The following is a 115,343-nucleotide window of genomic DNA, read 5'->3' as shown; positions in this document are numbered from 1 at the left end:
CCGAAGCGTTGCCCGAAGCCCAGCACGACATGCTGTTGAAGCAAATTCCGCTGGCGCGTTTGGGCGGGCCGGAAGAGATCGCCGCAGCAGTGGGCTTTTTAACCAGTGATGCTGCAGGCTATATCACTGGTGAAACGCTGCACGTGAACGGCGGTATGAATATGCGTTGATGGCCTTAGGCTTGGCGGTTGCGTCAACTTAAGGGCGTCTATAAACTACCCCGCAGCTTTTGGCTTGCGGTTTCCAAATAGCTGGTTATCTCTAACGGCTAATGTGAACGACTGGAGTACGTTGATGAGTACTATTGAAGAGCGCGTTAAGAAAGTTGTGGCAGAGCGCCTGAACGTCAAAGAAGAAGACATCCAGAATAGCTCTTCTTTCACTGAAGACTTGGGTGCCGACTCTCTGGACACCGTTGAACTGGTGATGGCTTTGGAAGAGGAGTTCGATACTGAAATTCCTGACGAAGAAGCTGAGAAAATCACTACCGTTCAAGAAGCTATCGACTACGTAAACGCCCACCAGTAAGGGCGCGGTCGACGCTGTGAACCAGGGTGGGGTATCCACCCGCCCGTATTAAAAAAGCCGTCCTGATATGGGGCGGCTTTTTTGCTTTACGCTCGCAATGAATATAACGTTCAATCTCCGTTATACTAGTCACCAAATTTCTGCAGCAAATGACCCAGATGGGTCGTGTCACCATGGATGCCTGGAGGAAAGCTGATGGCGCGAAGAAGGGTAGTGGTAACTGGGTTAGGCCTGGTGACCCCAGTGGGCAATAGTGTAAACGAGTCGTGGGCGAACATTGTCGCCGGTAAAAGCGGCATAGCGTCTATTGAGCACTTCGATACCAGTGGTTTCAATACGCGGTTTGGCGGTTCGGTAAAGAATTTTGATATCAGCCCTTACCTGAACCCCAAAGACGCCCGCAAAATGGACCTTTTCATTCAGTATGGCATGGCCGCCGGTGCACAGGCGGTTCAGGATTCGGGTTTAGAGTGTACAGAAGAGAACGCTGAGCGCATCGGCGTGGCGATTGGCTCGGGGATTGGCGGGCTGCCAATGATTGAGCACAACCACAATGCGCTCAATAAAGGCGGTGCACGCCGGGTATCACCGTTTTTCGTGCCTGGTTCCATCATCAATATGATTTCCGGCAACATGGCGATTCAGCACGGCTTCAAAGGTCCGAATATAGCGATCACTACGGCCTGCACCACCGGTACTCATAATATTGGCTATAGTGCGCGTACCATTGCTTATGGCGATGCCGATGTCATGATCTGCGGCGGTGCCGAAATGGCCACCACACCGCTGGGCCTGGGTGGCTTCTCGGCGGCCCGTGCGCTGTCTACCCGCAACGACGACCCGCAAGCGGCGAGCCGTCCGTGGGATACCGACCGCGATGGCTTCGTCCTCTCTGATGGCGCTGGTGTACTGGTGCTAGAAGAGTACGAGCATGCGAAAGCGCGGGGTGCCACGATTTATGCGGAGCTGGCTGGCTTTGGCATGAGTGATGATGCTTACCATATGACCGCTCCACCCGAGGATGGTCGCGGTGCCGCACTCTCCATGAGCAATGCGATCAAGGATGCCGGTATTGATCCGGCGGATGTGCACTATATCAACGCCCACGGTACCTCTACCGCCGCCGGTGACTTGGCGGAAAGCCGTGCCATTGAGAAAGTGTTGGGCAGCGCTGCCCAGCAGGTGGCGGTTAGCTCAACCAAGTCGATGATTGGCCACCTATTGGGTGCCGCCGGTGCGGTAGAGGCGGTATTCAGCATTCTAGCAATCCGTGACCAGGTCGCCCCGCCCACCATCAACCTGGACAACCCCCAGGAGGGCTGCAACCTCGACTACGTACCCCATACCGCGCGAGATATGCGTATTGATATCGCGCTCTCCAACTCGTTCGGGTTTGGTGGTACCAACGGCTCCCTGCTGTTCAAAAAGGTATAACTCTTTATGCCCATGCCCCAGGTGCCATTTGACGACCGCGGGCTAGCGTATGGCGACGGTGTATTTGAGACAGTGCTGCTGCGCGATGGAAAGCCCGTGCTTTGGGAGTTCCACCTCGCGCGTCTGGAGCAGGGCTGTCGGCGTTTGAATATCCCGTTGCCTACCTCTCAACAGCTGGCGCAGGCGTGGCAGTCGCCGCCTGCGGCAGCGCTGGAAGTACTCAAGCTGATATTGACACGCGGAAGCGGTGGCCGTGGCTATGCGCTGCCTGAGCAGGTCGAGCCACGGCTGATGAGTCGCCGCACCCCTTTTACGGCCAGTGCCGAGCGGTGGAGCCAAGGCGTGTGTGTACGGTTATGCCATCTTCGCTTGGGGCACCAACCGTTGCTTGCCGGTATTAAGCACCTTAACCGCTTGGAAAATGTGCTGGCGCGTCAGGAGTGGCAAGACAGCCGCATTGCTGAAGGCCTACTAACAGATCAGGCCGGTGACGTGGTAGAGGCAACCAGTATGAATCTCTTCTGGGCGGTGGAAGGGCGCTTGTTGACACCGTATGTCGACCGCTGCGGTGTTGCTGGGACGTTGCGCGCTGCGCTGCTTGCCAATGGCACGCTAGAGGAGGCGTCGCTGGCGCTAGCCGAGCTGCCCCGGGTCGAACGCCTATGGGTGGGTAACTCGGTGCAGGGAGTGTGGCCTGTCCGTGAACTGCTGGACGCTCAGGGTGCCCAGATAGCCTCTTGGGCTGTGGAGCAGCCCGACCCACTGCAGCGCGAGGCCCATCGTCTGTTGGGGTATTCCAGCGCTTTTCCTGCATCAGAATCCAAATAACTTGATTGAGGTAGCAACGTGAAACGGTTACTTGCCGTCCTAGGGGTATTGGTTGTGCTGGCAGTGGCAGCTGCTGCGGGTGGCTATGCTTATTGGCAGCAGCGCTTAACTGCACCCATTACGCTGGAGGAGCCAACGCTATATCAAGTGCCTGCTGGGGCTGGCTTTAACCAGGTTATCCGCGAGCTGGAAACCCAGGGTGTGCTAGAGGATGCCTGGGCGTTTCAACTACTGGCACGGATAGATCCAGAGCAGGTGCCCAGCCTGCGGGTTGGCGAGTATCGCCTTATGCCAGGGATGAGCGGGCTGGAGGTGATGGCCCTGCTAGGCAGCAATAATGTCGTGACCTATTCGCTGACCGTACCTGAAGGCTGGACGTTTCGCCAAATGCGCACATTGCTCGATGCGGCCCCCAAGCTTGAGCACCGCACGGCCGACATGAGCGATGAAGAGGTCATGACGCTCTTGGGTCGTGAAGGTACATACCCAGAGGGTTGGTTCTTTCCCGATACTTATCGCTATCACCTGGGGATGAGCGACGTGGATATTTTGCGTCAAGCGCTCAACCGTATGGAGCGTATTTTGGAGGAGGTGTGGGCAGAGCGAGACGATGACTTAACCATTGAAACGCCCTATGAAGCGCTCATCATGGCCTCGCTGATCGAACGGGAAACCGGTGCGCCGGAAGAGCGCCGAGAGATTGCCGGGGTATTTAAGCGCCGGATGGAGCGTGGCATGCGCCTGCAAACAGACCCCACGGTGATATATGGCATGGGTGAGCGCTACGATGGCCGTATTACGCGGGCAGACCTACGTGAAACCACCCCTTACAATACCTATGTGATTGATGGAATGCCGCCGACGCCGATCGCCATGCCTGGGCGGGCATCGCTGGAAGCGGCGGTTAATCCGTTACCCGGTGAGACGCTCTACTTTGTTTCCCGAGGGGATGGCACGCACCACTTCTCGCGCACGTTACGCGAGCACAACAACGCCGTGAATCGCTATATTAGAAACCGTTAAGCAACTAACCGCTGAATATGATGGCGTATCTATTAAGCAGTAACTATTAAGTAAGGGGCAGCAATGAGCAAGCGTGGACGCTTCATCACCCTAGAAGGCGGTGAAGGGGTCGGAAAGTCTACCAATATGGCGTTTGTCGAAGCGTGGCTAACGGCCCGGGGGGTTGAAGTAGTGCGAACCCGTGAGCCTGGTGGTACCCCGCGCGCGGAAGCCATTCGTGAGCTGCTGCTGGACCCTGCCCCCCAAGAGCCGCTGAGCGTCGATGCCGAGCTGCTACTGGTCTTTGCGGCACGAGCACAGCATCTAGCGGAAAAAATTCTGCCGGCGTTGGCACGGGGCGCCTGGGTGGTATGTGACCGTTTCACTGATGCCACCTTTGCCTATCAAGGCGGTGGGCGGGGGATCGACCCGGCGCGCATTGCCCAGTTAGAGCAATTTGTACAGCATGGCCTAGCTCCCGACCTTACCCTACTGTTGGACATGCCACCCGAAGCTGCTAAAGAGCGGTTAGAAGGCCGCCTACGCGACCTGAATACCCAGCGTGACCGATTTGAACAAGAGCAGGCGGAGTTCTTTATGGCGGTACGCCATGCTTATTTGGATCGTGCGGCCACTTCCCCTGAGCGCTTTGCGGTGATTGATGCGGCTCAGCCGCTTGATGTGGTTCAAACAGCGCTTGGCCACGTACTGGAAGAACGGGTCGCTCAATGGCGATAACCGGCGTACTGCCCTGGCATCAGGCCACTTGGCAGCAGCTTGTGCGCCTTGCCAACAGCGGCCGTATGCCCCATGCGCTGCTGATCAGCGGTGCCCACGGGGTTGGCAAGCAGCAGTTGGCGGAAGCGCTGATCGCTAGAACGCTATGTGCGCAACCCGGCGAACAGGCCTGTGGCCAGTGCCATAGCTGCGCCATGTTGGCCTCCGGCTACCATCCTGACCTGCTGCGGGTGTCACCGGAAGAGGGTAAGCGGCAAATCCGTATTGACCCCGTTCGTGAAGTGAACCGGTTTGTCTCGCAAACCGCCCAGCAGGGTGGCTACCGGGTGATTGTGATTTCACCTGCAGAAGCAATGAATATTGCCGCTGCCAACGCGCTGTTAAAAAGCCTGGAAGAACCGGGCGATAAGACGCTCTTTATTCTTTTATCGGATGTACCCTCCCGTACGCTGCCGACAATCCGTTCCCGCTGCCAGCAGTGGCCGCTGGCCAGCGTGCCCTATGAAGCGTGCAAAGGGTGGCTGACACAGCAACTGGGGAGCGATGAAGCTCACTTTTGGTGGCAGGTATCGGGCGGTTTGCCGCTATTAGCAGTAGAGCTTGCCGCCCCCGATGAGCGGGCGCTACGCCACCAGATTCACGACTGCTTCGAACAGTTAGTGCGTGGCGCTGAGCCTGTTTCCGAGGCGGCCAGACTGGATCGCCAAGCGATTGATGCCATCTTGTGGTACGGTATCGCCTGGCTTGAGGACTTGATTCGTCTGGGGCTTTCCGGTGATCAGGGCGTGCTACACAATCCCGATTTAGCCCCACTTTATCGTCAGGCGGTAAAGAATGGCCGCGTACAGGACTGGTTCCGGCTATTGGATTACGCTAGAGAGCAGCGCCGCTTGCTAGCCGTTGGGGCAAACCCGAACCCACAACTGGTGCTTGAAGCTTGGCTGGTGCGCTGGTCTACGCTGCTGCGTTCCTAATCACTTGATGCAACGAGGTAGTGATGGCTGCTCAAAAAGCGCTCTCTTTAACCATACCCGACGTGCCCACGCTGCTATCTGCCTATATGCCGTTTTTGGATCGAGGCGGTATTTTTATACCCACGAAAACGCCGTATGAACTCGGGCAGTCTGTCATCCTGCTGCTCACGCTGCCAGGGGAGAGCGAGCGGCTCTCCGTTACCGGCCAGGTGATCTGGATCTCGCCGGAAGGCGTTAGCGGCCGACGTATGCCAGGCATTGGCGTGCACTTTAGCCAGCAGGATTACTCTGTGCGTGACCGTATCGAGACCCTGTTGGCCGGGCAGCTTGATAAAGCGCCCCCCTCGTTCACGCTCTAATCCCGCATTTCTTATTTATTTCCAACGAGCACCACATGTTTGTCGACTCCCACTGCCACCTAGACCGTTTATCCGAACGCACCCACGGCGGCGATGTCGCCGCCACGCTGGATGCCGCCCGTGCTGCCAACGTTAGCCAGTTTCTAGCGATCTCCACAACGCTGGGCGAGCTGCCGGGGCTGGCCGCCATTGCTAGAGAGCACCATGATGTCGCTATTTCCGCAGGCCTTCATCCGCTCCATCAGGCGCCAAACGAGCCGACTGTGGAGGATATCGTTGAGGCCGCAGAGCAGTATGGAGCGGTAGCGATTGGCGAGACCGGGCTGGATTACCACTACCAAGAGAGCGTGCCGGTTAGCATTCAGCATGAGCGGTTTAAGCGGCACCTCATCGCCGCGAATGAGCTGGAACTGCCGGTGATTATTCATACCCGCGAGGCCAAGGAGGACACACTGGCGCTGTTGCGCGAATACAGCAACCCCCGTGTGGGTGGCGTTATCCACTGCTTTACCGAAGACCTAGACATGGCCCGAGAGGCGGTGCGGCTTGGCTTCTATATCTCGCTCTCCGGTATTATTACTTTCCGCAATGCTGCTTCTCTGAGAACCCTGGCTCGCCAATTGCCGCTGGATCGGCTGTTAATTGAAACCGACAGCCCTTATCTGGCCCCCGTTCCTTATCGCGGCAAGCCCAATGAGCCCGCCTGGGTGGTTGAAGTCGCGGAGTGTATTGCGCGTGAAAGAGGCATCAGCGTGGATGAAGTTGCCATGCAAACAACCGTTAATTTTTTCCATTTGTTCCGTGCCGCGGCACCAGACGCACCTGCCCATGTAAAAGAGGCGTTGGCGCAGTCCGGGCTGGTGGTGTAGCGTGCGGGACGGCCACGGGAGGTCGGCATGAATATTGATCGACTAATGCAGCAATCAGCAGGTTCGGCGGCAATACCCCCAGTGGATACTTGGCAGCCCGCGCTGTCGGGCGAGATGGATATCCTGATTCGGGAAGATGGCTCCTGGCTGCACGAGGGCCAGCCGTTTGCGCGCCCCGGGATTGCCCGGCTGCTCTCTAGCCTGCTGCGCCTGGATGCGGATGGCTACTGCCTAGTCACTCCCGTGGAGCGCTGGCGCATTACCGTCGTGGACCGCCCCTTTGTGGTGGTTGAGGCGGATTTCCATGATGACGCCTGGTGGCTAACCACTCAGTTTGATGACGTGGTACGCCTGGACGCCGAGCATCCCATGACGCTGACGACCACCCCGGAAGGTGAGTTAGCGCCTGAGTGTGCCATTCGGTTCGGTCTGGCGGCGCGGCTGCATCGCAACGTATTTTATCGCTTAGTAGAGCAGGCCCGTGTGCAAGAGGGGTCGGCAGGCCAGAGCGAGTGCCGTCTCTATAGTGCGGGAAGCTGGCACCTGCTTGGTCGGTGGAGCGATGGCGTGCCAAGTGAGGCGTCGTGAAGCTAACTGCCGAACAGCAGGCCGTTGTTCACCATGGGGAGGGGCATGCCCGCGTTGCTGCGGTGGCAGGGGCAGGTAAAACCACCACCATGGCTGCTCGGGTACTCCACCTACTAGCGAGCGGTGTACCGCCTAAGCGTATGCTGGTGCTGATGTTTAACCGCTCTGCAAAGGAGGATTTCCAGCGCCGCCTAGCCGGCATGGCACCTTCGGGCCAGCCGTTGCCCGATGTGCGTACCTTCCACTCCCTTGGCCATCGGTTAACCCAAAGCCTGTGCCGCTGGGGGGTGCTGACCCCTAGGCGGCTGCTGTCCGCCGAGTGGCAGATGGAGCGCCTGCTGCGTCAGGCCAGCCTGAATGTGCTTGCCAGCCAGGTAGAGCGTCGTGACGCGGCGCTGGAAGGCGATCGGCTCGAGGCGTTGGCGCATTTTTGTGGGTTAGTAAAAGCCGAAATGCTGTCGGCAGAGGCGCTTTATGAGCGCCTCAATTATGAACCAGATACCGACTATTTTCCTGCGGCCTTCGCAGAAGCCGAGCGGCTGCTGTATGCCGAAGGCGCAATGACCTATGCGGACCTGCTATACCGCCCGCTACAAGCGCTAGAGGCAGATAGCGCGCTTCGCCAACGGGTTGAAGGATTTCTGGACCATGTGATTGTCGACGAGTACCAGGACATTAATACCGTGCAGCAGCGCCTGCTGGCCGTGCTTGCTGCGCCCACTGCCAACGTGATGGCGGTGGGCGATGCCAATCAGTGTATTTACGAGTGGCGCGGCGCCCGCCCCGACACCATGCTGGAGAACTTTACCGCCACCTTCGGTAAAGCCACCGACTATCCACTTTCCACTACTTTCCGGCATGGCCATGCCCTGGCGCTTACCGCGAACCACGCCATTATGGCGAACCGGCGCAGGCCCGATCAGCTTTGCCTAGCGGAGGAGAGTAACCCCGAGACCCGCATATCCGTCGGTCAAGGTAGCCGTCTATTGCTGGATGCCCTGGTGGATTGGCAGGCGCAGGGGCGGGCGCTGGGCGATGCCAGCTTGCTGGTACGCAGCTGGGCGCTTTCGGTACCTTTTCAACTCGCCTTGCTGCAGGCGGGAGTCCCCTTCCGGCTGCTGCGTGAAGACCGCTTCGTGTTTCGTTTACCCTTGGTGCAGGCGCTGGCGGGCTATCTAAAACTCGCTCGGCGGCCCGAGCTGCTTCACGACCCCGAGCAGTTGCTCCTGCTACTGTCACAGCCAACGCCCTTTGTTGCCCGTGAGCGTCTGCAGCGTCTTGCACACCAACTGGCAGCCACCCAGCAGTGGCCTGAGCGCCACGAGCCCGTACTGGCCGAGCTTAAGCCGTTACAACGGCGCACGCTCAAAAAACGCTGGGAGCTGCTGTGCGAGTTGCCCAAACTTAGCGCTTGGCCTCCTGCCAAATTGCTGGGTTATGTGGTGGAGACCATTGATGCTGAAAAAACGCTGAAACGCGCTGCTGCAAGGCGCGACAAGGGAGAGGAGGACGTGCGCTTGCTCGACGTGCTGATTGAGCAGGCAGGGAGTGTGCAAGATCCAGATGCCTTTATTGAGCTGCTTGAGCGGCCGGTGGAGAATCAGGCGGGGGGCGTGCTGATCAGTACCGTGCATGGTGCGAAAGGCCTTGAATGGCCACTGGTGGCGGTGGCAGGCGTTAATGAAGAGGATTTTCCCCACTACAGCCGCGATAACCCGCTGGACGATGAGCGCCTAGAGGAGGAGCGACGGCTGTTTTATGTGGCCATCACGCGGGCAAAGGAGCAGTTGCTAATCCTGCATGATGGTGGTGCCCATCGGCCAAGCCGCTTTATTGCCGAAAGTGCCTGGCAGGATGGCCTGCGTGTCGCCGCTTGCCTAGCCCATCAGCAGGCGCCAGATAAGCCGTTAGAAGTGGAGTCTCCTAGCTTAGTCGCCCGTTACCTCGAGCGAGTAGGGCGCTCCGATATTGCCCTGGCCGCGCCACGGGTGAAGGAGTCTGCTGCCGGTTACCAGGTGGACCGCCACTTTTACCCCGGCCAGCGACTGCTGCACGCGTTTTTTGGCGAAGGAGAAGTGGCGGCGGTGGAGGGCAATCCCTCCGACCCAGTTATCGACGTGCGGTTTGTGCAAGCAGGGCGACGCAGGCTTATTGCCCGTCGTGCGCCCATTGAGATCATGGAACCTCCGGCGCAGCCAGCGTAGCTAGCCGCGCCGTCGCTATCCCTGTTACCTATTTGGTCTGTTACATGTTTGGATAGTTCGGGCCGCCGCCGCCTTCCGGCGCTACCCAGGTGATGTTCTGGGCGGGGTCTTTGATATCACAGGTTTTGCAGTGTACGCAGTTCTGGAAGTTAATCTGGAAGCGTGGCTTGCCTTGATCATCTTCGACGACTTCATACACCCCCGCTGGGCAGTAGCGCTGGGCAGGCTCGGCATACTTGGGCAGGTTGTCACGAATCGGTAGATCGGGATCTGCAAGCCGCAGGTGGCAAGGCTGATCCTCTTCATGGTTCGTATTAGATAAAAACACCGAGGTGGATTTATCGAACGATAGCTTGCCGTCCGGTTTCGGGTAGTTGATTTTCTCGAACTCAGCGGCAGGCTTTAGCGCGCCGTGGTCGGTCGTGGTGTCATGAACGTTGGGGAGCTTATTGCCCAGCAACTGGTTCACAAAGTTATAGGCGCCACCGCCAACCGTGCCATATTTGTGAATGGCAGGGCCGAAGCTCGCGCTCTCTTTTAGCTCCTGATAGGCCCAGCTGGCTTCCCACTTGCTGGTAAAGTTGGCAAGCTCTTGCCCGCCTTCATCGCCGCCTTTGATCGCTTCAAATACACTTTCTGCCGCCACCATGCCTGATTTCATTGCCGTGTGCAGGCCTTTGATCTTGGCAAAGTTCAGGGTGCCCGCGTCACAGCCAATCAACAGACCGCCAGGGAAGGTCATTTTCGGCAGGCAGTTGAACCCGCCTTTGGCAATGGCCCGTGCGCCATAAGCCACGCGTTTGCCGCCTTCAAGGTACTGGCTCAGCACCGGGTGGTGCTTCATACGCTGGAACTCATCGAACGGGGAGAGCCACGGGTTCTGGTAGCCGAGATCCATAATCAGGCCAACGACGACCTGCTGGTTTTCCGCATGGTAGAGGAACCAACCGCCGTGGGTGTTGCTATCTAGCGGCCAGCCGGAGCCATGTACCACCAAGCCGGGTTCATGCTTCTCGGCGGGTACGTCCCACAGCTCTTTCAAGCCGATACCGTAGTGCTGCGGGTCGCGTCCGGCATTCAGCGAGAAGTCATTGATCAGTCGCTTGCCTAAGTGCCCCCGTGCGCCCTCTGCAAATAGCGTGTACTTAGCGCGTAGCTCCATTCCCGGCATGTGGCCATCTTTAGGCGTACCGTCGGCAGCTACGCCCATATCGCCAATCAAAATACCGCGAACGACATCATCTTCGACGATTACTTCCTGAGCGGCGAACCCAGGGAAAATCTCAACCCCCAGCGACTCCGCCTGCTCTGCCAACCAGCGGCAAAGGTTGCCCGCGCTGATCACATAACGGGTAAGGCCACCGCCGGTGTTATGCATGCTCTTCGGCACCAGCGCATTGGGGATCTTTTGCGCTTTTTCGGCATCTTTTAGCAGGTAGACATCATCGCGAATAGCCGGCGTATTAAGGGGGGCGCCGCGCTCTTCCCAGTCAGGGAAAAGCTCAGCCAGCGCGCGCGGCTCGAATACTGCGCCGGAAAGAATGTGGGCGCCTACTTCAGAGCCTTTTTCTACCACGCAGACGGTTAACTCCTGCTCGGCCTCGTTTGCCTGCTGCATTAAACGGCAGGCAGCCGCGAGGCCGGAAGGGCCTGCGCCAACGATCACAACGTCAAATTCCATTACATCGCGTTCAACGTTTTCCACCCGGTTTCTCCTTATTCTCATAAGCGCCATCTTTTCACTAACAAGGGATTGAGAACTAGCTTATGAAAAGATGACCTTAATTTAAAACGGTCGTTTGCTTCTGGTTATCTCCCATGATAGGCATAATACCTGTGTCAGGTCACCCCTACGATGGCAAATGCACACTTTATGAGTGACAACAAGCGGGATAGCGGTTATGGACTACGACCAAGGCCGCACGAATTGAGTGTTGTTGCTGGCAGGTAGGCTGTGGCAAATTGATAGCGTTTTTCATTTATCAACCTATCAAACGCTTGCATGAATTTTTAGCGTCGCTACTTTTCTGGCGATGTCTGTCAGGTTAACGGCTTCTATCGAAAGCCAAGCGAGGAACCTATGAAAGTACTCGTCGCGGTGAAACGCGTCATCGACTATAACGTCAAAATCCGTGTCAAAGCGGACCATTCCGATGTGGACCTTACCAACGTCAAAATGGCCATGAACCCCTTCTGCGAAATTGCCGTGGAAGAGGCGGTGCGCCTGAAAGAGAAGGGTGTGGCTACCGAGGTCGTGGCCGTGACCGTAGGCCCCAAAGCCGCCCAAGAGCAGCTGCGCACCGCGCTGGCGCTGGGGGCCGACCGCGCCATCCACATTGAGACCGACGAGCGCGCCGAATCGCTGGCGGTGGCCAAACTGCTGGCCAAAGTGGTGGACGAAGAGCAGCCCGGTTTGGTGATCCTCGGCAAACAGGCCATCGACACCGACAACAACCAAACCGGCCAGATGCTCGCCGCGCTGACCAATCTGCCGCAAGGTACGTTCGCTTCGGAAGTCGCGGTAGACGGCGACAAGGTTAATGTGACGCGTGAAATCGACGGCGGCCTGCAAACTGTCGCGCTGACACTCCCGGCGATTGTCACCACCGACCTGCGCCTGAACGAGCCGCGCTACGCCAAGCTGCCGGACATCATGAAGGCCAAGAAAAAGCCGCTGGATGTCAAAACCCCCGCCGACTACGGCGTTGAGGTGGCTTCCAAGGTCACGCTGCTCAAAGTGGAATCCCCCGCCGAGCGCAAAGGCGGCATCAAAGTCGCCTCGGTCGACGAGCTGATCGACAAACTGAAAAACGAAGCCAAAGTGATCTAAAGTCGGCACGACGTTGATTGTCCTGCTTTGAAAGGAGCGAATTCTATGAGCATTCTGGTACTTGCCGACCTGCACGACGGCCAACTGGCCAGCACCACCGCCCACGTCGTCGCGGCGGCCCGCGCCATTGGTGGCGAGATTGATGTGCTGGTCGCCGGTGAAGGCGTCCAGGCGGCGGCAGACGCCGCTGCAAAACTCGACGGCGTGCGCAAAGTACGCGTCGCCGATAACGCCGTGTACGCCCACCAGCTGGCCGAGCCCATGGGCGCGCTGCTGGTGGAACTGGCAGGCGACTATTCCCACGTACTGGCCAGCGCCTCCACCACCGGCAAAAACGTCCTGCCGCGCCTAGCCGCGCTGAAAGACGTCAGCCAGCTATCGGATATTATCGCGGTAGAGAGCGCCGATACCTTCAAGCGCCCGATCTACGCCGGTAACGCCATCGCCACGGTGAAAAGTGACGACGCGCTGAAAGTGATCACCGTGCGCACCACCGCGTTCGATGCGGTGGGTCAGGGCGGCAGCGCAGCCGTGGAAGCGGTAGCTTTCGCCGCCGACAACGGCCAATCCAGCTTTGTCAAAGAAGAGCTGGCCCAGAGCGACCGCCCAGAACTCGGCGGCGCCAAGGTGGTCATCTCCGGCGGCCGCGGCATGGGCAACGGCGATAACTTCAAGCTGCTGGACGGCATTGCCGACAAGCTGGGGGCGGCCATTGGTGCCTCCCGTGCAGCGGTAGACGCCGGCTTTGTGCCCAACGACATGCAGGTGGGTCAGACCGGTAAGATCGTCGCGCCCGAGCTGTACATTGCCGTGGGTATCAGCGGCGCGATTCAACACCTGGCGGGCATGAAAGACTCCAAGGTGATTGTCGCGATCAACAAAGACGAGGAAGCACCGATCTTCCAAGTGGCCGACTACGGCCTGGTGGGGGATCTGTTCGAGATCCTGCCGGAACTGGAAAGTAAGCTATAAGCGCTTGAATTGTTTATAGTCAAAAGCCGGCTTCGTCAGAAGTCGGCTTTTTTATTTCTGGCAGGTTCGATAAACTGATAATAGTTGACTAAGGTACTGGGATAAAAGCTTTACCGTCCACGGCATAAAAAAATTGCCCGGGCGGTGGTTGAAAAGGGTGGAGTAAGACCACACCTAATGAAGTGAACGCAACAAAAGCCACTCAAGGAGAAGATAGCATGGCACATACCCTTCCTGAACTGCCGTACGCTTACGATGCTCTCGAGCCGAACATCGACGCAATGACGATGGAAATTCACCACTCTCGTCACCACAATACTTACGTTACCAACTTGAATGCAGTACTTGAAGGCACTGGCCTTGAAGATGTTCCGGTTGAAGAGCTGATTGCCAACTTGGATCGCGTACCAGAAGAGAAGCGCCAAGCCGTTATCAACAACGGTGGTGGTCACGCTAACCACTCCATGTTTTGGCAAATGATGTCTCCCAACGGTGGCGGCCAGCCCCAGGGTGACGTAGCCAAAGCTATCGATGCCGAGCTGGGCGGTCTTGACGCGTTTAAAGAAGCCTTCAAGAAAGCGGCCCTGGGCCGTTTCGGTAGCGGCTGGGCGTGGCTGTCCGTAACGCCTGAGAAAAAGCTGGTGGTTGAAAACACCCTGAACCAGGATAGCCCGCTGATGCACGGCAATACGCCGGTGCTGGGTCTAGACGTTTGGGAGCACGCTTACTACCTGAAGTTCCAGAACAAGCGCCCGGATTATGTTGAAGCCTTCTTCAATGTTATTAACTGGGAAGATGTTGAGCGTCGCTACCAGGCTGCTACTGCTTAAATTTGCAGTCGGCAAGCGCGGTATAGGCTCTCTATACCGTGGAAAAACCGCCCTCAATTCAGGGGCGGTTTTTTTATTGCTGGGTATAGCGCTGGTAATTGACTGTCAATAACCTGTGGATGAAAAAATACCATATATGCTTGAATTGATTTTCTCGTGGTCTATATATAGTATGCGTGCTGTCTTTTAGAGGGGTAGAGCAGTTGCTGAGCGCTACCTGAAAAATGCCGCTATGAAAAGGAAAAATAGCCATGGAAATCCAAATTTATAGCAAGCCTGCCTGCGTACAGTGCACCGCCACCTATCGTGCGTTGGATAAGCAAGGACTCGAATACACGGTGATCGATATTACCGCTGAGTCTGGTGCCCAGGAAGAAGTAGAAGCACTTGGCTACCGCCAGCTGCCTGTGGTGGTGGTAGGTGAAGAGCATTGGTCTGGCTTCCGTCCTGATCGTATTCAAACGCTGGCGTAATCGGAATTTATGTGCACTGCCGACGCGGAAGCCAAGCAAACAGGTACCAAGCAAACAGGTACGTTGGTTTATTTTTCCACTAAGTCAGGCAACACTCACCGTTTTATTGAAAAGCTTGGCTTAAGCGCCCAGCGGCTGCCGTTAAATCGTGAAGCGCCAACGCCGCGGGTAGAGCAGCCCTATATACTCATTACCCCCACTTACGGTGGCGGCGCTGTCAAAGGGGCGGTGCCGGGGCAGGTAATTCAGTTTTTAAATGACGAGCACAATCGACACCTCCTACGGGGTGTCATTGCTGCTGGTAATACTAATTTTGGTGACGCGTACGGCTTGGCGGGGCGAATCATTGCCCAAAAGTGCCAGGTGCCGCTGCTTTATCGATTTGAACTGTTTGGCACTGATGATGATGTCGCCAAGGTCCGCAAAGGAGTAGAAGAGTTTTGGAAACGTCAAGCTCAGTCTCTAAGAACGTAGCTACAAAAAACTCGGCAGAAACAAAGCGGCCTGCTGCGGGGGCAACTGAGGCGCGCACGCTGGATTACCATGCGCTAAATGCAATGCTGAACCTGTACGGTGCCAATGGCGAGCTGCAGTTGGAAAAAGACCGTGAAGCCGCACGCCAGTACTTCCTGCAGCATGTTAACCAGAACACCGTATTCTTCCACTCTTTGGAAGAGAAGCTGGATTACCTGGTAGAAGAGCAGTACTACGAAGCGAACGTGCTTGAGCAGTACAATTTTGCGTTTATTAAAGGGCTATTTGAGCAGGCCTACGCTTACAAATTTCGTTTTCCTAGTTTTCTGGGCGCGTTTAAGTACTACACCAGCTATACGCTAAAAACCTTTGATGGTAAGCGCTATCTTGAGCGTTACGAAGATCGGGTGTGCATGGTCGCACTGACGCTGGCACGTGGCGACGAAGCGCTGGCTAAGTCACTGGTGGACGAAATTATTAGCGGCCGTTTCCAGCCTGCAACGCCGACGTTCCTGAACTGCGGCAAGCGCCAGCGGGGCGAGCTGGTTTCCTGCTTCCTGCTACGTATTGAAGACAACATGGAGTCCATCGGACGCTCCATTAACTCTGCGCTGCAGCTCTCCAAGCGCGGCGGCGGCGTTGCCTTCCTGTTGAGCAATATTCGTGAATCCGGCGCACCGATCAAGCGCATCGAGAATCAGTCGTCGGGTATTATCCCGATCATGAAACTGCTGGAAGACGCGTTCTCCTACGCCAACCAGTTGGGCGCCCGCCAAGGCGCGGGGGCTGTGTATCTAAACGCCCACCATCCGGATATCTTGCGCTTCCTAGACACCAAGCGCGAAAACGCCGATGAAAAAATTCGCATCAAAACGCTGTCGCTGGGCGTGACCATCCCCGATATCACCTTCGAATTGGCGAAGCGCAACGATGATATGTACCTCTTCTCGCCCTACGATGTGGAGCGAGTTTACGGCGTAGCCTTTGGTGATATCAGCGTTACCGAGAAATATCATGAAATGGTGGCCGACGCGCGCATCCGCAAACAGAAGATCAATGCCCGCGCGTTCTTCCAAACCTTGGCCGAGCTGCAGTTTGAGTCTGGCTACCCGTATATCATGTTTGAAGATACGGTAAACCGCGCCAACCCAATTGCTGGCCGTATCAATATGAGCAACCTCTGCTCTGAGATTCTGCAGGTCAATACGCCCACCGAATATGACGACGACCTCGGTTACCGTCAGGTAGGCCAGGATATCTCCTGTAACTTGGGCTCTATGAACATCGCCAAGGTGATGGATTCCGGCGATGTCGGCACTAGCGTGGAGATTGCCATTCGCGGCCTAACCGCCGTGTCTGAAATGAGCAACCTGCGCAGCGTTCCTTCTATTGCCGAAGGTAATGCCAAGTCTCGTGCCATTGGCCTTGGACAAATGAACCTGCATGGATTCCTGGCCCGCGAGCATATCTACTACGGCTCGGAAGAGGGGTTGGATTTCACCAACCTGTACTTCTATTGCGTTGCCTTCCATGCCATTCGCGCGTCGAACCAGTTGGCCATCGAGCACGGCGAAGCCTTTGCCGGATTTGAGGACTCCACCTATGCGTCGGGAACGTTCTTTGACAAGTACACCGACCAAGCATGGCTGCCGCGTACCGAAAAAGTGCGCCACCTGTTTGAGCGCAGCGGTATTGCCCTGCCTACTCAGGATGACTGGCAAACGTTAAAAGCCTCGGTGATGGCGCACGGCCTGTACAACCGTAACCTTCAAGCGGTGCCGCCGACCGGTTCTATCTCATACATCAACCACTCCACCTCTAGCATTCATCCGGTGGCGGCGAAGATCGAGATCCGTAAAGAGGGCAAGCTGGGGCGCGTATACTATCCGGCGCCGTTCTTGAACGAAGCGAACTTCGATTACTTCCAGGATGCCTACGAAATTGGCCCCGAGAAAATTATCGATACCTATGCGGAAGCCTCCAAGCACGTGGACCAAGGCCTTTCGTTGACACTGTTCTTCCCGGACACGGCCACCACACGGGATATCAATAAGGCGCAAATTTACGCATGGCGTAAAGGTATCAAGACGCTTTACTACATTCGCTTACGCCAAAGTGCGCTTGAAGGCACCGAGGTAGAGGGCTGCGTCTCCTGTACGCTGTAACCTCGGATACGCTTTTAAGAAGATGTTTGTGAGAGAACTCTGATGACGATAATGCAACGTTTGTCGCGGGTGAATGCGATTAACTGGAATCGCCTTCAAGATGATAAGGATCTTGAGGTGTGGAACCGACTGACCAGCAATTTCTGGCTGCCGGAAAAAGTGCCGCTCTCCAACGATATCCAGTCGTGGAATACGCTGACACAGCAAGAGAAGCAGCTCACCATCCGCGTTTTTACCGGCCTAACGCTGCTGGATACGATTCAAAGCAGAGTGGGTGCGCCCGTGCTAATGGAGGATGCCCGCACGCCCCATGAAGAAGCGGTATACACCAATATCGCCTTCATGGAGTCGGTGCATGCGCGCTCCTACAGCTCGATTTTCTCGACGCTGTGTGCGACCCGCGACGTTGATGATGCGTTCCGCTGGAGCGAGGAGAACCCAACGCTGCAGATGAAGTCCGAGCTGATCCTCAACCGCTACCGCTCAGACGACCCGTTGATGCGGAAGGTCGCCAGCGTCTTCCTGGAGTCGTTCCTGTTCTACTCGGGCTTCTACCTGCCCATGTACTGGTCCAGCCACGCCAAGCTGACCAACACAGCCGATCTGATTCGCTTGATTATTCGTGATGAAGCAGTACACGGCTACTACGTGGGCTACAAGTTCCAGCAGGCGCTGGCAGAAGAGACGTCCGAGCGCCAGCAGGAAGTGAAAGACTACGCTTACGAGCTGCTGCTGGAGCTTTACGATAACGAAGTCCGCTATACCGAATCGCTTTACGATGAGGTGGGGTTGAGCGAAGACGTGAAGAAGTTCCTCCACTACAACGCCAACAAGGCCCTGATGAATCTAGGTTTTGAGCCGCTGTTCCCAAGCAGCGTCACCGATGTGGACCCGACTATTATGGCGGCGCTGTCACCCAGCGCGGACGAGAACCACGACTTCTTCTCAGGGTCCGGCTCTTCCTATGTTATTGGTAAAGCGGTCGCCACTGAAGATGACGACTGGGCGTTTTAAGCACCACGGTCGTTTAGTTCTCTGCGGGAGCCTATGGCTCCCGTTTTTTTTGCGCGTCTTCCAGCTAACTGTTATTGAATGTTAATGATAAATATTGTCATTAATTTTATTAGTGGTACGCTATGCGCTGCACGCGTTAAACGCAAATCGTTCTTATACTTAATGAATTTTAGCGGGCCGCTGGGGCGGGCGCGCTAAGCAGTAACGGAGACATAACGTGCTGAAAAGGCCTTTCTTTGCCTTGCGTGGGTGCTGGCTTGCCGGAGTGCTGGCCAGCGGTACGCTGATGGCAAGTGATGAGACAATGGATCAGGCGGCCCAAAGTGTCGAGGCCCAGCAAGCTCAGTCTGAACTGCAGCAGCAAATTGACAGTGCGGATGCAACCACGCGTTCCGCTATTGAGGAGCTACGCCGCCTAGAGCAGGAAACCCGCCAAATGGAAGCCGCCAATGCCACGCTAAGTAGCCGCCTGGCGAGCGAAGCCGAGCGCCAGCAGCGGTTAAGCCAAGCACTGGAAACATTAAGCGACACCCGTGCCGCGCTGCCCATGATCGAGCAGGACATGACCGAACAACTAACCCGTTGGATCGAGTCCGACCTGCCGTTTTTAACCGACGAGCGTCTCGCCCGCGTGGAGTCCGCCAGTAACCCCAATGCGGGAAGCGCCGAGCGCATTGCTAGCTTGCTCGAAGCCTGGCGGGCTGAGCTTGCCTACGGCCGCGAAGTGGATAGCTGGCGGGGCCGCTTGGCGTTGGAGGGCACTTCCCCAAGGGAGGTGGAATACCTGCGTATTGGTCGCATCGGCTTTTACTACCTAACGCCCGACGGCCGCGAAGGCGGTGTCTGGGATAAAGAGAGCGGTGGGTGGTTGGCGCTGGATGAACGAGCCCGTAGGCAAGTGCGTAACGGTCTGCGTATCGCGGACGACCAGCGAACGCCTGAGCTACTACAACTGCCGCTTTCGATAACGGCCAATGACCAAGGGGGCCAGCCATGAGTCTCTTGTCCCGCCCGAAAGCATGGCTTTACCGCGCGCTCCTGGCCAGTGTTTTGGTTAGTATCTTGACCAGTACCGGCGCGTTGGCTCAGGACGGCAGTGATATCGGTTCACTACGCGAAGCCCGCGAAGCCGCAGAAGCACGCGACCAGGCGCGGCTGCAGTCGTTTTTAGACGATCAGGAAGCGTTAGAGGCGGCCTTGGCAGAGGCGCGGGCCGCCCATGAGGCCGCTACGGAAGAGCAGGCGGCGCTCGAAGCGCAGCAGGAAGAACAGGCCGCACAGGCCCAGGCGCTCGCCCAGCGGCAGGAGGAGCAGGGTGAAGCGCTTAGCGCTTTATTATCAGACCTCACCCGCCACAGCGAAGAGATTCGTAATGAGCTGGGCGGCGATAGCTGGCTCACCCTGGAGGCTAGCGCGCTACCGCCACGCCTTAACGATGTCGATGTCCTGGAGCGTCGGCAAATCGAGGCCGTCGTCGATAGTCTGGCACGCTTAACGTTCAACACCGGTCGCGCCGAGCGCCTGGAGCTGCCGGTGGCCGATGCCAGTGGTGATATTGCAACGCGCAGCGTGGTGCGGCTAGGGGATTTCGCGGCCTTTACGGAGAGTGCGCTGCTACGGAAAGGGCAGGAAGAGGGGGGCGTGTTAGCGGAAGTGCCGCGTACCCCGTCGGCCATTAGCGAGCTGCTGGCGGCGTACCATCAAGGTGACAGCCGCGAGTTTGCCATTGACCCTACCCACGGCAGCGTGCTGGAAGCGCTGGCGCAGCAGCCTACGCTGTGGGAGCGCTTCCAGCAGGGGGGCTATGTGGGTTATGTCGTCGTTGTGCTGGGCGGTATTGGCCTATTGGTCGCGTTGGCCCAGTACCTATACCTGTTATTGGTCAGCGTACGCGTGCGGCGTCAACGCCAGGCGTTGAGCCAACCTAGCGCCGATAACCCCTTAGGTCGCGTACTTCAGCGCTTCAAAGAGATGGACAAGCACCAAACCCCAGAAGCGCTGGAAGCCAGACTGGATGAGGCGGTGCTCGCCGAGCTGCCGAAGATTGAGCGCGGCCAGCCCATCGTCAAACTGCTGGCGGCCATTGCGCCGCTGCTTGGCTTGCTGGGTACCGTCACCGGCATGATCGTCACTTTCCAGGCGATTACGGTGTTCGGCACAGGCGACCCGCAGCTCATGGCAGGCGGTATTAGTCAGGCGCTGGTCACCACCGTACTAGGCTTGGTAACCGCAGTGCCGCTCCTGTTTGCCCAAACGGCGCTCTCCAGCCGCAGCCGGTTTATCACCCAGGTGATCGAAGGTGAAGCCAGCGCGACGCTTGCTGACCACCTGGAAGCGCAGTCCACCCTGTCTGGGCAAACGGTGAACTAGTATGCCGAGCTTACCCCTTTGGCTAGAGCCAGTAGAGCGGCTGTTAGAGGCGGGCGGTGCTGTTCTTGTAGTGCTCGCGTTGGTGGCCATGCTGGTATTCGCCATGGCGATAGAGCGCTGGTGGTACTACCGCATCAGCTGGCGGCGCGCCCGCCGCCAGCTGGTTCGGCGCTGGGCGGCGCGTAGCGACCACCGCAGTTGGAGCGCCCGCACGCTGCGCCATGTTTGGAGTGAGGCCCTGGTGGCCAAGCTACGCCGTCCGCTGCCCTGGATTAAGCTACTCGTGGCGCTCTGCCCCCTGCTGGGGCTGCTGGGCACGGTGACCGGCATGATTACCGTTTTCGATAGCCTATCAATGAGTGATACCCATCAAGCCCGCGCCATGGCCGATGGCGTTGCCCGCGCGACGCTGCCTACCTTAACGGGGATGGCCATTGCGGTAGTAGGTATGCTGTTTATTAGCCGTTTAGAGCACGTTATCCGTCGCGAAGACCAGCGTCTGCATGACCGCTTAGCGCGTGCCTTGGAGGAAAGAGATGCGTAGACGCCGTTCCATAGAGGCTGCCGACGACAGCAATGAGGTGAATTTAACGCCGATGCTGGACGTGGTGTTCATTATGCTGATCTTCTTTATCGTCACGACCAGCTTTATCAAGGAAAGCGGCGTGGAGATTGAGCGTCCAGAAACGTCGGCGGCCACGCCGCGCCCCGATGCCCAGGTGCTGATTGCCGTCACGCCGGAAGGCGCGGTATGGGTGGATGGCCAGCCGGTGGATGTCCACCGCGTTGGGCAGCGGGTGGCCGGTATGCTGAGCGGTGAGGGGTCGGCGGTCATCCAAGCTGATAAAGACTCCACCACGGGCGTGTTGATTGAAGTGATGGATCGGCTGCAGCAGGCAGGCGTGGATCAAGTCGCCGTAGCAGCGAGCCGGAGCGCGCCATGATCCGTCATGCGTTTTCGATGCTAGGCGGTATCGCCCTGGCCGTTGGGCTTTTCTGGATGCTGGCGCTATTGGTGGCACCACCGGAGCAGCAAGTGGACGACCCCATCATGTCGATGTCGATGACCATGGTAGAAGCGCCCGAGGTGGCGCCCGAACAGGAGACGCCCCCTCCCGCGCCTGCCCAAGCGGCACCTGCGCCGCCACCCATGCCGACCCCGGCGCCTGCGCCTGTTGCCACCAGCACCATTGCGCTGCCGGAGGTGGAGCTGCCCGATGCGCCGGTAGAGCCCGTCGAGCTGGAGAGCGAGCTGCCGGAGCTAACCGAAGTCCGGCCTGATCCCGCACCACAGCCCGCACCTGAGCCTGCGCCGGAACCCGCCCCCGAACCCGCAGAAACGGCAGCACCTTCCCCTGAGCCTGCCACTGCCCAGCGGGAGGCTGCGCCAGCGGCAGAGCCAGCGCCTTCGAATGAACCGGTGAGCGTTGGGCAGGTGGCGCCGACGAGCCGCGTCAACCCAACCTATCCGCCCCGCGCCCAGCGTCGTGGCATGGAGGGCTTCGTAGAAGTGGAGTTTGTCATCCGGCGCAACGGCAGTGTGGATAGTGGCTCTATTCGCGTCACCAAGGCCCAGCCCCGTCGGGTGTTTGAAGATGCCGCCCGTGAAGCGATCGCGCGCTGGCAGTTCGAGCCAAGCCAGCAGCTACGCCGAGCCACGCAGCGTATTGAGTTCCAGCTAAGGTAGCGGTGACATGTCTCGTAGAGAAGAATCGCCAATGTCAGTGAGTGGTACTAACCGAAGGCAGGGTGTTTGGCGTTGGGTCGGCATTGTGTTACTGAGCGCCCTGAGCGTGACCGCCGGCGCCAATGAACCGCTGCCCGGTGACATTATTCAAGACTTGAACGGGTTGCAAAGCCAATTGGCCAGCCAGCCCAGCGGTTCGGCCGACCCTGAAGTGCTAAGTCGCATTATTAGCCATGCCCGTTCCCAGTCAGCGCGGCTTGCCAGCGGTAACCGGGCTGACCAGTGGGCCAGTGCACTCTATCACCAGTTAGCGGCAAGCGCCCTTGTGCGCCAGGGGGAAAACCTCGCAGCCGCCGATGAGCTAGCCAGCGCCCGCCAGCGCCCGAGCGTCCCCGATAGCCAAGTACGCCGCTGGCTGCGCGATGAGGCAGCGCTGCGGCGCGCGGCAGGTGAGCGTAAAGAAGCTATTGATCTGTTTAAGCAGTGGTTGGCGGCGTCTAATGGCCACGAGCGCTACAATGAAACGGCTTGGCAACTGGTTCGCTTGCTAGCAGAAGAGGAGCGCTGGGAGGTCGCGATGGAGCGGCTGGTGCCGCTGCTTGAGCAAGGAAACCTCACCGCAGAACAGCAAACGCTGGCGAATGTGGTGCTACGACACGCAGGTGAGAACGGCCAGGCGCTTAGCTGGCTACTGGCAGGCTTAGGGGCAGAAAGCCGCCCCGATGAGTGGCGTCAGGCAGCGGGGCTTGCCCAGCAAGCGGGCCGGCTCGGCGTGGCGGCAGCTGTCTGGGAGGCGGCATGGCAGTTGGGCAAGTTCACGGCACCGGATGACCGTTTGACGCTTATCCATCTCCACCTGGCGGGGGGCACACCTGCCCGTGCTGCGGAGCATGTAGAAGCCGCACTTTCGTCTGGGGAGCTGCCCCGCGATGAAGAAACCCTACGCTTGCGGGCGACGGCATGGCAGCAGGCGAAGCATATCGATAACGCCCTGGACGCTTGGCAAGCGTTGGCTGAATTAACGCAGTCGGCGGATGATTGGCGCCAATATGGGCAGTTGGCTTACGGTTGGGGCAGGGATGACCAGGCGGAAACGGCGCTAGTAAAAGCCGCCGATCTTGGTGATGCTCAGGCGGAACAGTGGCTTACCTACTTTCAGTGACGCTTTCCCTGTCAAAAAGCGTTGTGCTATAAAAGGTTGGGGTGGCTAAACGGGCCGCTCCGGCGTCTGCCCTTCCCAGGCTCCACTCCTCTTAATGGCTATCGATGCTTATGACCACCAACCACCAGCGGAGCTGTTTCCGCACGCTTGCGATACTCACTACCGGTTTTATGGCAGCCTCCTTTGCCCACGCTCAAGAGCGCAACTTGACTCTAGCTCCTGGCTTTATGCCCGACCCCATGCAGCGCAGTTATATATCGGGTGGCGGCCAGGAAGCTAACGGCATTTTTGGTACGGATATGCGAGGCATTGCCTGTTCTGGCAGTATTTCACAAACGCCCGACCATGTGATGACACTGACCGATGGGTTTGACTTTCTGAAGGTATGGAACCAGTCGGCTGCCGATACCACGCTCATTATCGATGGGCCGGGTCGCTTTCTACTGTGCGACGATGATGGCGGGGAAGGGCTCAACGAGCTCATCGAACACAGTAACTGGGTGCCCGGTGAGTACCGCATTTATGTGGGCAGTTACGGTGGCGGGGTACATAACTACGAGCTGTTTGTCAGCGAGCTGCCGGGCAGCGGCACCCCGGGGGGCAGCTCGGGCTATGCGGATACAAGCGAAGAGCGCCATCTGGCGATTACGCCGGGATTCTCGCCCGATCCGTGGCGGGTGAGCTTTATATCCGGTGGGGTACAGAGCGCATCCACCCAGTTTGGTACCGATATGCTGGGTAACAGCTGTCAGGGGAACGTTGCCGCAACGCCAGACCATGAGATGACGCTGCTGGATACATTTAGCTACCTTCAATTGTGGACCCAGGCCGATGGCGATACCACGCTGATTGTTGATGGCCCGGGTAAGTTTTTGCTCTGCGATGACGATGGCGGCAGCGGTTTAAATGAGCATATTGAGTACACTAGCTGGCCTGCCGGTGATTACCGCATCTATGTGGGTAGCTACAGCGAAGATTATCTGAACTACCAGCTGAGTGTTTCTGAGTTACGTTCGGAAGGGCCTAACCCCTGATCTGGTGCCGCCAAGTGGCGCTGCCACTCGGCGGTCGTGTAGGGCTATTTCTTCAACTACTTTGCCAAGGCGAGCGAGAAATCGCTCCAGGTGGGGGCGTGGTCGGAGGGGCGCTCCATGCCGCGCAGCGGGTAGTCAATACCCGCGCCGGTGACGCACTCGGCTAGCGGTTGAGAGACTAAGATATAGTCGATACGCAATCCACGCTTTGGCTCGCGGTCAAACCCTTTAGAGCGGTAGTCAAACCAGCTGAACCACTCGCTGTTATCAGGGTGGCAAATCCGGTAGCTGTCGCTAAGCCCCCACGCCTTAATACCTTCCAGCCACTCCCGCTCAATGGGTTGGAAGCTGGTTTTACCTTCGCGCAGCCAGCGCTTGCGGTTGGCCTCGCCAATGCCAATATCCTGATCTTCCGGCGAGATATTGAAATCCCCCATCACCGCCAGCCGCTCACTAGGAGAGTGCTGGGTATTGAGCAGATGGGCGAGCTGCTGATAAAAGCGCGCTTTGTGCGGAAACTTGGTGGGGTGGTCGATGTTTTCGCCTTGCGGAAAATAACCGTTCCACACGGTGACCGCTTCGCCATCTTCGGCAAATAGCCGCACGCCGATCATGCGGCGCTGGGCGTTCTCGTCATCATCGGGGAAGCCATAAAACACCGCCTGCGGCTTTTGGCGGCACAGCAGGGCAACACCGTAATGCCCTTTTTGGCCATAATAGAAAACGTGATAGCCCATGGCTTCTACGTCAGCCACGGGGAATTCGCTATCCTGCACTTTGGTTTCTTGTAAACCAATGACATCAGGTTGTTGAGTGTCGATCAGCGCTTGGAGTTGGTGAAGCCGCGCCCGAATGCCATTGATGTTAAATGACACCAAACGCATTACGAATGCTCTCCCGAGGGGCTGTCAGCCTCTTTGTCAGGATGAATCGCAATCGATTGGCCGCTTTGCTGGCGCGCCAGTTTGCGCACGGCCTGAAGCTTGCGCTGCTGCTGCTTTTTGACCACAAAGCGGCGCGACGAGGTTACCTGGTCGGGGTTCTCGTGGCGCCACTTTTTATAATCTTTGCGGCGACCAGTGCGGATAGTCACTTTATCCGCTAATGAACGAGTTTTTTTCTTACGCGTCATGTCGCGCTCCTTGGGTTAATGTATGCCTCATTCTAACAGGCAAGGGTGCTCCTTCGACAGCAGGGCGCGCTCTTATCGCCAACCCCTGGTACAATGCGTGCTTCGTGATGCCTAACATTCACAGCAATGGACAGATACACAGCCTATGAGCGAGTCGGAACAGACCACAGCATCGGCCCAGAACCGCAAGCCTAAACGTCGCCGCCGGAAACCGCGTCGCCGCCAGTCGAACTGGGATCTTCGTCAGTTTCAGGTGCCCGCCGTTGCCGGCAAGTGGCGCTTCCATGACTTTGATCTGCCGCTGCCTTTAATGCGCGCTATTCATGCCCAGGGCTTTGAGTACTGCACGCCCATCCAGGCAGAGGCGCTGCGCCACACGCTGTTAGGTGGCGACATTGTCGGTAAAGCCCAAACGGGTACCGGGAAAACCGCCGCGTTTTTGATTTCCGTGCTGGCCTACTTTCTTGAAGAGCCCTCCCCGGATGGTCAGAAGCCGGGCGCACCCCGCGCGTTGATTATCGCGCCTACCCGCGAGCTGGCGCTACAGATCGAGAAAGACGCCAAGGCCCTTGCACGCTTCACCCAGCTTAACGTTGCCAGTGTGGTTGGCGGCATGGACTACCAGAAGCAGCGCGAAAGCCTGGATAAGAAGATCGATATCCTGGTGGCGACGCCGGGTCGCCTGCTGGACTTTCATCAGAAGCGCGATATCGACCTCTCCGAAACCGAAGTGCTGGTGCTCGATGAAGCGGATCGGATGCTCTCCATGGGCTTTATCCCCGATGTGAAGCGCATCATTCGCTATACGCCGAAAAAAGAGGAACGCCAAACGTTCCTGTTCTCGGCCACCTTCACCGACGATATTCTCAGTCTGGCGAGCCAGTGGACGCTAAATCCGGCCCATGTCGAGATCGAAGTCACCGTCGAGAACCAGGCAGATATCGACCAGCGCGTTTATTTGGTATCGGATGATGATAAGCAGCGGTTGCTAATCAAACTGCTGGAGCAAGAGAGTTTCGAGCGGGTGATGGTCTTCGGTAACCGCCGTGACTTGGTGCGTAAACTGGACGACCTGCTGCAAAAAGCCGGTGTTAGTGCGGCCATGCTGTCCGGTGATGTGCCTCAAAACCAGCGTATTAAAACCCTGGAGAGCTTCCGCGAAGGTGAAATACAGGTGTTGGTAGCCACTGACGTAGCCGGTCGCGGTATCCATATTGAAGACGTCAGCCACGTCATCAACTATACGCTGCCGGAAGATCCAGAAGATTACGTTCACCGTATTGGCCGTACCGGCCGCGCAGGGGCCAAAGGAGTATCCATCAGCTTTGTAGGTGAAGAGGATGCCTTCTCGCTGCCGGAGATCGAGCGCTACATTAACGGTAAGCTGCCCTGCGAACATCCGCCGGAAGGCATGCTGTAACGGGCATGCTGGATAACGCGCTTAAAAACGATATTCAGCAGGCCTACCGTAACGTGGTGGAAAAGCTAGGGCTGACACCGCGTTACGGGCAGCGCTTAATGATTGCTGAAATCGCCCGCACCCTGGGTGATATCGAGTGCGACAGCGAGGGTAAGCGCGTTAGCGATAGCCATGTGTGCGTACTCGAAGCCGGTACGGGCACAGGCAAAACGCTGGCCTATCTGATTGCGGGCTTGCCGATTGCCAAGGCCCAGGGCAAGCGGCTGATCGTTTCCACGGCCACCGTTGCCCTGCAAGAGCAGGTGTTGAATCAAGACCTGCCTTCGCTGGCGAGCCATAGCGGTGTTGCCTTTCGCTATGCGCTAGCGAAAGGGCGCGGCCGCTATGTCTGCGTGGCGCGGCTGGATCAGGCGTTGGAAGGTAGCGAACCCAATCCAACGCTCTCGCTATTCGAGCAATCCCTTCAAGCCGACAACAGCGACTTTAACGTGCTGGCCACCGATATGGCCGAGGCCTACGGCAAGGGCGACTGGGAAGGCGACCGCGATACCTGGCCGGTGTCGATTGAGGATACGCACTGGCGCCAGCTGACAGTGGACCACCGCCAATGTACCGGGCGCCGCTGCGGCCATTTTGGCGCCTGCGCGTTTTTCCGCTCTCGCCGGGAATTGGAAAATGCCGATGTCATTGTCGCCAACCACGACCTGGTGTTGGCCGACCTTGCCCTGGGGGGCGGTGCGATTTTGCCGGACCCCGCCGACTGTATCTTTATTTTCGATGAAGGCCACCACCTGCCGGATAAGGCGCTGTCTCATTTCGCCCACCGCTTTGCGGTACACGGCTGTTTGCGCTGGCTGAAAACGCTGAAAAGCAGCTTGACGGATCTGCATCAAGGCTTGGCGGTGCAGCCCACCATTGCCCGCTTGTTGGCAGCGTTGCCAGAGCTGTTGCATAGCCTAGAGCCTGCGCTGGGGGATGTGTTTCGCATGGGGCACCAGCTGGCAGGTCGGGAAAATGGGCTGGCAGATGAAGAGGCTAACCATCAGCAGCGTTTCGAGAAAGGGCAGGTACCCGAAGCACTGCGCGAACAGGCGCAGCAGCTGCTGGTCATGTTTGCCACGCTCTCGCGAAGTTTAGAGAGTATCAGCGATATTCTGCGGGAAAGCTTGGACCCGGATAAGCAAACTGGCCTAGACCGTGATCAAGCAGAAACGTGGCTACCGCTGATAGCACTGCTCCATGGCCGTGCTTTGGATGCCCATGCGCTGTGGCAAGCGTTTAGCGAGCAGGATGCAGCCGATGCACCGCCCAGCGCACGCTGGATAACGCTCAGCCGCGTGGCGGGGGAGCCGGAGATCGAGTTTTCGGCCAGCCCTGTTTCGGCAGCGCATACCCTCGCCAAGCACCTGTGGGGGCGCTGCCACGGGGCGGTGGTTACCTCGGCAACCCTTACGGCGCTTGGCCGTTTTGAGCGCCTGCAAGAGCGGGCGGGTTTAGCGAACCGCTACCGCTATCAAGCCCTGCCCAGCCCGTTTGATTACGCCAATGCTGTGCTGCGGGTGCCCGCCGAGGCAACCGACCCCAGCGACAGAGACGCCCACGAGAGCGCGATTGTGCGCTTTGTGGCTCAGCTAGGCGGGGATGAGGCGGTGCTGGTGCTATTCTCCTCCCGCGCCCAGCTGCGCGCCGTAGAAAAAGCCCTGCCCGCTGCGGCAAAAGAGCGCATCTTAGCCCAGGATGCACTGCCCAAGCGTGAGCTGATTGAGCGCCATCGGGCGGCCGTCGATAGCGGCAAGGGGAGCGTGATTTTTGGCTTGGCCAGTTTTGCCGAAGGCATTGATCTGCCGGGGGATTATCTCACCCACGTGGTGATTACCCGGCTGCCGTTTGCGGTGCCTGATGACCCGGTGGGCGCGACGCTTGCCGAGTGGATAGAGAGCCAGGGCGGCAACCCGTTTATGCGTATTAGCGTGCCGGATGCCTCGATTAAGCTGGTGCAGGCGTGTGGCCGCTTGATTCGTAAAGAGAGTGACCGGGGGGTGATTACACTGCTCGACCGTCGCGTGATTACGCGACGCTACGGCCAAGCGTTGCTGGATGCGCTGCCGCCGTTCAAGCGCGATATACAAGTCTAGATGATGGGTGGCATTAGGGATTGACGATGAAAAATGTCCCGCTAAGCAGCGCTCAGCGGGACATTTTGACGGCAATGGCTAGTTACTTAACGATGCGCTTTGCCAGTACCGGTGCCAGTTTCTCGTTCATACGAGTGAACGTTTCCACCGTGGTGTCCCAGTCGATACAGGCATCGGTGATTGAGACGCCATACTGCAGCTGGCTTAAGTCCGCAGGCACTTTTTGATTGCCCCAACCAATGTTGGACTCCACCATCAAGCCAATAATGGAAGTATTGCCTTCCAGGATTTGGTTAGTCACGTTCTCCAGCACGAGCGGCTGCAGGGCAGGATCTTTATTGGAGTTGGCGTGGGAGCAGTCGATCATGATGTTGGGCGAAAGATTGGCTTTCTTAAGCTCTTTCTCCGCAAGCGCAACACTCACACTATCGTAGTTGGGCTTGCCGTTACCGCCGCGTAGTACCACATGGCCGTAGGCGTTACCGCGGGTGCGGATAATAGCCACCTGGCCTGCCTGGTTAATACCCAGGAAGTTGTGCGGGTTGGCAACGGACTGCAGTGCGTTAATTGCTACGTCTAGGCTGCCGTCGGTGCCATTTTTAAAGCCAACCGGGCAGGAGAGGCCGGAGGCCATTTCGCGGTGAGTCTGCGACTCGGTGGTACGAGCGCCGATAGCCGACCAGCTGATGCAGTCCTGAAGGTACTGCGGGGAAATGGGGTCTAGCGCTTCCGTGGCTAGCGGCAGGCCCATTTCGGCTAAATCGACCAGTAGCTTGCGGGCAATGTGCAGGCCTTCGTCAATTTCGAAAGAGTCGTTTAGGTGGGGGTCATTGATTAACCCTTTCCAGCCAACGGTGGTCCGCGGCTTTTCGAAATAGACGCGCATCACAATGTAGAGGCTGTCGCTCACTTGGTCTGCCAAGGCACGTAGGCGGCGGGCATAATCAAGCGCTGCCTCGACATCGTGGATAGAGCAGGGGCCAACCACAACCAGCAGCCGTGGGTCTTTGCCATCCAAGATGTTTTGAATGGTTTGGCGACCTTCGATCACAGAGCGCTCGGCGCTCTGTGATAGCGGAATAGTGCTTTTCAGTGCGTCAGGGGTGGTGAGAACATCCTGTGCGAGGACGTTAAGGTTACTAACTTGTTGATCTGACATCTTGCTACCTGTGCGTGCGCGATGGGCTAAAAGTGGCCACTACTATGGCGCGTCATGGAGGTAAAAATCAATTGTTACGGAACTTTGCATTAAGGAAAAATGTCAGCCTCAAGGTTTCAATAGAGGGGGTAAGCGCTTGATGCGCTGCTAAGAACGCGTAACACTAGATGCCATACGCACTAAGAAACCCAATGTGTGCAACGATGCGTGCAACGTAACCAAGGCAACAAAACCAAGGTGGTGGGCGGATATTTGCCTACCCCCTTCTTCCACGATGATTAATTTATGCCCAAGGGACGCTATGCTGCTTGCTGTGAAGGCCCGTGTGACAGGGCGAAAAAGAAGACACAAGGCTCGACGTAAAGCGTGCGAGCAGAAGGAGCGTGTGAATGGGCACCCGTGAAACAGACCAACAGCTGGTTGAACGTGCTCAGAAAGGCGACACACGCGCTTTTGATCTGCTGGTAAAAAAGTACCAGCACAAGATTATTGGCTTGATTGGCCGCTATATTCACGATCACGCTGAAGTTCAGGACGTAGCGCAGGAAGCCTTTATCAAGGCTTACCGTGCGCTGGGTAAATTTCGTGCAGAGAGCGCGTTTTACACCTGGATGTACCGTATTGCGATTAATACGGCAAAAAACCATTTGGTGTCCCGTGGCCGCAGGCCGCCGGGTAGCGATCTGGATATTGTCGATGCAGAAATCGTCGATCAGAGCGGCCGTTTGGCAGATTCAGAGTCGCCAGAGGCATCGATTGCTCGCGATCAGCTTGAAGCAGCCGTATACGAGGCGATTGAAAAGCTGCCCGACGACCTGCGCACCGCCATTACGCTGCGTGAGTTAGATGGCTTAGCTTACGAAGATATCGCCCAAGTCATGCAGTGCCCCGTGGGCACGGTGCGCTCGCGCATTTTCCGTGCCCGAGAGGCGGTTGATGAGCACATTCGTCCGCTGGTCACTACGGCGCGTAACAGTCGCGATGAGTAAGCTGCTTGGTTATGAAAGTAGTGCTTTAGTCACAGTCATTTACGTTTTTGCTTTTTTTGTGAACTGTCTGGCAAGTAAGGCGTCATACAAGCTGTCTAGCTTTAACGAGTTGAGCCGCCGACAACGATAGCAGCATCAGTCTGCACGCCAGACATTCACATGATGCCGACGGCGATGTGTCATTGGGTATTGGCCTGCGAGGTTCTGCGGCTAAAACACGCATTAGCAGTGTTGTCGTTGAACGTCTTCTAACAGAGTGTGAGGGTGTGAAGTATGAGTCAAAACACACGGGAATCACTTTCAGCACTAATGGACAGTGAAAGTGATGAGCTTGAATTGCGCCGGGTGTTGAAATCCCTGCCTGACGATGCCGATGCGGCAGAGACCTGGCGACGCTATCACTTAGCCCGCAGCATGATGCAGCGTGAGCGTGGTGTAGACGTGAGTGTTGACCTCTCCGCCGGTATCATGGCTCGGTTGCGCGACGAACCCGCCCCCTCGCTGGAAGAAGATGCGGCTCCCGCTTCTGTACGGGCAGGCGGTATTTCATTTGCTCGCGGAGCGGGCGTTGCTGCTGCGGTCTCCTTGATGGTGATTACGGGGGTACAGTTCTTTAACGGTAATGCATCTCCTAGCGGTGACCAGCCAGCAAGTAGCACTGTGGCTTCTCAGAGCGGTGCTGGTGCACAGGTGCAGCCGGTTAGCTTGGCGGCATCACAACCCGCCGCGATGGCTGCTTCAGAGATGCCTATGTTTGAGCCAACGCCGTTTCGTATTAACGGTCAAACAGGCAATAGCGGTTTAATGAATATCAGCGACGCAGGGTTCTCTACAGCTGCAGCCCCCCAGAGCATGATGGCGCAACAAACAGCGACGATCGATATCGACCAGCTGCGTATGCTCCAGTCCTATCTTGAGCAGCATGCTCAAGGTGCCGCAACGGGCAGTGGCGACAGTTGGATGCCACTGATGCGCTCGTCGGTAACGGAACCGCTGGGTCAACGTTAAGCATGGCGAGTCGCCGTTCAACATGAACGCTGAGTTAAGGGGCTGATAGATTGGTATGGTGACTGCCAAGTATGCTGCTTTTTGGGGAGGCAGGCTCGCATTAATCTGTGGTTTGCTGAGTGCCAGCCTGTCTCCTAACGCGGTTAATGCCGATACTCCGCCTGCGATCTCCTGCAGCGAGGTTGCCGGACAACAAGCACCCTCATCCACGCAGGCTTGGCTTGAAAGAAGTTTAGTCGCAAGCCACTGTTATAATTTTCAAGCCCGTGCCGTCACTATCGATGCGCTGGGCGTGCGCACATTGGCCCTTTCCCATCGTATTCGCAATGGTGTGCGGCAGCAGGTCGTTCAGCATCTTGATGGCCCTTCTGTGAGCGTTGAGCGCCGTTCACTGGCAGGTAACCTAGCGCATTTTACCCCCGGTAATGACGGATCGGTGTCTGCCTCCGAAGCATGGGCGAGCCATGTCGCGAAGCATTACGATATTTCTCTCCAGGAAGAAGCGCGGGTGGCTGGGCGCGATGCCGTGGAACTGCGCTTTTCTCCGCTAGATCAGCAGCGTTATCAGCACACCTGGTGGGTGGACAAAGAGACAGGGTTATTGCTCAAGCATGTAATGAGTGACGCTGAAGAGCGCGTGTTGGAAACGTTTCAAATCACGCAGCTGCACTCGCCAGCACTATATCACGGTGCGATTGCTGAAAGGGTAACAGCCGCGCTTGAGCCTCAACCATGGCGAGCGGATTGGCTGCCCGACGGGTTTGTGGCCCAACCTCCTGAGCCTGGGCAGTCCCTGAATGATCAGCAGATTTACAGCGATGGCCTGGCAACCGTTAGCGTGTTTGCCGCCCCTGTGGAGCAGCCGCTACTTAATGAAGGCGTGCATCAATTGGGTGTTTCAGCGGCCGCTGTAGCGCTTATGTCTGAAGGTGATCAACGCTGGCAACTGATTGGTATCGGAGAGCTGCCCCCCGATATACTTCAGCGAATTGTGCAGTCGGTGACAATAGAGCGGTAAGTCATGGCCACTTATAGCAGTAGTTGTGCCTCTTTACAGCGAATGGGTATCGTAGCGGGTTACTTGCCAAACGGCCTCATCGTCGATGTTTCCCTCAAAGAGGCCTGCCAACAGTGTGCGGAAGGCCGTGGCTGTGGCATGGGTTTGCTAGCCCGTCGCCAGCGGCAGCGAGTGGTTGTCTACCCGCCAAATGATTGTGCAAAGCTCTCAATCCGTTATCCATTAGGAAGCAGTGTTATGTTAACGCTTCCCAAAAACGATATTAGCCTGCTGGCACTGATTATCTATGCCTTACCACTGTTCATAGCGCTTTTCGCTTCAGGTAGTGGAGTGCTGCTGGGTGGTAACGAATGGCTCTGTGCCGGGCTGTTTTTTGGCACGTTGTTGTGTGGCATGGTTGCCCTTAAATACCTGATACGCGGGCGAATGGAACGCTTTCGCCCGCGCTTGGTCAGTTAGTTGTTCTGTAGCTCACTAAGAGTTGCACTTCCTTCTTTTCGTATCTGCTTGACTAGGAGCTGTTGCATGAAGCGCTTGGTTCTTCCTTCCACACTGTGGTTATGTTTTATCGCGCTATTAATGATGGGACAAAGTGCCCAGGCGCAGTCCCTTCCTGATTTCACTGAGCTGGTCGAAGAGGCGGCGCCGGGTGTCGTCAATATTTCGACCAGTCGAACGGTGCAGAGTAGACCGGCATTGCAGGGGTTCGGTAATCAGGAAATCCCCGAAATCTTCCGCCATTTCTTCGGCGACAGCTTTCCTGTACCGCCCGGTAACGGTGGTGGGCGCAGTGAGGAGCGTCAATCGCTAGGCTCTGGCTTTATTATTAGCGCCGATGGCTATGTGATGACTAACGCCCATGTGGTGCAGGATGCCGATGAAATTCTGGTGCGTTTGAACGACCGCCGTGAGCTGCCTGCCGAACTGATTGGTAGCGACACCCAAACCGACGTGGCACTACTGAAAATTGATGCTAACAACCTACCGGTATTAGACCTGGGTGACTCCGACGAGCTGAAAGTGGGTGAGTGGGTAGCCGCCATTGGTTCACCCTTCGGGTTCGATCACTCGGTGACCGCAGGCATTGTCAGTGCGATAAACCGCACGCTGCCACGGGATGTTTACGTGCCGTTTATTCAAACCGATGTGGCGATTAATCCCGGTAACTCCGGTGGCCCGCTGTTTAACTTAGAGGGTGAAGTGGTGGGTATTAACTCACAGATTTTTACCCGTAGCGGCGGCTTTATGGGGCTTTCATTCGCTATTCCTATCAACGTTGCTATGGATGTAGCAGATCAGCTTCGTGAAGATGGGCATGTTAATCGTGGCTGGCTAGGCGTTATGATCCAGCCGGTATCTCAAGACCTTGCTGAGTCTTTTGGAATGAGCCAAGCCATTGGCGCGCTGATTGCCGATCTTGACCCTGAAGGCCCGGCTGCGCAGGGTGGCCTGCAGGCTGGCGATGTGATTATTGAGGTCAATGGTGAAGAGGTCGACCGTTCCAGCACGCTACCGCGCTTGATTGGTCGCGTTGCCCCCGGCAATGATGTTGAGCTGACACTCATGCGCGATGGCGAGCAGGTATCTGAAACAGTCGAGCTTGGCAGCTGGCCAGATGCAGAAAAGCCGCAGCAAGCCAAGGGTAGCAACAACCAAGTGCGCCTGGGTGTTGCCGTTTCAGAGCTGGATCAAGCGACTCGAGAACGCCTTAACATTGGCGGTGGCGTGGTAGTGCGCCAAGTTGAATCTGGCAGTGTAGCTGCCGAAGCGGGCCTACGTCCTGGCGACATCATCGTAAGTATTGACCATCGCAGTGTCTCCTCTGCTGATGAGCTGTTACGCATCGTCGAAGCGCTGCCTAACGACCGTGCTATTCCAGTGCGTTTATACCGCGATGGCCGCTCGCTGTTTGTGGCATTGCGCCTCGAATAACCCTCCCTTGCTCCCTCCAGTCCGGCGGTTCACGCCGGACTGCTGTTCCTATCCCGCGCATATCGCTACAATAGCGCTTATCTTTTGACGAACCTTGGCAATGCAGTGGTGCGGTTCCCGCTTTTCGCCCTTCGGCCTAGCGCCGCACTATCCACGCTTGCGTACCAATAAGGCAGAACACACTCGATGTCTCATGACGTTTCCAGCGGAAAGCTCAAGCATATTCGCAATTTCTCTATCATCGCCCACATCGACCACGGTAAATCGACGCTCTCTGACCGTTTGATTCAGACCTGTGGCGGTTTGACAGAACGTGAGCTGAAGGAGCAAGTGCTCGACTCCATGGATATCGAGCGTGAGCGCGGCATTACCATTAAAGCGCAGTCGGTAACGCTGGATTACACCGCCGCTGATGGCCAGGTGTATCAGCTCAACTTCATTGATACGCCGGGGCACGTCGACTTCTCCTATGAAGTGTCGCGCTCGCTGTATGCCTGCGAAGGGGCGCTGCTGGTTGTTGATGCGGCCCAAGGGGTGGAAGCGCAATCGGTAGCTAACTGCTACACCGCCATCGAACAGGGGCTGGAAGTCCTGCCGGTGCTCAACAAAATCGATCTGCCCCAGGCAGACCCCGATCGGGTCGCCCAGGAAGTGGAAGAGATTATCGGCCTGGATGCCACCGATGCCTGCCAAGTCTCGGCAAAAAGCGGTATTGGTATCGATGCGTTGCTAGAGCGGCTAGTGCGGGACATCCCTCCGCCCAAGGGTGATCCTGAAGCGCCCCTACAGGCGCTAATTATCGATTCCTGGTTCGATAACTACCTCGGCGTTGTCTCACTGGTGCGCCTGTTTGACGGCACGCTGCGCAAAGGCGACAAAATTCGTATCAAGTCGACCGGCCGTGACTGGAACGCCACGGAAGTGGGCATTTTCACCCCGCTACGCAAAGAGACCAACATTTTACGCGCCGGTGAAGTTGGCTTTATCGTTGCCGGGATCAAAGAGATCCACGGGGCGCCGGTGGGCGATACCATCACCCACACGAAGACCCCCGACGTGCCGCGTCTGCCAGGTTTCCAGAAGGTGAAGCCCCAGGTATACGCCGGTATGTTCCCGGTCAGCGCGGATGATTACGAAGATTTCCGCGATGCTCTGGAAAAGCTCGCCCTCAACGACGCCTCCCTTGAGTACGAGCCGGAGAACTCCGATGCGTTGGGCTTTGGTTTCCGCGTGGGCTTCCTTGGCACGCTGCACATGGAGATCATCCAGGAGCGTTTGGAGCGTGAGTACGACCTGGATCTATTGACCACCGCGCCAACGGTTGTCTACGAACTCGCCATGAAGAACGGCGACATCCAGTACGTCTCCAACCCCTCCAAGCTACCCGATATGGCTGATGTGGAGCAGATGCGCGAGCCTATCGTGCGGGCCAGCATCCTGGTACCCCAGGAGTTCGTGGGCAACGTGATTGCCGAGTGCGAGCAGCGCCGTGGCACCCAGCTGGATATGCAATTTCTGGGGAACCAGATTCAACTTACCTACGAATTGCCCATGTCAGAAGTGGTCATGGACTTCTTTGACCGTTTAAAATCCATCTCACGCGGATACGCCTCGCTGGAATACAACTTCGAGCGCTTTGAAGCGGCGAAGCTGGTGCGCCTAGATGTGCTGATTAACGGCGATAAAGTCGATGCTCTGGCTGTTATTATTCACCGCGATCACGCCCACTCCCGTGGCCGTTTGCTGGTGGAGAAGATGAAAGAGCTGATTCCTCGCCAGATGTTCGATGTAGCTATTCAGGCAGCGATTGGTGGCCAAGTGGTTGCCCGCTCTACCGTGAAGGCGCTGCGTAAAAACGTCACGGCTAAGTGTTACGGCGGCGACGTTAGCCGTAAGAAAAAGCTGCTTGAGAAACAGAAAGCCGGTAAGAAACGGATGAAACAGGTGGGGCGTGTCGAAATTCCCCAGGATGCCTTCCTTGCTGTGCTCAAGGTAAACGACTAGGGATACGAACCCCGCATGGATTTTTCACTCTTACTGGTACTCGCCGTTGCACTCTCTGGGGCAATTTACCTGCTGGATGTGCTGGTGCTACGGCCAAAGCGCCGTGAACGTGTGGCCAAGGCCGAAGCGGCCACCATGGAGGGCCTGGATGCGCCGACCCGTGAAAAACTGCTCAAAGAGCCATGGCCGGTCGACTATTCGCGCTCGTTTTTTCCAGTGCTGCTCGTCGTGCTGGTGGTACGCAGCTTTATCGTAGAGCCGTTTCAAATTCCCTCCGGCTCCATGAAGCCCACCCTGGAAGTTGGCGACTTCATCCTGGTGAACAAGTTTGCCTATGGGCTGCGGCTGCCCGTTGTTCACCACCGCTTCCTAGAGGTGGACGAGCCCGAGCGGGGCGATGTGATGGTGTTCCGCTTCCCCGAGGAGCCGTCGGTCAACTTCATTAAACGTGTGGTAGGCCTACCCGGCGACCGTATCCGCTATGAAGGCAAGCAGCTATACGTCAACGGTGAACCGGTAGCCAAAGCGCTCATCGAAGAGGGGCCGGACCTCTCCCCCCAACAGCTATTGCTGGAAGAGCAGCTGGGTGAGGTGAGCCACTTTATTTATAACAACCCCCGTGACCCAGGCCCGCAAATGCGCGAAGTCGTGGTGCCAGAAGGCCACTACTTCACCATGGGGGATAACCGCGACCACTCCAACGATAGCCGTTACTGGGGCTTTGTGCCCGAAGATAATATTGTTGGCCGTGCCTTTGCCGTGTGGATGCACTGGGATGGCGGCCTGCCCAGCTTTACCAGCGTGCGGCGTATTGAATGAAACAGCATAATTTGCAAACCGTTAGTGTGGTTATCTTAGTTAACGTCAATGACGTAGGAGCACTGTGAGCAATTCCTTAACCGCTTTTTGCCGACGAATCGGCCATACCTTTGGCGACCCGACGCTACTGGAACTGGCCATGACCCATCGCAGCTACGGTGGTCGTAACAATGAGCGCCTGGAATTTCTGGGTGACTCTATCGTCAACTTTGTTATCGCCGAAGCGCTGTTCCAGCGCTTTCCCCAGGCCCGGGAAGGGCAGCTCTCCCGCCTGCGTGCCCGTTTGGTGAAAGGCCAAACCCTGGCCGAGCTGGCGCGGGAAATGGCGTTCGGTGAGTGTTTACGTTTAGGCTCTGGTGAGATGAAGAGTGGTGGCCACCGCCGTGAGTCAATTCTCGCAGACGCCGTGGAAGCCGTGATCGGTGCAATTTACCTGGATGCCGGGATGGATGCCGTGCGCGAACGCGTGCTGGCTTGGTACGCCGAGCGCCTGGAAAACATCTCGCTGCAAGATACCCAAAAAGACCCTAAAACACGCTTACAAGAGTTTTTGCAGTCGCGCCAAGCGGCGCTGCCGCGCTATGAAGTGGTCTCTGTAAAGGGAGAGGCGCATGCCCAGACCTTTACCGTGGAGTGCTACATTGAGCTACTAAGCGAGCATACCACTGGTAAAGGCCCCAGCCGCCGCCATGCTGAACAGCAGGCGGCGGAAGAAGCACTGTCCTATCTCGAACAACCCCCTGGAGACAAATCATGAGCCAAACCTGCGGATTCGTGGCCATCGTTGGCCGTCCCAACGTAGGCAAATCAACCCTCATGAACCGGATTCTGGGGCAGAAAATTTCGATTACCTCGCGGCGGCCGCAAACCACCCGCCACCAGGTAATGGGCATTAAAACCGTTGAAGAGACGCAGTTTATCTACGTCGACACACCGGGCATGCATATCATGTCCAAAGACCGCAATAAGGCCATCAACCGCTTCATGAACCAGGCGGCGACCCAAGCGCTTCGCGATGTCGACTGCGTGGTGTTCATCATCGACCGCACCCGCTGGACGGACGAAGACCAAGCCGTACTGAAGCGCTTGGAGCACGTGAAAGCGCCGGTCATACTAGCCGTCAACAAAGTCGACCGCCTGCAGGATAAAGGCGACTTGCTGCCCTGGCTGGCCGATGTCGGCGCCCGCCGCGAGTTTGCCGCCGTGGTGCCCATTTCCGCTAAGCATGGCACTCAGGTGGAGACCCTGGAAGAAGAGGTCGCCAAGCACCTGCCGGAGAGCATTCACTTCTTCCCGGAAGACCAGATCACCGATAAAAGCCTGCGCTTTATGGCGGCGGAGCTGGTACGTGAAAAAGTCATGCGCCAGCTGGGTGACGAGCTGCCTTACCAGATGACGGTTGAAATTGAAGAGTTCCGTGAAACCGAGCGTGTCACGCATATTAGCGCGCTGATTCTGGTGGAGCGCCAGGGCCAGAAAGTGATTTTGATCGGTGAAAACGGCGACCGGATCAAGAGCATCGGCCGCGAAGCGCGCCTAGATATGGAGCGTGCCCTGGGCACCAAAGTCATGCTTAACCTGTGGGTGAAGGTGAAGCGCGGCTGGTCGGATGACGAGCGGGCGCTGAAGAGCTTGGGTTACGATCTCGATTGAGCACGGCAATGACCGCAGAGCCTGCGTTTTTGCTGCACCGTCGGGCGTATCGTGAAACCAGCGCGCTGGTCGATTTATTGACCCTCAACCATGGCCGTATTCGGGCGGTGGCCCACGGCGGCCAGCGGCCCGGCTCTAAATCCCGCCAGCGGCTGCAGCCGTTCACCCCGCTATTTGTATCCTGGCGGGGAGAGCGGGAGCTAAAGCGGCTAACGCTCATGGAGTCCCGTGGGCACACCGCGCTGCTGGCTGGGGAAGGCCTGCTGTGCGGCCTCTACGCCAATGAAATTGCCACTCGCTTGCTCCCCCTCGAGCTTGCTGCCACCGATGTCTTTGCGTTCTATAGCGCACTGCTGGAAGCGCTGCCGGTGCCCGCAGAGCGGGGGTTGGCACTCAGGCGCTACGAGTGGGCGTTGTTAGACGTACTGGAGGCGACACCGCGCTTTTGTACACCGGAAGGGAGTCCTTTGGACCCGCATCAACGTTACCGCTTTGATGCTCCCAGCCGTGCGTTTCTACCCGCCGAACAGGGCATTGAAGGCCGTACCCTGCGCTACATTGAGCAGGGTGATTGGCAGCCTACCGGCTTGGCGAACGCGCTGAAAGCGGTCATGCGGGCAGCGCTGGCGCCTCATCTTGGCCCAACGGCACTGCGCTCCCGGGAGCTGATGCTTGATTTAGCCCGCCGCCGCCAGCGTTAGTGAGCCACCGTTACTATTAAACGCGATAATGACCTATCGCTGCTTATTGATTGGAGACCCGCTATGCATCCCCCACGGATTTTACTCGGCGTTAATATCGACCATATCGCCACGCTGCGCCAAGCCCGCGGCACCCGCTACCCTGACCCGATCCAGGCAGCGCTGCTGGCGGAAGAGGCGGGGGCCGATGGCATTACTGTCCACCTGCGCGAAGACCGCCGCCATATCCAGCCCCGTGACGTGCGTTTGCTGGCGGAAGTGCTCAATACGCGCATGAATCTGGAAATGGCGGTCACCGAGGAGATGCTGGCGCTAGCAGAAGAGGTACGCCCGGCCCATGTGTGTCTGGTGCCCGAGAAGCGCGAGGAGCTGACCACCGAAGGCGGGTTGGATGTCGTCGGCGGTTTCGATCATATCGCCAGTGCCTGCCAGCGTCTCGCTGCAATTGGATGTGATGTATCGCTATTTATCGATCCGGATGAGGCGCAAATTGATGCGGCCAAGCGCGCGGGCGCGCCCACCATCGAGCTGCATACCGGAGCTTACGCTGAGGCAAAGCCGGGGAGTGACGCCGCTAACGCAGAGTACGCGCGCCTGAATGCTGCAGCTGTTCATGCGGTCTCCCTTGGTTTGGTCGTCAATGCCGGTCATGGGCTGCATTACCACAATGTAGAAGCCATCGCAGCGCTGCCAGGGGTAAACGAACTCAATATCGGCCACGCCATTATCGCTCGGGCGCTGTTTGTTGGCCTTAAAGAGGCGGTGCAGGAGATGAAGCGCCTGATGATTGCGGGCCAAGAAGCGGGCTTAATGGCTGCGTTGGACGCCCACGACCACGATCACGATCACAGCGATGGCCACCACTGCTGCGGCCACTAATATGATTGTGGGAATCGGCTCGGATATCGCGAGGGTTGAACGTTTTCGTCAGGCGATGGCCCGTCACGGCCTGCGCTTTGCCCAACGTATCCTGGGGCCCGATGAACAGGCGGTGTGGCAGGAGAAGGGGCAAGCAGCAGCCTATCTTGCCAAGCGCTTTGCGGCGAAAGAGGCTTTTGTGAAAGCGCTGGGCCTTGGGCTTCGCCAGGGGATGCAATGGGGCGATATTCAGGTAATCAATGATGCCCTGGGGAAGCCCAGCCTAATACTGAGCGGTGAAGCGCAGCGGCGGTTCGTCGCCAGCGGGGCGACCATCGCGCATATTACGCTCAGCGACGAAGCCGACTACGCCGTCGCCTTTGTGGTGTTAGAGAACTAACCAGCAGCCCCCGATGGGGCAGTTAGTTCACCAGCGAAGCGCGCTCTTGGCTAAGGCGCGCCATGGCGGCGTACAGCTCGTCCAACAGCGCCTCCACATGGCGCAGGCCGCTGGTCCGCAGGCGCGTTTCCAGAGTTTCCACCAGCAGGGCTAGCTCTGGCGCGCCGCAGTATCGGCTGGCTCCGTTTAGCCCATGCACCCAGTCCAGCAGCGCCGTTAGGTCGCCTGCCTGAAAGGCGTCGCGTATCTGCTGCTCGCTCTCCGGTAGGCTGTCAATTAGCCTTACCAACTGCTGCTTGGCCAGGGTCTCTCGGCCACCGGCCAAGCGCGCCCCCAGGGTTAAATCCACCGCCGGTAACGAGCTGGGAGGCGCTTGCACCTGGCGGCTAGGTACGGTTTCGGCAGGCGCTGTTTGGCGGGGCGTCATCCCTAAAAAGCGCTGCAATAACTGCTGCAGCTGGGCATCGTCGATGGGTTTAACCAGCACGTCGTCCAGCCCTTCGGTTAACCACTGTTGACGCTCGGTGCTCAATACATGGGCCGTGACGGCAATAATCGGGCAGCGTGCCCAGCTATTATTAATACGCCGCAGCGCCTGGGTGGTCTGGATGCCATCCATACCTGGCATACGAATATCCATCAACACCATATCGGCAGTATGGCGGCGCGCAAACTCAAGCGCTTCCTGGCCGCTTTCAGCCAGCACAATACGCAACGTATCGCTCTCCAGCATGGCTTTTAACAGTTCACGGTTTGACGAGTTATCGTCAACGATCAAAATGGTCAGGTGAGGGGCAAGCGACGGTTTGCTAGCGGCTTCGCTAACCACGGAGAGTGGCTGGGGCTGCAGTAATTGGCGTAGGGTGGTTACCAGCTGCGTTCTGGTAAATGGTTTGCACAGCATCTCGCCACCATAGGGTAGCTCCCATGCGGGAAGATCGAAGCTAGTGGTGTTGGCCAAAATGATGACCGGACACGGGGTTTGTGCAATGACAGACTGCCAGTACGCCTTGCGGTCGCCCTCAAAGTCGCTCTGTGCTAGGCATAACAGCAACAGCGACTCATTACCGGCATTAATAAACGACACCGGGCGTGCGCCCCAACGTACCAGGAGGTGTTCCAGTACATGGCGGGTAGGTGGGTGCGTTTCATACAGGCGAATTGTAGGATTATCCAGCGTCAGCTCCGGCGGGCGCTCGGCCGCCTGGTGTGCCATAAGAGGCAGAGTGAAGGAGAAAGTCGACCCCTTACCCAGCTCGCTCTCAACTGAGATTTCACCCCCCATGCGCTGAATCAGCTGGCGGCAGATGGTAAGCCCCAAACCGCTGCCGCCGAACTGGCGGGAGTGACTGGGTTCGGCTTGTGAAAACGCGCTGAAGAGCTGCTGCTGGTGCTCGTCGCTTAAACCAATGCCGGTATCGCTCACACTAATATGCAGTACGACATGCTGGCCCTCTTGGCTATCCAGCATAACGCGGATGATGATCTCGCCTTCGTTGGTAAATTTCAGTGCGTTGCCTAGCAGGTTGTTCAACACTTGATGAATGCGTAACGGGTCGCCGCATAAGGGAGTCGGCACATCGTCGTATACCATGGCGACCAAGTGCAGCTGCTTGCGCTGTGCTTCAGGGGCGTGCAAGCCAATAATTTCGTCAACCAGGGCAACAATATCGACATCGACCTCTTCCAGGGTTAGCCGGTCGGCTTCCAGCTTGGAGAAGTCCAGCACATCGTTCACCAGCATAAGCAGGTTGTCGCAGGCGCGGCGAACATGCTCAAGCCACTCTTTTTGTCGCGCATCCAGGGAGGAACGGCCCAACAAGCGGCAAAAGCCAATGATACCGTTGAGCGGTGTGCGTATCTCGTGGCTCATGTTGGCCAGGAATTCGGACTTGACAGCGTTGGCGCGCAGCGCGCTGCGGTGGGCAAGGTCCAGCTTGATGTTTTGCTCTTCGATGGTTTCCATCGACTCCTGCAGCTCGCTGGTGGCCTGCTCAATCTGGCTCTGCATATCCCGCTGGGCCTGCTGGAAATGTTCGGCTAAACGGTTGATATGATCGGCCAGCTGCTTTAGCTCGGTGGGCTTGGCCGATGATATTAGCAAGCTGTAGTCGCCACGCGACAGGCGATAAAGTGCCTGGTTAGCCTCTTCGATTGGACGGGTAGCATAGCGGCTAATGGCAAATGCGATTAAAAATAGCAGTAACCCCAGCAACATACCGCCAAGGCTCAGGCTTGCAATAAGCTTATAGCGCTCAAGCGTTAGGGTGCGGGTATCCATCTCAGCCTCTAACCACCCGTTCGTCATGCGCAGGGTGTCGCTGCTGCCCAGCGGCACCCGCAGCCGCCAGGCGTCCTCTTCCATGGTGATGGCCGTTGCCATTGGTGCATCCAGTCTGGGCGGTGGCATAGAGCTACCTAGCACCAGCAGACGGTTGCCCTGTTCATCAAACAGCGTCACGGCTCGCAGCCCGCGATGCTCCAACAGCTGCCTAGCGAGCTTTTCAAGGCGCTGTAAATCCCCGTCGGCCATGGCATCGCCTAAGCTGGGAGCCATCAACTCACCAGCGCTGATTAAGCGCTCTTTAAGCTCGTCGCGTCCTCCTAGGTCGCTTTGGATAACAAGCAATATTGCCATAACGGCGTAGACCAACAGTGGGAAACCAAGCAGAGCAAACAGCAGGCGCGTGTTTAATGACATGAAAGAAGCTCGTTGAATCTGGAAGGTTGCCTGTCCACTCACAGGCAGCACCGATATAATGCAGCATAACGGTTACGATAAGGAATGTTCGATGAATTATCCCACGCTTGAAGATGTGGTCGGCAATACGCCGTTGGTTCGCCTGAAGCGGATTACCGCTGGAAAGAATAATACGTTGCTGGCCAAACTCGAAGGCAATAACCCGGCGGGCTCGGTGAAAGATCGTCCAGCACTCTCTATGCTCAGCGAGGCAGAGGCCCGTGGTGAGATTGCTCCAGGGGACACGCTGATTGAGGCAACATCTGGCAATACCGGCATCGCGCTCGCCATGGCGGCGGCCATTAAAGGGTACAACATGACCCTGATTATGCCGGAAAACGCCTCCGCAGAACGCAAGCAGGCGATGGCAGCCTACGGCGCTAAGCTGATTACGGCCAGCAAAGAGGGCGGCATGGAAGAGGCCCGCGATATCGCGGATGCCATGATTGCTCGTGGCGAAGGCAAGCCGCTCAACCAGTTTGCCAATCCGGATAACCCGCTGGCCCACTACCGCACCACCGGCCCGGAAATATGGCGGCAAACGGGTGGCGAAGTTACCCACTTTGTCAGCTCCATGGGTACCACCGGTACCATTATGGGCGTATCGCGCTATCTTAAAGAGCAGAACGACGCCATTCAGATCGTAGGCCTGCAGCCCGCTGACGGGGCGAGTATCCCCGGTATTCGCCGCTGGCCCAAAGAGTATTTGCCGGCGATTTTCGAAGCGCCGCGTGTAGATGTCACCCTGGATATCGGCCAGCAAGAAGCGGAAACGCATATGCGCCGTCTGGCCCGGGAAGAGGGCATCCTGGCAGGGGTCTCATCCGGCGGAAGCCTGGCGGGTGCGCTGCGCATTGCTGAACAAACCGAAAATGCGGTCATCGTGTTTATTGTCTGTGACCGTGGTGACCGCTACCTCTCCACGGGCTTATTTGCCCCGGAGGTATAGATGGCTATGTTGGGTAAGCGGCGGCCGCCGCGTCCCGCCTCCGGCCACTCCGGGCTGGCGCGCCAGCCAAGCGGCAACGGCAAGGCGGCCAAGAGTGCGGCTGCCACTAGCGACTCCTCGGCGCCGCTGGTGATTGAACGGTTAGCCCACGATGGCCGTGGCGTTAGCCATAACCCGGCGGGTAAAACCGTGTTTGTCGACCAAGCGCTACCGGGCGAACAGGTTGAGGTGGCGGTGCACATCACCCGCAAGCGCTTTGATGAAGCGCATGTGAAAGCGCTGATGACTACCTCGCCCCAGCGGGTGACGCCGCCTTGCAGCCACTTCGGACACTGCGGCGGGTGTGATTTGCAGCACCTGGCGGTGGGTGCCCAGCGCGCCCACAAGCGTGAAGTCGTTAGCGAATTAATGGCGCGCCAAGGCATACCACTTGGCGAGGTGGCGGCGATTTCTGGGCACCAGGAAGGTTACCGCCGACGGGCGCGGCTAGGTGTTAAAGTCGACGGCCAGGGAAGTGTTCGGCTAGGTTTTCGTGCCGCCAACAGCCACCGGCTGGTGGATATCGACCACTGCCATATATTAGTACCTGCCCTGCAAGCGCTAATCGCGCCTCTAAAACAGCAGCTAAGCGAGCTGGATGCCCCGCGTGCCGTGGGGCATATTGAACTGCTCGCCACGCCGCAGGCCACCGTGATACTCCTGCGACAGCTTAAAGAGCAGCCGCAGGATTGGCAGCGCTGGCAAGCCTTTGCCGACCAGCATCAAGTGAGTTTAGGCGCATGGTTAGGGCGAGAGGCACCGTCCTTGCACTGGCATGGTGCAGAGCCTGTGTTGGAAGAGCGCTTTTCGCTGAGTGCGCTTGGTGTGTCGCCCGCGCAGGAAGATGTTGGTCCTGAACTGGTACTGCAGTTTGCGCCAGGTGACTTTTTGCAGGTAAATGCCGAGGTCAATCAAAAGATGGTGTCCCAAGTGGTAGCATGGCTAACGCCTGCCTCTGGGATGCGGCTGTTAGACCTGTTCGCCGGCATTGGTAATTTCAGCCTGCCCCTTGCGGCTGCCGGTGCCCAGGTGCACGCCATAGAGGGTAGTTCGGCCATGGTGGAACGCCTGGGCGATAACGCTGCCCGCAACCGGCTAAATGTTAGTGCCCGGCAGGCTGACCTTAACGATGCCGATATGGTCAAAGCGTTGCTGCGAGAGCATCCCGTCGATGCCCTGGTGTTGGACCCATCACGTAGTGGGGCGGAAGCTATCTGCCAAGCGGTTGGCCGCCACCGGATACCCAAGGTGGCCTATGTTTCCTGCGACCCGGCCACGCTAGCCCGGGATGCGGCACACCTTGTGCATGCGGGATATCGTGTTAAGCAAGTCGCAGTAGCGGATATGTTTCTGCACACTGCCCACATGGAAACGTTAATGCTGTTTGAATACGCGGGCTAGTTTGCCCTTTGCAGCGAGCCTTGGTGGCAGCGGTAGGTAACGCTGCCACCCTGAAAGGAAGAGTCATAGTCATGGTGAAAGTGCGTGAAGACCAGCCGCTAACAGAAAGCGGAAAGGTGGACATACAACAATGGTTAACGCGCCTTCAAGAAGATGTGCGCCTACGTGAACCCGAGCGTTTGCAGGAAGCCTGCGAGCTTGCCGAGCAGTTAGATCGGGAAGCGCCTCGAACCCATCGCGTGTGGCTGTCGCCCGGCTCCAGCTTCCGCATGGGGCTTGAGATGGCGGACATCCTCGCCGACCTGAAGCTCGACCAGCCAGCGCTAGAGGCGGCCGTGCTTTACCGCGCCGTGCGGGAAGGACTGCTGAGCCTGGAGGCGGTGACCAAACGCTTTGGGGATGAAGTCGCCAAGCTCATCGATGGCGTGCTGCAAATGGCCGCCATTAGCTACCCGTTGGCACCCAACCATGGCATGAGCCAGCACAACCAGCAGGAAAATCTGCGCAAAATGCTGGTGAATATGGTGGGCGACGTGCGCGTTGCCCTGATCAAAATTGCCGAGCGCACCTGTGCGCTGCGGCAGGTAAAAGATGCCCCCCGGGAGAAGTGTCTGCAGGTGGCCCGTGAAGTCGCGGACATCTACGCGCCGCTGGCCCACCGCCTGGGCATTGGCCAAATTAAATGGGAGCTAGAAGACCTCTCGTTTCGCTACCTGCACGAGGATGAGTACAAGGCCATCGCCAAGCTATTGGCGGAGAAGCGCCTTGACCGCGACCGCTATATTCACGACGTCGTCGAAACCCTCAAAAGCCTGATGGAAGCGCAACACATTCACCGTTACGACGTGAGTGGCCGAGCCAAGCACATCTACTCCATCTGGCGCAAAATGAAACGCAAACGGATCGACTTCTCGCAAGTGCACGATGTACGCGCCGTGCGTATTCTGGTGCCGGAAGTCACCGACTGCTACACCGTACTGGGGATTGTCCACTCCCGCTGGCACCACGTTCCCAACGAGTTTGACGACTACATTGCCAACCCCAAGAAAAACGGCTACCAGTCGCTGCATACGGCGGTACTCGGGCCGGAAAACAAGGTGCTGGAGATTCAGATCCGCACTTTTGCCATGCACGACGAGGCAGAGCTTGGGGTGTGTGCCCACTGGCGCTATAAAGGCCACGATACCAACGCCAAGAGCCGCAGCTACGAAGAGAAAATCGCCTGGCTGCGCCAAGTATTGGAGTGGCAGGACGAAGTGGGCGGCTTTGGCGACCTGCGCGAGGGCCTCTCCAGCGATGTCGCCCCAGACCGCATCTACGTTTTTACCCCCGATGGGCACGTCATCGACCTGCCGCGTATCGCCACGCCGATCGACTTCGCTTACCGGGTACATACCGAAATTGGCCACCTTTGCAGGGGAGCCAAGGTTAACGGCCGTATCGTACCGCTGACCTACAAGCTCAAAACCGGCCAGCAGATCGAGATTCTTACTGCCACCAAAGGCGGCCCCAGCCGCGACTGGCTGAATCCCAGCCTTGGCTATGTGCGCACCTCCCGCGCCCGGGCAAAAATCCAGGCATGGTTTAAGCACCAGGCCCGCGACCAAAACCTGCATGAAGGTCGGGTACTTTTTGAGCGCGAAATGCGCCGCTTGGATGTGGAAGGGCTGGACCTGACCAAGCTCGCCAAGGCCGTTAATTACCAAAACGCCGACGATATGTACGCGGCGCTGGGGGCTGGCGACCTGCGTATTGGGCAAGTGCTGCACCAGGCCCAACAGCTGTTTGGTGAAACCGACGACCAGGAGCAGCTCGACCGCCTGTTGGCAAAACCACGCCGCCAGCCCAGCAAGGCCACTCAAAGCGATATCACCGTGCTGGGGGTGGGCAACCTGAAAACCAGCATGGCCAACTGCTGCCGCCCGGTGCCCGGTGAGCCCATTGTGGGCTTTATTACCCAGGGGCGGGGAGTGACCGTCCACCGCCAGGATTGTTCCAACATTCTCCAATTGCGTATGGAAGAGCCCCAGCGCATTATCGAGGTGGAGTGGGGCGAGCGGGCACACACTCGCTACCCGGTGACCATCGAGATTCAAGCCTGGGACCGCTCGGGCCTGCTACGCGATGTGACGGGCCTGCTGGGCAACGAGAAGGTCAACGTGCTGGCGGTGAATACCTTAACCGACACTGACGAAGGCATTGCCCGCCTGAGGATTACCCTGGAAGTGGACGGTCTGGAATCTCTCGGCAGGCTGTTCTCGCGCATCCAGCAGCTACCCAACGTGACCGAAGTGCGCCGCCTGCGTAACGCCGACCCCGAAAAAAGTGCCCGCAAAGGAGGGGCCTGATGCGCCACACCCTGGATGATTTGCTCACCCTAATGGCCGTATTGCGAGACCGCGAGCAGGGCTGCCCGTGGGATATCAAGCAGGATTGGGACAGCATCGTGCCCCACACCCTGGAAGAGGCTTACGAAGTGGCCGACGCCATCGAGCGCCGCGCTTTTGATGAGCTGCCCGGTGAGCTGGGGGACCTGCTGTTTCAAGTGGTTTACTACGCCCAGTTTGGTGCCGAGGAGCAGCGCTTCGACTTTCACGATATTGTCGACACACTGACCGCCAAAATGCTCCGCCGTCATCCCCATGTGTTTCCGCAGGGCACCCTGGCGTCACGCCGCCCGCCCGGCGTCAGTGCCGAAGAAGTCAAAACCCAACAGGTGAATAGCCGATGGGAAGCGCTCAAAGCGGACGAACGCGCCGAGCGGGCTACCGAAGCCCCGTCGGTGCTAGATGATGTGCCTAGGGCGCTGCCCGCCCTAAGCCGCGCGGCCAAACTCTCCAAACGCGCTGCCCGAGTGGGCTTTGATTGGCCGGATGCCCGTGGCGTGCTGGACAAAATCCGCGAAGAGCTGGATGAAGTCGAAGAGGCGCTGGCGGCAGGCGATAGGCGGCACGCCCAGGAAGAGGTCGGTGACCTGCTGTTTGCCGTCACCAATTTAGCCCGCACCCTCGGGGCCGACCCCGAACAGTGCCTGCGTAACACCAATACAAAATTTGAGCGCCGCTTTCGCTATGTGGAACGCGCGCTTGCCGAGGCAGAGCGCCCGCTAAGCGAGGCCTCGCTGGACGAAATGGAAGGCCACTGGCAAGCCGCTAAAGCCCAAGAACAACGCTAACTATCAAACACATCAACGCGACCCCGCAAGGAGGCCACGCCCATGAGTCATGATTTACACGAATCCCTGCGCGACAACGTGCGTATCCTAGGCGATAGCCTGGGAAGAACCATTGCCGACGATTTAGGCCAGTCGTTTGTCGATAAAATCGAAACCATTCGTGCCCATGCCAAGCGGGGTCGCCAGGGCGACTCACTGCAGCAGCGCCAGTTGATAGAGTACCTGCGCCAGCTTCCCGAGCGCGACCTCTTACCCGTTACCCGCGCCTTTAACCAGTTTTTGAACCTGGCTAACATTGCCGAGCAGCACTATCGGGCGCGGTTTCGCCGGGTCGAGGACTACAAACCCGGCTCGCAGCCAGCGCTAGGAGAGTTGTTAGCACGTGCCCAACAGGCCGGTAACTCGCCCCGTAAACTGGTGGAAACTCTAGCCAATATGCGCGTCGAGCTGGTATTGACCGCCCACCCCACCGAAGTTATCCGCCGCACGCTGATCCAGAAGTACGACGCCATTGATGAGTGCTTGACCGCGATTGAGAGTTCGGAAGATTACCCCGAACGTGGCGCCCGCGCCCAAGGCCGCCTGGAAGAGCTGATTAGTCAGGCGTGGCATACCGACGAGATTCGTCACGAACGCCCAACGCCGGTGGATGAGGCGAAGTGGGGCTTTGCGGTGATCGAGAACTCGCTGTGGCAGGCGGTGCCGGATTTTCACCGCGACCTGGATAACCTGCTGCTGGACACTGCGGGCGAGCGCCTGCCGCTAGATGCCGCGCCGATTCGCTACGCCTCCTGGATGGGTGGCGACCGCGACGGCAACCCGAATGTCACCGCCAAAGTCACCCAGGAAGTGCTGCTGCTGGGCCGCTGGATGGCAGCGGACCTCTACCTGCGGGATTTAGAGCAGCTTAAAACCGAGCTCTCCATGTGGAAAGCCAACAGCGCCCTAAAAGCTGAAGTGGGCGATGTGGCGGAGCCCTACCGAGAATTGCTCAAACGCCTGCTGACCAAAATGGAATCCACCCGCGACTGGGCCAAAGCGCAGCTGGATGGCCGCAACTACGACGGCGGGCCGATCATCGAAACCCGCGACCAACTCTACGCGCCGCTGCTGGCCTGCTACCGCTCGCTGTGCGACGTGGGGCTGGATACCATCGCCAACGGCGCGCTGCTGGATACCCTACGGCGTGTGGCCGTATTTGGCGTCACGCTGACCAAGCTCGACCTGCGCCAGGAAGCCAGCCGCCACGCCCAGGTGATGGAAGAACTCACCAGCTCGCTGGGGCTAGGCCACTATCAGGAGTGGAGCGAAGCCCAGCGCCAGGAGTTTTTGCTCGCGGAGCTGGAGTCCCGCCGCCCGCTGATCCCCCGCCGCTGGGAGTGTTCGGCGGAATCCCGGGAAGTCATCGATACCTTCAAGGTGATCGCCCAGGAGCACGCCGAGGCGCTGGGTACTTATATTATCTCGATGGCCGCCGAGCCTTCCGACGTGCTCACCGTGGCGCTTTTGATGAAAGAAGTGGGTGGGCAGGTCACGCTGCCTATCGCGCCGCTGTTTGAAACCCTGATTGACTTGGACCACGCGGGCGATGTGATTGACCAACTGCTGTCGCTGCCGGGCTACCGTGCCCTGGCCAAAGACCGCCAAGAGGTGATGATTGGCTACTCCGACTCCGCCAAGGATGCCGGGCAGCTCGCCGCCGCTTGGGCCCAGTACCGCGCCCAGGAAGCGCTGGTGAACGTGTGTGAGAAACATGGTGTGGACCTAACGCTATTCCACGGTCGTGGCGGCACCGTTGGCCGTGGGGGCGGCCCGGCCCACGCGGCGATTCTCTCTCAGCCGCCAGGCTCCGTGAACGGCAGCCTGCGGGTGACCGAACAGGGCGAGATGATTCGCTTCAAGTTCGGCCAGCCGGATATCGCCCTCCGCTCTATGGAAATCTACGCCTGTGCGGTGTTGGAAGCCACGCTGCTGCCACCGCCCGCACCGGAGCCCCACTGGCGCGAGGAGATGGATCAGCTAGCGAAAGTCGCCCATGCCGCTTATGTGGGCGTAGTACGCGAAGACCCTGACTTCGTGCCTTACTTCCGCGCGGTGACGCCGGAAGGTGCGCTGGGCCGATTACCGCTAGGCTCGCGGCCCACCAAGCGCCGCCAGGATGGCGGGGTGGAAACCCTGCGGGCGATCCCCTGGATTTTCGCCTGGACGCAAATCCGCCTGATGCTGCCCGCTTGGCTTGGCAGCGGCGAAGCCTTCTCCCGCCGCCTGGAGCAGCCCGGCGGCCGGGAGGTGCTGCAAGAGATGCGTACCCAGTGGCCGTTCTTCGGCACCTACCTTGATATGCTAGAGATGCTGCTAGCCAAAGCGGATGTGGCGATTGCCGCCTACTACGAGCACCGCTTGGTGGATGAGCCGTCGCTAAAAGCGTTGGGTAAAAAGCTCCGTGAGCGCTTCGAGCGCCTGGAAAACGTGGTGCTGGACATCCTGCAGCAGGAAAAACTGCTGGAGAACACGCCATTGATTCGTCAGGCGATTGATGTACGTAACCCCTACATCGACCCGCTGCACGGCCTGCAGGCCGAGCTACTGCAGCGTAACCGCGATGCTGATGGGGCGATTAGCCCGGATCTCTCCCGCGCGCTGATGGTCACCATGGCGGGGATTGCGGCTGGCCTGCGTAACACCGGCTAAGCTGAAGACAGCCCACCAGCGCCGCTACCGATGGGTGGCGGCGCTTTTCTTTATGTCCGGTGTTGGAGGCAGAAACATGACCACAGACGCTCAGGCCGTGCTGGCTTTCTGGTTTCAGGAGTTGTCGCCAGCCCAGTGGTTTAAGAAAGATCCCAAGATGGATCAACAGATTATCGAGCGCTTTAGCGATGTGCTTGAAAAAGCTGCGGTCTGCGAGTGCTTTGAGTGGCGTCGTTCGGCTCGCGGGCGGCTGGCGGAAGTGATCGTGCTGGATCAGTTCTCTCGTAATATCTACCGCGATGATGCCCGCTCGTTCGCCAGCGACACGCTGGCGTTAGCGCTGGCCCAGGAAGCGGTGGCCAGCGGGGCGGATCAGTCGCTCTCGGCGGTGGAGCGCAGCTTTCTCTATATGCCCTATATGCACAGCGAGTCGGCGGCCATTCATATGGTGGCCATGCAGTTATTCGACCAGCCGGGGCTGGAGAGCAATCTAGAATTCGAGAAACGCCACAAGGCGATTATTGATCGTTTTGGGCGCTACCCGCACCGCAATGCGGTGTTAGGTAGAACCTCGACCCCGGAAGAGGTCGAATTCCTCAAGCAGCCCGGCTCCTCTTTTTAACGTTTATTTAGGTTATATGGCGTTTTATGACGTTACGAAAATCTACCCGTATCAATAAATACATCAGCGAAAGCGGCCTCTGTTCCCGCCGGGAGGCGGATCGCTTTGTCGAGCAGGGCAATGTGTGGATTAACGGCCGCCGGGCAACCACCGGTGACCAAGTGGTCGCGGGGGATCGGGTAAAGGTCAACGGCCAGGAGATCGAACCCCAAGAAGAGGAGGATCTCGTACTTATCGCGCTGAACAAGCCGGTAGGGATTGTGTGCACCACAGAGTCGGCGGAAAAAGACAATATCGTTGAGTTTGTGAAGCACGGGACGCGTATTTTCCCGATTGGGCGGCTGGATAAAGACTCCCAGGGGCTAATCTTTCTCACCAACAACGGCGACTTGGTCAACAAGATCCTGCGCGCCAACAATAACCACGAAAAAGAGTACGTCGTGACGGTAGATAAACCGATCACCGACGAGTTTATTGCCGGTATGCAGGGCGGCGTGCCGATTCTCGGGCAGATGACCAAAAAGTGTCAGGTGGTCAAAGAGTCCACCTTTGTGTTCAATATCACGCTAGTGCAGGGGCTCAATCGTCAAATTCGCCGCATGTGCGAATTCTTCGGCTATGAAGTCACGCAATTGGTGCGCACCCGGATCATGAACGTGTCGCTCAAAGGGCTGGCGCTGGGGGATTGGCGCGACCTTACTTCTAAAGAGATCGACACAATCATCGCGCTCACCGAAACCTCGGAAGCCGCGCCGGAGAAGAAAAAGCCCGCCAGGCCCAACTACAACGGTAGTGGGAATAGCGCGAAAGGTAAGAAACCGACGGCTAAGCGCGCCTCCCCCAGCGCCAAGGCGGGTAACAAAGTACGTAAAGACGCCAAGGCCAAAGGGACCGTGCCCGGTAAACCGAGCGCCAAAGGAAAGCCCGCTGGCAAACCGGCCGCTAAAGGTAAGGGCAGGCCCGGCGGTAAACCCAACGGCAAACCGGTGGCGAAGGGGGCAAGTAAGGGCGCAGTGAAGGGCGGCCGTCCAAGCGGTAAGCCAGTAGGCGGCAAGCCACCTCGCGCACGGGGCAAGCGCTAGTCGCAGCGCATTGGCTTGCTAAAAGCTAAAGTTTTCCGCGCGGCTTGCTGTCGTTCGCATAGAGCCACTACGTTGAAGAGTGAACGGCTCAGGAATGCGAAGAGGACGCTAGGATGGCAGACGATAACCTGAAAGACGCCAAGGTAGTCGATCACCACGGCCTGCCAGTCGGGCAGGTGGTGAGGATAAGTGAGCGCCGAAATGTCGAAATACGCACGCCTTCCGGGCAGCACTTTTGGGTAAAGCCGGAATCGTTGGCCAAAAGCCAGGGGCTGTGGTGCTTATTGAAGGACTTTACCGCTTACACGGCAGATAACACGGAAACGGTATGGTCGGAAAGCGACCTGGATGAGGCCGCCGACGACACTTTTCCCGCTAGCGACCCGCCCTCGTTTACGTTGGGCGATGAGGGCAAAGGGCGGTAACAGGGGGCGGGTACCTGTGGGTGCCCGCCCGGTGGGTTCGTTACCAGTAGGTGCGTTAGTAACGGTCAGAAAACAGGAAGTTGGCAATCAGCTCTTTGCCGCCCTCGGTGGCAAACGACTCTGGGTGAAACTGAATGCCGTGAATCGGGTAGTCACGGTGCTTCACGCCCATCAGCTCAAACTCACCCGCCGCCTGCCAGCGGCTGCGCTCGGCAAAGCTGTCGGCGGTGAGTGCGCCCACCGTGGCGGTTATTTCCAGGCACTCCGGCAGCGTCGCCGCATCGGCAATCAGCGAGTGGTAGCGCATCACCTCAAGTTGGTCGGGCACGCCGTTGAATACCGATTGGTTATTGTGATGAATGGGGCTGATTTTACCGTGCATCGGCAGCGGCGCTTTCACTACCTTGCCGCCAAATACATGCACAATGCCCTGCATGCCGAGGCAAACCCCCAGCAGCGGGGTGGTTTTGCCCAGTTTCTCAATCACCTCGGCGCATACGCCAAAGTAGCGCGGGTCGTCCGGCGAACCGGGGCCGGGCGAGATAATGATGCGATCCGGGGCCATGGCTTCGATGGCTTTGAAGTCGATCTGGTTATTGCGCTTCACTACGATCTCAAAATGAGGCAGCCCGCCGCGATTCTTCTCCGTGGTCAGAATCTCACCAATAAACTGGTAGAGGTTATAGGTGAAGGAGTCGTAGTTATCGATGATCAGCACCTTCATGCGGGGCTCTCCGTTTCCGTATCCATAAAGGGGGCCAAGGCCTTGCGGGTGCCGGCGAATTTGCGGCGGATCTCTTCGTACTCATCCTCGGCGTTGCTATCAAACACGTTGCCGCCACAGGTTTGCACGTAGGCGCGCTCGCCGTTGACGAACACCGTGCGAATGGGGATCGCAAAGGTGCAGTCGCCGTTAAAGGAGAACTGGCCCACCGCGCCGCCGTAGGGGCCGCGCCCATCGGTTTCCAGGTCATCGATGATTTTCATCGCTTCAATCTTGGGTGCGCCGGTTAGTGTGCCCGCGGGGAAGTTGCTGGCCAGCGCGGTGAACATGTCCTCGCCTTCGGCGATGATGCCGACGATCTCGCTGGAGATGTGCTGAACATGGCTGAAGCGCTTAATATCCATCAGGCTGCGTACTTTCACCGTACCAAACTGGGCCACTCGACCAATGTCGTTGCGGTGCAGGTCTACGATCATATTGTGCTCAGCGATCTCTTTGGGGTCGTTGAGCAGCGCGCGGGCAAGCTGGGTATCTTCCTGGGGCGTTTGGCCGCGCAGGGTGGTGCCCGCTAGCGGAAACGTCTCCATTTCTCCCTGGCGCAGACGGAACAGCAGCTCGGGGCTGGCACCGATCAGCTTCTGCTCGCCGAATTTGACGTAGTACATCTGCGGCGAGGGGTTGATGGTGCGTAGCTGGTCGTAAAGCGCCAGGGTATCGCCCTGAATGCGAAAGCGCTTTTTAAAGCCCACTTCGCACTGGAAAACCTTACCGTCGATGATGTCCTGCTTCACCTTGGCAACCGCTTCGGCGTGCTCGGCTTTGCTCATGGTGTCGCCCAGTGCGGTAATGTGCAGCGGGCCTGCGGGTTCGTCGTCAGTGTCGATCAGCGTCTGCAGAAACTCGTAGCGGCTATTGTCGTAGTAGAAGTAGGTGACTTCCCCGGTCATCTTGTCGAGGATGAGGCCGTCTTTATAAAGCCCAAAGCGGAACGTATCGAAGTCGTCGCTGGCCTTCAGCGTCAGCGACGGCTCGAAGTACTGCATGGCGTCGTAGCCCAGGTAGCCGCTTAACCCGCCCGCGTACTTGCGCGAGATAATGTTCTGCGGGATCAGGCTACGTAGCAGCTCGTAGGGGTTGTCGCTGGGGTAGTGGTTGGCATCGCCGTCGCGGCTTTCAATGGTCAGCGTGGTGCCATTGGCGTAGAGCGTGTACTCGGGGTCGAAGCCGATAATCGAGTGGCGCGCCATATGGCTATCTTCGCCTAGCGATTCCAGCATGTAGCAGGTATCGAAGCGCCGCTCGATTTTTTGGAACAGGGCAAAGAAGTCGCAGTCCGCCGCGAGGGTAACGTAATGAGGCTTGCGGGGCAGAGTGAACGGCTGGGGGCCTGCCGCAGCGGCCGTATCGGTGGTGCTCATAAGTGATCATTCCGTGAAGAGGCTAACATCGTCAGCGCGCGTGATCCGCGTGACACGGTCGCAATACCCACGCCTAGGGTTTCGGCAATTTTGCGGTGGGGCACGCCCTCGCGCAGCAGCTTAAAAATCTGTAGGCGCTTGCTGATTTCTTGGTACTCTGCTGGCGTAAGCAGGCTGGCCAGCGCCTCATCCATTGCGTCGGGCGTGTCGATCGCAAGCAGGTGGCGCACCAGGTCAGCTTGAAACGTATCGTGTAAGGACATCGTGCCACCGAGTGGTTGGTCATGTACTAGTGTACTAGTACGTTAACCGATTGCTCAGGGAAGTCAAGTCGCAGTGAGGTTAAGGAATCGCCATGGCCGGCTATTTTATTCAGGCATTTATTTATTAGTGAATTCAAGCACGAGATTAAGGCCAATATCGAACCGCCCAAAGGGCTGCTGATAGAAGCTGGAAGAGGCGCTGATTATCGAACGTCGCGATGAACCAGGAGTGGCAGGAGTTACATCAGAAAGATGTGCCGATTTGGACGGTATCCGCCCACGAGGGCAACAAAAACAAGGCAGTGTAAAAGACGATTAGAACGGCATATGCACTGATGCACTAAGCATATTGAGGTGGCTTAGCGTTGGAGCATCAATGCGTTCGTACTCTAAGCGGCTGACTAAGCGATTGATAGTCACGGTGGCACCGAAGCCTTGCAATAGGGCAGTGCCGCCATCGTCTGCCAGGGGTTGATCGGCGTCGCCCCGCCATTCGGTCAGGCCTGATTTGGCGTAGATGCTAAATGCCCCCATGCGGATACCCGCCACAATGGCACCGCCAAGACTCAAGGTGTCCATAATCATGGGATTGACGCTTGAAGCGATAGGGACTTCTTCGCTTTCACGGTAGGCAATTTCAGCGCCAATATCTAACTGTGGCAGCTGCCAGGGGCTGAACCCTGCGGTTAAACGGAAGCCAGAAGTGTAGCTATCTAGGCTACTTAAATCGCTGCCTTCCAGCACCACGCCGTTATCCAGGCGCATTAACTCACTGTCTGGGGTCGCGTAAGAGATAACAGGAACGTCTTCATCGGCAAAACACCCACTAAAGGGCAGCATAGTGCCGAATAAACTCAAGAGCAGGGTGCTTGCCAAGCGGTTCATTGGCCTTCCTCTTATCCTTTCTCGTTGGCGTTATCCTTCTCAGCCTAGCAACGAGCGCTGATTTCCACCACGTTAATTGCACCATTCGCCAGGTTTTCCAATAAATGTTTACCCATGCACATAAACCGTTCGCCAAACACCCACTGCGGGGAGAGCACAGCGGTACGCGGGGCCTGCTCTTTTTGCCGCTGGCGCTGACGCCACTCCAGCGCGGTGTGGCTCCAGTCTTCGCAGTGCTGAATCTTAAAACCACTTGCTTCTAATGTTTGGGTCAGCTCGGGTAACGAGAGCAGGTGCGAATGCGCTGGCCCTTCGGCCCAGGGCACTGGGAATAGCAACGCTTCGCTGTTAGGGCCGCTGACGACTTCATGCATGACCAGCTGCCCGCCAGGGCGCAGCACGCGGCGGCACTGGGCAAGCACTTTGTCGGGGTCGGGCATATTCATTAGGCTGTGCTGAAACAGCACGGCATCGAAGCTGGCATTGGCAAACGGTAGCGCGCAGGCATCACCGGTTACCCAGTGCAGCGTGCCACGGGTTGGCCCTGTACCCTGATGGCCTAGTGCCAAGCGGCTAATGGCCTGGTTGAGTGCGCTAAAGCGGTGGGTAATATCCAGCCCGGTGATATGAAGACCCAACTCGGCCCCTTGGCGCATTAGCCCGCCTAATCCTGCGCCTATATCCAGCACGTGCTGGGTGTTGGGTTCCAGCAGTTCAAGCAGCCTTGTGGATGCGGCAATGCCGCCGATGTGTAGTTGGTCCAGCGGAGCAAGCTGGTGCAGCGTGGGACCATCGGGGTAGTGGGTATGCAGCTGGTGGAGAATATCCTGGTCGCGCAGCGCTTGATGATAGTGGTGGGCGAGGGAAGTGGGCATGGGGAGTCTCGGTATGGGCGAGCGTCTACTGATCAGGGTTACTGCCTGCCGTTCAGCTAAGCTTGATTAGCGTTTGTGGGAGGGAGCTTCAGCTCGCGACGTGTGGCTTGGCCAAGGCATCTGACGGTGCCATTCGCCCGCTAAAGCGGCCTCCCACCCAAGCATTATGAGTAAATTAATATCTTAACTGACCGGCATTACGAGCTAAGGGTGACTTTGTTCGTCTGCTATCTCGCTCGCATTAATCGTTTTTAGCAGCGTCGAGTCACTCGTTACTTTTGATCCTCCAGCCCCAGTTCTTTAATCGAAATTTCGCGCATTTTGAATTTCTGGATTTTGCCGGTGACGGTCATCGGGAACTCATCCACAAACTTGAAGTAGCGCGGGATCTTGAAGTGGGTGATTTTACCTTTGCAGTATTCGCGCAGGTCTTCACCGGTAATTGCGCCCGCATTGCTATTGAGCTTCACCCAGGCAATTAGCTCCTCGCCGTACTTTTTATCCGGCACGCCGGTGACCTGCACTTCCGAGATAGCTGGGTGGGCGTATAAAAACTCCTCGATCTCTTTCGGGTAGACGTTCTCGCCGCCGCGAATCACCATGTCTTTGATGCGTCCGACAATCTGGATGTAGCCCTCTTCATCCATCGTGGCCAGGTCGCCGGTGTGCATCCAGCCCGCTTCATCGATCGCCTCGGCGGTGGCTTTCTCATTATTCCAGTACTTCAGCATTACGCTGTAGCCGCGGGTGCACAGCTCGCCAATTTCACCACGGGGTAAAATACCGCCGCTACCGGGGTCGACAATTTTACTTTCCAAGTGGGGCTGGGTGCGTCCTACGGTGGAAACGCGTTTTTCGATCGGATCGTTAGCACCCGTTTGAGTAGAAACAGGGCTGGTTTCGGTCATGCCATAGGCGATTTGTACGCCTTTCATATTCATCTTATTGATGACCTGCTTCATGATCTCCGCTGGGCAGATCGAACCCGCCATAATCCCGGTGCGCAGCGTCGAGAAATCGGTGCTAGCGAAGTCAGGGTGCTCAAGCTCGGCAATAAACATGGTGGGTACGCCGTAGAGCGCGGTCGCTTTCTGCTCATGTACGGCTTTCAGCACTTTGCCGGGGTCAAAGCCCTCATCTGGATAGATCATTGCTGCACCGTGAGTCATGCAGCCCAGGTTACCCATTACCATGCCGAAGCAGTGGTAGAGGGGGACGGGAATCACTAAGCGGTCTTCACTGGTGAAGCCCATGCTCTCTGCCACAAAGAAACCGTTATTGAGGATGTTGTGGTGGGAGAGCGTTGCCCCTTTGGGAAAGCCGGTGGTACCGGAGGTGTACTGGATATTGATCGGGTCATCGAACTGCAGCGTGGCCTGCAGGTCGTCTACATCGGTTTGGCTAACCTTGTCGGCTTCGCCAACAAAGTCCGCCCAGCGCCACATGCCGCTGTGCTTGTCGGCGCTTAGATTGATCACGCACTCAAGCTCAGGCAGCTTTTGAGATTTCAGCTGGCCTTCGGCACAGCTTTTAAGTTCTGGGGCCAGTTCGTAAAGCATGGCCGTGTAGTCAGAGGTTTTGAACTGGTTGGCAGTGACTAAAAAGCGCGCGCCCGACTGATTCAGCGCGTACTCCAGCTCGTGGGTGCGGTAAGAGGGGTTGATGTTGACCAAAATCGCGCCAATTTTGGCGGTGGCAAACTGGGTCAACGTCCACTCGCTGCAGTTGGGTGCCCAAATACCGACGCGGTCGCCTTTTTGAACCCCAATGGCGAGCAGGGCGCGGGCGCAGCGGTTCACTTCTTGCTGAAGCTCACGGTAGCTCCAGTGGATGTTTTGGTGTAGCGCAATTAGTGCGTCGTTATCCGGGTACTGTGCGGCAATTTGATCAAACTTATCGCCGATGGTCATGCCCAGTAGTGGCTTGTCGGCGGTGCTGCTGGTATAGCTGGGCATGATGGTTGCAGGTGATGCCATGGTGTGTCTCCGATGTCTTTTTCTTGTCTGAACGGGAAGCGAAATATTTTTATATTATTAAGGCTGATGAAGCCGTTAGGAGGTTGACCTGCCCTTAGCGAGTGCGACTTTAGCATTGGGAGTGCGTCCAAGCTGCTGGGTAATCCAATAGCCGGTATCAATCACTGCCTGCAGATTAATGCCCGTATCGATACCAAGCCCCTCCAGTAAGTAAAGTACGTCTTCGGTGGCTACGTTGCCTGAGGCTCCTTTGGCATAGGGGCAGCCGCCCAGGCCCGCCGTGGCGGCATCAATCACGCTGACGCCATCCTCAATGACCGCATAGAGATTGGCAATTGCCATCCCATAGGTGTCGTGGAAGTGGGCGGCTAGCTTCTCAATCGGTACCTGCTGGCGGGTGGCTTCAATCATACGCTTAGCGGCCAGTGGCGTGCCCACGCCAATGGTGTCGCCAAGAGAAATTTCATAGCAGCCCATGTCATACAGTGCCTTGGCGACGTCAGCCACTTTATGGGGGGCAATATCGCCCTCGTAAGGGCAACCCAGCACGCAGGAGACATAGCCTCGCACCCGCACGCCGGCCTCGTTGGCTCTTGCGAGCACCGGCTCAAAGCGTGCTAATGACTCGGCAATGGAGCAGTTGATGTTCTTCTGGGAGAACGCTTCCGATGCCGCGCCAAATACCGCGACTTCCTCAATGCCTGCCTCCAGGGCGCTTTCCAACCCCTTTAGGTTAGGTGTCAGCGCGGAATAAACCACGCCAGACTGGCGCTGGATTCCGCGCATGACTTCGGAAGCATCGCCCATTTGCGGCACCCACTTGGGTGATACAAAGCTGGCCGCCTCAATGTGGCTAATGCCTGCATTAGCCAGCCGCTCAATCAGCTCGATCTTGGTGGCGGTGGGCACCAGGGTGCCCGGTTCGTTTTGCAGCCCGTCGCGGGGGGCCATTTCAAATAGCTTGATAGACGTTGGCAGTGCCATGCTTCTGCTCCTATTCGCTTGGGGCAAAGTCGAGCAGCACATCGCCCTGGCCGACGGTGTCGCCAGCCTGGAAGTGGAAGGCTGCGACGCTGCCATCGGCGGGGGCGGTCATGGTGTGCTCCATCTTCATGGCTTCCATCACCATCAGCGGCATACCTTTCTCCACCGACACACCGGGTTCGACCAGCAGCGCGACCACCGTGCCGTGCATGGGCGCGGTGAGGGTGGTTTCCGCTTCGTGGTGGCCGTGGTCGATGGCGTCAATACGCCGCCAGAAGAGGCGGGTTTCACCACTCGGCTCGGACATGACCACCACATGACCATCTTTGCGCGCCTGCAGACGGCGGCGGTGACCGTTGAGCGTGACGGCGACGGCATCGCCTTCCAATGGCTGCAGGCTGGCACTTAACGTGCTGTCGCCAACGGTGAGCTGCCACTGAGTATCCAAGGTGTCGCGCTTGCCTTCTACCACTACCACGGCGCTGTCGCTATCCGGGGCTTGGGCGCTTGCTGGGTCGCATAGCGCAATGCGAATGGTGTGCGGCGCGTTGAGTCGGAAACCATCGTGTCGATCCCAAGGGGAATCGCTTTCGCACTCTTGTGCTAGCTGGTGCAGGCCAATTAGCGCGGCGCTAGCGTACTCCTCGGTAGTGTAGTGGCGCGGAGCAAAAAGCGTGGCTTCGTTGCGCTCAATAAAGCGCGTATCCAGCTCGACATTTTTAAAGCCAGGATGATTGGCTAAGCGCTGTAGGAAGGCACGGTTGGTCACCACTCCTTGTACGTCCAGCGCCGCCAGCGCCCGGTTGAGGGTGGCCAGCGCGGCGTCGCGGTCAACGCCATGCACAATCAGCTTGGCGAGCATCGGGTCGTAGTGCATCGACACCGCATCGCCGCTCTCTACGCCACTATCCAAGCGCACTTGATCAGCGCCTAGCCCTGCGCCTTCCAAGTCCAGCGCAAAGCGGGTGAGCAGGCCGGTGGCGGGCAAGAAGTCCTGCTCTGGGTCTTCGGCGTATATGCGTGCCTCAAAACTGTGGCCAGTAATGGTCAGTTCATCTTGGCGGCAGGGCAGCGGCTCGCCCATAGCAACTCTCAACTGCCACTCCACCAAGTCTTGGCCGGTAATCATCTCGGTAACGGGATGCTCTACCTGCAGGCGGGTGTTCATCTCCATAAAGTAGAACGAGCCGTCGGCGTCTAACAGAAACTCCACCGTGCCTGCGCCTACATAGCCAATCTCTTTAGCCGCGCGAACGGCCGCTTCGCCCATGGCGGCGCGCAGTTCAGGCGTCATGCCGGGGGCGGGGGCTTCTTCGATGACTTTTTGATGGCGACGCTGCACGCTGCAGTCCCGCTCGAACAGATATACGCCGTTGCCGTAGCGGTCGCAGAATACCTGAACTTCCACATGGCGGGGCTGCACCAGATACTTCTCGATTAGCATGCGGTCATCGCCAAACGCCGCTTTCGACTCACGGCGGCAGCCATCCAGCGCGGCTTTAAAGCCTTCGCCGCTCTCCACCACGCGCATACCTTTACCGCCGCCACCTGCGCTGGCTTTGAGCATGACGGGGTAGCCGATCTTATCAGCTTCTGAGCGCAGCAGGGCATCGTCTTGGTCGTCGCCGTGGTAGCCCGGCACCAGCGGCACGCCCGCGTTGGCCATGCGTGCCTTGGCGGCGGATTTGTCGCCCATGGCGGCAATGGCGGAAGCGGGCGGGCCAACAAAGGTAATGCCCGCTTGCTCTAATGCTTTAACGAAGGTGCCGTTTTCAGACAGAAAGCCGTAACCGGGATGGATGGCGCCGGTGCCGGTACGCTTGGCGGCGTCAATGACCGCATCAATGTTTAAGTAGCTTTCACGAGCGGCGGCGGGGCCAAGACGTACGGCCTCGTCGGCTTCGCGCACATGGCGGGCAGTAGCGTCGGCGTCGGAATAGACCGCCACGGTTTTTAAACCCATGCGGCGGGCGGTACGCATGACGCGGCAGGCGATTTCACCGCGGTTGGCCACCAGCAGGGTATCGAATTTGGTCAGGGTAAACGTCATGAGCGTGGCTCCGCAGCGTTGTTGTGTTTTTCAGGTGACGTCCAGGCGGGGCGGCGCTTGTCAAAAAAGCTGGCAAGACCCTCTTGGCCCTCTTGGCTCACCCGCAGCTTGGCAATCACCTGGCAGGTGTGCTCGCGGGTGGCGTCGCTATCCGGCGCTTGGGCCACGGTAGCTAACAGGGCTTTCGTCGCCCGCTGTGCTTGGGGGGAGCCTTTCATTAGCGTGGCGACCATGCTATCTACCGCGCCATCCAGCGCTTCGTGTTCTACTACTTGATGGGCTAAACCCAGGCTCAGCGCAGTGGGGGCATCCATTACTTCGGCGCTCAGTGCATAGCGGCGCATCTGGCGCTGCCCCAGCGCGCGCTGAACATAAGGACTAATCACCGCAGGCGACAGGCCAATATTGACTTCAGAAAGGCAGAACTTGGCCTTTTCGGAGGCGATAACGATATCGCAGCAGGCGGCCAACCCCACCGCGCCGCCAAACGCCGCGCCTTGTACTCGGCAGATGGTCGGGCAGGGTAGCGTATCCAGGCCGTGCATGAGGGCTGCGAGCTTGCGGGAATCCGCCAGGTTGTCTTCCAGGTCGTAATCGACCATACGCTTCATCCAGTTCAGGTCAGCACCTGCGGAGAAGCTTTTACCTTCCGAGCCGAGTACCACTACTCGCACGTCGCCTGCATTTGCCAAGCCGTGGAGCTTTTCCAGATGAACATTGAGTTCGGCAATCAGGCTATCGTCAAAGGCGTTATGCACCTCTGGGCGGTTTAATGTCAGGCGGGCGATACCCGCCTCAATCTCTAGGGTTGAGTAAGCCATGATGTTCGCCCCTTACATCCGGAACACGCCGAAGCGTGTCTCTTTGACTTCTGCATTCATCGCGGCGGCCAATGAAAGCCCGAGTACGTCGCGGGTTTGCAGCGGGTCGATTACGCCGTCATCCCACAGGCGGGCGCTGGCATAGTAGGGGTGGCCCTGGTGCTCGTACTGGTCGCGGGTGGGCTGTTTGAAGGCCTCTTCTTCCTCTTTACTCCAGGTTTTGCCTTCGCGCTCGTACTGCTCGCGTTTTACCTGGGAGAGCACCCCTGCCGCCTGCTCGCCGCCCATCACGGAAATACGCGCGTTGGGCCACATAAACAGTAGGTTAGGGTCGTAGGCGCGGCCGCACATGCCGTAGTTGCCCGCGCCGAAGCTGCCGCCAATTAGCACGGTATATTTCGGCACGTTGGCGCAGGCCACGGCGGTGACGAGTTTAGCGCCATGCTTGGCAATACCTTCATGCTCGTACTTAGAGCCAACCATAAAGCCGGTAATGTTCTGCAAAAACACCAACGGAATCTTGCGCTGGGCGCATAGCTCGATAAAGTGCGCGCCTTTTACGGCGCTCTCAGAAAACAGTACGCCGTTGTTAGCCACGATGCCCACCGGGTAGCCGTGGATATGGGCAAAGCCGGTGACTAGCGTGTCGCCGTAGTAGCGTTTGAACTCGTCAAAGTCGGAGCCATCGACAATGCGACCAATCACTTCGCGCACGTCATAGGGCTTTTTCAGGTCGGTGCCGACAATGCCATACAGCTCTGACGGGTCGAGTTTTGGCGGCCTGGGCGGTTGCATGGCCAGCTGGCCGCGCTTTTGCCAGTTCAGACGTGACACGCAGGCGCGGGCTAGTTGAAGCGCATGGGCGTCGTTTTCGGCGTAGTGGTCGGCCACGCCGCTGACTTTGGCGTGAACATCGGCACCGCCTAGGTCTTCGGCGCTAATGCTTTCTCCTGTGGCGGCTTTTACCAGCGGTGGGCCGCCCAGGAAAATCGTGCCCTGCTCTTTAACGATGATGGACTCATCCGCCATGGCAGGCACGTAGGCGCCGCCGGCGGTGCAGGAACCCATGACCACAGCGATCTGTGGGATGCCTTCGGCGGATAGGGTGGCCTGGTTGTAGAAGATGCGCCCGAAGTGGTCGCGGTCGGGGAAGACCTCATCCTGGCGGGGCAGGAAGGCGCCGCCGGAATCCACCAGATAGATACACGGCAGGCGGTGCTTGCGGGCAATTTCTTGGGCACGCAGGTGCTTTTTGACCGTCAGCGGAAAGTAAGTGCCCCCTTTAACCGTGGCGTCGTTGGCCACAATCACGCATTCAACGCCAGATACCCGGCCAATGCCGGTCACCACGCCTGCCGCTGGCACGTCACTGTCATAAACATCATGGGCCGCCAGGGCGGAGAACTCCAGAAACGGTGAGCCTTCGTCAATTAAGTGGTCAATGCGGTCGCGCACAAAAAGCTTGCCCCGGCTTTCGTGGCGGGCACGAGCGTTAGCGCCGCCGCCCTGGGCAACGGCGGCAGTGAGTTCGCGCAGTTTGCTGACTTCCTTCTGCATGGCGATTTGATTGGCTTGGAAGACATCACTGCGTGGGTTGATCTGTGTGGTGATGGTACTCATGGCGCGGCCCTTACTTACTTTCGTTGAAGAGTTCGCGGCCAATCAGCATCCGGCGAATTTCGCTGGTGCCCGCACCAATTTCATAAAGCTTTGCGTCGCGCAGCAGGCGGCCGGTGGGGTACTCATTAATATAGCCATTGCCGCCCAGCAGCTGAATCGCATCCAGCGTTACTTGGGTAGCTTTTTCAGCGCAGTAGAGAATCACTCCGGCGGCATCTTTACGAGAAGTTTGGCCACGGTCGCAGGCACTGGCCACGGCGTATAAATAAGCACGGCAGGCGTTAAGCGTGGTGTACATGTCCGCGACTTTGCCCTGTACCAGCTGGAACTCGCCGATAGACTGGTTGAACTGCTTACGCTCGTGAATGTAGGGCATCACCACGTCCATGGCAGCCTGCATAATACCAATGGGGCCAGCGGCAAGAACTGCACGCTCATAGTCCAAGCCGCTCATCAGTACGCGTACGCCTTTGCCTACTTCTCCGAGCACGTTTTCGGCAGGCACGCGGCAATCCTGGAAGACTAATTCGCAGGTGTTGGAGCCACGCATACCCAGCTTGTCGAGCTTCTGGGCGGTGGAGAAGCCCGGCATGCCTTTTTCGATAATAAAGGCGGTGATGCCTTTGGAGCCGGCATCCGGGTCGGTTTTGGCGTAAACCACCAGCACATCGGCATCCGGGCCGTTGGTGATCCACATCTTATTGCCGTTGAGGATGTAGTGGTCGCCATCCTCTTTCGCGCGCAGCTGCATGGAAACCACATCAGAGCCTGCGCCGGGCTCGGACATCGCCAGCGCCCCTACATGGTCGCCGCTGATCAGCTTGGGCAGGTATTTGGCTTTTTGCTCGGCGGAGGCGTTGATCTTGAGCTGGTTAACGCACAGGTTGGAGTGCGCGCCGTAGGAGAGACCGACAGAAGCGCTGGCCCGGGAGATCTCCTCCATAGCGATACAGTGAGCGAGATAGCCCATGCCGCTACCGCCATCCTCTTCAGGTACGGTAATGCCTAGCAGGCCCATATCGCCGAACTTCTTCCAAAGGTCGTTGGGGAACTCGTTGTTGTGATCGATCTCGGCGGCACGGGGGGCAATTTCGCTGGCGGCAAAGGCGTTGACCTGCTCGCGCAGCATGTTCAGCTCATCGTCAAGACCGAAATTTAGTTCTGAATAGTGGGAAAACATGGTCAATCACCTTGTCGTTGTTAATGGGGTCGTTATGTGTTGATGTTGTTTACTTCGTGGTGGCCGGGTGTTTCTCGTTAAGCTCTTCCAGTGCTTGGCGGCAGCGTATCTCAGCGCTTTCTAGCTCTAACTGCACCATGGTGATGTCTTTCATCTGCTGTTCTAGTGCGGCTTTGCGCTCACTGATTTTGCTCAGCATCAGGTGCAGCTGTTTTTCGCTGCCGCTGCGGGTTTCATCCCATAGCTCGAACAATTCGCGGATCTCTGCCAGCGAAAACCCTAGGCGCTTGCCACGCAATGTTAACTTTAGCCTTACGCGATCCTTGCTGCTGTAGATGCGTGTTTGGCCCCGGCGAGTGGGGTGCAGCAATTCCTGGTCTTCATAAAACCGGATGCTGCGTGTGGTTACATCAAACTCACTGGCCAGTTCACTGATCGAGTAGGTTTTGCTCATAATCGTTATTCTCGTCAATAGGGGGATGACCCTATGGAACACTGACCATGAGGCTAAAACAAGTTTACGTTAACGTAAAGCTGAGATTGCATTAATTGTTTTATTGCTTGTTTTGGATAACTGTTTGATATTTAATAATTTTTAAGCTTTATTTGGATGCTGAAAGGCAGTGCGTAGACCAAAGTTGTAATTGTAATACCCTGTGTTGGATTGCTAGTTTGCACTTACACCTTACGTTCAGGTAAGGATGCGTTGCTGGCTAACAAGTTTCGCTTCCCACCGTACAAGAACAACAAGAGGCGTCTTACCTCATGCGTGCAGACGAAGTATCAAACGGGCCGGTACTCGAAACCCGAGGGCTGACCAAAGAATTTCGCGGATTTACCGCCGTGGATAACGTAAATCTCCAGGTACAAGAGGGGCATATCCATGCCTTGATTGGCCCTAACGGGGCAGGTAAAACCACGGTTTTTAATCTATTGACCAAGTTTTTACCGCCTACTCGTGGAGAAATTCTCTATCGCGGCCAACCTATTACTAGCAAAAAATCTAACGAAATCGCTCAGCTTGGCTTAGTGCGTTCGTTCCAGATTTCTGCAGTATTTGCTCATATGACCGCACTGGAGAACGTGCGCGTGGCGCTACAACGCCAGCTCGGCACGTCGTTTCATTTCTGGAAATCAGAAAAGTCTCTGGACCATCTAAACGACCGTGCCCTAGCACTGCTGGATGAAGTGGGCCTGCGTGAATATGCCGATACGCTCACCGTAGAAATGCCCTATGGCCGCAAGCGTGCGTTGGAAGTGGCCACAACGCTGGCGCTTGACCCTAGCATGATGCTGCTGGATGAGCCGACCCAGGGCATGGGGGCGGAAGACGTTGACCGCATCGTGGCACTAATCAAGCGGGTATCTCAAGGTCGCACAGTGCTGATGGTGGAGCACAATCTTAGCGTCGTCAGCCGTTTGTGCGACCGTATTACCGTATTGGCACGTGGCTCGGTGCTAGCGGAAGGGGACTACGACACGGTTTCCCGCAACCCGTTGGTGCGTGAAGCCTATATGGGAAGCGAAGCCGCTACCGAGGAGGCCGCCGTATGAACACCGCTGAAGCATTTGAGAGTCAAGAAGCCCCAGAAAGCCAAACACTGGAGATGCTGCGGATTCAAGATCTGCACGCCTTCTACGGTGAGTCGCATATTCTGCATGGCGTGAACTTCGACGTTAAGCGCGGTGAACTGGTCACGCTCTTGGGACGTAACGGCGCGGGTCGTAGCACAACGCTAAAAGCGATTATGAATATGGTTGGCCGGCGCACGGGGTCCGTGGTGATTAACGGCAACGAAACCTTGCACATGAAGCCGCACCATATTCCCCGCTTAGGCATTGGTTACTGCCCGGAAGAGCGCGGCATCTTCGCTAGTCTGGATGTTCACGAAAACCTGCTGCTGCCGCCCACCGTGCGTTCAGGCGGAATGAGCCTGGATGAAATCTATAGCATGTTTCCAAACCTCTATGAGCGGCGTAGGAGCCAGGGTACGCGGCTCTCTGGTGGTGAGCAGCAGATGCTAGCGATGGCTCGTATTCTACGCACGGGAGCACGCTTGCTGCTGTTAGATGAAATTACCGAAGGGCTAGCGCCAGTCATTGTACAGAAACTGGGCGAAGTACTGGTGCAGTTGAAAGAGCGTGGCATGACCATTGTGCTGGTGGAACAGAACTTCCGCTTTGCTGCTCCGCTGGCAGATCGCCACTTTGTGATGGATCACGGTCAGATTGTGGAGGAGATCACCGCAGCGCAACTTCCTTCGCGGCGTGAACATTTAAACAGCATGCTGGGGGTGTAACACCGACATCATTCGACAAATATACGCACCGTCTTAAATAAGCAGAATCACCAACGCTCCACGAAAACAACGCTACAACTGAACGTCCGTATCACAACAACAAAGGCCTTCAGGGCCAGGAGACGCACATGACCTTTATGAAGAAAACGCTAGCCGCTAGCATCGCCGTTGCCGCTGCCTCCAGCATGGCGATTTCAACTGCACATGCAGAAATCAGCGATGGCGAAGTACGTATTGGCTATTTGGCCGATATGTCCGGCACCTATCGCGATCTGGCCGGCCCCGGTGGCCAAACCGCGATGGAAATGGCAGTGGCGGATTTTGGCGGCAGTGTCAACGGCTCGCCCATTGTGGTGTTCAGCGCTGACGACCGTAACAGCGCTGACGTGGGTGCCAATACCGTGCGCGAGTGGATCGACCAACGCAACGTCGATATGGTGGGTGGCCTAGTAGCTTCCTCGGTATCCATTGCGGTAACCAAAGTGCTGGAAGAGAACAACGGCCTGGGCATTGTCTCCGGCTCGGCGGCGTCTAGCATTACTAATGAGCACTGCACTCCGAACCACATCCACTGGGTATATGACACCTATCCGCTGGCGAATGGCACGGCGAAAGCGGTAGTCGAGCAGGGTGGCGATAGCTGGTTCCTGCTCACCGCTGACTACGCCTTCGGCCATGCGCTAGAAGCCGATGTAACCAGCGTGGTTGAGGCGAATGGTGGTGAAGTGGTAGGCGGTGTGCGCCATCCGTTCCCCACCAGCGACTTCTCCTCCTATATTCTCCAGGCGCAAGGCTCTGGCGCGAAAATTGTTGGTTTGGCTAACGCCGGTGCCGACACGGTTAATGCCATTACTACGGCCAGCCAGTTTGGCTTGACCCAAAGCGGCCAACAGCTAGCGGGCCTGTTGATCTTCCTGAACGACGTACATGCGTTGGGTCTTGAAGCCACCCAGGGCCTGCTGCTGACCACCGGTTGGTATTGGGATATGGATGAAGAGGCTCGCGCCTGGTCTGAGCGCTACTTTGAAGAGACTGGCCGTATGCCCACGATGGTACAGGCCGGCATCTACTCCAGCACCATGCACTACCTGAAAGCCGTGGAAGCCGCAGGCACCGACGACCCGGAAACCGTGCGCGCGAAAATGGCTGAAGAGCCGATTAACGACTTCTTTGCCCGTAACGGTAGCATTCGTGAAGATGGCCGTATGATTCACGATATGTACCTGGCTCAGGTGAAAACACCGGAAGAGTCTACTGGTGAGTGGGATCTTTACAAAATCCTCAGCACCATTCCCGCCGCAGAAGCCTATCGCCCGCTCTCTGAAAGCCAGTGTTCGCTGGTGAATAATTGATTTTGGGTGAGTGACGGAAAAACGCCGGGCCAATGCCAGCAGGCTAGGTCCGGCGATGAAACAAGCCGTAAGGCGTTATTAAAAGCGTTTCTATAAATAAGCAACGCACAGGGGTAGCCGCAGGCTACCCGTTTGGCGGCGAGGAGAGTCATATCATGACGATGATATTCGGCGTGCCAATGGCCGTGTTCATGGGCCAGCTTACGCTAGGGCTTGTGAACGGTGCCTTTTACGCACTGCTTAGTTTGGGCCTGGCGGTCATCTTCGGCCTACTGAAGATCGTCAACTTTGCCCACGGGGCGCAATACATGCTGGGAGCCTTCGCCGCGCTGCTAGGCTTTCGCTACCTGGGTATTAACTATTGGCTGGCGCTGATTTTAGTGCCCATTGTGGTAGGTGGTTTGGGTATGTTGGTAGAGCGTTTTCTGCTGCGCCGCATTGCCCATTTGGATCACCTCTACGGATTGCTGCTGACCTTCGGGTTGGCGCTGATTTTCGAAGGTACGCTGATTAATTTCTTCGGCGTTTCTGGGGCGCGCTATGCGACCCCCGAGATTCTTCAGGGCGGCCTTAACCTTGGCTTTATGTTCCTGCCTACCTACCGCGCTTGGGTATTGGTTGCCGCGCTAGCGATGTGCTTCTTTACCTGGTTCATGATAGAGCGCACGCGGCTGGGTGCCTATCTACGTGCTGGTACGGAAAACTCTCAGTTGATGCAGGCATTCGGGGTGAACGTACCGCTGCTGATTACCTTAACCTATGGGTTTGGGGTAGGGCTTGCCGCCTTTGCTGGCGTGCTAGCGGCACCGCTCTATCCGGTGTCGCCCACTATGGGGTCAAGCCTGTTGATCGTAGTGTTTGCGGTGGTCGTTATCGGCGGCATGGGCTCTATTATGGGTGCCATTGTGACCGGTTTGGGAATGGGTATTATCGAAGGGTTAACCAAGGTGTACTACCCAGAAGCCTCTAATACCGTGATCTTTCTAGTGATGATCCTGGTGCTCATGTTACGCCCCGCTGGGCTATTCGGTAAGGAGGCATAATCATGACAACGTCTCATACAACCTCGGCAACTCCGTTGCCCTCGGCAGTGCAGGAGCGTCAACGGCGCGCCAAGCTACGCCGCAACATGTTCTATCTTGCGCTGCTAGCGCTGGGGCTGGTCGCTCCCTTTGTGGCATACCCTGTATTCCTGATGAAGATCCTCTGCTTTGCGCTGTTTGCCTGCGCTTTCAACCTGCTACTGGGATACGCTGGGCTGCTCTCGTTCGGCCATGCAGCATTCCTAGCTACCGGTGGCTATGTGACAGGGTATCTGCTGGCGAGTTACCCAGGCTTAACGCCGGAGTTGGGTATTCTCGCGGGTACGTTAATGGCGACGCTACTGGGTGTGTTATTCGGGGTGCTCTCCATTCGCCGTCAGGGTATTTATTTTGCCATGGTCACGCTGGCATTGGCGCAGCTGATGTTCTTCGTGTTTGTGCAGTCCTCCTTTACCGGCGGGGAAGATGGCCTGCATGGCGTACCGCGTGGCAACCTGTTTGGTGTGATTGACCTTAGCAGCAACCTGGCCATGTACTATTTCGTGTTTGCGGTGTTTGTGTTTGGCTTTGCGGTGATTCAACGCACCGTTCACTCTCCGTTTGGGCAAGTGCTGAAGGCCATTCGTGAAAATGAACCCCGTGCCGTGTCGCTAGGCTATAACGTGGATGCCTACAAGCTGCTTGCCTTTGTGCTCTCGGCTGCATTGGCTGGGCTGGCGGGTTCCACCAAAACCGTGGTGTTCCAGCTGGCCTCGCTTACCGATGCCCACTGGCATATGTCCGGCGAGGTAATTTTGATGACGCTGCTGGGCGGTGTGGGCACGTTGCTTGGTCCGGTCATGGGGGCAGGGTTGGTGGTTAGCCTTCAGCACCTCTTGGCGCAATCGCCGCTGGGTAATTGGGTGAGTGTCGTGTTAGGCGTCATCTTTGTAGTCTGCGTACTCAGCTTCCGCAGCGGGATTATCGGTGAGTTTGCCAAGATGTATCGCAAAAACTTTAAGTAAACGAATTGTGTTAACCGCGTCTGTCCGTGGATTGGGTGCCTTAGGGCGCCCTTTTTTCTGGCCTTGAGAAAGCAACAGCCAATGGAGCTCTACGCCAAAGGTCGAGGGGTAATCGGTTGCGCAAGGTGGGGTAAAAATATAAGTTAACGTAAACGTCAACATTGCGAACAATGACAACAACCCGTGTGTGACTCACCTGCCGCCTACCAAGGCGCGGTGCATCCACGCGCTGTGGAGATACGCCATGAATTTTGAGCTAAGTGAAGACCAGGTTGCTTTTTCCGATATGGCCCGGGCATTTGCCCAAAACGAGCTAGAACCTCACGCCGCCCAGTGGGATGCGGAAGCCCACTTTCCGGTAGATGTAATTCGTAAAGCAGGGGAGCTGGGCTTTTGTTCGCTTTATGCGCCAGAGAGCGTAGGCGGGCTAGGCCTTTCCAGGCTAGATGCCAGCATTATTTTCGAGCAGCTCTCGATGGGTTGCACCTCGACCACCGCGTACCTCACCATCCACAACATGGTGACCTGGATGCTGGCGGATTTCGGCACGCCGGACGCTGTAGCCCAGTGGGGCGAAAAGCTGGCAACTGGCGAGCTGTTGGGTTCTTACTGCTTAACCGAACCTAACTCAGGCTCCGATGCCGCCTCGTTGAAAACTACTGCCAAGCGCGATGGCGAGCACTACGTGCTGAACGGCAGCAAGATGTTTATTTCCGGCGCGGGCAGCACCGATTTCCTGGTGGTGATGGCGCGCACCGGTGGCGAAGGCCCTGGCGGCGTTTCCGCCTTTGCGGTGGATGCGAAGAGCGAAGGCATCAGCTACGGCCGCAAAGAGGACAAAATGGGCTGGAACAGCCAGCCTACCCGCATGATCACCTTCGAAGATGTGCGCGTTCCCGCCAACCATTTGCTAGGCAACGAAGGCGACGGCTTCAAGATTGCTATGAAGGGCCTGGACGGTGGGCGCATCAATATTGCCACCTGTTCTATCGGCACCGCTCAGCAGGCGCTCAATAAAGCCCGCGAGTACATGCTAGAGCGCAAGCAGTTCGGCAAGCGCCTGGCCGAGTTCCAAGCGCTGCAGTTCCGCCTAGCCGATATGGTGACCGAGCTGGTGGCCGCGCGCCAACTGGTACGCATGGCCGCCACCAAGCTGGATGCGGGCCACCCGGATGCCACCACCTACTGCGCCATGGCCAAGCGGTTCGCGACCGATGTGGGCTTCAAGGTGTGCGACGAAGCGCTGCAGCTCTACGGCGGCAATGGCTACATTAAGGAGTACCCGATGGAGCGCTACGTGCGCGATACCCGCGTGCACCGTATTCTGGAAGGCACCAACGAGATTATGCGGCTGATTATTTCCCGCCGTGTACTGGCCGACGGTGCCGCTGAGCTATAGCCGCCAGGGCACATATCTCCAAGCCCCGAGCATATAAGGACAAACCATGAGTTGCGTACTGTTTGAAGAGCACACCACCCAAGATGGCCATGTGATTGGCGAGATTACCCTGAACGCCGAGCGCTCGCTCAATGCGCTCACGCTGGAGATGATCGAAGAGATCTTGCCGCGCCTGAACCAGTGGCAAAGCGACGAGCGGGTCGTAGCCGTGCTGCTGGATAGCGCAGGCGAAAAAGCCTTCTGCGCCGGTGGCGATGTGGTCAACCTCTACAAGGCCATTCAGGGCGACGGCGCAGCCGATTTCCCCGAGCGCTTCTTCGAGAACGAGTACCGCCTGGATTACCAGCTGCACACCTTCCCCAAGCCGGTGATTTGCTGGGGCAACGGCATCGTGATGGGTGGTGGCATGGGCCTGTTAAGCGGCAGCAGCCACCGCATCGTCACGGAAACCTCGAGGCTTGCTATGCCGGAAGTGACCATTGGGTTGTACCCGGATGTAGGCGCGAGCTGGTTCCTTAACCGCCTACCGGGCGGCGCCGGGCGGTTTCTGGCCATGACTGGCGGGCAAATTAACGCCCCGGATGCGGTTCACCTGGGTCTTGCCGACCGCGCCATTGCCAGCCACTACCGCGACGAGCTGGCAGAAAAGCTGCTAGCAGCCAGCTGGGGCGAAGGCGAACACACCGACGCCCATGGCGTGGTGAATCGCTTGCTGCGTGAGCTAGAGCAGGATTCGCAAGAGGTGTTTGCGGAGATGGAAGCGCCGGTTTATAAGTCCGCTTCACTGATTCGTGAGCTGATGGACCACGACACCGTCGAGCAGATGGTCGAGGCTGTGCTGGCAGTCGAGACCGACGACAAGTGGTTCAGCAAAGCGCAAAAAACCTTGGCACACGGCAGTCCTGTTTCTATCAAACTGATCGACGAACAGCTTAGCCGTGCCAAACACATGTCGCTGGCGGAAGTGTTCCAGTTTGAGCTTTCGCTCTCTGTGCAGTGCTGCCGCCACCGGGAGTTTCCCGAAGGCGTGCGCGCGCTGCTGGTGGATAAAGACGGCCAGCCAAGCTGGACCTACCCAGACGTGGCCTCGGTCGAGCCTTCCTTTATTGACGAGCTGCTGGCCCCCGCATGGGACACCAACCCGCTGGCAGACCTTAAATAACGCACACTGCACTCTCTACAACACGCTAATAAGGATAAAAAGATGACTACCGTTGCGTTTATTGGTTTAGGCAATATGGGCGGCCCCATGGCCGCCAACCTGGCGAAAGCTGGCTTTAACGTGCGCGCTTTTGACCTTTCCGCCCAAGCGCTGGAAACCGCTAAATCTCAAGGCTGCGAGATTGCCGCCACCGCTACGGAAGCGGCCACCGATGCCGACTTCGTCATCTCCATGCTGCCCGCAGGCAAGCACGTGCGCGGGCTGTACGTGGATGGTGACTCGCCGCTGTTCGAGGTGATCAAGCCAAGCGCGCTGGTGATTGATTGCTCCACCATTGATGCCGATACCGCCCGTCAAGTAGCCGCTGCTGGCGTTGAAAAGGGCATTGGCTTTGTGGATGCACCGGTTTCCGGTGGGGTAGGCGGTGCCCAGGCGGGCACGCTGACCTTTATCGTCGGCGGCTCGGAGGCTCAGTTCGCCCAGGCGCAGCCGGTGCTGCAAGCCATGGGTAAAAACATCTTCCACGCAGGCGACCACGGCGCGGGGCAGGTGGCTAAAGTGTGCAACAACATGCTGCTCTCGATTCTGATGGCAGGCACCTGCGAAGCGATCAACATGGGCGTCAAAAACGGCCTAGACCCCGCCGTGCTTTCGGAAATCATGAAGCAAAGCTCCGGCGGCAACTGGGCGCTTAACGTCTACAACCCCTACCCGGGAGTGATGGAAAACGCCCCCGCTTCGAAAGGCTACCAGGGCGGCTTCCAGGTGGATCTGATGATCAAAGACCTAGGCCTAGCCATGGATGTCAGCCAACAAAGCGCATCCCCCGTGCCCATGGGCTCCGCCGCCCGTTCGCTGTTCACCCTGCACAAAGCAGGCGGCAACGGCAAACTCGACTTCTCCAGCCTGCTCAAGCTGTATCAGGATAAGGGTGAGTAGTAAGCGGTAAATAGTGAGGAGCGAGTCGTGAGTGGTCGGGCGTAAGGGGAGGGTGTGGGGTGGTAGGCAGCTTTAGCTCGCGACCTATTCGCTAAGCCCCACAACCCTGATAAAGCGGCCAACTTGCCACTCACCCCCACCCAAGGCACACTCAAAAACTTTCCTAACCAACAACAAGGACTGCCATGATTACGCTTTGGGGCCGCAACAACTCCACTAACGTCAAAAAAGTGCTCTGGGCACTGGAAGAACTGGAACTACCGTTCGAGCAGATCATGGCAGGCCTGCAACACGGCGTAAACGACACGCCGGAATACCTCGCCATGAACCCCAACGGTTTGGTGCCGCTGCTTAAAGATGACGCCACCCAAAGCGTGCTGTGGGAGTCCAACACCATCATCCGCTACCTAGCGGCGCAGTACGGCCCCAACCATTTATGGATTGCAAGCCCTGCCAAACGGGCGCAAATGGAAAAGTGGATGGATTGGTCTAGCAGCTTGCTAACCCCCGCCCACCGCACCATTTTGATGGGCTATGTACGCACCCCGCCGGAACAGCGCGATAGCACACTGCTAGACCCCGCCATCGCCACCTGCGAAAAACTCTTCGCCCAGCTAGACGCCGCGTTAAGCCAGCAGGCCTGGTTCTCTGGCGATGAATTCGGCCTTGCCGATATCGCCATCGCCCCGTTCACCTACAACCTCTTAAACAGCGGCCTTACTTGGCAGCCCCGCCCGCATCTACAGCGCTGGAAAGAGCAACTTGCCGAACGCCCCGCTTACCGCAAGGTAGTGATGATTCCCGTCACCTGAAAAATCATTTCGAACTTGGCGTGTATCTTCGCCGCTGAAGAGGGGTAATCATCCCGTAGCGCGGCGTAACGAGCCACGCGAGGCACCCTCGAAGGGCGGCAAAGCCGCCACTGGGCTGTTATCGACATACTCAATCTACCCATCGGGCGTTATAACAATACTCAACTTTAGTGCTTGTGAGAGCGCCTGTGGGAGGGCGCTTCAGCGCGCGACGATCCAGCCACCCAAGCCTGCCTAAAACCCCGCCTCCAACAACGTCAGTTCCTGATCTAGCCCCTTCAATACCTCACACCCCAACCCATGCTGCTCGGCACGCTCAATCAACGGCCCCAAAATCGCCCCGCGCTCGGTAAGCCGCTTAGCCTCCACATCCTGCAGCATCGAGGCTTTATTGTTCGTGGTGTTCTCCACCACTTGCCACACCAGCGCCAACCACGCGGCTTCACCCTCGCCACCGTTCGGCGGCACAACGCCTTCCTTCGCTAAAATCGCCGCCACTTCCTTCACCACGGCAACCACACGGCCCGAGTAGGCATCACCGCGAAGTTCCCCATTGCGCACGCCATGCAACGCCACCAGCGGGTTAATCGCCGCGTTGACCGCTAACTTCTGCCACAGGCGGCTGCGAATATCGTTCACGGCCGTAGCGGTAAACCCCGCCTCACTCAATAGCGCCGCTAAGGGTTCCGCTAACCCTGGGTGCTGGTTATCCAAATCCCCAACAAACGTTGGCCCACGGCCTGCGTGTACCACGCCATCATCCCCGGTTAAGTACGCCCCTTGAGTAGTGGTAGCGCACAGCACCGGCCCAGGCCAAATTTGGGTAATGCGCGGCTGGGCATAAAAACCGTTCTGCCACAGCAACAGCGGGGTAGAAGGGGGCAGCAGGCTGGCAATACTCGAAAGCGCCGCCTCTGCGGCCATAGCTTTGGTGGTGATATGCACAAACGCAGGCGGTTTAGACGGATCAGAAGCCAACTGTTCAGCAGTGAGTGAGGTTAAGTGCTGAACACGTGCTTCGCCTTCCGGCGTGGTTAGCACCTGCCGCGTAGGCAGTGCGCGGCGACCAATCACCGCCACCTCCACAAACGGGGCCAGCGAGTGCGCCAACAGGCGGCCAATGGCCCCAGGGCCAAGAATCCAGTGGGTTGTCATGGTCAAAACATCTTCAGCAACGAGAGTGCCGCCAAGCTTACCGTGTTCGGTGTGGGGAGGCTAAGGGGAGAAAAAGGGTTGGGTTGAGGCTATTTTTTAGTGACGTGGGTAAGGATAGTTTGGTAGGTTTGAGGCTAAGCGGATTTGATTAGTCGATAGTGAGTAGAAGATTGCGATGGTTATTGCCAAGCAGGAAGTGATAAGGAATGTCAGGTTTCGACCCAAAGCGGACCTTCCAGAGATAGCGGCATGCTGATTCAGCCGTGTTATGCAGCCTATTTATACTTAATTTATTTTAATTTCAATGGGATGGATCGTGAATGATGGGCTGTATAACCTCAATGAACGCGCCGCCGGGTTCATTGAGGTTATGTAGAGGGGTGTATAATCACTGTTAGCTGCCCAAGTTAAAATTTGTAAGTTTAAACTAAATCCAAAAAGGAGATTGATATGTGGGGTAAAATTTTGGCTGGTGCTGCGGTTGGTATTGGCGCAGTTGCTGCTGCGCCATTTACGGGAGGCGGTTCATTATTGGGTGGAGCATCTTTGATTGCCTCACTCACAGGTGCAGGAACTATTGCAGCAGCAGTGGGTGCTGGTGCCGTGGGAGGGGTTGTTGGCGCTGCCGTGGCTGACAGTGATGATAAGGAGAAGGAACAGATCAAAGACCAAGGAAGAGCTGAAGGAAAGGCTGAAAATGCTTTGCAGATAGAAAAGCTTGCTAACAATCTTTCTGAAGCACTAGAGAAGCTTAAATCTCATGATGAACATTTCAAAGCTATTATTGCAATGGAAGCAGTTGGGATTGCTTGCGCTGCATGTGATGGTGACTTCTCTGATAATGAAAGGGAAGAAATTGGAGAGTTTGTCAAAGGAATGATTGCTCAGAGCATTCCAAAGGATGTAAAGGAAAAAATCCAAAGTATTTATGACAATCCACCAACTGTTAAAGAAGCGTTCTTGTTGGCAAGAGACTCAGGTATGTCTCTAGATGTATATGAGGATTTAATTAGGTTTGTCATGGAAATAGATGGCATAAAGCCAGAAGAAGAGGCGTTTGTTCAAGCTTGGAATCAGCTTAAAGCAGCATAATACATGGAGTAATAAATAATGAGCGGCAGAATTGATCGTTTTAAAAAAAGGAAAGAATTAATAAAGAAAAATCAGTCTCTGCCGTTCGTTCGTGGCGTTACTGATCAAGAACTGGTCGACAAGCTTCTTCGTCAAGGCATTGATAGCGATCGTGTGACAAGCCTTTGTTATTCAACTGATCTTAACGTTTCTGTGGAGGTAAATGCCGAGCATGTCGAGACTTTGCTTTCCGAACTTAGGGCTTCATTCCACAAAGATCGATTGGAACAGCTTATAGATGAAACGAAGCGCGGCGTCATATTATCGATCGCAGGTCCATTTGGGCTTGGAAAAATAATAAGTGCTTATGACAAAACGGGCGGAAATGTAACAACAATAAACAACGCAAATAACGGTGTTTATGCTAAAGACGAAGATCGTTATAGAAGAGAGGACTACACACATAGCAAAAATAGTGAAGGCAAGCAGTTTGCCAATGCAGGAAAAAACAGCTCAGGTTCTATCTATACTCGTTCTCAAATGGATGAGAATGATATGGTGCAAGATGCTTATACTGGGAAAATGACAAAAGCAGACACTACAAGTCCAGATCATATAGAGTCATTATCTCAACACCATAAAAATGGCGGCTTCATGCAGAAGTCAGAACAAAAAGCTGACTTTGCGACGGACGAAGATAACCTTGCACTGACAGACCGTTCAATAAATCAATCAATGAGGGATTTTGATAAAGAAAAGTGGATGTCAAAGAAGGATAAATCTGGAGCTGAAAATAAAGATCGATTTGATATAGATGAGAAAAAATTAAAGGATAAGATCCAGCAAGGCAAAGAAACTTCAGCAAGACATTTGCCATCTGATACAGATAAAGCAAAATACTATCTGAAAAATTCAGCGACCACAGGTCTAAGCGAAGGCGCTAAAATGGGCGCACAACAAGGATTTGGTTATCTTTTGGTCGAGTTTTTTTCAAGTGCTATTGTTGAAATAAAAGATGCATACAATAATGGGCTTGAAGGCGATAGTTTATATAAGGACATCAAGTCTCGTTTGATTCGTATTGGCCGAAACGTTGCAGATAAATGGAAAGGGGTAGTAGAAGGTTTTTCTGCTGGATTTATATCAGGTTTTATATCAAACCTAATTACAACACTAGTAAACATGTTTGTAACTACCGCTAAGCGATTTGTTAGGATGATCAGAGAAGGTGTTTTTTCCTTATTAAAAGCATTGAAGCTCATCCTTTTTCCACCTGCTGACATGAGTTTTGCCGAAACAATGCACGAGGCTATGAAGCTAATTGCAGCTGGTGGTGTTGTTATTGCTGGCGTAGCACTCGAAGAAGTCATTGAAAAGCTTATTCTAGGCGTGCCATTTCTCGTGCCATTTGCCCCTGTTGTAACAGCGGTAATTGTTGGGTCACTAACCGCTATCGCAATGTCTTTGGTCGCTTATTTAATAGATAAAATGGATATTCTTTGCGTTATTAAGGCTCAGGAAACCAAATTCATATTGGAAAATCTTGATAAGGATATCGATGAGAAGTTAAAGAGATGCGAGCGCATTTCCGAAGAAGTGGATGAGTTTCTTAGTGAAAGCTCTTTCTTATTGCCACAAAGCAGCTAACAAGGCGCTGCACGCGGATAAATTACTCGCTGCGCTCGCAATTTACCGGTGAGCGCGGCGTTAAAGCGCTATATCAATGGCTCCTAAAAGGCTGCTCTTGGCGGAAACGAAAAATATTAATCATACAAATAAATAAAATCTGATAGTTCATGCGTGCAGTAAGTAAACAGAGCGCCCTGACAAGGGCGCTCGCTGTTACAGCCGAATCAAACGGGTTTTAAGCGCCACCAGCCGCTCATAACTCACTCCATAGGCGAAGGCAGTGTTGCCGGTTTTATCTCCCGTTAGGAAGCTAACTTTAGGAGCTAACGCAGTCCTCCTACCAAACATAGGGCTGTAATCGGGTGAAGCATTCACACGCCCGGTGGGCTTTTAAATCACGCCGCCCATACTCGCCCCGTGACCCGCTAACGCTCTTACCACCATCTCGCCATAACCAGAGGCGGTCATAGACCGCCCCATGTCTGCGTCAGCTACACATCCTTGGAAAGCCCTGCCCCCAACGTGTCCTCTCATGGGTCATCTAGGTGGCTGTATAGGTGGCATTAGCCAATTAGGGTTTCAAATAAATCCTAATGCCCTAGTGGCTGATGATGAAAATACGTACCTCACCATAAAAACCCCATCCCTTTGAATGAGTAACGCTGTTTTTCTGGGTGAGAACCCTCGCAGTGAAGTAATGATGATTTTGAGGGGGTAAAGAAGTATTTCGCAACGTAACCTTGTGTAAGCAAGAGATGAGTAAGCTTTACCACGGATGGTGTGTCCGTCGCGGTATGACGATATACCCGTCGGCTTTAAAGATAGAAAGCAGCCGTCCGCTGGTGAAATTGATGGGCCGCAAAGTAACGTTTCGTTCAAAAAAATAAGTAGCAGTGCCCGGTGGGGCCTGGGAGGGAACATGGCTGTCAAACTGAACCAACATGATCTGCAATTCATCCTGGATCAGATCAAAGTCGCGGAAGCGCATTCCGCAGGAACGCCGCTTGAGGAGCTTGTCGATAGTCCGCTTCTGCCCACAGGCCTGCGTACTGTTGATGGCAGCTACAACAACTTCGGGATCGGCCGCGAGCAATGGGGGGCGTCGGGGCAGCCTTTCGTCCCCATTGCCGAGGGGTCATTTGGGCAGGGGAGCGGTGCACTGCCAGGTGGCTTCGGCTATCCCACTAACAACGATTACGGTGAAGCGGGTGACGTGGTTGATGTCGAACCGCGTTTGATCTCTAACCTGATCGTTGACCAAACGCTGGATAATCCGGCGGCAATCGCGACGGCACTCCAGCATGCGGGAATGAACGGCCAGGCGATGCTTGATGCCGTGAACGAGATCCACGCGCAACACGATATCGTGCGAACGCTGAGTGATGCCGGGCTAGAGGAGTCCTCCGCCTACACGACCGCGAAGGGCGCACTCGACACTCTGCTCGCCTCGTACGGAGTCGAGATGGATGGCGTCACGGTCATGCTGCCGAACGTCTCCCCGGACGAGGGGCTTTCGGCTTCCTATAACTCCGTCTTCACTCTGTTCGGCCAGTTCTTCGACCACGGGCTTGATCTGGTGGCAAAAGGGGGCAACGGCACGGTCTACATGCCGCTGTCGCCGGACGACCCGCTGTACAACCCCAATAGCCCCACCAATTTTATGGTGATGACACGCGCCACCACCGATGATTCGGCGGGCAACGTCACTACGCCGTGGGTGGACCAGAACCAGACCTACACCTCGCATCCCTCGCACCAAGTATTCCTGCGCGAATACGAGATGGTTGAGGGTCGTCCTGTGGCGACCGGCCACCTGCTCGACGGCGCGCGCGGCCTGCCGACCTGGGCTGACATCAAGGCTCAGGCGCGCACGCTGCTGGGTATTGAGCTTACCGACAAGGATGTGGGTGCTGTGCCGCTGGTGGCGGTCGACCCCTACGGTGAGTTTATCCGCGGCGAGAATGGGCTTCCCCAACTGATCACCGGCTTCGACGGCGCGGGCAACCCCATCCTGACCGAGGGGAATTTGGCGGCACCAGTCGACCCGTCTGTGGTCGGCGCGGCACGCACCGGTACGGCATTTCTGGACGACATCGCTCATGCCGCCGTCCCTGTGCTCGCTAATGGCGAACTGCAAGCGGATGATGATTCCGAGCCCGGCTACAGCGGCGAGTTCGGTCCCCGCGGCGCTCAGACTGCCTATGATAACGAGCTGCTGGACGCGCACTACGTTACCGGCGACGGCCGTGGCAACGAGAACATCGGCCTGACCTCGATTCACCACATCTTCCACTCCGAGCACAATCGCATTGCGGAGCAGGTGAAGGAGGTGGTGCTTGAGAGCGGGGATCTCGACTTCCTGAACCAGTGGCTGGCCGGCCCTGACCTTACCTCTTGGCCCAGCGCGGCTGAGATTGAGGGGCTAGCGTGGGATGGCGAAAGAATCTTCCAGGCAGCGCGCTTCACGACCGAAATGGAGTACCAGCACCTGGTCTTCGAGGAGTTCGCGCGGAAGATCCAGCCGGATATTGATGTATTCATGGTGCAGCCCGATGCCGAACTGAACCCGGTTATCTTTTCCGAGTTCGCGCATGTGGTCTACCGGTTCGGGCACTCGATGCTCAACGAGACGGTTGACCGCATCAACGCGGATGGCAGCCGTGATGACATGGATCTGTTCGACGCCTTCTTGAACCCACTGGCTCTCGGCTCGGACACCGTGAGCCATGACGAAGCGGCGGGCGCGATCCTGCGCGGTATGACGGCCCAGGTTGGCAACGAGGTTGACGAGTTCGTCACCAACACCTTGCGCAACCAGCTCCTCGGTATTCCGCTTGACCTTCCCGCGATCAACATCGCCCGCGGGCGGGATACCGGCATGCCCACCCTCAACGAGGCCCGGGCGCAGTTTATGGAGATGGCGGATGGCGACACGCAGCTCAAGCCGTACACCAGCTGGGCCGACTTCGCTGAGAACATGAAGAACCCCGCCTCGGTCATCAACTTCATCGCGGCCTACGGCACGCATGAGTCGGTCACTTCCGAAGACACCATCGCTGGCAAGCGTGCGGCGGCCACTGATCTTGTTCTCGGTGCTCCGAACGAGAGCGCAGCTGATCGGGAGGCACGCCTCGACTGGCTTAATGCGCCAGCCGAGCAGACAGGCGTGAACGACATCGACCTGTGGATGGGCGGCCTCGCCGAGAAGAAGATGCCCTTCGGCGGCATGCTCGGCTCCACCTTCGCCTTCGTCTTCGAAATGCAGCTCGAGAACCTGCAGGATGCTGACCGGTTCTACTACCTGTCGCGCACCCAGGGGTTGAACCTGCTGACCGAGCTGGAGAATAACTCCCTGGCCAAGATGGCCCTGGCAAATACCGACCTCGAGGAGACCGGCTTTGCGATCCCGGGCGATATCTTCTCGACACCGGATCACATCTTCTATGTCGATTACGCCAAGCAGATGCAGATGACCGGGGTGGATGATCCTCAACACGAAGATCCGTTCCTTCAGTCCGCCTCTCAACTGGTCGAGCGCGGGGCGCCTGACGCGCAAGGCGACGGTGCCTACCTGCGCTATAACGGTGCCGACCACGTTGTCATCCAAGGTACGGACGGCAACGATCGCATCGTCGCTGGCGGTGGCGACGACACCGTTTGGGGTGACGCGGGCGACGACCGCATCGAGGCCGGGTATGGCGTCGACAAGATCAACGGCGGCGAGGGTGACGACATCATCACCAACGCCGGGACCGATATCGGCGAAGTCGACATGCTCAAGGGAGACGAGGGCAACGACGTTATCCATGGCGGCAGCGGCGCGGCGCTGATCTTCGGTGGCCGTGGCAAGGACTTCCTGGTTACCGGCCCGGACGGGTCTGAGATCCGCGCTGGCATGGGGGATGACTTCCTCCTCGGTGGCGACGGCCCTGACGTACTCTTCGGCAACGAAGGCCACGACTGGGTCGAAGGTAAGAGTCGCTTCGAGTACATCGCTGGCGACAACGGCGAACTCTTCTTCAACTCCACGGTGATCGGCCACGATATCCTCAACGGCGGCAATGGCGACACCGACTACGACGCCGACTCAGGCGACGACATCATGGTGGCGGGAGAGGGTATTCAGAAGAACATCGGCATGTGGGGGCACGATTGGGTCATCCACAAAGGCCAAAACGTGGCGGCCGACGCCGATATGAACGTGGAGGTATTCACCACGCTGCCGCTGGAAGTGCTGCGGGACCGTTTCAGCCAAGTGGAGGCGCTGTCTGGCTGGGTGCAGGACGACATCCTGCGCGGCGACAACCGGAGCAATGAGGAGGAGGGTGCCACGCCGATCGTCGCCGACCCGACGCCTGAGGGCAACTTCATCTATAACGAGCTAGACCAAGCAGGTATTGACCGGATCGACGGCCTCGACCAGCTGATTACCCCCGATATGATGCGCAACGCGGAATACTGGGCTGATGGCTCTGGTGATGAAAAGCTGGTGTTTACCGGCGGCAATATCCTGCTGGGCGGTGGCGGCAGCGACACGATTGAGGGGCGCGGTGGCGACGATGTTATCGACGGCGACGCGTGGCTCAACGTGCGTATCGCTATCATGACGAACCGCGATGGCACCGGCGAGGAGATCGCGACGGTCGATAGCATGGACGGGCCGGTGACTCTCACCATCAACGGCACGGCGGTCACTCGTCCGCTGTCGGCGTGGATGGTCGAGGGCCGGATCAACCCCGGGCAATTGCAGATGGTCCGCGAGATCCTTGAGGACGAATCCGGTATCGACACGGCCCTCTATTGGGGAGATCGCGCCGCCTACGAGATTGCGGTGAATGAAGACACCGGTCGGCTCACCGTAGCACATGTTGATGTGGACGATGCAGCGGTGGACCCAGTAAGCGGGCAGAACCGTGTCTCCGATGGCACCGACCTCGTCAGCAATATCGAAGTGCTGTCCTTCGGGGATAGCGACCTGCAGGTTATTACCGGAACCAATGGCAACGACGTTGGTGCAACGCGCCTTGAGGGCACCGAAGGGGACGATATCCTGATCGGCCTTGCCGGTAACGACAACCTGCTCGCAGGCGGCGGCGACGACCTTGTCTACGGCGGTGCAGGCAATGATCGCCTGATCGGCGCGGACGGCAACGACACTCTCGATGGCGGTGATGGGGATGACTTCCTCAACGGCGGGGATGGCGACGATACGCTGCTGGGCGGCGCTGGTGCGGACGACCTTCGCGGTGGGCTTGGTGATGATGCCCTTGAGGGCGGAGACGGCGACGACCTACTTTTCGGGCTCGCTGGCAATGACACTCTCGAAGGTGGCGCTGGTAATGACGACCTCAACGGCGGTGGTGGCAACGACGTTCTGAACGGCGGAGAGGGCGATGACATCCTGTTCGGTAGCGCCGGTGATGACCTGCTGATCACCGAGGCCGATGGCGGGCGCGATATCCTTGATGGCGGCAACCAAGTTGATACCGCAGAAATCCTCGGCAGCGCCGGTGAAGCTGAATCCTTCGCGATTCTCGATCGGATCAATGCCCTGGCCCAGGGCTTTGCCGACCTCGACGCTGGAACGGAGATCGTCATCGTCCGTAACGGGGTGGTGATGGCGGAACTCGCTAACATCGAGGAAATCGTCATCGACGGCCAGGGAGGCGGCGACACGTTTACGATTGCCGGCGACTTCACTGGAACCAGCCTAGCGATGAGCACTATCCACGTGATGGGCTCGGAGGATGACGATGTCTTAGACATCTCGGCACTGAGTTCTGCGCATCGGGTGGTGTTCAAAACCATGGGCGGCCACGACACGGTGGTGGGCGCACTTCGGGAGCAGGATGCCGTCGAACTTGCCGACGGCACGATGCTCGCTGACCACCCCGTCGAGGCCAACGAAGCGGGCGAGGCTCTGGTAGGCGACGACGAGAACTCCGTCCGCTTCGAGGTCGAGCCCGAGTCGGAACAGCCGGAAGACGAAGACGAGACCGAAACCGACGATGAATCGGAGGGCGAGGAAGACGAAGAACAATACGAGGAGGAATACGAGGAAGAGTACGAAGAAGACGAAGAAGACGAAGAAGAGTACGAGGAAGGCGAAGAAGAGTATGAGGAGGAAGACGGAACGCAAGTGATACCGGCTGCGGCCATGGCTGGCGGCGAAGGCGCTGATACGCTGATCGGAACAGCGGAGAGCGAGACCATCATGGGCTTGGGCGGTCGAGATGTCGTCTTCGGCCATGACGGCGACGACGACATCCTCGGCGGCGACGGCGCGGATATGCTCTACGGTGATGACGGCGACGATCGGGTGTTTGGCGAGGACGGCAACGACTTTATCAATGCCGGGGCTGGCGATGACACGGTCTTCGGCGGCGAGGGAGACGATATGTTCGTGGCCGAAGCCGATGACGGCGACGATACCTACTACGGCGACGACATGGTGGGCGGCAGTGACAGCGACAGCGACACGCTGGATATGTCAGCCATTATGTCAGCGATCAAGGCAGATCTCGGCACCGGCTTCATGGGGCGCGGCAGCGTCTCGAGCGCTGAGACTGGCAATGATGGGCTGTGGGGTGTCGAGAACATCGTCACGGGATCGGGAGACGATACGATCACAGCGAGCCGCGCGGCTAACGTGATGGATGGCGGGGCAGGCAACGACACGTTCCGCTTCCTCTCCGCAGCGGATGCGGACGGCGATACCATCATGGGATTTCAGCCGGGCGACCGTATCGATCTCAGCGGTGTGGATGCGCATGGCTGTGCAACGGGGAACCAGAGCTTCACGTTAGTGACCGAGGCCTTCACCGGCGTTGGCCAGCTGATGTTCAGCCATCAAACCCGCGACGGCGAGGACTACACCGTCGTTGAAGGCAACACGACCGGAGACGACGATGCGGATTTCTCCATCAGCATCAAGGGTCGGCATGAGCTGGGAGCGAGCGACTTCAACCTATAACGAACGATAACAATAACAAGCCCTGCGGGCGTACCCGCCCGCAGGGAACGCCCGTTCAACTTAGGGTGCAGGGGGAGTTCGCATGCGTAAAAGAGACGCTAGTACGTCAGCGAAGCGCAAGAGCGCAGAGCAGCTGACCAAAGGTTTCCGAGGAATCTTTTTCTTCTTATTCGGCATGTCAGGGATCATCAATATCCTCGCCCTGACCGGTGCCTTCTACATGCTACAAATTTACGACCGAGCGCTGACCAGCGGAAGCATTTCGACGCTGGTTGCCATCTCCGTGCTGGCGCTTGGTCTGTATTGCTTTCAGGGAATGTTCGATACCATCCGTTCCCAAATCCTTGTTCGCATCGGCGCGCGCCTCGACAGAAGGGTCGCGCCGTTGGCCCATCGGGTGGCTATCGATATGCCGCGCTTCGGGTTTTCGACCGCTGAATCACTGGAGCGTGGTCGCGACGTGGACACGGTGCGTGGCTTTCTGGGAAGCCAGGGCCCTGTGGCGCTGCTGGACCTTCCCTGGATGCCGCTTTTTCTGTTGTTCGTCTACATTTTGCACCCCTACCTTGGCGCGCTGGTTTTTCTTGGCGGCTTCATCCTGGCCATGCTCGCAATTATCACGGAGCTGAAGACGTCCAAGCTGAGCAGCGCCATGCAGCAGGCTGCCGTTACACGCAATACCATTGCCGACTCCAATGCTCGTAATGCGGAGATCCTCAAGGCGATGGGCTTTGCCGGTCGCGCGGTGGCGCGCTTCAATCGGGCGAACGACGATCATCTGGAGTTACAGACGCGAACCAATGATGTCAGCGGCACCTTCGGAGCGGTCTCACGGGTGCTGCGGATGGTGCTGCAGTCGGCCGTTCTTGGCCTCGGGGCGCTGCTCACTATTCAGGGGGAGCTTAGCGCTGGCGCGATCATCGCCGCTTCCATTGCATCCGCGCGGGCACTTGCCCCCATTGATCTTGCCATCGGCAACTGGAAGAACGTCGTCGCTGCGCGAACCGCGTTCTCACGCCTGAAGGAAACCGTCATGGCGCTGGCGGACGTTGACGAACCGATGGAGCTGCCCAGCCCGAATTCATCCCTCAAGGTCGAGAATATCACCGTTGCCGCCCCCGATTCAGGGCAAGTGCTGCTCAGCGAGTTGAGCTTCGAACTCAAGGCTGGCCAGGCGATTGGGATCATCGGCCCTAGCGGTGGCGGCAAGACCACGTTGCTGCGCGCGTTGACAGGCATTTGGCCCGTGTTGCGAGGAAGTGTGCGCCTCGACGACGCGGAGCTATCGCAATGGCAAGACGAGGCGCTCGGTCAGTTCATCGGCTATCTGCCGCAGGAGGTCGCGCTGCTGAATGGCACGATCGAAGAGAACATTTCGCGGTTTCAGGAAACACCCGATTCCCATGCGGTGGTGGAGGCGGCGATGGCCGCAAGCGTTCACGAGATGATCGTACGTTTGCCAAACGGCTATCGAACGCAGCTCGGCTCGCTGGGCACCTCCCTGTCCGGCGGCCAGCGGCAGCGACTCGGACTCGCCCGCGCACTGTTCGGCAACCCCTTCATCGTGGTGCTGGACGAGCCCAATTCCAACCTCGACGCTGAAGGCGAAGCAGCACTGACGGCAGCCATTCAAGGCGTTAAGCAGCGTGGCGGCATCGCCGTGGTGGCGGCCCACCGCCCAAGCGCTCTGGCGGCCGTTGATCTTGTGGCGGTTATTCAGAACGGCCGGTTGGCCGCCTTCGGACCGAAGGACGAAGTCATCGGCAAATCTAACGTGCGGGCAGTGCACTCTGCCAAGCCGCCGACGAAGGAGGCATCGGTCGGATCATGATTAACGTCAAAGGCACCAAGAACGCCTTACCCGAAGCTGACGCCTCGCAGCGCTACGTTCTGAAGAGTGGCGACGAGGTCTCTGGGACGCCTCGCGTGATCGTCGGCTTACTCATGGGGATCGCTGCTTACCTAGGCTCGATCTTCTCCTGGGGCCGGGAGAGTGAACCCCAATCGCAGCCGGAAGAGCCAGCCGCCGGTGCGGCGGAGGCGGAAAGCCAAGAGGGCATGGTTGACGATATCGCCTCCCCGCAACCATCGCCTGATATGCCCGATCCCGAACCTCACGGTTCCGCAACGCCGCCGGCCGCTGATGCTCCAGGGTCATCGCCCCTACGCTATCAGGGCGAAAGCGAAGGCGCACCCGCAGTCAAACCGGCAAGCGGCAATGCAGCCGCTGACAGGATGGATCGAGTGGACGGCAGCCCCGGCACACTGTCTATCAACAGTGCTAATCCCGCCGGTCATCGTGCTTCTTCACCCCGGAACGACAACCCGCCTGCCGAAGGCAAGGACCCCACGGATGGCGAGGATTCCACGGATAACGACAGTTCTACGGATAGCGACCCACTCGACCCTGAAGATGAGGACGACGATGCCGAGGCACCACCTGGCGGCAACCGTGCTCCGCGCGTGTCAGGCCCCGTTTATCTGCTGGATGTGGCGCCTTGCGCGGCACTCGTCATCGCTCTCAGTGATCTGCTGAGCAAGGCAGAGGACCCGGATGGCGACGCTCTCTCGGTACAAAATGTGACGGTATCCTCCGGCACGCTAACACAAACGGAAGGCGGTTGGGTGTTCCAGAGCGGAAGCGGGCAACCGGGGCCAGTGACCGTCACTTATCAGATCACCGACGGCGAGTTGACGACCGATGCCGTCGCCCACTTTTCTGTTGTTGAGCCGCCCGTTATCGCAGGAAGCGCGGCAGACGACATGCTTCTGGGCAGCCTGTGTGCCGATGAGATCGACGGCGCAGGTGGCGATGACAACATTGATGGACGGGCTGGCAGCGACGTCATCAATGGAGGAGCGGGCGACGACCACATTGTTGCCGGAGACGGTGATGACGTGGTGTTCGGCGGCGATGGCAATGACATTATTTTTGGCGGCGCGGGGAACGACCATCTTTTCGGTGGTGCAGGCGACGACAGGCTATTCGGCGGAGACGGCGATGACGTGATCTTCGGCAACGCCGGTGAGGATCATCTGAACGGCGGAGACGGCGACGATTTGCTGCTCGGGGGCGAGGGTAACGACGTGCTTATGGATGGTGCGGGTCGCGACAAGGTGTTCGGCGGCATGGGCAGCGATCGGGTGGTGGCGTCGCTTGATGCGGCAGATGACGTGTACGACGGCGGCGAGAACTCGGACACCCTCGACTACAGCCACGCAACGGAAAGTCTCGTGGTCGATCTTGTGAACGGCGTCGCCAGCGGCGTGGAGATCGGCCATGACGCCATCACCGGTTTTGAGAAAGTGATTGGAGGCCGGGAAGCCGACCAGTTCATTCTCGGCAGTGAAGCGGTCACGCTCACTGGCGGCACGGGTGATGACGTTTTTGCGTTCGCCAGCGCCGGTGGGGTCCAACCGAAAGACGTTTCGCACGTGATTATGGATTTTGGGGTGGGAGACCGTATCCGAATCTCTGAATACGAGATTTTCTGGAAGGCTGATGACGAGCCGGAAGATCGTTTCGAACATATCTACCGCGATAACGACGATGACGATTCGCCCATACGCTATCGGCACGACCGGGACGATGGAAGTGAGTGGACCGTGATCGAGACCGACTTCGAGGACGATGAGTTGTGGGCGGCGACCGTCACGCTGCACGGAAGGCACAAACTGTCGTGGTCAACAGAGCGTGACGATGGTCACGAGTGGCTATCTTAGGAGCACACAATGAGCACATATGATCCTTCCGGCACGCCTCTTTTAGAGGAAAAAGCCAAGCGCTTGCCGAATCCAGAAAACGCTTTTCGGCTCGGCCCGCGTGTTTTTGCGGGCACGGCACTTGCCCTGTTTCTGCTATTGGGCGCCGGTGGCTGGGCCGCGAGCGCTCAGCTAAGTGGGGCCGTCATCGCGCAAGGATCTGTGACGGTAGATCAGAACCTTAAGTCGATACAGCATCGTGATGGCGGCATCGTCAGTGAGATAGGCATCAGGGAGGGGGACTTCGTCAATGCTGGAGAGGTACTGATCCGGCTCCAAGACACACAGACGAAGGCGGAGCTTTCAATCGTGCGTTCTAAACTCGTGGAGTTGGCGATCAGGAGAGCGCGCCTTATGGCAGAGCGGGACGGGCTTTCGTCAATCGAGTTCCCGTCCGATTTAGACGCAGACGAAGCGCCGGATGTCTTCCTCGGCGAAACACGCCTCTTCGAAGGCAATCGCGCAAATCGCCAAAGTAAGCAGCAGCAGCTTGAGCTCAGCATCGCGCAGATCGAAGAGGAGATAAAAGGGCTGGAAGCTCAGCAGCAATCGAAAGACGAGGAGTTCCGTCTCGTCTCGTCTGAATACGAGTCGAGCAGAGGCCTCGCTGAGAGAGGGATGATCGCACGCACACTCCTTGTTCCGATGGCGCGTGACAGGGCACGCATTTCGGGTGAGCGCGGCGAGATCCATGCATCCATCGCCAGAGCGAGAACCCGCATGAGTGAAATTCGCCTCCAGATTATTGCGATTGACGAGAACGCCCGTACCGAGGCGCAGCGGGAATTAAGTGCCGTGGAGGCGGAATTTTCGGAGCTGCGTGACCGGCACATCGCCATCGAGGATCGGCTGGCGCGAACGGATATTCGCGCGCCGATTTCTGGCACCGTTAATGAGCTGAACATCCACACGGTAGGAGGCGTGATCACCCCAGCTGAGGAGCTTGTCACCATCGTTCCTGAAGACGCCAAACTGAAGGTTGAGGTGAAACTGGCGCCGATAACCATCGACCAAGTGTGGGTCGGCCAGCCGGTCAGGCTCCGCTTCACTGCCTTCAACCAGAGAACGACGCCGGAGCTCAAAGGCGAGATCGTCTATGTTTCCCCAGCAACCTCACGCGATGACGTGACTGGCGAGATCTACTACCTGGGCGATGTCGACGTTTCTGCAGAAGAGCTTGAGAAGCTGGGCGTTACCACGCTGCTGCCTGGTATGCCCGTCGAGGTCTTTATCACGACAGAAGAGCGCACCGCACTGACGTACTTTGTTAAGCCGATTACCGACCAGTTCAGCAGGGCCTTCCGAGAAGAGTAAAGCAGCGCTCTCTGGCTTAGGCCTCGGCCACAAGGTGAACGCTTGAGGCATGTGCCGCAGCAGCCTATCGGGTGGCCACTGCTGGCTTCATTTGGCTTCTTTCCCTAGCTTATGCAGCTTGCGAAACCATTCGTTGCGTTTCTGCTCGCTCATTGTCTCTATGCTGCCGATCAGGGTCTCACGCACTGGAGAGAAGCCGACAAAGCCGAGGATATTGCGCTCCAGCGATTTAACACTGTGCGCCCGATAGAGATGGCGATAGATCATCGCTGGCATGCCCATGGTCACCACGACCCGCGCCGTGCGTTCGGTCAGCCCCTTTTTCCCCAGCGGGTTGCCTTCCACGTACTCGAAGGCAAAGCCTGGGCGCAGTACTTGTTCCAAAAATGCTTTGACCAGAGCTGGCATGTCGCCAAGCCACAGCGGAAAGATCAGCACCAAGTGCTGGCACCAGCCGATGGATTCCTGCGCCGCTGTTAGCGAAGCGGGTAGAGGGGACGTTTGCCACTCCTGCTGGCTACGCAGCAGCGGAAATTCCAACGAGGCGATATTAATCAGTCGCACCTCATGGCCGTTAGCCTGGGCGCCTTCGCTGTAGTGATCAGCGAAAGAGTGGCAAAGGTGCGCCTGACTGGCATCGGGGTGGCCCTGCAGGATCAGGATTCGCTGGCTCATTTGGCAGGTTCTCGCTGCAAGCAGAGGAGTAGGGGGCCTTGGTTTGGCGGTTATTCATCCAGCTTTGCGCTTACTGATATTGAACCTAGCAACGCTTATTGTGCATCGCAATATGGTTTTTATCATTCAACGGCTACCCATGCGACAATAAGCGGCCATGCGTTATTTTAACCCTGCAGTTCATCAGTTTGGGTTGCCCATAATGTCATGGCAAACAACCCATTAGAGGAAAATGTTGAGACAAAATGTTCGGGCTAGTGCACATATGGATAATATCCATAGTGCACGCCTGCGCGATTTATCTCCGGTTTAGTCACTTAGATATTTTACTTAATAGCTATCATCCTAAGTCGCAAAGCATTGACGATAACGCTTACTGAAGAGAGTGACATCGCTGCTGCAGCAATTATTGGCGACAACAGAATGCCGGTGAAGGGGTACAAAATCCCTGCGGCAATGGGGATGCCTGCCGCGTTGTAAGCAAAGGCAAAAAACAGGTTTTGGCGGATATTGCGCATGGTGGCTTTTGAGAGCTTATGCGCCGTGGCAATACCGTTAAGATCTCCTCGCAGAAGGGTAACCCCAGCGCTTTCTATCGCCACATCGGTGCCGGTTCCCATGGCAATGCCGACATCCGCTGTTGCCAGCGCAGGTGCATCGTTCACGCCGTCGCCAGCCATGACAACAATGCGCCCTTCATCGCGGAGCCGCTGGATCACACGGCCTTTGTCTTCTGGAAGCACTTCGGCTTCGACCTCATCAATGCCTAGCCGACGTGCCACAGCGTTGGCGGAGGTGCGGTTATCGCCTGTTAGCATCACCACTCGAATACCGTCAGCCTGTAGTGAGCGGATGGCTTCTTCGGTGGTTTCCTTGACTGGATCGGCAATGGCGAGAAGCCCAGCCAAATTCCCGTCGATGCTCGCAAAGATAACCGTAGCACCGTCACTGCGCAATTGATCGGCATGTGTGTCTTGAGACTGGGTGTTAACGCCCTCGCTTTCCATCAAGAGCCGATTGCCCAGGGCAATACGTTTTCCATCTATCTGGCCTATAACGCCCATGCCGTTGGGAGCTTCAAAGTCCAACGCTTCTGTTAATTTTACCTCTGCCTCTTTAGCCTTTTCGACTATCGCATGGGCCAAAGGATGCTCGCTGCCTCGCTCAAGACTAGCGGCCAAGCGCAAAAGCTCCGATTCAGCAACGCCCTCAGTGAGAATCAACTCGGTCACTCGTGGCTTGCCTTCGGTAAGCGTGCCGGTTTTGTCGACGACGACGGTGTCGACCTTCTCTAGACGTTCAAGAGCTTCGGCATCGCGAATCAACACGCCTAACTGGGCACCACGCCCTACACCCACCATAATCGACATGGGGGTAGCAAGACCTAGCGCGCACGGGCAGGCAATGATCAGAACACTAACCGCCGCAATCAGGCCAAACGCCATCGGCGGAGTAGGGCCCCACACTGACCAGGCGAGGAAAGCCACAACGGCAATGAGAATAACAACGGGGACAAAGATGCTGGCGACTTTGTCGGCAAGCCCCTGAATGGGGGCGCGGCTGCGCTGGGCGCTGGCGACCATTTGCACAATCTGCGACAGCATGGTGTCCTGGCCGACCTTGTCAGCACGCATGACAAAGGAACCTTGGCCATTGATACTGCCGCCAATGACGCCATCGCCAACTTCCTTTTTCACCGCTAGTGGTTCGCCGGTAACCATGGATTCGTCAACGTTGGAGCGACCTTCCATCACTTCGCCATCTAATGGCACCTTATCGCCGGGGCGCACCCGGAGACGATCCCCTACCTGTACCTGATCAAGGGAGATATTTTCCTCATTGCCCTGATCATCAAGGCGTAGAGCGGTCGCGGGCGCTAGGTCGAGCAGCGCGCGAATAGCGCCAGAGGTTTTTTCACGAGCGCGTAGTTCTAATACTTGTCCCAGTAAAACTAAAACGACAATCACAGCTGCCGCTTCGAAATAAACGGCCACCGAGCCATCGGCTTGACGGAAGGTGTCGGGAAAGATGCCCGGTGTGAGGGTGGCCAGCAAACTGTAGATCAACGCGGTGCCGGTACCGATCGCGATTAGCGTGAACATATTAAGGTTGCGACGCACTAACGAGCGCCATCCGCGTACAAAAAACGGCCAACCTGCCCAGACGACTACCGGCGTTGATAGCAGCAGTTGAATCCAGTTAGCGGTTTGCTGGGAAATAAAATGCATAAGGCCAAACACGTGGCCACCCATTTCTAGGGCAAACACGGGTAGGGTCAGTACTAGGCCGATCCAGAAACGCCTGGTCATGTCCTTGAGTTCGTCCGAAGGGCCGGTGTCAGCAGAGACGGTCTCAGGTTCCAACGCCATGCCACAGATTGGGCAGTCGCCTGGCCCTTCTCGTCGAACTTCTGGGTGCATCGGACAAGTATAAATAGAACCCGAGGGTACTGACGCTTGTGACTGTTTGCTTGGCTCAAGATACGCCTCAGGCTTGGCAACAAACTTATCCCGACACTTTTCTGAGCAGAAGTACCAGGTCTTATCCGCGTGATGGGCACGGTGGTGAGTAGCATGGGGATCCACGTCCATGCCACAAACAGGGTCTTTCACCTTGGTCTCTGCATGGTCTTCAGACATCGTTCATTCTCCCCATTTGACGTACAAGGCGTATGGCTTCGTGCTCTTCTTCGTGTTGACCGGCGCAATGGGTAAGGCAATCAGCAAGATGTTTGTGTAGCCGACGCGGCCAATCGACCAATTCACCAACGGTTCTGACGTCCATGGGTCGCTCCTATAACGCGAATAACGTTAATGGGTGTGAGAGTGCTCGCTATCGTTTGACGTGTCGCGTTTGGATAGGAAAACCCACTCGCCGAGTAAAAGAATGGCCATTACTACGCTGGCAACGATGAGCACTAACGGATCAGAGGTGGCTTTTACCCATACAAAGCCGATTAACACAACGGCATCCAGCAGTATGGCAATGCTAGGAATGACAGGGTTAGCCCCTACACTCTCTTTAAGATGACGAAGCACACCCCAGTGAATGGCCATATCCATGATCAGGTAGAAAATGATGCCGAGTGCCGCGATGCGGCTCAGGTCAAAAAAAGCGGTAAGCACTAAACCAAACACGATGGTGTACACCAGTGTGTGCTTTTGCACACTTCCCGGCATATGAAAGTGGCGATGGGGAACCAATTTCATTTCTGTCAGCATGGCGAGCATGCGTGAAACGGCAAAAACACTGGCGATGATACCGCCCGCCGTTGCCAGCATGGCGAGAATAACGGTAAACGCAACTGCCGCTTCACCCAGGGCGGGACGGGCAGCGGCGGCCAGGGAGTAATCCTGGGTTTCGATAATTTCAGGCAAAGATAGGTTGCTGGCAACGGCAAAACCGACAAGGGCATAGATCACCACGCATAGCGCAATCGAGATCGTGATAGCTTTGCCAAGATTCCGCTTAGGGTCTTTAAGCTCCGAACCACTATTGGTAATCGTCGTGAAGCCTTTAAATGCCAGTATGCCGAGCGCCGTTGCACCTAAAAAGCCCGCTATTGTAGGCGCTGGTGCATCGTTCCCAGAACCCATTTCGATGGAGTCGGCAATAAACACGCCGACAATACCAAACGCTACAATGCCACCTATTTTGATAAAACCGAGCACCGAGGCGACACCCTCGATCAAGCGGTTGGCGGATAAATTGATTAAGAAGGCTGTTAGCAGTAAGCCAACCCCGAGTAGGGGCACAAATAACGAACGATCCCCCAGGTCAAACAGCTCAAGCGTGTAGGAGCCAAACGTTCTCGCCAGAAAACTCTGTGCGATCACCATGGAAAAATACATCAGGAGGGCATGAAAGGCGGTGGGAAGCGTCGGGCCATACGCTTTCTGTAAATACATGCCAATCCCACCTGCCGAAGGGAAGGTATTGGACATTTTAACGTAAGAGTAAGCGCTGAAAGCCACAATGACAGCAGCGGCCAGAAAGGCCAGAGGGAATAGCCGACCAGTCATTTCGGCCATTTGGCCGGTTAGCGCAAAGATACCGGCCCCAATCATCACGCCGGTGCCTAATGCAATGGCACCGACCAGCGAAAGACTGTTTTCTTTATATTGTGGCGTTCTATCCTGATCAGCCATGAAAACGACTCCTTATATTAATGGCAACGACAGCAGCTGTGGCTGCCAAAGACTCCTGTGCGATATTTTTTGATGTTGTAGACATTAAAGATAGAACCTATGTGCAGCCACATGGCAAATGGCTCTCGGAAGGGCGGATTTTGCGGGGCCACAGGCAAGTAGCTTTTACTTTAAACCAGCCAGTTTTGCTGCTGTAAAAACGCCACCTTCCGGTGGCGCGAGTTATGAAGTGCTTAACGATTTAGAACATTAACCTGACACCCGCCACCACGCCGGTGTCTTCGCTACTATCTCCACTAGCACGAGAAAGGTCGGCGGTATCGCCATACTCTTTTAACCAGTAAGCGCCCACGTAGGGAGCGAAGCGGCGGGTCACCTCATAGCCGAGGCGCATTCCCACACGCACGGAGTTAAGCCCTTGGCCCACACCAAACTCTTCGACTTCGCTGGCAGCAACGGCAATTTCAGTCCGTGGCTGCAGATAAAGGCGTTGCGTCAGGCGCAGGTCGTATTCACCCTCAACGCTGACGGCCAGATCGCCGTCATCGCTCAGTTGTAGAGCGACATCGGTTTCGATGCCATAGGGCATCACCCCTTGCAGGCCCACCACAGCATAGGTTCGCTCGGCGTGGTCATCGGAAAAGACGCCACCCTGGTAACCCAAGCCGCCTTGTAACTCCCAAAAGTCGGCCACTAGGCGACTGTAGAGCAGTTCAAGGGATTCGAACTCAGCATCCTCACCATCGCCCTGGACGTTCTCGCCTTCTGACTTGAGGTAGACACGATTAATATCACCGCCGTACCAGCCTTGAAAGTCCCACACAACGGCCTCTTCGCCGTTATCGGGCACGCTATATTCAAGACGATCAAAGAGCGCCATCCCCATATTGTGTTCCATCATCGGGGCTGGCCAATCTTTTGGAGCGTCGTAACCATCTTCCGCATGGGCAGCGGTGGTCATGGCAAACACTAAGCTAACGCCAGTGAAGTAGAGCTTGGCTTTCATACTGCCTCCTTAAGAAATCTGAACAACGCGGAACATGCCGGCATCCATGTGATAAAGCAGATGGCAATGGAAGGCCCAACTGCCTTCGGCATCTGCCGTGATTAGCGCCGAAACACGCTCGCCGGGCTTAATATTCAGGGTGTGTTTACGTGGAATCAGCTCTCCCTGGCCGTTTTCCAGTTCCATCCACATGCCGTGTAGGTGAATGGGGTGTTCCATCATGGTGTCGTTGATCAGGATTAGGCGCAGCCGCTCGTCCTTCTCGAAGTGGATTGGCCCGTTCACCTCGCTAAACTTCTTGCCGTCGAACGACCACATGTAGCGTTCCATGTTGCCGGTGAGGTGCAGCTCAAGCTCGCGTCCAGGCTCGCGGCGGTCGGGCCAAGGCGTGAAGGCCTTCAAGTCTCGGTAAACCAGTACACGACGCTCATCGGGATCAATACCAATACCCACTTGATCGTAACGGGAGCCTGGCTGGGCTTCTCCAGCTGCCAACATGCCGCTTGCGAGTGTGTTGCGCTGCTCTCTGGCCATGCCTTGGGAGTGATCCATGCCGTTCATACCTGACATGTCCGAATGATCCATTCCTTGCATGTTGGAATGATCCATACCCTCCATATTTGACATAGCCGAGTGATCCATTTCCTCCATGCTGGAGTGGTCCATCCCCTCCATGTTCGACATGCCCGAATGATCCATTCCTTCCATAGTGGAATGATCCATACCAGCCATGCCGTGTGCACCCATGGCTTCCATGCCACGATCAGCAATTTGGCGACGGTCCGGAATTTCTGCCTGCATGCCTTCGCGCGGGGCTAAAGTGGCGCGAGCGTAGCCGCTGCGATCCATGGATTCGGCGAAGATGGTGTAGGCTTGATCGTCTTCGGGTGATACCAAGACGTCGTAGGTTTCGGCAACGCCGATGCGGAACTCATCGACAGGTACGGGCTGAACCGGTTGGCCGTCGGCGGCCACTACCGTCATTTTGAGGCCGGGTATACGGACATCAAAGTAGGACATCGCCGAGCCGTTGATCACGCGCAGTCGTACACGTTCGCCCGGCTTGAACAGCGCGCTCCAGTTTTCCTCAGGGGAATGGCCGTTGAGTAGGTAGGTGTAGGTGCTGCCAGTGACATCGGCGATGTCCCGCGAACTCATGCGCATTTTGGCCCACATGCCGCGCATCTCGGCTGTGTGGGCGAAGCCGTTTTGCCGTACATCGGCGAAGAAATCGGCAACTGTGCGTTCTTGGAAGTTATAGTAGCCTTCCATGGTTTTCAGGTTGCGAAACACCGACATGGGGTCTTCAAAGGTCCAGTCGGTGAGCAGTATCACGTGCTCGCGGTCATAGCGGAAGGGTTCGCGCTCGGCGGCGTCGATAATCAGCGGCCCCATGTGGCCTAGCTGCTCCTGCATGCCGGAGTGGCTGTGATACCAGTAGGTGCCGTTCTGGCGTACAGGGAAACGGTAGGTAAAGGTTTCGCCGGGCGCAATGCCAGCAAAGCTTACCCCTGGCACCCCATCCATTTCCGGGGGCAGAATTAAGCCGTGCCAGTGGATCGAAGTGGGCTCATTGAGCAGATTGGTGACGCGCAGTACCGCGTCCTGGCCTTCCTTCAGGCGGATCAACGGGCCGGGGCTGGTACCGTTGATGGTAAAAGCGCTGGCCTCCTGGCCATCAATAGGAATGGTTTCACGCCGAATGGCCAGCGATACCTCCGGGCCTTCTTCCACGCCTTTGGAGTAGACGTTTGTACGCCCCCAGGGGTTGGCCCAGGCGGGGCTTAAGCCCATTGCTGCGGCGGAACCTACTCCTAGCGTCGCACCGCCTTTCAACACCTGGCGACGTGAGAGTGGGTGGGTGAGGATGTTCGAACGCGTCATATAAGCTCCCATTACTGATGAATATCATCATCTTGAGGGAGCAAGCTGAATCAACGCTGAAAAAACAGTTAAGCGGATGTCACTCTCGTTAACGCGTTAACGGCAGCGTGGTGATAACACGTAAGCCACCCAGTGGACTACGCTCAAATTGGCAGTAACCGTGATAGCGTTCTATCAGCTGCGTCAAAATAGCAAGCCCCAGGCCGTAACCGGGATGGCGTTCATCCAGCCGAGTGCCACGCTCGCCTAAACGAGGTATGTCGCTTTCCGCGACGCCGGGACCGTCATCATCAACAGTTAGTATGAGCGTGTGCGGCGTAACGTCGATATGGCAACGAATCTCTTGTTTGGCCCACTTGCCAGCGTTATCCAGCAAAATGCCCAATATTTCGCTGTAATCGTGGGCATCAATAGGTACCTGGTCACGCTGATTAATTGCCTGTGTTAGTTCGAATACCTGCTGAGGGTAGAGACTACGGAACATGCTCATTAGGCGTTGACTGTCGCGGATGAGGTGAGTCAAACGTCCCGCATGAGGGCCTGCAATACGCGCACGGCGAAGCTCAGCATCCAATTGTGCATTGATATCCTCCAACCGCATCAGAAGCTTATGGCGGCGGCTGTCGTCAATTGGCCTGCTGCCTCTGAGCACTTGGGTGATCGCCGCCAACGGTGTCTTAAGCGCATGAGAAAGGTTGGCAACTGACTCCCGTGAGCGTTGCAAACGCAGGTCGATGTCATCCATAAAGCGATTGAGCTGGGCGACCAAACCATCTAGCTCGGCGGGCGCGTTCAGAGAGAGTCGCTGACGCTCGCCTGCTTGCAGGGCTTCAAGCTGATCACGCAACTGCCACAGGGGCTGCAAACCACGGTTAACAGCCAGCATGTTGAGCGCGACCAAAATCGAAAGTGAGCCTGCAGCAATACCGCCTACCCACCAGTGCAACGTGGCTAGCCCATTTTCTACTTGAGAAAAGTCCTCTCCAATCAGCAATACGCCGTTGCTGTCCTGCCACTCGAAATGTTGGCGATATACCAGCAAATGGCGCTTGCCACGCGTTACCTCGATGAGCGCATTACCTTCTTCGTTCAGTAACGTTGCGAGCTGCCTCTGCCACTTTGGGTGCGAGGCGCTGGTCTCATCATTGAGACGTAGTACGTAAAGGTGATGAAAAACCTGGTAAGTTTTGCTTGTCGAGGCGAGCGATGTGGGCATCGCCAACCGGTCATTTTCTAACTGCGATACTGCATGTACGGCTTCACGCTTGAGGCGTTCACCGAGAAAATCCTTAGCAAGCTTTTGCAGAAATACGCCGTGCAGCAACCATGTCAAGCCAACAACCAGCAACGCGACGCCGCCCAGCCAAGCTAGTAGACGAAACCGTAAGCTGCGTTTATCAACGTGAAACAAACATATACCCCTGGCCGCGACGTGTCTGGATGGTCGATTTGCCAAGGTAACGACGCAGGCGCGCCACGTATACCTCTACCAGGTTAGAGGCGGCGGCGTCTTGCTCCAACGCGTAAAGCTGTTCCAGCAGTCGCTCCTTGGAATGAATGCGGTCGGGATGAAGCATCAGGTAACGCAGTAGCCGAAACTCGGTGGCCGTAAGCGAACGCCACTCTGATTCTTTGCTGCAAACACGTTGGCTCGCTTCATCCAGGGACACACCATTCAGAGTGATGACTTGGGATAACTGACCAGACCGTCTGCGCAACAGTGCCTTTAGGCGCGCCATCAGTTCGGCTTCGTGAAAGGGTTTAGTGAGGTAGTCGTCGGCACCGGTTTCCAAGCCAATTACCTTATCTTCCCAGGTATCGCGCGCTGTGAGTATCAAAACGGGAGTAATACGTTTTTGTTTACGCCACTGGGTAAGAAGTTCAAGCCCCGAGCTATCGGGTAACCCAATATCTAGGATGACAAGCTCGTACTCTTCGGTTGCCATAAACGACTCAGCCGCCTTGACAGAGGCGGCTACATCGACGAGGTAACCGTTGTCTTTCAGACTTTCAGCCAAGCTCTCGGCTAATAGGTCATCATCTTCAAGAAGCAACAGTTTCATAAGCTAATATCGTGTTAAAAGTTAATATCACCATACATCCCTGATTCATAATGACCAGGGATATTGCAGGCGTACTCCAGACTTGCAACATCTGAGGGAGCCGTCCATACCAGTGTTTTGGTTTCACCTGCCCCGATGGTGATAGACGGCATTTGCCCGCCATGCGCACCTTCCGCCATGTTGTGACCACCGTGTCCGCCATGACCTGCACCATGAGCACCACTCATTGCTTGCATCATCTTACGGTGCTCTTCCTGGGCAGCTTTATCACCTATTACAAACTCATGCTCAAGATTACCGGTGTTGGAAATTTCAAATTTAATCGTTTCACCGGCGGTAACTTGGATATCTTCAGGATCAAACCACATATCGCCCGCTTCAACGCTAATAGTGCGATCAACATCGGCATTGCTCGTGTCATTGTGAGGACTACTATCATTTTCGTCCGCTGCCCAAGCGGCGGTCCCCATAACACAGAGTGATATTGTCAGTAGGCTGGAGGTCAGGTAGGTCTTACGCATCATGTTTACCTCTTAATTGTGTACCTAAGCGTTATATCGTGCCAACCTGAAATGAGCCTGAACCCCATGTCATCTAGTTGCCTTAGCAAACCCCGTGTAAACCCTCGACAGGGCTGGGAGCCTTCACTGTCATGTCCGTCGCCTCGATGAGCACGTGGCTGTCGTGCATCTTGCTGCGCGCGGGTGGTATCGGCCTTGGCTACCCGGTGAGCGTTGCATGTTGCATATGCCTATTAAGCTGGGTGCTTAACTAACCAGGGGGATGTCCTTTCCTTAACCATTCGGTGATGTGACCCTTGTCAGCACCGCAGTGACCAGCAGTATCACTACGACCAGTACCATCTCCAAGGCAATACTGCGCTGTAAACGCCGTGGGGCTGTTGTGTCGCCGCTCTCCAAGGCTGGTACAAGACGGTACTTGTTCGCGGTAGCAAATAACAGTAGCGCCGCGACAATCAATACCTTGCCGATCAAGAACTGTCCATATGCTGTGGTGAGCAGTGGCGTGAGACCGCCCGTTAGCAGCGTGGCCAAAGTGACGCCCGCCAGTACCAACAAGCCAACTCCGCCCATGGCGATTTGCCCGAAACGAGTCAAAATGCGGGCGGTATTGCCCTGGTCGTGACGCCGTCCCACTAAGTGGAACAGCGGCCAAAGTGAGGCTACCCAGAATGCCGCCGCCATCAAGTGAAAGATCAATAAACCAGCCAAAACGAGGCGTGGGGTGTTCACTGTATGTCCCACCTGCACGAATGCCAGCATCACCAGTAATACGCCTACTAGGCTCAAGCTATTGGCTGTTTTCGAGGGTAGTAAGTTATTCAGCTGAACCACCTGGACCAGCAGCAAGCCAGTAACCGCCAGTATCAGCCGCGTCCCGGGCGCACCCTCGAACACGATCCCTAGCAGCATCGGGTTGGTGGCAGCCGCTACATTGCCGCCCCCAAGGTACCCGGCTTGCAAAGGCCACTGGAACAGAATCAGGATAACCCCCGCCCAAGCAGCGAGGGCACCCATGCGGACAACGCACCTACGGTCGTGATCAGGGAGTTGCGGAAACGCTAGGCGAAACAGCACGGCTCCCGTCGCGACTAGGGCACTAAGGTAAACCCCCGCCGCCACGAGAATCATCGCAACGGTCCAGACATCGAGGCTATTTATTACGGAGAACCACCAAGTCACGGGTCAGGGCTCGACCGAAAAGTTAAAACCGTCGGACATCATGTGCCCGTCATCCGATAGGCCGCGCCAGCGCACCTGGTAGTTCCCAGCTGAAAGAACTTCACCGGGCTTTACGAAGTAGCGTTCGACCTGTTCACTGCCTGGCTGACCATCAAGGGGAACTGAGCCATTCGGGCCTGTCACCTCAAACTGGGTGATGCGCATCACACCACCAAACGCAATGCCAATTTCCGCAGGGGAGTCCTGAACGGTGTCACCATCCTTAGGCGAAGTGATGGTGAGCCCTTCATGGGCGAGTACTGGGATTGCTAGCGAAATCAACAGCGTTGCTAAGGTGGCGTGAAAGGTAGAGAGCGATCTCATCTTCTTCTGCATACCGATTCCTTATACGTTTTCAGGTTTGAATGGATGCCGTTTCTTTATCGCGGAGGCGCTAAAACTGGCTCGATTGGGCCTTCAAAGGCCTTTCATTCGCCCTGTTTGGCGAACAAGGCACATGGCTTCGTGCTCTTTGGGAGCCGAGAGAGCGTTCAGTAACACTTTGGCTTCAGCGGTTTCCGCTTCTTGGGCGGAGAGGTATTTGAGCAAGCACGTGGACGCGCTCTTCCTCATGGAAATGGCTCAGTTTTATAACGTACCAACCTGAAACAGGGCTGAAAACGGCGGTAAAAAATGACCTGTGACAACATTTAGGTATCGGGATTGGTTTCCCCTTTACCTTTGGGCTACCTATAGGTTGTAGGCTTTTAGCGTAAGCTAATTACCCCTTCTTCCATTTTTATTGGATAAGGTGATGTCTCGCACAGCGACAGCATGAGAGGAAATATCATGGTTAAGCACAAGATGATCTTTGCTATTGGTCTGGTTGCAAGCCTGAGTATCTCAAGCAATACCATCTTCGCTCAAGGTATGAACCAGGGCGCCCAAGGTCAAGGCAGTATGATGGGCGGCCAAGGTATTATGGGTTCGGGCATGATGATGGGCAGTCAAGAAGGCATGTACCCAGGGATGATGATGGGAGGGCAAAGCGGGATGATGCCTTGTCCAATGATGGGCGGCATGGGGACTATGTCCGGCATGGCCGGTATGCTCGATGAGCAGCAGATGAGTACCATGCGCGAGATGCGCCAGGAGCACCGCGCGGCACAACTTGAGCGGATGGGCGAAATGATGAACCTGCGCGATGAACTGATGCAAATCATGCAGAATGAGCGCCCTGAACCAGAGGAAGTAAAGGCGCTGCATGCTCAAATGGCCAACCTTCATGGCGATATGATGGCGGATAACGTGCGCATGCATAATCAGATGCAGGACTTACTAACCGATGAACAGCGTGAACAGATGAGGGGAAGCATGCGCAGTCACCATGGTCCGCAATAAGCCTTGGCGATAAAGTGAACTTCACCTCACGCCGGGTGAGGGCACCGAGTACAAACTGACGATGGAAGAAGGCGTTGCCGCGCCATTCGCTTGGGCTTCCGATGGTGTGCCCGAAGGCGAACTGGAAGTTCCCTTCACCGGTGACTAAGGTTGGTTCTTTCATCACCGCAATGATAACGAAGTGACCGTGGTGTTGCGTGTTAGAGGGAGCTTATGGGGAGCTGAAATAAGGTTATCTAAAACAGTGGCTTCTAGCGCTCTCCTGAGGGCTAGAGGCTTTTCTTTCATCGCTTGTAGCCCCAACTCCGCTTGAGCCGGGTTATTCAGTATCCAGCAAGTTCACCTCCCTCTCTACCTGCCCACGCCGCTGCATCCAGCGCATCACGATCCAGCACATCGCTGCCCAGCTCGCCCCAGCCGCCCAACCGGCAAGCACGTCAGTCGGCCAATGGACGCCAAGATAAACGCGGCTCATGCCTACTAACAGTGTCAGCACTATCGCCAGTATCAGAAGGTAAGCCTTCAGCCTTAGCGCGGGCTGTACGCGGGTGAGTAGCGCCGCCAGGGTGAGGTAGGTCACGGCAGACATCATTGAGTGGCCGCTGGGAAAGCTCGCGGTGTAGACCATGGCTTCATGGGGCACGAGGTCCGGGCGGGGGCGATCAAAGCCCATCTTCAGCACGGTACTGAGTAGGATGCCGCCGGGCACTGCTATCGAGGTAAAGAGTGCCGCTCGATAGTGTCTGGCAAGCAACAAGTAACCCAGGGCACCTAGCGTGATGAGTACCAGCACACCGACCCCGCCAAGCGCGGTAAAGTCTCGCCCCATTTCCTCGACCCAGCCCGGCCCGATCGGGTCGCTAAGATCCGCGGGATTGCGAAGGGCGAGCAACAGGCTCTCATCGATGCTCTGGGTGTCCCCTTCGGTGACTTCGTCGGCCAGCGCGATGAATCCCCAAACCCCGCCGGAAAGTACCGCAACGCATAACAGCATCGCGAGTTCGTAGCGGCCTAGCCGAGCCAGCAAGGAAACGCTATAGCGTCCCACTTGTTTCATTTTCCTCTGGTGCTTCATTGGCAACTCCTTTGCTTTGATTCTGAGTTCCACGAATCAATGATACGCAACGTTGGTCCAAACGGCGCCATTACCGAACGCTGGCAAGCGGTGGCTTAACGTGGGCGGGTAGGCTTGCCGACCCTTATGGGTCGGCTTTTTCGGGGGAGTAAGATCAGGGAGCGATGCGGGTACTGGCGTCGGTGAAACCGATCAGCGAAATATCCAGGTCCATGCGGTCACCGCGTGGGCCAATCATGCTGAGGGTGGCCGTATTGCCACTGCGGAGTTGTTGCAACATCGATGGCTCGATGGGGGCGTCTGCACGGCAGCCTTGCTGCTGGCAGACCTGATAAGGGAACTGAATGGGTTCACCGTTATCCACCACCAATTGCAAGCCCGCAGCCAGTCGCACCCCCAGCGGCACGAAGAAGCTCATCACCGGGCCATCCATCTGGGGCGGGTAGTCGAGAACCACCTGCATCAAGGGCTGGTCGCTGCCGGGTTGAGTGATCATTTGCATCATCGCACAACGGGTTGCCGCCTGATTTTCCTGGCAACGCACCTCCCAGTCTTGGAACGACTCGGTGGTGACATCATCACCGGAAGCTGCCTCCGGTTGTTGGCTGAAGGCGTTGGGTGAAAACACCAAGATTGATAACAGCCCCATCATGCGGAGGGTTTGAGTAAAGCGGTGTGGCATTGTGTCATCTCCTGTTGGTTCGCGAATAGTGGGTAATACCACCACCATGCCTGCTTGTTCGCTTGATATCCAGCATAGCGGCCATACGTCAATCAAGCGCGGCAGTCCAAAGCAGGCGTGGCAAGGCTGAACAGGCAGACCTCTTTTCGGCGCTTGACGCTAAGCTCTAGTAAGCTGCTACTTATACTCAGCCGTTGTTAGGGCTGACTGGATCACGAGCGCTTGTTTGTGGCATATGATCACGACCGGCACTTGGGGCTGGGTAGCGTGGATGAACGCGACGAGCGCCACGCCTGCGAAGCGCCGTATACTCTGTTGCACGTTTCTTAATTTAGGCGAACCTTTCTAATGCATTGGCGATGTGTACGACCTCTTTTTTGGCTCGCGCTATTGGCTGTACTCGCGGGCTGCGGTGAAACGCCCACCGGGCGCTCCCAACTGGCGTTGGTTCCCGGCCCGCTAATGGCCGATATGGGTGGAGACGCCTTTGATCAGCTACGCAACACCCAACCGATCAGCCGCGATGCGCAAGCGAACCGGCTGGTGCAGTGCGTGGCGGAAAAAGTGGTGGCAGGGGCGAAGGCGAGCTACCCAGGGCTGGAGTTCCCCGAGCGCTGGGAAGTGGTGCTGTTTGAAGACCCATCCCCCAATGCGTTTGCGCTGCCGGGCGGGCGCATAGGGGTACACACCGGCTTGCTGCAGGTGGCGGAAACACCGGCCCAGCTAGCGGCAGTGATGGGGCACGAAGTGGCCCACGTGCTGGCCGACCACGGCAATGAACGCCTGACCCAGCAACTAGGCATTAAAGCCGTGCTGTTGGTGGTCGGGTTGCTTGGGGAAGGGGAGTTTGGCAGCCAGCAGTTGATGCAGGCGTTAGGAGTGGGAGCCCAGTTGGGCATTAGCCTGCCGTTTAGTCGCACCCATGAAGAAGAAGCCGACTTGATGGGGCTGGAGATTATGGCCCGTGCAGGGTTCGATCCGCAGCAGAGCGTGGCGCTGTGGCGCAATATGGCTGCTCACGGAGGGAGCCAGCCTCCTGAACTGCTCTCTACACACCCCGCCCATAAATCCCGCATTGATGCGTTACAGCAAGGGTTGGAGGAAGTGACGGCTACCTATCGCACGGTAACTCCGGCGGCGTGTTAGATGAAGGCTAGAAAAAACGATTAACCGATTGCCCCTAGGGTGGTGGGTAACGCTAAAATGCCCAAGTAATGCACTTCACACCATGTACGCCGTTGGTATAACAATAAGATAGGGTGGCTTTCTGTTGGGCTCGTTTCTTATCAGGTGAAGCTTAGCAAAATAGCTTCTCTGGGTGAGTCCAAGCAAGCCACCGCTTGACCCAGGGAGTACCAGGCTTTGCCGTTAAGAAAAGCGCAATATCAGGTGCATTGGCTGACGGGGCAGTTTTGTGACCAACGCAGCGAGTCAATGTATCGCCGAGCTATCCAGGAAGATGTAAAGCTGCAATTCAGCCTCTCTTTGAGCGTTGCGGCCTGTATCTTTGGCATGTTCGCGATATCGGATTACTATTTGCTTGGCCTCACCAATGAGTTTTATCTACTGCTTGCCATGCGTATTGTGGTGGTTAGTGGCTGCCTTCTGACGGTGCTCGCGGTTAGGGTGTGGCGCGGGTATCGCTATAAAAGCTGGCTGCATGCCATGCCGCTATGGTTATTAGCGACCGGTATTCTGTTGATTATTCCTTTGCGTCCTGACAGCCTGCCCACCCAGGTGACTGCGGTGGTGGTGGCTACCATGGCATTCTACCTGCTTATTCCCAATCGGCTGGTGGTGGTGGCGTTAGCCAGCCTTTACTTAACGGTTGGCTTTCTCGTTTTTGCTGCGCTGTTTACAGACGTCGCGCCAATGGCCCTGCTACGCATCGCGCTGCTGCTGGTAATGGCCAATGTAGTGGGGTTTTTTGCCTTGCTGCGTTTAGAAGGCCTGCAGCGCAAGCAGTATGCACTGCTTTACGAAGAGCGCGCGCGGAATCAGCAGTTGCTTGAGGAAATTAACCACCGGAAGACCCTGGAAAAACAGCTACGCCGAGTGGCGGAGCGTGATGCGCTAACAAGCCTTAATAACCGTGGCCATTTTATGAAGCTGGCTGATGAGTTATTGCAGTGTTCGCAGGCTAAACAGTTGCCGTTTAGCCTGTTTATGATCGATGTGGATCACTTTAAGCATATTAACGATACCTGGGGGCACAGCTCCGGGGATTGGGTGCTGGCTAAAGTAGCTGAAGTATGCACGCAATCCCTTCGTCCAACGGATGTTATAGGGCGCTTTGGTGGCGAAGAGTTTGTCGTGGCTTTGCCAAACACGCACCTAAACGATGCACAAATCATCGCGGAGCGTTTGAAAAGAAAGGTTGCCGAGCAGCCGTTAAAGGAAGAGATGGGCAGCCTACGCCTCAGTGTCACCATCGGGGTTGCGGCTACAAACACCAAGGAGGATGACCTTGAATCGCTGATCTCCCGGGCAGACCAGGTGCTTTACGTTGGTAAACGCAGCGGTAGGAATCGGGTAGTGGTATGTGGTGATGACAGGGGGTAGGGTTAACGCCGGGGCTTAACCATACCCACTAGCGAATCCGCATGTACTAAACTTTGTTTTCTATAGCGTGGTTAACCACAGCGTGATGAGGAGCAGCCCCCATGCGCCACCTGTACCTAATGCGGCACGCCAAAGCCAAGCAACCCCACGGCGAGATGACCGACCACCAACGGCCGTTACGCAAGCGGGGGGAGCGCCAAGCGGAAGCCATGGCCCAGGTGCTGCAGCGCTGGCAAGCGTTGGAAGGTGAGATTTTTGTCAGCACGGCGGCACGCACGCGGCAAACCTTCGATGTGATTGAAGCGCAGCACCTTGAACACCATTTCGCCAGCCATGTGCTGTTCGATGATGCGCTGTATACCTTCGAGGGGGATGCGCTGCTGGAGTGGCTGAAAGTGCTGCCGGATAAAGCCGAGCGGGTGCTGGTGATTGGGCATAATCCCGCGCTTATTGAGCTGACCCGTTGGCTAAACGATGAAGCCCCGCACTCGCTGCCCACCGGCAGCGTGCTGTACATGACGCTGCCCGATACCCCCTGGAAAGCCATCGCCAAGGGGGAAGCCAATTTAGAGGGTGGTATTACCCCCGAAACCGCCAGTTTCCCGCTGTTCCAGCGCACTGCCCCCAAGCCGCCTACGCATCAAAAGCGTACGGCGAGCCGCGTGCGGGATTTGCTGGAGTACCAGTATCAGATGGTTAGGGCGCTGGAGCCTGGCGTTATCGCAGGCATGGACCCTGAATTTCTTCACCAATACCGCGTGAACCTGCGCCGCAGCCGCGCCGTGGGGGAGTCCGTGCTCGCCATTACCAAGGTGCCCGGCTTGAAGAAGATGCTCAAGCGGCTCAAGCAGCGCGCCCAGGCGACTAGCGACCTCCGTGATCTGGATGTGTTGTTGGAGGAGCTGGCGAAAAACCAGCCGCCGCTCTCTACCGACACGCGCCAGCATTTACGGCAGTGGCTGCAGCATTGCCGACAGGCACAGCGTCAAACCCTGGGCCAGCAGTTACGTGCGCCAGGCTATGTTGACGAACTGGAGAGTTGGCAGCGTTATATCGCCTCGGATGAGCTTTGGAAGGCGTTGTCGAAACTCACCTGCAAGCGCATCCAGGCGGTGCTGAATGAGCGCATCACACGGCACAATGAGGCGTTGGCGGCCCTCTCGCCAGCTTCCCCCGACACCGAGCTGCACGATCTCCGTAAGGGAGTGAAGCGCATCCGCTATCTTGCCGATTTAAACCCAGCCCTTGCCGAGCCGCTGCTGGTGGAGCTGAAGCGTCGCCAAAGCCTGCTTGGCGACTATCAGGATCTGTGCTCCCGCCAAGCGTGGCTAGATGCGTTTAATGCAGGCGTTGATATTCCTCAAGAGCAGCGCAAAGAGTGCTCGCAGTGGCAGGCAGCGTTAGAAACGCAGAAGCAAAAACTGCGGAAAAAAGTGCTAGCGCTGCCGCCGTTGGTGAGCCACTGAATCCGATTCGATGCCAGATACAGATGCCAGATACATTAATCTGGCTCCAGGGGCTTTAATAGACGCTACATAGCGAGCTTGTGCTTAATATGGTCGATAACCAAGCTATGCTCATGCTGTGGGCTGAACATGACGATGTCCGTATCCTCTTCCGCGCGAACGCTGTGCCCGGGTGGCCAGTAAAACAAGTCACCCTCCTTCGAGGTTTCTTCGCTGTGGTCAGCAAAGAGCGCGGTGATAGCCCCCTTGACGACATACCCCCAGTGCGGGCATTGGCAGCTGTCTCCCTCAAGGCCGTGCAGCAGTTCGGTGATATCCGTGCCGGAGCCAAAGGAGAAGTACTCAGCCCCCATTTTTCCAAACCCTGTTACGTCTCCAAAGTCGGTTTGCTGCCGGGCGACTGCCCCGGGTACGTCTAGCCGGACGGGGATAGCTTCTTTTGAAATGTGCATAACGCGCCCTCCTTTCGAGGTGCAGGGCCACTTGGCCCGCAAAAAGTATAGTTGAGCAGGGGGGAATAGCTATGTTGTTGAGCTGTCTGAGGGGAGAGTTATACCGTTATATTGACTGCTCTTAACAAAAGTCTTAACAAAAAAAGTGGCTTGGCTGTTGATTTACCGGCAGGTGCCTAGCTACTGCGCTTCTTCTCCGCACGCTGCTTACCCGCCGCACCGCTGCGGCTCCCCGTGGTTTTCTTACTGCCGGTGCTTTTACGCCGCGTGTAGCCTTTCTTGGTGGTTCCGTTGCGTTTGGTTGGGCCACCGGCTTCGCCCTGGGCGGTTTGCAGGCTGTGGCGTAGTTTGCCTGCGTCGCTTTGGCCTAGCAGGGCGCGTAAGTCTTCCAAAAGTGCGTGTTGGAAGGCGTTGGGGTCGTCTTGCTGTTCGGATATCGCCCGCAGGCGCTGCTCCCAGAGTGCGGTACGTTCCGGTGTGCTGACGGCGCTGGGTAGGGCAGCGATCAGCGCGCAGCCGAGTTTGGTGGCGCGCAGGGCTTTTTGCTGGCGCACTAGGTAGCCGCGCTGCACGAGGGTTTCGATAATGCCTGCGCGGGTGGCTTCGGTGCCTAGGCCATCGGTGTCACGCAGGGTGCGGCGCACGTTCGGGTCATCCACGTAGCGGCCAATATTCATCATCGCTTTGATCAAGCTAGCATCGGTGAATGGTTCCGGTGGGCGGGTTTCGCGCTCTTCCACACCTGCGCCGAGTGCTTGGCAGGTTTCGCCTTGGGTGAGTGGCGGTAGCGGTGGGGTATCTTCGCGAGTAGTAAACAGCGGCTTCCAGCCAGGGTCGAGAATGCTTTGGCCGCGAGCGCGAAAGGCTTCTTGAAGCAGGGTGAACTCAGCTTTCACCTCAAAGGTACGCAGCGGGCGGTAGAACTGCGCCATCACATTACGCACGATCAGCCTAAACACATGGCCTTCGGTGGCGGAAAGCTGGCTGACATCGGCGGGCTTGCCGGTAGGTGCCAAGGCGTGGTGTGCGCCGACCTGCTTATCGTTCCAGGCTTTTGAGCGCAGGGTAAAGTCGGCCCCGTTGAGCCACCCACGTAACGTGTCGTCATTCTGGCAGGCACCAGAGAGGTTCCGCTGGGCAAGCGCTAGGTGCTCTTCGGGCAGGTAGCGGCAGTCGGAGCGTGGGTAGGTAATCAGCTTGTGCTGCTCATAAAGCCGCTGGCAAATATCCAGCACCATCTGCGCGGAAAGCCCAAAGCGACGGGCGGCGTCTACCTGCAGGGCCGAGAGCGAGTAGGGCAGCGGCGGGGCTTGGCGCTTCTCCTGTTGGTCGAGCGTGGTGAGCGTGCCACGTGCGCCGGGGAGTTTTGCTGCTAGGGCATCGGCGGGTGCTCGGTCAATCAGCCGTCCTTGATCATCTAAAGGTTGATGCGCCTTGGGAACCCACCAAGCGCGCAGTTGGCCCTGGGCTACCTGCAAGTCCACCCAGAGTGGGTAGAAGGGGTAAGGCTTGAAATCGCGTATGGTGTTATCGCGACGCACAATCAGCCCCAGTACCGGGGTTTGCACGCGACCGATGGAAAGCACCCCATCGTGCCCCGCCTGTCGGCCGGTGAGCGTCCAGGCGCGGGTGAGGTTAATGCCGTAAAGCCAGTCGGCCCGGGAGCGCGCCTGGGCGGCCTGGAACAGCGGCTGAAACTCGTCATTCGGCCGCAGGCTGGTCAGTGCACGGCTCACCGCCGGGCGGTTAAGGTCGCTGATTAATAGCCGCTGCACCGGGCCGCGATACTTCAAGTGCTCGATCACCTCTTGCACCAGTAGCTGGCCCTCGCGATCCGGGTCGCCTGCGTGCACCACGCTGGTCGCTTGTTTGATCAGTTTGCGAATCACCGCTAGCTGGCCGCGCGCTTTGGGGCGCGGGGTTAGCTGCCAAGTGCCTGGCACAATGGGCAGGCGGTCCAAGCGCCACTGTTTATCGGCGGGGTCGTAGGCTTCCGGTGGTGCCTGCTCCAGCAAATGGCCCAGGCACCAAGTGACGGTGGTGTCGCCGCAGATAATTGCCCCTTCCTGACGTTTGCCGCCGCCGGGCAGGGCGTCGGCAATGGCGCGGGCTAGGCTGGGTTTTTCGGCGATAATCAAGCGCATACGGTGTGGCCCTGGCAGCGGTCTAGTCATGGCTGCCATGGTAGCAGAACCCATCAAGCGGTTAGAGAGTTCATGCGTGAAAATGTATACAGGTAGCTAAAAGGTGTCGCCTATCTTTTATGCGTATAGTTTTTGTATAAAATTATCGAATTGAGTAAGCTGGCACAAAACACTGGGAGGCGGTTTCCATGCGCGAGCGCGGTAGAACACGACGTTTATTTGGGTTAGGTGCCCGTACCGGTGGAGCGTTGCTGAAAACACGTCTGGGCGGCCAAGCGGATTGGCGGGCGCTGGGCGAGGCGCTCTTCGAGGGGCTTTCCGAACTAAAAGGCCCGGCCATGAAGCTGGCGCAGATTATGTCCCAGTGGGATGACCTTCTGCCGCCGGATTTGGCCAACGAGCTAGCCCGCCTGCAGCGCCAAGCAGCGCCGATGCCCTGGCCGAAAATCCGCGAGGCGCTGGTGCTGCAGTATGGCGACATTGATCAGCAGTTTCGCGAGGTAGA

101 protein-coding genes (2 of these 101 cut by a window edge) are annotated in these 115,343 nt (G+C 57.1%); 67 read left to right on the top strand and 34 right to left on the bottom strand.

Going from position 1 to position 115,343, the window contains the following annotated elements:
* The 11 genes from fabG to LG300_RS09145 form a co-directional block, all read left to right on the top strand.
* Positions 1-170, top strand: the 3' portion of a protein-coding gene (gene fabG, locus LG300_RS09195) for a 3-oxoacyl-ACP reductase FabG (protein WP_404374733.1). The gene continues 574 nt to the left of window position 1, outside the view; the window shows 170 of its 744 coding nt (coding positions 575-744); its start codon lies off the left edge, out of view; it ends in the stop codon at positions 168-170.
* Between the two features lie 124 nt (positions 171-294).
* Positions 295-528 carry an acyl carrier protein gene (gene acpP, locus LG300_RS09190; RefSeq protein ID WP_008956801.1) on the top strand — a complete coding sequence of 78 codons (234 nt, stop codon included), beginning with the start codon at positions 295-297 and terminating at the stop codon, positions 526-528.
* Positions 529-723: 195 nt separating this feature from the next.
* Entirely contained in the window at positions 724-1,962 is a 1,239-nt protein-coding gene (fabF, locus tag LG300_RS09185; RefSeq protein ID WP_404374731.1) for a beta-ketoacyl-ACP synthase II, read from the top strand.
* A gap of 6 nt (positions 1,963-1,968) precedes the next feature.
* A complete protein-coding gene (gene pabC / locus LG300_RS09180; RefSeq protein ID WP_404374729.1) occupies positions 1,969-2,790 on the top strand; it encodes an aminodeoxychorismate lyase in 822 nt (273 codons plus the stop codon).
* A gap of 18 nt (positions 2,791-2,808) precedes the next feature.
* Positions 2,809-3,813, top strand: a complete 1,005-nt coding sequence (gene mltG / locus LG300_RS09175) for an endolytic transglycosylase MltG (protein WP_404374727.1) — start codon at positions 2,809-2,811, stop codon at positions 3,811-3,813.
* Between the two features lie 63 nt (positions 3,814-3,876).
* Positions 3,877-4,530 carry a dTMP kinase gene (gene tmk, locus LG300_RS09170; protein WP_404374725.1) on the top strand — a complete coding sequence of 218 codons (654 nt, stop codon included), beginning with the start codon at positions 3,877-3,879 and terminating at the stop codon, positions 4,528-4,530.
* Positions 4,521-5,504 carry a DNA polymerase III subunit delta' gene (locus LG300_RS09165; protein WP_404374723.1) on the top strand — a complete coding sequence of 328 codons (984 nt, stop codon included), beginning with the start codon at positions 4,521-4,523 and terminating at the stop codon, positions 5,502-5,504. Before tmk ends, LG300_RS09165 begins: the two co-directional genes overlap by 10 nt.
* Positions 5,505-5,527: 23 nt before the next feature.
* On the top strand, positions 5,528-5,863 hold the full coding sequence (locus LG300_RS09160) for a PilZ domain-containing protein (RefSeq protein ID WP_404374720.1): 336 nt from the start codon (positions 5,528-5,530) through the stop codon (positions 5,861-5,863).
* Between the two features lie 35 nt (positions 5,864-5,898).
* Positions 5,899-6,732, top strand: a complete 834-nt coding sequence (locus LG300_RS09155) for a TatD family hydrolase (RefSeq protein ID WP_404374718.1) — start codon at positions 5,899-5,901, stop codon at positions 6,730-6,732.
* Positions 6,733-6,759: 27 nt separating this feature from the next.
* Positions 6,760-7,320, top strand: a complete 561-nt coding sequence (locus LG300_RS09150; protein WP_404374716.1) for a DUF1285 domain-containing protein — start codon at positions 6,760-6,762, stop codon at positions 7,318-7,320.
* Positions 7,317-9,524: an ATP-dependent helicase gene (locus LG300_RS09145; RefSeq protein ID WP_404374714.1), complete on the top strand. Its 2,208-nt coding sequence runs from the start codon at positions 7,317-7,319 to the stop codon at positions 9,522-9,524. Before LG300_RS09150 ends, LG300_RS09145 begins: the two co-directional genes overlap by 4 nt.
* Before the next feature lie 40 nt (positions 9,525-9,564).
* Here the strand turns inward: LG300_RS09145 and LG300_RS09140 are convergent, their stop codons facing one another.
* Positions 9,565-11,229 carry an electron transfer flavoprotein-ubiquinone oxidoreductase gene (locus LG300_RS09140; protein ID WP_404374712.1) on the bottom strand — a complete coding sequence of 555 codons (1,665 nt, stop codon included), beginning with the start codon at positions 11,227-11,229 and terminating at the stop codon, positions 9,565-9,567.
* 375 nt (positions 11,230-11,604) lie between these two features.
* Here LG300_RS09140 and LG300_RS09135 point away from each other — a divergent pair, with 375 nt between their 5' ends.
* From LG300_RS09135 to LG300_RS09070, 14 genes are all read left to right on the top strand, one after another.
* A complete protein-coding gene (locus LG300_RS09135) occupies positions 11,605-12,354 on the top strand; it encodes an electron transfer flavoprotein subunit beta/FixA family protein (protein WP_062373473.1) in 750 nt (249 codons plus the stop codon).
* A 45-nt stretch (positions 12,355-12,399) separates the two neighbouring features.
* Complete coding sequence (locus tag LG300_RS09130; RefSeq protein ID WP_404374710.1) at positions 12,400-13,326, top strand: electron transfer flavoprotein subunit alpha/FixB family protein; 927 nt, start codon at positions 12,400-12,402, stop codon at positions 13,324-13,326.
* A 218-nt stretch (positions 13,327-13,544) separates the two neighbouring features.
* A complete protein-coding gene (locus LG300_RS09125) occupies positions 13,545-14,156 on the top strand; it encodes a superoxide dismutase (RefSeq protein ID WP_404374708.1) in 612 nt (203 codons plus the stop codon).
* Between the two features lie 251 nt (positions 14,157-14,407).
* Positions 14,408-14,629, top strand: coding sequence for a glutaredoxin-like protein NrdH (gene nrdH, locus LG300_RS09120; RefSeq protein WP_399844686.1), 222 nt, complete (start codon positions 14,408-14,410; stop codon positions 14,627-14,629).
* 9 nt (positions 14,630-14,638) lie between these two features.
* Positions 14,639-15,103, top strand: a complete 465-nt coding sequence (nrdI, locus tag LG300_RS09115) for a class Ib ribonucleoside-diphosphate reductase assembly flavoprotein NrdI (protein ID WP_404374706.1) — start codon at positions 14,639-14,641, stop codon at positions 15,101-15,103.
* 59 nt (positions 15,104-15,162) lie between these two features.
* Positions 15,163-17,268 carry a class 1b ribonucleoside-diphosphate reductase subunit alpha gene (nrdE, locus tag LG300_RS09110; RefSeq protein ID WP_404378016.1) on the top strand — a complete coding sequence of 702 codons (2,106 nt, stop codon included), beginning with the start codon at positions 15,163-15,165 and terminating at the stop codon, positions 17,266-17,268.
* Positions 17,269-17,310: 42 nt separating this feature from the next.
* Positions 17,311-18,282, top strand: coding sequence for a class 1b ribonucleoside-diphosphate reductase subunit beta (gene nrdF / locus LG300_RS09105; RefSeq protein WP_404374704.1), 972 nt, complete (start codon positions 17,311-17,313; stop codon positions 18,280-18,282).
* Between the two features lie 217 nt (positions 18,283-18,499).
* Entirely contained in the window at positions 18,500-19,279 is a 780-nt protein-coding gene (locus tag LG300_RS09100) for a DUF3450 domain-containing protein (protein ID WP_404374702.1), read from the top strand.
* Entirely contained in the window at positions 19,276-20,652 is a 1,377-nt protein-coding gene (locus LG300_RS09095; protein WP_404374700.1) for a MotA/TolQ/ExbB proton channel family protein, read from the top strand. Before LG300_RS09100 ends, LG300_RS09095 begins: the two co-directional genes overlap by 4 nt.
* Before the next feature lies 1 nt (position 20,653).
* Positions 20,654-21,196: a MotA/TolQ/ExbB proton channel family protein gene (locus tag LG300_RS09090; RefSeq protein ID WP_404374698.1), complete on the top strand. Its 543-nt coding sequence runs from the start codon at positions 20,654-20,656 to the stop codon at positions 21,194-21,196.
* Positions 21,189-21,596, top strand: coding sequence for an ExbD/TolR family protein (locus tag LG300_RS09085; RefSeq protein ID WP_404374697.1), 408 nt, complete (start codon positions 21,189-21,191; stop codon positions 21,594-21,596). Before LG300_RS09090 ends, LG300_RS09085 begins: the two co-directional genes overlap by 8 nt.
* A complete protein-coding gene (locus LG300_RS09080) occupies positions 21,593-22,339 on the top strand; it encodes an energy transducer TonB (RefSeq protein ID WP_404374695.1) in 747 nt (248 codons plus the stop codon). Before LG300_RS09085 ends, LG300_RS09080 begins: the two co-directional genes overlap by 4 nt.
* A 7-nt stretch (positions 22,340-22,346) precedes the next feature.
* Positions 22,347-23,501: a hypothetical protein gene (locus LG300_RS09075; RefSeq protein WP_404374693.1), complete on the top strand. Its 1,155-nt coding sequence runs from the start codon at positions 22,347-22,349 to the stop codon at positions 23,499-23,501.
* A gap of 110 nt (positions 23,502-23,611) precedes the next feature.
* Positions 23,612-24,535: a hypothetical protein gene (locus LG300_RS09070; RefSeq protein WP_404374691.1), complete on the top strand. Its 924-nt coding sequence runs from the start codon at positions 23,612-23,614 to the stop codon at positions 24,533-24,535.
* Between the two features lie 56 nt (positions 24,536-24,591).
* Here LG300_RS09070 and xthA read toward each other — a convergent pair whose 3' ends face one another.
* Together xthA and LG300_RS09060 are read right to left on the bottom strand one after the other, a co-directional pair.
* The gene (xthA, locus tag LG300_RS09065; protein ID WP_404374689.1) at positions 24,592-25,419 is read right to left on the bottom strand and encodes an exodeoxyribonuclease III; all 828 of its coding nucleotides are present in this window, start codon (positions 25,417-25,419) and stop codon (positions 24,592-24,594) included.
* Entirely contained in the window at positions 25,419-25,667 is a 249-nt protein-coding gene (locus tag LG300_RS09060) for a hypothetical protein (protein WP_404374687.1), read from the bottom strand. The genes xthA and LG300_RS09060 overlap by 1 nt, the downstream gene beginning before the upstream one ends.
* 145 nt (positions 25,668-25,812) lie before the next feature.
* Here LG300_RS09060 and rhlB point away from each other — a divergent pair, with 145 nt between their 5' ends.
* Positions 25,813-27,087 carry an ATP-dependent RNA helicase RhlB gene (rhlB, locus tag LG300_RS09055; RefSeq protein WP_404374686.1) on the top strand — a complete coding sequence of 425 codons (1,275 nt, stop codon included), beginning with the start codon at positions 25,813-25,815 and terminating at the stop codon, positions 27,085-27,087.
* A gap of 5 nt (positions 27,088-27,092) precedes the next feature.
* Positions 27,093-29,222, top strand: coding sequence for an ATP-dependent DNA helicase DinG (dinG, locus tag LG300_RS09050; RefSeq protein WP_404374684.1), 2,130 nt, complete (start codon positions 27,093-27,095; stop codon positions 29,220-29,222).
* Between the two features lie 82 nt (positions 29,223-29,304).
* On the opposite strand, the gene LG300_RS09045 is transcribed toward dinG, so the two are convergent.
* On the bottom strand, positions 29,305-30,381 hold the full coding sequence (locus LG300_RS09045) for a 3-deoxy-7-phosphoheptulonate synthase (RefSeq protein WP_404374682.1): 1,077 nt from the start codon (positions 30,379-30,381) through the stop codon (positions 29,305-29,307).
* Positions 30,382-30,770: 389 nt separating this feature from the next.
* Between LG300_RS09045 and rpoE the strand changes: the two genes are divergently transcribed.
* From rpoE to acpS, 12 genes are all read left to right on the top strand, one after another.
* The gene (gene rpoE / locus LG300_RS09040; RefSeq protein WP_404374680.1) at positions 30,771-31,370 is read left to right on the top strand and encodes an RNA polymerase sigma factor RpoE; all 600 of its coding nucleotides are present in this window, start codon (positions 30,771-30,773) and stop codon (positions 31,368-31,370) included.
* 273 nt (positions 31,371-31,643) lie between these two features.
* On the top strand, positions 31,644-32,378 hold the full coding sequence (locus LG300_RS09035; protein WP_404374678.1) for a sigma-E factor negative regulatory protein: 735 nt from the start codon (positions 31,644-31,646) through the stop codon (positions 32,376-32,378).
* A 55-nt stretch (positions 32,379-32,433) separates the two neighbouring features.
* On the top strand, positions 32,434-33,396 hold the full coding sequence (locus LG300_RS09030) for a MucB/RseB C-terminal domain-containing protein (protein ID WP_404374676.1): 963 nt from the start codon (positions 32,434-32,436) through the stop codon (positions 33,394-33,396).
* Between the two features lie 3 nt (positions 33,397-33,399).
* Complete coding sequence (locus LG300_RS09025) at positions 33,400-33,855, top strand: SoxR reducing system RseC family protein (RefSeq protein WP_404374674.1); 456 nt, start codon at positions 33,400-33,402, stop codon at positions 33,853-33,855.
* 66 nt (positions 33,856-33,921) lie between these two features.
* On the top strand, positions 33,922-35,328 hold the full coding sequence (locus LG300_RS09020; RefSeq protein ID WP_404374673.1) for a DegQ family serine endoprotease: 1,407 nt from the start codon (positions 33,922-33,924) through the stop codon (positions 35,326-35,328).
* Positions 35,329-35,514: 186 nt separating this feature from the next.
* On the top strand, positions 35,515-37,332 hold the full coding sequence (gene lepA, locus LG300_RS09015; RefSeq protein WP_289099150.1) for a translation elongation factor 4: 1,818 nt from the start codon (positions 35,515-35,517) through the stop codon (positions 37,330-37,332).
* A gap of 15 nt (positions 37,333-37,347) precedes the next feature.
* Positions 37,348-38,151, top strand: a complete 804-nt coding sequence (gene lepB / locus LG300_RS09010; protein ID WP_404374671.1) for a signal peptidase I — start codon at positions 37,348-37,350, stop codon at positions 38,149-38,151.
* A gap of 64 nt (positions 38,152-38,215) precedes the next feature.
* Positions 38,216-38,908: a ribonuclease III gene (rnc, locus tag LG300_RS09005; RefSeq protein ID WP_044628375.1), complete on the top strand. Its 693-nt coding sequence runs from the start codon at positions 38,216-38,218 to the stop codon at positions 38,906-38,908.
* Positions 38,905-39,804 carry a GTPase Era gene (gene era / locus LG300_RS09000; RefSeq protein ID WP_404374669.1) on the top strand — a complete coding sequence of 300 codons (900 nt, stop codon included), beginning with the start codon at positions 38,905-38,907 and terminating at the stop codon, positions 39,802-39,804. Before rnc ends, era begins: the two co-directional genes overlap by 4 nt.
* Before the next feature lie 8 nt (positions 39,805-39,812).
* Positions 39,813-40,505, top strand: coding sequence for a DNA repair protein RecO (gene recO / locus LG300_RS08995; protein WP_404374667.1), 693 nt, complete (start codon positions 39,813-39,815; stop codon positions 40,503-40,505).
* 63 nt (positions 40,506-40,568) lie between these two features.
* A complete protein-coding gene (pdxJ, locus tag LG300_RS08990; RefSeq protein WP_404374665.1) occupies positions 40,569-41,384 on the top strand; it encodes a pyridoxine 5'-phosphate synthase in 816 nt (271 codons plus the stop codon).
* A gap of 1 nt (position 41,385) precedes the next feature.
* A complete protein-coding gene (gene acpS, locus LG300_RS08985; RefSeq protein ID WP_404378015.1) occupies positions 41,386-41,763 on the top strand; it encodes a holo-ACP synthase in 378 nt (125 codons plus the stop codon).
* 22 nt (positions 41,764-41,785) lie between these two features.
* Here the strand turns inward: acpS and LG300_RS08980 are convergent, their stop codons facing one another.
* Positions 41,786-44,464 (bottom strand): ATP-binding protein, encoded by a 2,679-nt coding sequence (locus LG300_RS08980; protein WP_404374663.1) that lies wholly within the window; start codon positions 44,462-44,464, stop codon positions 41,786-41,788.
* A gap of 91 nt (positions 44,465-44,555) precedes the next feature.
* Here LG300_RS08980 and cysM point away from each other — a divergent pair, with 91 nt between their 5' ends.
* From cysM to LG300_RS08940, 8 genes are all read left to right on the top strand, one after another.
* Positions 44,556-45,452, top strand: a complete 897-nt coding sequence (gene cysM / locus LG300_RS08975; RefSeq protein ID WP_404374661.1) for a cysteine synthase CysM — start codon at positions 44,556-44,558, stop codon at positions 45,450-45,452.
* Positions 45,453-46,892 (top strand): 23S rRNA (uracil(1939)-C(5))-methyltransferase RlmD, encoded by a 1,440-nt coding sequence (rlmD, locus tag LG300_RS08970; RefSeq protein ID WP_404374659.1) that lies wholly within the window; start codon positions 45,453-45,455, stop codon positions 46,890-46,892.
* 71 nt (positions 46,893-46,963) lie between these two features.
* The gene (gene relA / locus LG300_RS08965) at positions 46,964-49,240 is read left to right on the top strand and encodes a GTP diphosphokinase (protein WP_044628368.1); all 2,277 of its coding nucleotides are present in this window, start codon (positions 46,964-46,966) and stop codon (positions 49,238-49,240) included.
* Positions 49,240-50,067, top strand: coding sequence for a nucleoside triphosphate pyrophosphohydrolase (mazG, locus tag LG300_RS08960; RefSeq protein ID WP_404374657.1), 828 nt, complete (start codon positions 49,240-49,242; stop codon positions 50,065-50,067). Before relA ends, mazG begins: the two co-directional genes overlap by 1 nt.
* A gap of 42 nt (positions 50,068-50,109) precedes the next feature.
* The gene (gene ppc, locus LG300_RS08955) at positions 50,110-52,758 is read left to right on the top strand and encodes a phosphoenolpyruvate carboxylase (RefSeq protein WP_404374655.1); all 2,649 of its coding nucleotides are present in this window, start codon (positions 50,110-50,112) and stop codon (positions 52,756-52,758) included.
* A gap of 76 nt (positions 52,759-52,834) precedes the next feature.
* Positions 52,835-53,380, top strand: coding sequence for a DUF924 family protein (locus LG300_RS08950; RefSeq protein ID WP_404374653.1), 546 nt, complete (start codon positions 52,835-52,837; stop codon positions 53,378-53,380).
* Positions 53,381-53,406: 26 nt separating this feature from the next.
* Entirely contained in the window at positions 53,407-54,462 is a 1,056-nt protein-coding gene (gene rluF, locus LG300_RS08945; RefSeq protein WP_404374651.1) for a 23S rRNA pseudouridine(2604) synthase RluF, read from the top strand.
* Positions 54,463-54,575: 113 nt separating this feature from the next.
* Positions 54,576-54,887: a hypothetical protein gene (locus LG300_RS08940; protein WP_404374649.1), complete on the top strand. Its 312-nt coding sequence runs from the start codon at positions 54,576-54,578 to the stop codon at positions 54,885-54,887.
* Between the two features lie 55 nt (positions 54,888-54,942).
* On the opposite strand, the gene LG300_RS08935 is transcribed toward LG300_RS08940, so the two are convergent.
* The 12 genes from LG300_RS08935 to LG300_RS08880 all read right to left on the bottom strand — a co-directional run bounded on the left by LG300_RS08935 (position 54,943) and on the right by LG300_RS08880 (position 68,137).
* Positions 54,943-55,611 (bottom strand): anthranilate synthase component II, encoded by a 669-nt coding sequence (locus LG300_RS08935; protein ID WP_404374647.1) that lies wholly within the window; start codon positions 55,609-55,611, stop codon positions 54,943-54,945.
* Complete coding sequence (locus LG300_RS08930; protein WP_404374645.1) at positions 55,608-57,029, bottom strand: anthranilate synthase component I family protein; 1,422 nt, start codon at positions 57,027-57,029, stop codon at positions 55,608-55,610. Before LG300_RS08930 ends, LG300_RS08935 begins: the two co-directional genes overlap by 4 nt.
* Positions 57,026-57,292, bottom strand: coding sequence for a Trp family transcriptional regulator (locus LG300_RS08925; RefSeq protein WP_083026323.1), 267 nt, complete (start codon positions 57,290-57,292; stop codon positions 57,026-57,028). Before LG300_RS08925 ends, LG300_RS08930 begins: the two co-directional genes overlap by 4 nt.
* A gap of 315 nt (positions 57,293-57,607) precedes the next feature.
* Entirely contained in the window at positions 57,608-58,177 is a 570-nt protein-coding gene (locus tag LG300_RS08920; RefSeq protein WP_404374643.1) for a hypothetical protein, read from the bottom strand.
* 44 nt (positions 58,178-58,221) lie between these two features.
* Complete coding sequence (locus tag LG300_RS08915) at positions 58,222-59,052, bottom strand: class I SAM-dependent methyltransferase (protein WP_404374641.1); 831 nt, start codon at positions 59,050-59,052, stop codon at positions 58,222-58,224.
* A gap of 272 nt (positions 59,053-59,324) precedes the next feature.
* Positions 59,325-61,028, bottom strand: a complete 1,704-nt coding sequence (locus tag LG300_RS08910; protein ID WP_404374638.1) for an AMP-binding protein — start codon at positions 61,026-61,028, stop codon at positions 59,325-59,327.
* Positions 61,029-61,103: 75 nt separating this feature from the next.
* Entirely contained in the window at positions 61,104-62,012 is a 909-nt protein-coding gene (locus LG300_RS08905; protein ID WP_404374636.1) for a hydroxymethylglutaryl-CoA lyase, read from the bottom strand.
* Positions 62,013-62,022: 10 nt separating this feature from the next.
* Positions 62,023-64,062 carry an acetyl/propionyl/methylcrotonyl-CoA carboxylase subunit alpha gene (locus LG300_RS08900; protein ID WP_404374633.1) on the bottom strand — a complete coding sequence of 680 codons (2,040 nt, stop codon included), beginning with the start codon at positions 64,060-64,062 and terminating at the stop codon, positions 62,023-62,025.
* Positions 64,059-64,883, bottom strand: a complete 825-nt coding sequence (locus LG300_RS08895; RefSeq protein WP_404374630.1) for an enoyl-CoA hydratase/isomerase family protein — start codon at positions 64,881-64,883, stop codon at positions 64,059-64,061. Before LG300_RS08895 ends, LG300_RS08900 begins: the two co-directional genes overlap by 4 nt.
* A 12-nt stretch (positions 64,884-64,895) precedes the next feature.
* Entirely contained in the window at positions 64,896-66,503 is a 1,608-nt protein-coding gene (locus LG300_RS08890) for a carboxyl transferase domain-containing protein (protein ID WP_404374628.1), read from the bottom strand.
* A gap of 10 nt (positions 66,504-66,513) precedes the next feature.
* Positions 66,514-67,683 (bottom strand): isovaleryl-CoA dehydrogenase, encoded by a 1,170-nt coding sequence (locus LG300_RS08885; RefSeq protein ID WP_404374626.1) that lies wholly within the window; start codon positions 67,681-67,683, stop codon positions 66,514-66,516.
* 49 nt (positions 67,684-67,732) lie between these two features.
* On the bottom strand, positions 67,733-68,137 hold the full coding sequence (locus LG300_RS08880; RefSeq protein ID WP_289125912.1) for a MerR family DNA-binding transcriptional regulator: 405 nt from the start codon (positions 68,135-68,137) through the stop codon (positions 67,733-67,735).
* A 311-nt stretch (positions 68,138-68,448) separates the two neighbouring features.
* Between LG300_RS08880 and LG300_RS08875 the strand changes: the two genes are divergently transcribed.
* The 9 genes from LG300_RS08875 (at position 68,449) to LG300_RS08835 (ending at position 77,694) form a co-directional block, all read left to right on the top strand.
* Positions 68,449-69,237 carry an ABC transporter ATP-binding protein gene (locus tag LG300_RS08875; RefSeq protein WP_404374624.1) on the top strand — a complete coding sequence of 263 codons (789 nt, stop codon included), beginning with the start codon at positions 68,449-68,451 and terminating at the stop codon, positions 69,235-69,237.
* Positions 69,234-69,983, top strand: coding sequence for an ABC transporter ATP-binding protein (locus tag LG300_RS08870; protein WP_404374622.1), 750 nt, complete (start codon positions 69,234-69,236; stop codon positions 69,981-69,983). The genes LG300_RS08875 and LG300_RS08870 overlap by 4 nt, the downstream gene beginning before the upstream one ends.
* A 128-nt stretch (positions 69,984-70,111) precedes the next feature.
* Positions 70,112-71,335, top strand: coding sequence for an ABC transporter substrate-binding protein (locus LG300_RS08865; RefSeq protein WP_404374620.1), 1,224 nt, complete (start codon positions 70,112-70,114; stop codon positions 71,333-71,335).
* 155 nt (positions 71,336-71,490) lie between these two features.
* Positions 71,491-72,378 (top strand): branched-chain amino acid ABC transporter permease, encoded by an 888-nt coding sequence (locus LG300_RS08860; protein WP_404374618.1) that lies wholly within the window; start codon positions 71,491-71,493, stop codon positions 72,376-72,378.
* A gap of 2 nt (positions 72,379-72,380) precedes the next feature.
* A complete protein-coding gene (locus LG300_RS08855; protein WP_404374616.1) occupies positions 72,381-73,382 on the top strand; it encodes a branched-chain amino acid ABC transporter permease in 1,002 nt (333 codons plus the stop codon).
* Positions 73,383-73,626: 244 nt separating this feature from the next.
* Positions 73,627-74,781 (top strand): acyl-CoA dehydrogenase family protein, encoded by a 1,155-nt coding sequence (locus LG300_RS08850; RefSeq protein WP_404374614.1) that lies wholly within the window; start codon positions 73,627-73,629, stop codon positions 74,779-74,781.
* A gap of 46 nt (positions 74,782-74,827) precedes the next feature.
* Positions 74,828-75,943: an enoyl-CoA hydratase/isomerase family protein gene (locus LG300_RS08845; RefSeq protein WP_404374612.1), complete on the top strand. Its 1,116-nt coding sequence runs from the start codon at positions 74,828-74,830 to the stop codon at positions 75,941-75,943.
* A 42-nt stretch (positions 75,944-75,985) separates the two neighbouring features.
* A complete protein-coding gene (mmsB, locus tag LG300_RS08840; RefSeq protein WP_404374610.1) occupies positions 75,986-76,882 on the top strand; it encodes a 3-hydroxyisobutyrate dehydrogenase in 897 nt (298 codons plus the stop codon).
* 185 nt (positions 76,883-77,067) lie between these two features.
* Positions 77,068-77,694, top strand: a complete 627-nt coding sequence (locus tag LG300_RS08835; RefSeq protein ID WP_404374608.1) for a glutathione S-transferase family protein — start codon at positions 77,068-77,070, stop codon at positions 77,692-77,694.
* Positions 77,695-77,928: 234 nt separating this feature from the next.
* Here the strand turns inward: LG300_RS08835 and LG300_RS08830 are convergent, their stop codons facing one another.
* Complete coding sequence (locus tag LG300_RS08830) at positions 77,929-78,849, bottom strand: ketopantoate reductase family protein (protein ID WP_404374606.1); 921 nt, start codon at positions 78,847-78,849, stop codon at positions 77,929-77,931.
* Positions 78,850-79,299: 450 nt separating this feature from the next.
* Between LG300_RS08830 and LG300_RS08825 the strand changes: the two genes are divergently transcribed.
* Both LG300_RS08825 and LG300_RS08820 read left to right on the top strand, forming a co-directional pair.
* Positions 79,300-79,941: a hypothetical protein gene (locus LG300_RS08825; RefSeq protein ID WP_404374603.1), complete on the top strand. Its 642-nt coding sequence runs from the start codon at positions 79,300-79,302 to the stop codon at positions 79,939-79,941.
* Positions 79,942-79,959: 18 nt separating this feature from the next.
* Entirely contained in the window at positions 79,960-81,567 is a 1,608-nt protein-coding gene (locus tag LG300_RS08820) for a hypothetical protein (protein ID WP_404374601.1), read from the top strand.
* Between the two features lie 748 nt (positions 81,568-82,315).
* On the opposite strand, the gene LG300_RS08815 is transcribed toward LG300_RS08820, so the two are convergent.
* Positions 82,316-82,492 (bottom strand): hypothetical protein, encoded by a 177-nt coding sequence (locus LG300_RS08815; protein ID WP_404374599.1) that lies wholly within the window; start codon positions 82,490-82,492, stop codon positions 82,316-82,318.
* Between LG300_RS08815 and LG300_RS08810 the strand changes: the two genes are divergently transcribed.
* The 4 genes from LG300_RS08810 (at position 82,469) to LG300_RS08795 (ending at position 93,598) form a co-directional block, all read left to right on the top strand.
* Positions 82,469-88,522 (top strand): peroxidase family protein, encoded by a 6,054-nt coding sequence (locus tag LG300_RS08810; RefSeq protein ID WP_404374597.1) that lies wholly within the window; start codon positions 82,469-82,471, stop codon positions 88,520-88,522. The two genes, LG300_RS08815 and LG300_RS08810, sit on opposite strands and share 24 nt — an antisense overlap.
* An 82-nt stretch (positions 88,523-88,604) precedes the next feature.
* Positions 88,605-90,353 carry a type I secretion system permease/ATPase gene (locus tag LG300_RS08805; RefSeq protein ID WP_404374595.1) on the top strand — a complete coding sequence of 583 codons (1,749 nt, stop codon included), beginning with the start codon at positions 88,605-88,607 and terminating at the stop codon, positions 90,351-90,353.
* On the top strand, positions 90,350-92,245 hold the full coding sequence (locus tag LG300_RS08800; RefSeq protein WP_404374593.1) for a calcium-binding protein: 1,896 nt from the start codon (positions 90,350-90,352) through the stop codon (positions 92,243-92,245). Before LG300_RS08805 ends, LG300_RS08800 begins: the two co-directional genes overlap by 4 nt.
* Before the next feature lie 9 nt (positions 92,246-92,254).
* Positions 92,255-93,598 carry an HlyD family type I secretion periplasmic adaptor subunit gene (locus LG300_RS08795; protein WP_404374591.1) on the top strand — a complete coding sequence of 448 codons (1,344 nt, stop codon included), beginning with the start codon at positions 92,255-92,257 and terminating at the stop codon, positions 93,596-93,598.
* 87 nt (positions 93,599-93,685) lie between these two features.
* Here the strand turns inward: LG300_RS08795 and LG300_RS08790 are convergent, their stop codons facing one another.
* From LG300_RS08790 to LG300_RS08740, 11 genes are all read right to left on the bottom strand, one after another.
* Positions 93,686-94,273, bottom strand: a complete 588-nt coding sequence (locus tag LG300_RS08790; protein WP_404374589.1) for an NAD(P)H-dependent oxidoreductase — start codon at positions 94,271-94,273, stop codon at positions 93,686-93,688.
* Between the two features lie 326 nt (positions 94,274-94,599).
* Positions 94,600-96,912, bottom strand: a complete 2,313-nt coding sequence (locus tag LG300_RS08785) for a heavy metal translocating P-type ATPase (protein WP_404374587.1) — start codon at positions 96,910-96,912, stop codon at positions 94,600-94,602.
* Positions 96,905-97,057 carry a hypothetical protein gene (locus tag LG300_RS08780; protein ID WP_404374586.1) on the bottom strand — a complete coding sequence of 51 codons (153 nt, stop codon included), beginning with the start codon at positions 97,055-97,057 and terminating at the stop codon, positions 96,905-96,907. The genes LG300_RS08785 and LG300_RS08780 overlap by 8 nt, the downstream gene beginning before the upstream one ends.
* Before the next feature lie 26 nt (positions 97,058-97,083).
* Positions 97,084-98,421, bottom strand: coding sequence for an APC family permease (locus LG300_RS08775; RefSeq protein WP_404374584.1), 1,338 nt, complete (start codon positions 98,419-98,421; stop codon positions 97,084-97,086).
* A gap of 241 nt (positions 98,422-98,662) precedes the next feature.
* Entirely contained in the window at positions 98,663-99,427 is a 765-nt protein-coding gene (locus LG300_RS08770) for a copper resistance protein B (RefSeq protein ID WP_404374582.1), read from the bottom strand.
* Between the two features lie 9 nt (positions 99,428-99,436).
* Positions 99,437-101,311, bottom strand: a complete 1,875-nt coding sequence (locus LG300_RS08765) for a copper resistance system multicopper oxidase (RefSeq protein WP_404374580.1) — start codon at positions 101,309-101,311, stop codon at positions 99,437-99,439.
* An 88-nt stretch (positions 101,312-101,399) separates the two neighbouring features.
* A complete protein-coding gene (locus LG300_RS08760) occupies positions 101,400-102,722 on the bottom strand; it encodes an ATP-binding protein (protein WP_404374578.1) in 1,323 nt (440 codons plus the stop codon).
* Positions 102,709-103,374 (bottom strand): response regulator, encoded by a 666-nt coding sequence (locus tag LG300_RS08755; protein ID WP_404374576.1) that lies wholly within the window; start codon positions 103,372-103,374, stop codon positions 102,709-102,711. The genes LG300_RS08760 and LG300_RS08755 overlap by 14 nt, the downstream gene beginning before the upstream one ends.
* A 14-nt stretch (positions 103,375-103,388) precedes the next feature.
* Complete coding sequence (locus LG300_RS08750) at positions 103,389-103,898, bottom strand: plastocyanin/azurin family copper-binding protein (RefSeq protein ID WP_404374574.1); 510 nt, start codon at positions 103,896-103,898, stop codon at positions 103,389-103,391.
* Between the two features lie 270 nt (positions 103,899-104,168).
* Entirely contained in the window at positions 104,169-104,912 is a 744-nt protein-coding gene (locus LG300_RS08745; protein WP_404374572.1) for a copper resistance D family protein, read from the bottom strand.
* 168 nt (positions 104,913-105,080) lie between these two features.
* Positions 105,081-105,452 (bottom strand): copper resistance protein CopC, encoded by a 372-nt coding sequence (locus LG300_RS08740; protein ID WP_404374570.1) that lies wholly within the window; start codon positions 105,450-105,452, stop codon positions 105,081-105,083.
* Positions 105,453-105,905: 453 nt separating this feature from the next.
* On the opposite strand from LG300_RS08740, the gene LG300_RS08735 reads away from it, so the two are divergent.
* The gene (locus LG300_RS08735) at positions 105,906-106,457 is read left to right on the top strand and encodes a hypothetical protein (protein ID WP_404374568.1); all 552 of its coding nucleotides are present in this window, start codon (positions 105,906-105,908) and stop codon (positions 106,455-106,457) included.
* A 319-nt stretch (positions 106,458-106,776) separates the two neighbouring features.
* On the opposite strand, the gene LG300_RS08730 is transcribed toward LG300_RS08735, so the two are convergent.
* Both LG300_RS08730 and LG300_RS08725 read right to left on the bottom strand, forming a co-directional pair.
* Complete coding sequence (locus LG300_RS08730; RefSeq protein WP_404374566.1) at positions 106,777-107,532, bottom strand: phosphatase PAP2 family protein; 756 nt, start codon at positions 107,530-107,532, stop codon at positions 106,777-106,779.
* 154 nt (positions 107,533-107,686) lie between these two features.
* Complete coding sequence (locus tag LG300_RS08725) at positions 107,687-108,214, bottom strand: invasion associated locus B family protein (RefSeq protein WP_404374565.1); 528 nt, start codon at positions 108,212-108,214, stop codon at positions 107,687-107,689.
* Positions 108,215-108,562: 348 nt separating this feature from the next.
* Between LG300_RS08725 and LG300_RS08720 the strand changes: the two genes are divergently transcribed.
* The 3 genes from LG300_RS08720 to LG300_RS08710 all read left to right on the top strand — a co-directional run bounded on the left by LG300_RS08720 (position 108,563) and on the right by LG300_RS08710 (position 112,242).
* Positions 108,563-109,360: a M48 family metallopeptidase gene (locus tag LG300_RS08720; RefSeq protein ID WP_404374563.1), complete on the top strand. Its 798-nt coding sequence runs from the start codon at positions 108,563-108,565 to the stop codon at positions 109,358-109,360.
* 216 nt (positions 109,361-109,576) lie between these two features.
* Positions 109,577-110,776 (top strand): diguanylate cyclase, encoded by a 1,200-nt coding sequence (locus LG300_RS08715; protein WP_404374561.1) that lies wholly within the window; start codon positions 109,577-109,579, stop codon positions 110,774-110,776.
* 101 nt (positions 110,777-110,877) lie between these two features.
* Positions 110,878-112,242 carry a CHAD domain-containing protein gene (locus LG300_RS08710; protein ID WP_404374559.1) on the top strand — a complete coding sequence of 455 codons (1,365 nt, stop codon included), beginning with the start codon at positions 110,878-110,880 and terminating at the stop codon, positions 112,240-112,242.
* A gap of 65 nt (positions 112,243-112,307) precedes the next feature.
* On the opposite strand, the gene LG300_RS08705 is transcribed toward LG300_RS08710, so the two are convergent.
* Together LG300_RS08705 and LG300_RS08700 are read right to left on the bottom strand one after the other, a co-directional pair.
* Positions 112,308-112,694 (bottom strand): hypothetical protein, encoded by a 387-nt coding sequence (locus LG300_RS08705; protein ID WP_404374557.1) that lies wholly within the window; start codon positions 112,692-112,694, stop codon positions 112,308-112,310.
* A gap of 176 nt (positions 112,695-112,870) precedes the next feature.
* Positions 112,871-114,838: a DNA topoisomerase III gene (locus tag LG300_RS08700; protein ID WP_404378014.1), complete on the bottom strand. Its 1,968-nt coding sequence runs from the start codon at positions 114,836-114,838 to the stop codon at positions 112,871-112,873.
* Positions 114,839-115,026: 188 nt separating this feature from the next.
* Here LG300_RS08700 and LG300_RS08695 point away from each other — a divergent pair, with 188 nt between their 5' ends.
* Positions 115,027-115,343, top strand: the 5' end (the start) of a protein-coding gene (locus LG300_RS08695; RefSeq protein WP_404374555.1) for an ABC1 kinase family protein. It continues 931 nt past the right edge of the window; only the first 317 of its 1,248 coding nucleotides appear in the window; its start codon is at positions 115,027-115,029; its stop codon lies beyond the right edge, outside the window.

The organism is Vreelandella aquamarina, from assembly GCF_044805175.1.
Lineage (GTDB): Bacteria > Pseudomonadota > Gammaproteobacteria > Pseudomonadales > Halomonadaceae > Vreelandella > Vreelandella aquamarina_B.
This window is presented reverse-complemented; position numbering and strand designations above follow the sequence as displayed.

What these genes read in the sequence shown, in the direction of transcription:
- acpP (WP_008956801.1), top strand. Translation starts at nt 295, where the DNA reads ATGAGTACTATTGAAGAGCGCGTTAAGAAAGTTGTGGCAGAGCGCCTG.
- fabF (WP_404374731.1), top strand. Translation starts at nt 724, where the DNA reads ATGGCGCGAAGAAGGGTAGTGGTAACTGGGTTAGGCCTGGTGACCCCA.
- pabC (WP_404374729.1), top strand. Translation starts at nt 1,969, where the DNA reads ATGCCCATGCCCCAGGTGCCATTTGACGACCGCGGGCTAGCGTATGGC.
- tmk (WP_404374725.1), top strand. Translation starts at nt 3,877, where the DNA reads ATGAGCAAGCGTGGACGCTTCATCACCCTAGAAGGCGGTGAAGGGGTC.
- LG300_RS09165 (WP_404374723.1), top strand. Translation starts at nt 4,521, where the DNA reads ATGGCGATAACCGGCGTACTGCCCTGGCATCAGGCCACTTGGCAGCAG.
- LG300_RS09160 (WP_404374720.1), top strand. Translation starts at nt 5,528, where the DNA reads ATGGCTGCTCAAAAAGCGCTCTCTTTAACCATACCCGACGTGCCCACG.
- LG300_RS09155 (WP_404374718.1), top strand. Translation starts at nt 5,899, where the DNA reads ATGTTTGTCGACTCCCACTGCCACCTAGACCGTTTATCCGAACGCACC.
- LG300_RS09150 (WP_404374716.1), top strand. Translation starts at nt 6,760, where the DNA reads ATGAATATTGATCGACTAATGCAGCAATCAGCAGGTTCGGCGGCAATA.
- LG300_RS09135 (WP_062373473.1), top strand. Translation starts at nt 11,605, where the DNA reads ATGAAAGTACTCGTCGCGGTGAAACGCGTCATCGACTATAACGTCAAA.
- LG300_RS09130 (WP_404374710.1), top strand. Translation starts at nt 12,400, where the DNA reads ATGAGCATTCTGGTACTTGCCGACCTGCACGACGGCCAACTGGCCAGC.
- LG300_RS09125 (WP_404374708.1), top strand. Translation starts at nt 13,545, where the DNA reads ATGGCACATACCCTTCCTGAACTGCCGTACGCTTACGATGCTCTCGAG.
- nrdH (WP_399844686.1), top strand. Translation starts at nt 14,408, where the DNA reads ATGGAAATCCAAATTTATAGCAAGCCTGCCTGCGTACAGTGCACCGCC.
- nrdI (WP_404374706.1), top strand. Translation starts at nt 14,639, where the DNA reads ATGTGCACTGCCGACGCGGAAGCCAAGCAAACAGGTACCAAGCAAACA.
- nrdF (WP_404374704.1), top strand. Translation starts at nt 17,311, where the DNA reads ATGACGATAATGCAACGTTTGTCGCGGGTGAATGCGATTAACTGGAAT.
- LG300_RS09095 (WP_404374700.1), top strand. Translation starts at nt 19,276, where the DNA reads ATGAGTCTCTTGTCCCGCCCGAAAGCATGGCTTTACCGCGCGCTCCTG.
- LG300_RS09090 (WP_404374698.1), top strand. Translation starts at nt 20,654, where the DNA reads ATGCCGAGCTTACCCCTTTGGCTAGAGCCAGTAGAGCGGCTGTTAGAG.
- LG300_RS09085 (WP_404374697.1), top strand. Translation starts at nt 21,189, where the DNA reads ATGCGTAGACGCCGTTCCATAGAGGCTGCCGACGACAGCAATGAGGTG.
- LG300_RS09080 (WP_404374695.1), top strand. Translation starts at nt 21,593, where the DNA reads ATGATCCGTCATGCGTTTTCGATGCTAGGCGGTATCGCCCTGGCCGTT.
- LG300_RS09075 (WP_404374693.1), top strand. Translation starts at nt 22,347, where the DNA reads ATGTCTCGTAGAGAAGAATCGCCAATGTCAGTGAGTGGTACTAACCGA.
- LG300_RS09070 (WP_404374691.1), top strand. Translation starts at nt 23,612, where the DNA reads ATGACCACCAACCACCAGCGGAGCTGTTTCCGCACGCTTGCGATACTC.
- xthA (WP_404374689.1), bottom strand. Translation starts at nt 25,419, where the DNA reads ATGCGTTTGGTGTCATTTAACATCAATGGCATTCGGGCGCGGCTTCAC.
- LG300_RS09060 (WP_404374687.1), bottom strand. Translation starts at nt 25,667, where the DNA reads ATGACGCGTAAGAAAAAAACTCGTTCATTAGCGGATAAAGTGACTATC.
- rhlB (WP_404374686.1), top strand. Translation starts at nt 25,813, where the DNA reads ATGAGCGAGTCGGAACAGACCACAGCATCGGCCCAGAACCGCAAGCCT.
- dinG (WP_404374684.1), top strand. Translation starts at nt 27,093, where the DNA reads ATGCTGGATAACGCGCTTAAAAACGATATTCAGCAGGCCTACCGTAAC.
- LG300_RS09045 (WP_404374682.1), bottom strand. Translation starts at nt 30,381, where the DNA reads ATGTCAGATCAACAAGTTAGTAACCTTAACGTCCTCGCACAGGATGTT.
- rpoE (WP_404374680.1), top strand. Translation starts at nt 30,771, where the DNA reads ATGGGCACCCGTGAAACAGACCAACAGCTGGTTGAACGTGCTCAGAAA.
- LG300_RS09035 (WP_404374678.1), top strand. Translation starts at nt 31,644, where the DNA reads ATGAGTCAAAACACACGGGAATCACTTTCAGCACTAATGGACAGTGAA.
- LG300_RS09030 (WP_404374676.1), top strand. Translation starts at nt 32,434, where the DNA reads ATGGTGACTGCCAAGTATGCTGCTTTTTGGGGAGGCAGGCTCGCATTA.
- LG300_RS09025 (WP_404374674.1), top strand. Translation starts at nt 33,400, where the DNA reads ATGGCCACTTATAGCAGTAGTTGTGCCTCTTTACAGCGAATGGGTATC.
- LG300_RS09020 (WP_404374673.1), top strand. Translation starts at nt 33,922, where the DNA reads ATGAAGCGCTTGGTTCTTCCTTCCACACTGTGGTTATGTTTTATCGCG.
- lepA (WP_289099150.1), top strand. Translation starts at nt 35,515, where the DNA reads ATGTCTCATGACGTTTCCAGCGGAAAGCTCAAGCATATTCGCAATTTC.
- lepB (WP_404374671.1), top strand. Translation starts at nt 37,348, where the DNA reads ATGGATTTTTCACTCTTACTGGTACTCGCCGTTGCACTCTCTGGGGCA.
- era (WP_404374669.1), top strand. Translation starts at nt 38,905, where the DNA reads ATGAGCCAAACCTGCGGATTCGTGGCCATCGTTGGCCGTCCCAACGTA.
- recO (WP_404374667.1), top strand. Translation starts at nt 39,813, where the DNA reads ATGACCGCAGAGCCTGCGTTTTTGCTGCACCGTCGGGCGTATCGTGAA.
- pdxJ (WP_404374665.1), top strand. Translation starts at nt 40,569, where the DNA reads ATGCATCCCCCACGGATTTTACTCGGCGTTAATATCGACCATATCGCC.
- acpS (WP_404378015.1), top strand. Translation starts at nt 41,386, where the DNA reads ATGATTGTGGGAATCGGCTCGGATATCGCGAGGGTTGAACGTTTTCGT.
- LG300_RS08980 (WP_404374663.1), bottom strand. Translation starts at nt 44,464, where the DNA reads ATGTCATTAAACACGCGCCTGCTGTTTGCTCTGCTTGGTTTCCCACTG.
- cysM (WP_404374661.1), top strand. Translation starts at nt 44,556, where the DNA reads ATGAATTATCCCACGCTTGAAGATGTGGTCGGCAATACGCCGTTGGTT.
- rlmD (WP_404374659.1), top strand. Translation starts at nt 45,453, where the DNA reads ATGGCTATGTTGGGTAAGCGGCGGCCGCCGCGTCCCGCCTCCGGCCAC.
- relA (WP_044628368.1), top strand. Translation starts at nt 46,964, where the DNA reads ATGGTGAAAGTGCGTGAAGACCAGCCGCTAACAGAAAGCGGAAAGGTG.
- mazG (WP_404374657.1), top strand. Translation starts at nt 49,240, where the DNA reads ATGCGCCACACCCTGGATGATTTGCTCACCCTAATGGCCGTATTGCGA.
- ppc (WP_404374655.1), top strand. Translation starts at nt 50,110, where the DNA reads ATGAGTCATGATTTACACGAATCCCTGCGCGACAACGTGCGTATCCTA.
- LG300_RS08950 (WP_404374653.1), top strand. Translation starts at nt 52,835, where the DNA reads ATGACCACAGACGCTCAGGCCGTGCTGGCTTTCTGGTTTCAGGAGTTG.
- rluF (WP_404374651.1), top strand. Translation starts at nt 53,407, where the DNA reads ATGACGTTACGAAAATCTACCCGTATCAATAAATACATCAGCGAAAGC.
- LG300_RS08940 (WP_404374649.1), top strand. Translation starts at nt 54,576, where the DNA reads ATGGCAGACGATAACCTGAAAGACGCCAAGGTAGTCGATCACCACGGC.
- LG300_RS08935 (WP_404374647.1), bottom strand. Translation starts at nt 55,611, where the DNA reads ATGAAGGTGCTGATCATCGATAACTACGACTCCTTCACCTATAACCTC.
- LG300_RS08930 (WP_404374645.1), bottom strand. Translation starts at nt 57,029, where the DNA reads ATGAGCACCACCGATACGGCCGCTGCGGCAGGCCCCCAGCCGTTCACT.
- LG300_RS08925 (WP_083026323.1), bottom strand. Translation starts at nt 57,292, where the DNA reads ATGTCCTTACACGATACGTTTCAAGCTGACCTGGTGCGCCACCTGCTT.
- LG300_RS08920 (WP_404374643.1), bottom strand. Translation starts at nt 58,177, where the DNA reads ATGAACCGCTTGGCAAGCACCCTGCTCTTGAGTTTATTCGGCACTATG.
- LG300_RS08915 (WP_404374641.1), bottom strand. Translation starts at nt 59,052, where the DNA reads ATGCCCACTTCCCTCGCCCACCACTATCATCAAGCGCTGCGCGACCAG.
- LG300_RS08910 (WP_404374638.1), bottom strand. Translation starts at nt 61,028, where the DNA reads ATGGCATCACCTGCAACCATCATGCCCAGCTATACCAGCAGCACCGCC.
- LG300_RS08905 (WP_404374636.1), bottom strand. Translation starts at nt 62,012, where the DNA reads ATGGCACTGCCAACGTCTATCAAGCTATTTGAAATGGCCCCCCGCGAC.
- LG300_RS08900 (WP_404374633.1), bottom strand. Translation starts at nt 64,062, where the DNA reads ATGACGTTTACCCTGACCAAATTCGATACCCTGCTGGTGGCCAACCGC.
- LG300_RS08895 (WP_404374630.1), bottom strand. Translation starts at nt 64,883, where the DNA reads ATGGCTTACTCAACCCTAGAGATTGAGGCGGGTATCGCCCGCCTGACA.
- LG300_RS08890 (WP_404374628.1), bottom strand. Translation starts at nt 66,503, where the DNA reads ATGAGTACCATCACCACACAGATCAACCCACGCAGTGATGTCTTCCAA.
- LG300_RS08885 (WP_404374626.1), bottom strand. Translation starts at nt 67,683, where the DNA reads ATGTTTTCCCACTATTCAGAACTAAATTTCGGTCTTGACGATGAGCTG.
- LG300_RS08880 (WP_289125912.1), bottom strand. Translation starts at nt 68,137, where the DNA reads ATGAGCAAAACCTACTCGATCAGTGAACTGGCCAGTGAGTTTGATGTA.
- LG300_RS08875 (WP_404374624.1), top strand. Translation starts at nt 68,449, where the DNA reads ATGCGTGCAGACGAAGTATCAAACGGGCCGGTACTCGAAACCCGAGGG.
- LG300_RS08870 (WP_404374622.1), top strand. Translation starts at nt 69,234, where the DNA reads ATGAACACCGCTGAAGCATTTGAGAGTCAAGAAGCCCCAGAAAGCCAA.
- LG300_RS08865 (WP_404374620.1), top strand. Translation starts at nt 70,112, where the DNA reads ATGACCTTTATGAAGAAAACGCTAGCCGCTAGCATCGCCGTTGCCGCT.
- LG300_RS08860 (WP_404374618.1), top strand. Translation starts at nt 71,491, where the DNA reads ATGACGATGATATTCGGCGTGCCAATGGCCGTGTTCATGGGCCAGCTT.
- LG300_RS08855 (WP_404374616.1), top strand. Translation starts at nt 72,381, where the DNA reads ATGACAACGTCTCATACAACCTCGGCAACTCCGTTGCCCTCGGCAGTG.
- LG300_RS08850 (WP_404374614.1), top strand. Translation starts at nt 73,627, where the DNA reads ATGAATTTTGAGCTAAGTGAAGACCAGGTTGCTTTTTCCGATATGGCC.
- LG300_RS08845 (WP_404374612.1), top strand. Translation starts at nt 74,828, where the DNA reads ATGAGTTGCGTACTGTTTGAAGAGCACACCACCCAAGATGGCCATGTG.
- mmsB (WP_404374610.1), top strand. Translation starts at nt 75,986, where the DNA reads ATGACTACCGTTGCGTTTATTGGTTTAGGCAATATGGGCGGCCCCATG.
- LG300_RS08835 (WP_404374608.1), top strand. Translation starts at nt 77,068, where the DNA reads ATGATTACGCTTTGGGGCCGCAACAACTCCACTAACGTCAAAAAAGTG.
- LG300_RS08830 (WP_404374606.1), bottom strand. Translation starts at nt 78,849, where the DNA reads ATGACAACCCACTGGATTCTTGGCCCTGGGGCCATTGGCCGCCTGTTG.
- LG300_RS08825 (WP_404374603.1), top strand. Translation starts at nt 79,300, where the DNA reads ATGTGGGGTAAAATTTTGGCTGGTGCTGCGGTTGGTATTGGCGCAGTT.
- LG300_RS08820 (WP_404374601.1), top strand. Translation starts at nt 79,960, where the DNA reads ATGAGCGGCAGAATTGATCGTTTTAAAAAAAGGAAAGAATTAATAAAG.
- LG300_RS08810 (WP_404374597.1), top strand. Translation starts at nt 82,469, where the DNA reads ATGGCTGTCAAACTGAACCAACATGATCTGCAATTCATCCTGGATCAG.
- LG300_RS08815 (WP_404374599.1), bottom strand. Translation starts at nt 82,492, where the DNA reads ATGTTGGTTCAGTTTGACAGCCATGTTCCCTCCCAGGCCCCACCGGGC.
- LG300_RS08805 (WP_404374595.1), top strand. Translation starts at nt 88,605, where the DNA reads ATGCGTAAAAGAGACGCTAGTACGTCAGCGAAGCGCAAGAGCGCAGAG.
- LG300_RS08800 (WP_404374593.1), top strand. Translation starts at nt 90,350, where the DNA reads ATGATTAACGTCAAAGGCACCAAGAACGCCTTACCCGAAGCTGACGCC.
- LG300_RS08795 (WP_404374591.1), top strand. Translation starts at nt 92,255, where the DNA reads ATGAGCACATATGATCCTTCCGGCACGCCTCTTTTAGAGGAAAAAGCC.
- LG300_RS08790 (WP_404374589.1), bottom strand. Translation starts at nt 94,273, where the DNA reads ATGAGCCAGCGAATCCTGATCCTGCAGGGCCACCCCGATGCCAGTCAG.
- LG300_RS08785 (WP_404374587.1), bottom strand. Translation starts at nt 96,912, where the DNA reads ATGTCTGAAGACCATGCAGAGACCAAGGTGAAAGACCCTGTTTGTGGC.
- LG300_RS08780 (WP_404374586.1), bottom strand. Translation starts at nt 97,057, where the DNA reads ATGGACGTCAGAACCGTTGGTGAATTGGTCGATTGGCCGCGTCGGCTA.
- LG300_RS08775 (WP_404374584.1), bottom strand. Translation starts at nt 98,421, where the DNA reads ATGGCTGATCAGGATAGAACGCCACAATATAAAGAAAACAGTCTTTCG.
- LG300_RS08770 (WP_404374582.1), bottom strand. Translation starts at nt 99,427, where the DNA reads ATGAAAGCCAAGCTCTACTTCACTGGCGTTAGCTTAGTGTTTGCCATG.
- LG300_RS08765 (WP_404374580.1), bottom strand. Translation starts at nt 101,311, where the DNA reads ATGACGCGTTCGAACATCCTCACCCACCCACTCTCACGTCGCCAGGTG.
- LG300_RS08755 (WP_404374576.1), bottom strand. Translation starts at nt 103,374, where the DNA reads ATGAAACTGTTGCTTCTTGAAGATGATGACCTATTAGCCGAGAGCTTG.
- LG300_RS08750 (WP_404374574.1), bottom strand. Translation starts at nt 103,898, where the DNA reads ATGATGCGTAAGACCTACCTGACCTCCAGCCTACTGACAATATCACTC.
- LG300_RS08745 (WP_404374572.1), bottom strand. Translation starts at nt 104,912, where the DNA reads ATGGGTGCCCTCGCTGCTTGGGCGGGGGTTATCCTGATTCTGTTCCAG.
- LG300_RS08740 (WP_404374570.1), bottom strand. Translation starts at nt 105,452, where the DNA reads ATGCAGAAGAAGATGAGATCGCTCTCTACCTTTCACGCCACCTTAGCA.
- LG300_RS08735 (WP_404374568.1), top strand. Translation starts at nt 105,906, where the DNA reads ATGGTTAAGCACAAGATGATCTTTGCTATTGGTCTGGTTGCAAGCCTG.
- LG300_RS08730 (WP_404374566.1), bottom strand. Translation starts at nt 107,532, where the DNA reads ATGAAGCACCAGAGGAAAATGAAACAAGTGGGACGCTATAGCGTTTCC.
- LG300_RS08725 (WP_404374565.1), bottom strand. Translation starts at nt 108,214, where the DNA reads ATGCCACACCGCTTTACTCAAACCCTCCGCATGATGGGGCTGTTATCA.
- LG300_RS08720 (WP_404374563.1), top strand. Translation starts at nt 108,563, where the DNA reads ATGCATTGGCGATGTGTACGACCTCTTTTTTGGCTCGCGCTATTGGCT.
- LG300_RS08710 (WP_404374559.1), top strand. Translation starts at nt 110,878, where the DNA reads ATGCGCCACCTGTACCTAATGCGGCACGCCAAAGCCAAGCAACCCCAC.
- LG300_RS08705 (WP_404374557.1), bottom strand. Translation starts at nt 112,694, where the DNA reads ATGCACATTTCAAAAGAAGCTATCCCCGTCCGGCTAGACGTACCCGGG.
- LG300_RS08700 (WP_404378014.1), bottom strand. Translation starts at nt 114,838, where the DNA reads ATGCGCTTGATTATCGCCGAAAAACCCAGCCTAGCCCGCGCCATTGCC.